This is a genomic window from Vibrio sp. 661 (assembly GCF_033339315.1).
In the GTDB taxonomy this organism is placed as follows: domain Bacteria; phylum Pseudomonadota; class Gammaproteobacteria; order Enterobacterales; family Vibrionaceae; genus Vibrio; species Vibrio alginolyticus.
Genome location: NZ_JAWOUJ010000011.1, coordinates 1 through 115,343, shown reverse-complemented (window position 1 = coordinate 115,343; position 115,343 = coordinate 1). Strand labels below are relative to the sequence as shown.

The following is a 115,343-nucleotide window of genomic DNA, read 5'->3' as shown; positions in this document are numbered from 1 at the left end:
TAAACCATACAGCTGAGGCCTTTGCTTCAGTTTAAAATGACTTATTACTCAATGCTTTATTCAATAAAGCTTGTAACTGTTCAGCTTCTTGCTGATTTAATTGTTGCATCATTTGGTCAGAGATATCTTTGTACACTACCTGCTCCAAAGACATTTTTTCTGCGACTTCTTCCGTAAGCAACACACGCTTAGCACGAGCATCCTCATTACATGCGATGCGTTTCACCAAACCCTTTTTTTCCAAACGCACAACCATTGTCGATGCGGAAGGCTTAGTCACTTGCAGCTCTTCTGCAAGATCGGTTATTCGCACACCCTCAGGGTAAACCTGAATCACACGTAAATAATCGAACTCATTAAAGCTTAGATGTGATAATGGATCTTCTTTGGCATAGACACGCCAAGCTTTGGCGCAAAAACGCTCTAAATCAATCAAGCTTTCTTCTAATGCCATAAAAGCCACCACCACTTAGTTAGCAAGACTAACTATTTTAAATGAGTCCCTCATCAAGTTCAATCATAAAAAAAGCCGCTCTCATCGAGCGGCTCTAAATCATTCAATTTCCAGCTTCTTGGCAGCCTTTAACTTGGCCAATCTATCTTGCTGTAATTGATCGTAAATTTGCGCCAACTCCAAGAAAGAATAGCGATGCTCAACATAATCGTAAACGTTGAACGAAATCGCGAGCTTATAAAGTGAGATGGCACTTGCGATATCACCTTCAAGCTGATTACGCTTTCCAAGGTAGAAATACGTTTCCGTCAATCGTTCAGCTAGGCGATAGTTCTCTCTCGTTCCATCCATAATTGCTTTAAGCGCGTCTTCGTCCGAGACGTCTCGCAGCATGATAGCAACAAGAACCCACCCCCACTCTTCACTACGATCTCGTAAATAACGCTGTTGAAGATTGGCTTTTGCTTGCTCTGGATTTTGCTCAGCTTCGATGATGTACAGCCATAATGAACGAAAAGGATCCGTTGGCATTTCTTGATAATGCTTGGTCATATCTTCTAAAGCGAGATCGATTCGGCCACCATAATACAGTGCAATCGCACGGTTGCGCTCAGCATAGGTATTATCAGGAGCCAACTCTATGGTCGAGTCAAACGCTTCATATGCCGCATCAAACTCTCCTACTTGGGTAAAGTATACTCCCAAAAGATTGAAGATGTCCGGCTGAGCAGGATTCAACTGCAAAGACTGGTTAAAGTCCAAACGGGCAAGATCACGTAAACCAACGCTGTCGTAGTAGCTACCGCGCTCATAATGCATTTTAGCGCGCACTTCATCACTAAGGTCGGGACGTTGTAGCAACTGCGAGAGACGCGCGATTTGTACTTCTTGTTGAACACTAGGCTGAAGTGGCACCGCCATCGGTGGATATAACCACTTTTGTGCTGATTGTTGAGAAGTATTTGCACAACCGGTCAGCGCGATAGCAACACATAAAATTGCGGTTTGAAACCATTTCACTAATTGATACTCCTGTTTGGACCGCTCAAGATTTATTTCTCTTAATGCAATATAGGCGATAACCTCGTTTGAGGTTAATACATCGAAACAAACCAAAAAAGGGGAGCGAAAATGCTCCCCTTTTATAACATGCTTTCAGGCCCTTAATCTAATAAAAGGCTGAAAGTCTCATTTTGTCTTACTCGTCTTTAGCAGCTGGTGCTTCAGCAGCAGCTTCTTCAGCTGGCTTTTCTACCGCTTCTTTCATGCTTAGACGTACACGGCCTTGGCGGTCGATTTCAAGAACTTTAACTTGAACTTCTTGACCTTCAGCTAGGTAGTCAGACACTTTCTCTACGCGTTTTTCTGCGATTTGAGAAATGTGTACAAGACCATCTTTGCCTGGAAGAACCGTTACGAATGCACCGAAGTCTGCTAGACGTGCAACTTTACCTGTGTAGATACGGCCCACTTCAACTTCAGCAGTGATCTCTTCGATACGGCGGATAGCTTCTTTCGCAGCAGTGCCTTCAGTTGCCGCAATCTTGATAGTACCGTCGTCTTCGATTTCGATAGTTGTACCAGTCTCTTCAGTTAGAGCACGGATAACTGCACCACCTTTACCGATAACGTCTTTGATCTTCTCAGCGCTGATCTTCATCGTGTGAATACGCGGAGCAAATTCAGAGATGTCTTCACGAGCACCAGAGATTGCTTCATCCATTACAGATAGGATGTGCTTACGTGCGCCTTGAGCTTGGTTAAGCGCAATTTGCATGATTTCTTTAGTGATGCCTTCGATCTTGATGTCCATTTGAAGTGCAGTGATACCAGTGTTAGTACCTGCTACTTTAAAGTCCATGTCACCTAGGTGGTCTTCATCGCCAAGGATGTCAGAAAGTACAACGAAATCGTCACCTTCTTTAACAAGACCCATTGCAATACCAGCAACAGATGCTTTGATTGGTACACCTGCGTCCATAAGCGCAAGAGAAGTACCACATACTGAAGCCATTGAAGATGAACCGTTAGATTCAGTGATTTCCGATACAACACGTACTGTGTATGGGAACTCATCAACAGAAGGCATTACTGCAGCAATACCACGCTTCGCCAGTTTACCGTGGCCGATTTCACGACGCTTAGGAGAACCTACAAAACCAGTTTCACCTACACAGTATGGAGGGAAGTTGTAGTGCAGTAGGAAGTGATCTTTACGCTCACCAGTTAGCTCATCGATGATTTGAGCATCACGCTGAGTACCTAGCGTTGCCGTAACGATCGCCTGAGTTTCACCACGAGTGAATAGCGCGCTACCGTGAGTACGAGGAAGAACACCAGTACGTACATCTAGTGCACGAACCATGTCTTTTTCACGGCCATCGATACGAGGGTTACCTGCAATAATACGGCTACGTACTACTGTCTTCTCTAGATCATGGAAGATAGTGTGGATTTCTTTTGTATCTGCTTCAGGATCTTCAGCAAGAAGAACTTCATTTACTTCCGCAGCGATCTCATGGATGCGGTCGTAACGAGCCATTTTCTCAGTAATTTGGTAGGCTTCAACAAGTTTAGCTTCTGCTAGATCAGCAATCTTATTTTTAAGCGCTGTGTTCTCTTCAGGAGCAACCCAATCCCAAGCAGGAGTTGCAACTTCTGCTTTGAATTCGTTGATAGCTTTAATAGCAACTTGTTGTTGGTCATGACCATAAACAACCGCCGCTAGCATTTCTTCTTCAGTTAGGTTGTCCGCTTCTGACTCAACCATCAATACTGCTGACTCTGTACCTGCAACAACAAGGTCAAGCTTAGAAGTTTCTAGTTCAGTTTGGCTAGGGTTAAGTACAAGCTGACCATCGATATGACCAACACGCGCCGCACCGATAGGGCCGTTGAATGGAATGCCAGAGATAGCAAGAGCAGCAGAAGTACCGATCATTGTAACGATATCTGGCTGAACATCTGGGTTTACAGACATTACTGTCGCGATAACCTGAACTTCGTTTTTAAACGCGTCTGGGAATAGCGGACGGATTGGACGGTCGATTAGACGAGCTGTTAGCGTTTCGCCTTCAGAAGGACGACCTTCACGTTTGAAGAAGCCGCCTGGGATTTTACCCGCAGCGTAAGTACGCTCTTGGTAGTTAACCGTTAGTGGGAAGAAGTCTTGACCTGCAACGGCTTCTTTTTTACCTACAACAGATACGAATACAGACGTATCATCCATTGTGACCATAACTGCTGCTGTAGCTTGACGTGCAATAACGCCAGTTTCTAAAGTAACTGTGTGGTTACCGTACTGGAACGTTTTAACAACTGGTTTTTCGAACATTGTTATTCCTTGTTTCTAATCTTCCTTTAGTGCTTAAAGAAATCTTAGATGTGTTAATTGACACTCAAGGCATTACGAATCGCGACTAGTAAAAAGAAACTCGGAAGTTCCTTTTGAATAGTCGCGACCTTTTGGTCGACGTGGTTGACTGTAATGCTATGAGCTTTTGAGAAAACCTCTTACAAGGTTTAGCCGCCAGTATTATAACGGCATAAGTCTAATTTGGCTAAATTTAGGCAACAAAAAAGGGGCATAAAGCCCCTTTTTAGACAAACTGCTATGCAGTCGCTGATTAGCGACGTAGGCCTAGACGTTTGATTAGGTCTTGGTAGCGAGCTAGGTTTTTACCTTTTAGGTAATCTAGAAGCTTACGACGACGAGAAACCATGCGTAGAAGACCACGACGGCTGTGGTGATCGCCTTTGTGCGCTTTGAAGTGACCTTGTAGGTGGTTGATAGAAGCTGTAAGTAGAGCTACTTGAACTTCTGGTGAACCAGTGTCGCCTTCGCCTTGTGCGTATTCTGCAACGATTGCTGCTTTAGTTTCTGCATTCAGAGACATAATTCTCTCCTAATAAGAGTAGGTTTAAAGTTGTAGCAGCCAATCTCTGATTCAGCCGCTACGCGAAGCGCGGATTATAGGGAAATTTCCTATCTCGTGCAATATAAAAATACCGACACTCAGGTCGGTATTTTCAATCATTTACTTGGATGCAACGTCATCTCGGAACACGACCAATCGCTTAGGAGCGATTTTGCCATCTTCGTTCATTTCGCCAACGCCAATAAACAAGCGTTCTTCACCCATAGTAAGGCGAAGTGAGCCCTCTGTCGGAGCACCAAATACTTGAACGGGCTGCCCATGTTGGACCATATCCGCCAGTTCAGGCACCAAGTTGACTTCTGGTAAGTCTTCTACCGCTGTATCCATTGGCAAAAGCAGTGGGTCCAGTAGTTCTCGAGGCGCTCGTTCCTCGCGGTGAGCTTGCTCTAGCAACTCATTTAGTTGCTCAAGTGTTACCATATTCTCGTAAGGGTATTTAGCAACACCAGTACGACGAAGCATAGTTACGTGCGCACCACAACCTAACATTTCGCCCAGATCATCAACGATAGTACGAATATAGGTACCTTTAGAGCAGTGCACTTCCATCTCTACTTCATCGCCTTCAAAACGGTGAAGAACAATCTCATATACCGTGATCTTACGAGATTCACGCGGAACTTCGATGCCTTTACGAGCGTATTCATACAAGGGTTTACCTTGATACTTCAACGCAGAGAACATGGAAGGCACTTGATCAGATTCACCACGGAACTGATCGATGCACGCTTCTAGCTTGTCTAACGCAACATCGACTGGACGCGTCTCTACAACTTCACCATCCGAGTCAGACGTATTGGTACGTTCACCCAGCTTTGCGATCACGCGGTAGCGTTTATCAGAATCAAGAAGAAACTGAGAAAATTTTGTCGCTTCACCCAAGCAAATTGGCAGCATGCCTGTCGCTAATGGGTCCAAGGCTCCAGTGTGGCCTGCTTTCTCGGCAAAGTAGATTCGCTTTACTTTTTGCAGTGCATCATTGGAAGAGATACCTGTTGGTTTGTCCAACAGTATAACGCCATTAATTGGACGACCTTTACGACGACGAGCCATTATTCTTCGTCCTCACGACCAGAATCTTTTTGCTTTTGTTTGTCTGAACTAACGACTTCAGACACTAGGTTAGACATACGCATACCTTCAACAAGCGTATTGTCATAGTGGAAGCGGATTTCTGGCGTTAAACGTAGACGAATACGCTTACCTAACATCATGCGAATGTGCACTTCGTGCTCACGTAGCGCTGCTAGACATGATTCTGGTGTTTGCTCACCCACACACAGGAAGGTCACAAATACTTTTGCGTAAGCTAGGTCACGAGAGACTTCTACGTCTGAGATCGTCACCATGCCAAGGCGAGGGTCACGAACTTCACGTTGAAGGATCATCGCTAGTTCTTTTTGCAGCTGCTGTGCAACGCGCTGCGTGCGGCTAAATTCTTTTGACATATCTTTACTCTTATATAGAAAGAATGGGGGGTTGGTCAAAGCCAGCCCCCCATGGTGTATTCAACAACCAATTACTACTTATCTTTCAAAGACAATATTAGTAATTTTAGTCAATTAGTCTAGAGTACGTTTAATTTCAACGATTTCGAAGACTTCGATTTGGTCACCAACGCGAACATCATTGTAGTTCTTAACGCCGATACCACATTCGTAGCCATTCTTAACTTCTTGAACGTCATCTTTGAAACGACGTAGTGACTCTAGTTCACCTTCGTAAATAACAACGTTATCACGTAGTACACGGATTGGGTTGTTACGCTTGATCACACCTTCTGTAACCATACAACCAGCGATAGCGCCCAGTTTCGGTGACTTAAACACGTCACGAACTTCAGCAAGACCAATGATCTCTTGCTTGAATTCTGGAGCAAGCATACCGCCCATTGCTTGTTTCACTTCATCAATCAATTGGTAAATGATTGAGTAGTAACGTAAGTCAACAGCTGCGGCTTCAACAGCACGGCGAGCAGAAGCATCTGCACGAACGTTAAAGCCAAGGATGATTGCGTTTGAAGCTTCCGCTAGTACTACGTCAGTTTCCGTAATACCACCTACACCAGAACCAACGATGTTCACTTTAACTTCGTCAGTAGATAGCTTAACTAGTGAGTCTGCGATTGCTTCTACAGAACCTTGAACGTCTGCTTTAAGTACAACGTTAAGTTCAGCAACTTCACCAGCAGTCATGTTAGAGAACATGTTCTCTAGTTTAGATTTCTGCTGACGAGCAAGTTTCACTTCACGGAACTTACCAGCACGGTAGTTAGCTACTTCACGCGCTTTACGCTCGTCACGAACTACTGTTGCTTCATCACCTGAAGATGGTACACCTGAAAGACCTAGGATCTCTACAGGGATAGATGGGCCAGCCGAAGTAATTTCTTTACCTAGCTCATCACGCATTGCACGAACACGGCCGTATTCTTGACCACAAAGAACGATGTCGCCTTTGTTTAGTGTACCTGATTGAACAAGTACTGTTGCAACTGGACCACGACCTTTATCTAGGCGAGATTCAACAACAACACCAGATGCCATGCCTTCAGCTACAGCTGTAAGTTCAAGAACTTCAGACTGAAGAAGGATTGCTTCTAGAAGACCATCGATGTTTGTACCCTGTTTAGCAGAGATGTGAACGAACATGTTCTCACCGCCCCACTCTTCAGGAATAACGTCGTATTGAGCAAGCTCGTTCTTAACGTTATCTGGGTTCGCGTCTTCTTTATCGATCTTGTTCACAGCAACAATTAGAGGAACGCCTGCCGCTTTCGCGTGCTGAATCGCTTCTACTGTTTGTGGCATTACGCCATCGTCTGCTGCAACTACAAGAACAACGATATCTGTTGCTTGAGCACCACGAGCACGCATTGCAGTAAACGCTGCGTGTCCAGGAGTATCAAGGAACGTGATCATGCCGTTGTCTGTTTCAACGTGGTACGCACCAATGTGCTGAGTAATACCACCCGCTTCGCCAGAAGCAACGTGTGTGCGACGGATGTAGTCAAGTGTTGACGTTTTACCGTGGTCAACGTGACCCATGATAGTAACAACTGGAGCACGTGGAACTGCTTCCGCGTTAGTGTCACGGTCAGATAGTACCGCTTCTTCCAGTTCGTTCTCTTTACGAAGAACTACTTTATGGCCCATTTCTTCAGCAACAAGTTGTGCTGTTTCTTGGTCGATCACTTGGTTGATAGTCGCCATAGCGCCCATCTTCATCATTACTTTGATAACTTCTGTCGCTTTAACCGACATCTTGTTAGCAAGTTCTGATAGAACGATCGTTTCGCCAATTACAACGTCTTGCTTAGCAACCGTTGCTGACTTATCAAACCCGTGCTGCATTGAAGTCGGCTTAGCAAGTTTGCCCTTACGACCTCTACCGCCACGTTGGTTGTTACGGCCACCGCGAGCTTGGTCGTCTTTACCCGAAGCTGCTTTTTTCTTCTTACGACGACCGCCTTCTACTTTGCGATCTGCTTCATCTTCGGCTTCACGTGCGTATTGTGAAGTCGTTACATGGTAATCTGTATCTTCCATATCACCCTTTTTCTCTTCTGCAGCAGACCAACGCTCTTTATTCTTTTCAGCCAATTCGCGAGCTTCTTCAAGCTTGCGCTGACTTTCCTCTTCAGCCTTACGCTTAGCTTCTTCTTCCTGACGACGTTTAAGCTCGTCGGCCTCTTTTCGCGCTGCTTCTTGCTTAATTTTCTCTTCAGCATCACGCTTTGCTTTTTCTTCAGCATTACGTTGTGCATTCGTATCTACGTCTCGCTTCGCTTTTTCTTCCGCTTCACGTTTCGCTTTTTCTTCCGCTTCACGTTTTGCAGCTTCTTCAGCTTCACGTTTTGCAGCTTCTTCAGCTTCACGTTTTGCAGCTTCTTCTGCTGCACGTTTTGCTGCTTCTTCTGCTTCACGTTGTGCTGCTTCTTCAGCTTCACGTTTCGCTTCATCTTCAATTGTGCTGCGCTTCACGTATGTACGTTTTTTGCGCACCTCAACCTGAACATTCTTACTCTTACCACCACCCGCGTTCACACTAAGTGTACTACGAGTTTTACGCTGAAGCGTAAGGCGAGTCGGCTCTGAATCACCTGATTTATCACCGTGTTCTTTCTTTAAATGAGAGAGAAGCTTCTGCTTCTCTTCATCAGTAACATTGTCAGAGCTCGCCTTTTTAATGCCAGCGTCAGCAAGTTGTTCAATCAAGCGGTCGACTGGCGTACCAATCTCATCACTCAGTGCTTTAACTGTTAATTGTGTCATGCCGCTTCCTCCTTGCCGAAAATTATGCTTCTTCGCCGAACCAACAGATGTTACGTGCGGCCATAATTAGCTCACCTGCACGTTCTTCGGTCAGGCCTTCGATACCTTCTAAATCGTCAATACCTTGGTCAGCAAGATCTTCCAGTGTCGCTACACCTTTCGCTGCCAATTTAAATGCCATCTCACGCTCAAGACCTTCAAGTGCAAGTAGGTCCTCAGCTGGTTCTAGACCTTCAAAAGACTCTTCTTGTGCTAGTGCGATCGTCGTTAGTGCATCTTTTGCACGTCCACGAAGCTCTTCGATTAGTTCTTCATTCAAACCATCGATTTCTAGTAGCTCGTTAACTGGCACGTATGCGATTTCTTCTAGAGTTGAGAAACCTTCTTCAACAAGAAGTTGAGCGAAGTCTTCTTCAATATCTAGGTACTTCATGAAGTTTTCAATAGATGCTTGTGATTCTTCAGCGTGTTTCTTCTGAAGATCAGCAACTGTCATAACATTCAGTTCCCAACCGGTTAGTTGAGATGCTAGACGCACGTTTTGACCGTTACGACCGATAGCTTGCGCTAGGTTGTCTGCTTCAACTGCGATGTCCATTGAGTGTGCATCCTCATCAACGATGATAGAAGCAACATCAGCTGGCGCCATTGCGTTGATAACGAATTGAGCTGGGTTATCATCCCAAAGAACGATATCGATACGCTCACCACCAAGTTCGCCAGAAACAGCTTGTACACGTGCACCACGCATACCAACACACGCACCTACAGGGTCGATACGTTTGTCATTTGTTTTGACAGCGATCTTAGCGCGAGAACCAGGATCACGTGCTGCGCCTTTAAGCTCGATAATATCTTCTGCGATTTCAGGCACTTCAACACGGAACAGTTCTGCCAACATTTCTGGCTTAGAACGAGTGATGAACAATTGGAAACCACGTGCTTCAGGCGCGACTTTGTAAAGAAGGCCACGTACGCGGTCGCCTGGACGGAAGTTTTCACGAGGAAGTTGGTCATCACGCAGGATTACCGCTTCAGCGTTATTACCAAGATCAAGCACGATTGTGTCACGGTTTACTTTTTTCACGACACCAGTGATTAGATCACCTTCATTGTCGATGAACTGTTCAACGATTTGTGCGCGCTCAGCTTCACGAACTTTTTGAACGATAACTTGCTTAGCAGTTTGAGTCGTAATACGGTCAAACGTTACTGATTCGATTTCGTCTTCTACGTAGTCGCCAAGCTCGATTGAGTCATCTTCGTATTGCGCTGCTTCTAGTGAGATCTCTTTTGTAGGGTTCTCAACGTCATCAACAACTAACCAACGGCGGTAAGTTACAAATTCACCGGTTTTACGGTCAATGGCAACACGTACGTCGATTTCGATTTCGTATTTTTTCTTTGTAGAAGTTGCTAGAGCAATCTCAAGAGCCTCAAAGATACGCTCACGAGGTACCGCTTTTTCGTTCGATACTGCTTCTGCTACCGCTAAAATTTCTTTACTCATTGTATTTAGCCTCTAAGCTTAAACTTTTTTAGGGAACTAAAATTTAGGGATCAGGTTAGCTTTGGAAATGTTACTTAGAGCAAACTCTTCTTGCTGACCGTCTACAGTAATTGTCACTGTTTCGCCATCAACACCGTGGATAATACCTTTCCACTTACGACGGTTTGCTACAGCCATTTTCAATACGATGCTGACCTCGTGACCAATAAATTGCTCGTAATGTGCTGCTTTAAAAAGTGGTCTTTCTAAACCTGGAGAAGACACTTCTAGGCTGTAAGCAACAGAAATTGGATCTTCAACGTCTAAAACTGCACTAACTTGGTGGCTAACTTCTGCACAGTCGTCTACGTTAATACCATTTTCATGGTCAATGTAGATACGTAACGTTGAGTGCGCGCCTGCACGAATGAATTCTAATCCAACTAACTCATAACCTGATGCCGCTACTGGCGCGTCAAGCATTTCAGTAAGTTGTCTTTCTAAACCAGTCATTTAACCACTCCAGAAACAAAAAAAGGGCTCAGAGCCCAATCAAAAAACCAAGCAGTATCTGAGCTATTTCAAAAAGCTCAGATAACAAAAAACCCCGATAGTCGGGGTTTTATGCTGCTGGACCCTGATACGTTAAGAATAGCCAACAATTGCTTTTCTTAACTCGTAGTGTGGTTAGCACTACGCAAACTTGCCAATCTACGATTTCCTTTTAAAGAAAGAGATTGGTTGCGGGGGCCGGATTTGAACCGACGACCTTCGGGTTATGAGCCCGACGAGCTACCAAGCTGCTCCACCCCGCGTCCGACTTGCTGAGCATTATACTCGCAAACAAGTGATTTACAAGTTTGTAAATACATGGTGCCGAGAGAGGGACTCGAACCCTCACACCTAAGGCACTAGCACCTCATGCTAGCGTGTCTACCAATTTCACCATCTCGGCATCAAAACCTTACAGCTTATTGAGGAATTTCATCACCCGCAGGGGCAGGAACTTCACTCGCTGCATCCTTAACTTGTTCAACAACTGGTTGACCTAACGTTGGGTCTACCCATTGTGATTCAGTCTGGTGCGTAGACATACGACCAAGTAACAAGCTAACGATAAAGAATACGGTTGCTAAAATAGCAGTTGTTCGGGTTAAGAAATTACCTGAGCCGCCAGCACCAAACACTGTGTTTGAAGCACCAGCACCGAACGAGGCTCCCATATCTGCGCCTTTACCTTGTTGAATCAACACAAGGCCAATCACACCAAGCGCTGCCAACAGGTAAATCACAAGTAGAACTGAAAACATTTTTTCCACCTATGTTCCAAATTGTTGAGCCAGCGCCGTTCAAAAGAATAAATCATAATGAACAAGGCTAGCGACCTCCTAACGGGAGGCGGAGCAATACTAGCGAAAGCCAGTAACGCTGACAAGGGAAAATTAGTAAAAAATCAATGCCAATGCGTTAAGCGCTCAAAAAAAGGGCAAAAGATGCCCTTTTCATTCAAGACATGCTTTAACGCAATGATTAACAACTTGCTTTAACAGCCTCAGCGATTTTCAATGCTGAGTGTTGAACTAGTTCACCATCTTCGCCTTCCACCATAACGCGGATCAAAGGCTCAGTGCCAGACTTGCGCAGCAGTACACGCCCTTTATCACCAAGTGTCGCCTCGACTTCAGAGACAGCGTTTAATACAGCTGTAGCTTCAAGAGGGTTACTTTCTCCTGAAAAACGGACATTTTCTAAAACCTGAGGATATAATGTCATTCCTTGCGATAGTTCATACAAAGACATATCGCTGCCAATTACAGAAGCAAGTACTTGAAGTGCAGCGACAATCGCATCGCCGGTTGTGACTTTATCTAATAAGATCACATGACCTGAGTTTTCAGCACCAATTTTCCAACCTTTTTCTAGCAGTTGCTCCATGACATAACGGTCACCAACAGCAGCACGTACAAACGGAATGCCTAGCTGCTTTAAACCATTTTCCATACCCAAGTTAGTCATTAGTGTACCAACAACACCACCCTTTAGCTCACCACGACGAAGTGCATCACGAGCGATGATATAAGCAATTTGGTCACCATCAACTTTGTTACCCAAGTGATCGACCATAATGATACGGTCACCATCACCATCAAACGCGAGACCAAGATGCGCTTGCTCTTCAACAACACGCTGTTGAAGAGCTCGTACGTCTGTTGCGCCCACTTTTTCATTAATGTTGATGCCGTTAGGCTCTACGCCCATAGCGATAACTTCTGCCCCAAGTTCTTTGAAGACATTTGGAGCGATGTGGTACGTTGCACCGTGCGCACAGTCTACTACGATCTTAAAGTTCGCAAGGCTCAACTCAGATGGGAAAGTACTCTTACAGAATTCGATGTAACGACCAGCTGCATCATTTAGGCGGGTTGCTTTACCAAGCTCAGCAGACTCCACACATTCAATTTCTTTATCTAACTCTGCTTCAATCGCCAATTCAATATCGTCAGGTAGCTTAGTACCCTCAGAAGAAAAGAATTTAATGCCGTTGTCGTAATATGGGTTATGTGATGCAGAAATCACAATACCAGCCTCGGCACGGAAAGTCTGAGTTAAATATGCCACAGCTGGAGTTGGCATGGGACCAGTAAATGTTGCTTTAAGTCCCGCAGCTGCAAGGCCAGCCTCTAGTGCAGATTCAAGCATATAACCTGAAATACGTGTATCTTTACCTATGATAACTTTCTTTGTGCCTTGTTTCGCTAGTACACGACCAGCAGCCCAGCCAAGCTTAAGTACGAAGTCTGGAGTGATTGGGTATTGTCCTACTTTACCGCGCACACCGTCAGTACCAAAGTAACGTCTTTCATTCGACATAAACTTTCCTTTATTATTTTTAAATATTGTTTTTCGTCATCTCAACAACTTTCATTGCTTCGATTGTCTCTTCAAAGTCATGCACGCGAATGATCTGCGCGCCTTTCATCGCGGCAATCGTAGCACAAACAACACTTGCGTTCGTACACTCTGCCGCTGGCTTGTCTAACAGTTTGAAGATCATGGATTTACGAGACATGCCAGCCAAAATAGGCAGGCCGAATTCATGAAACTTTTCAAGATGAGCAAGCATATGATAATTGTGTTCGATTGTTTTGCCAAAGCCAAACCCAGGATCGAGAATCAGTTGAGATTTATCAATCCCTGCTGCTTCACACGCCGCGATACGTTCTTCTAGAAAAGCCGACACGTCCCCCATTAAATCATCATAATGAGGGTCAACTTGCATGGTCCTAGGTTGACCTTTCATATGCATCAGACAAATTGGAAGGTTTGCTTCTGCTGCGACTTCCAGAGCACCTGGCTCTTGCAGCGAACGGATGTCATTGATCAAATCAGCCCCAGCATCAATTGCTTGACGCATCACTTCCGCTTTACTGGTGTCAACGGAAATCCACACATCATACTTTTCACGAATGGCTTTGATTACTGGGACAACACGCCTAAGCTCTTCTTCCAAAGACACATCCGGTGCACCAGGTCTTGTCGATTCACCACCAACATCAACAATACTTACACCAGCCTTTATCATTTTATCAACTTGAGCAAGAGCAAGTTCAATTGAGTTGTATTTACCGCCATCCGAAAAGGAATCCGGTGTCACATTTAGAATGGCCATGACATGTGGACGCGAAAGGTCCAAAGATTTGTTATTTGCTGTAATCATCATCATAAACACAAAAACCCCGAGATAACTCGGGGTTTAATATTATCGATACTCTTTATTCAGAGTCTTTCTTTTCAGGCGCTTCGTTAGAAGTTGTATCAGAAGAGCTAGGCTGTTCTGCATCTTTCGCAGTCTCCGTTGCTTCTTCTTTAACTTCTTGCTTTGCTTGAGGCTTGTCGCTGTCTTCTGGTTTGCTTGCTGAGTTATCACTCCAGCCCGCAGGCTCACGAATTTCAGCTTTGCGCTCCATTAAGTCATCAATCTGGCGAGCATCAATGGTTTCATACTTCATCAGCGCATCTTTCATCGCATGCATGATATCCATGTTCTCTTGAAGAATCTTCTTCGCACGATCGTAGTTGCGGTCAATGATCTGACGAACTTCGTCATCAATCAACTTCGCTGTATCGTCAGACACATGTTTAGTCTGAGTTACACTACGCCCTAAGAAGACTTCGCCTTCATCTTCTGCATACAGCAGAGGGCCAAGCTTTTCAGAGAAACCCCATTGAGTAACCATCTTACGAGCAATATCTGTTGCGCGCTCGATATCATTAGAAGCACCGGTTGATACTTTGTCAGCACCGTAGATAAGTTCTTCTGCTAAACGACCACCGTACAAGCTAGAAATCATTGATTCTAGGTGTTGGCGAGACATACTCACGCGGTCCTGCTCTGGAAGGTACATTGTTACACCCAACGCACGGCCACGTGGAATGATAGACACTTTGTACACTGGATCGTGTTCAGGAACCAAGCGACCAACAATCGCGTGACCCGCTTCGTGGTATGCGGTTGACTCTTTCACTTCCTCAGACATCACCATTGAACGGCGCTCAGCACCCATCATGATTTTGTCTTTCGCCAGTTCAAACTCAACCATAGAAACGTTGCGCTTGTTACCTCGCGCAGCAAACAAGGCTGCTTCGTTAACTAAGTTTGCTAGGTCAGCACCAGAGAAGCCTGGAGTACCACGTGCGATGAGAGAAGGCTCTACATCACCCGCTAGAGGGACCTTACGCATGTGAACTTTTAGGATCTGTTCACGGCCACGTACATCTGGAAGACCAACTACCACTTGGCGGTCAAAACGACCAGGACGCAGTAACGCAGGGTCCAGCACATCCGGACGGTTAGTCGCAGCGATAACGATAATACCTTCGTTACCTTCGAAACCATCCATCTCAACGAGCATTTGGTTTAGTGTTTGTTCACGTTCATCATGACCACCACCAACACCTGCGCCACGTTGACGACCTACCGCATCGATCTCATCGATAAAGATGATACAAGGTGCGGCTTTCTTTGCTTGTTCAAACATGTCACGTACACGAGATGCACCAACACCAACGAACATTTCTACGAAATCAGAACCAGAGATAGTAAAGAATGGTACTTTCGCCTCACCGGCAATGGCTTTCGCTAGAAGCGTTTTACCCGTACCAGGAGGACCAACCATTAGAACACCCGTTGGAATCTTACCGCCCAGTTTTTGGAAGCGGCTTGGATCGCGTAGGTAGTCCACCAGTTCTTTCACGTCTTCTTTTGCTTCGTCACAACCAGCAACGTCAGCAAAAGTTGTCTTGATTTGTTCTTCGCTCATCATTCGAGCTTTACTCTTACCAAAAGACATGGCGCCTTTACCACCGCCGCCTTGCATTTGACGCATGAAGAAAATCCATACACCAATTAGTAAGATCATTGGGAACCAAGAGATGAAGATAGTACCAAGCAAGCTTTGCTCTTCTGGAGGCGTGCCTTGTACTTTCACGTTTTGGTTAATTAGGTCATCTAGAAGCTTTTGGTCATACACTGGCATGTAAGTGACCATTTTGGCACCGCCGCCACGACGAACAAAGCTAATTTCACCGTCTTTAAAAGTTGCTTCTTGAATCTGGCCTTGGCCAACTTCCTGTACAAACGTGGTGTAATCCACGGTTCTGCCATTGCTTTCTCCAGGGCCAAAGCTCTGGAATACCGACATCAATACGACGGCGATAACAAGCCACAGAATTAAATTTTTTGCCATGTCACTCAAGGTGTAAGCCTCTCGATAACTAATTGTAATTAAAGGTAGGGTACTACAGTTCATTAACTGTAGCTATAGTGTTAACACGCTCTCAAGAGAGCAAAATGGTTAACCTTTGTAACCAGTGGCTACGACGAAGACCTCTCGAGAGCGAGCTCGCGATGAGTCTGGTTTTCTAATTTTTACGGCTTTAAACATGTCTCGGACTTCTTTCACATACTGATCGAAGCCTTCCCCTTGGAAAACCTTTACGACAAAGCTACCATTAGGCGCTAGAACTTGTCGACACATATCTAAAGCTAATTCAACTAAATACATAGCGCGAGGTTGATCAACAGAATTGTTTCCCGCGATGTTAGGCGCCATATCAGACATTACTACGTCTACCATGGAAGGTTGGATCCTTTCTAGCAAAGCTTCCAATACCGCATCATCACGAAAGTCGCCTTGTAAAAAGCTAACGCCAGCAATCGGGTCCATAGGAAGCAAGTCACACGCGATGATCTGACCACTGTCCCCTACTATCTTAGCAGCATATTGAGACCATCCGCCCGGCGCAGCCCCCAAGTCGACGACTGTCATTCCAGGCTTTAACAATTTATCTTTCGTTTGAATCTCATCGATCTTGAAATAAGCACGTGAGCGGTAGCCTTTTTTTCGGGCTTCATTCGCGTATTTATCATCAAAGTGTTCTTTCAACCAACGACCAGAACTAGCCGAATGTTTTTGTTTACTCATTTTAATCCCAACAAGGCACAAATTGGAGCTATTGTTTTAATAGGCGCTACCTATTACTCAATAAATTATAGTCTTCAGCAATAGATGGCGTTAAAATAGCTTTTTTCAACCCTTATTTTAAAGAAAATTGGCCGCGTAATGAACCTAAGCACCAAACAAAAGCAGCACCTTAAAGGCCTAGCTCACAGTTTAAAACCTGTTGTGCTAATGGGCGCAAATGGACTTACAGAAGCCGTGCTAGCAGAAATTGAAATCGCTCTTAACCATCACGAACTTATCAAAGTAAAAGTTGCTTCGGAAGATCGTGAAACAAAACAGCTAATCATCGACGCTATCGTACGTGAGACGGGCGCTGAAAAAGTTCAGACTATTGGTAAAGTGCTTGTGCTATACCGCCAGTCCGAAGAGCGTAAAATCGAAATCCCTCGTAAGTAACTCTACTTACGTTGCTGAAGAAAAAAGGTCGCCTGAGGCGACCTTTTTGCGTTTTATCAGAGTAGTAATGCTACTCCAGACGACTTAGATATATTCTACTCGGTCAATTTCGAAGTCTTTCGCGCCACCCGGAGTTTGAATAGCAACTTCATCGCCTTCCATCTTACCAATCAGGCCACGAGCAATAGGTGAGCTCACTGAAATGCGACCTGCTTTGATATCGGCTTCGTCATCACCAACGATTTGGTACGTTTTTTCTTCTTCGGTGTCGATATCAATCAAGGTTACGGTTGAACCAAAAATAACTTTACCCGTGTTCTCCATCTTCGTTACGTCAATAACTTGAGCAACTGACAGTTTGTATTCAATGTCACGGATTTGTGCTTCACAAATGCCCTGCTCTTCACGAGCGGCGTGATATTCAGCATTCTCTTTTAAATCACCTAGCTCACGAGCTTCAGCAATTGCCTCTGAGATCTGAGGACGTAGTTTAAGTAGACGATCGAGTTCTGCACGTAGCTTTTGCTCGCCACGTAGTGTCATTGGAACTTTTTCCATTTTATAACCTCAAGCCCAAATGGGTCTTTGGACAAAAAAAGCCCACCCTGTCATAGGACTGGGTAGTGCGCTTAAAGATGTATTTCGTTTAGTGTAAACAAACTCCCGGACGAAATCATCTTAATTCGAAAGACAGCAAGACTATGCCTTTTCGGCATAATGATATAACTCACTTTTAGAGCGGTTCTAGGGCGAATCACCTTCTCAATTTATTGAAAAACAACACTGTTCATTACACCAAAAACCTCAAAAAAGATAAAAACTAATCAATGTCAGGCCAATGTCATTTCCAATAATTTCAATTAAAAACAGTAACTTAAATAAAAACAACGCACAATTGAACAGTGTTCATCATTGGGATTTATATCATTTTACTAACTCATACGGAAACTTTAGCAGTAAAACATGTCCAGCGAGTTGTTAGATCAATGGCTTACAAGTGCGAACTATATCGCTCAATTAGCCAATTTTGGACCAACAACTTGTGAGAGATCACCTCTCCCCCATACAACAATGATTATGGACAGCTAACTAGGACAAATAAGATGAAAAAGACTCTAATTGCTCTTTCTGTATCTGCAGCAGCTATGGCAACTGGCGTAAACGCAGCTGAACTTTACAACCAAGACGGTACTTCTCTAGAAATGGGCGGCCGTGCTGAAGCACGTCTATCTATGAAAGATGGCGACGCTCAAGACAAATCTCGCATCCGTCTAAACTTCCTTGGTAAACAAGAAATCAATGACAACCTATACGGTGTTGGTTTCTGGGAAGGTGAATTTGAGACTGCTCAAAACGGTACTGTAGACGGCGACGACAAGAGCGATCTAGAAACTCGTCTTGCTTACGCTGGTCTTGGCGGTGCTTACGGTGAGTTCGCATACGGTAAAACTGAAGGTGCACTAGGCGTTATCACTGACTTCACAGATATCATGGCTTACCACGGTAACTCTGCAGCAGACAAACTAGCTGTATCAGACCGTACAGACAACATGATGGCTTACAAAGGCCAGTTTGAAAACCTAAGCGTAAAAGCAAGCTACCGCTTCGCTGATCGTATGGAAAACAAAAACACTGGTGAGTACTACGACAACAAACAAGACGGTTACTCTCTATCTGCAATCTACGCTCTAGCTGACACTGGTCTTGAGCTAGGTGCTGGTTACGCAGATCAAGACAAAGCTAACGAGTACATGCTAGCTGCATCTTACACAATGTCTGATCTTTACTTCGCTGGTGTATTCACTGACGGCGAGAAAATGGAAGATTCAAACAACAGTAACACAGTTGATTACACTGGTTACGAGCTAGCGGGTGCTTACACTCTAGGCCAAACAGTATTTACAACATCATACAACAATGCAGAAACTAACAACGAAACTTCTGCAAACAACTTCGCTGTTGATGCTTCTTACTACTTCAAGCCTAACTTCCGTGGTTACATTTCTTACAACTTCAACCTGATTGATGCAGGTGACAAGTTTGGTTCAACTGACACGAGCAAAACAGTTGCAACTAAGATCGATGCTGAAGACGAGCTAGCTCTAGGTCTACGTTACGACTTCTAATTCCGGTCTTTGACTAGAATATCGAATGCCCGCTTTAAGCGGGCATTTTTTATACTTAATTTTAAGCAGCGCGCCTTTCTCTCGTGTCTCATTCATGAAGACATTTGAAGCATTTCTTTAGTTACCTAGCATATTGAAAGGACTTGCGTATACTCAATCACATAACTCACCTTAGAAAGTATCATTATGCGTTTACGTTGGCCCTTGCTCATATTCTCTTCATTACTTTCTGCTTTTTCACAAGCGTACCCTCATCAAGAAGTGCTGCCTGAAGGCGCCCGCATCAGTTTAGTTGCGGAAAAACTCAGTGAAAATGCTGAGCTTGACGGTGTTCATCCTACCGAACAACTGTTCCCACCAGCGAGTACATTAAAAATCGTCACCGCATTAGCCGCAAAGCTAGAACTGGGTGATAATTTCCGGTTTCGAACCAAGCTGGAAACGTCGAACTCAGATGCAGTGATTTACTTTGTCGGCGACCCAACACTCCAAACCAACGACTTAAAATCACTCCTCACTCTAGCTAAGAAAAATGGCTTAAAACGGATTAACGGTGACCTATGGCTCGATAACAGCGCATTCACTGGTTATAACCGTGCGGTGGGCTGGCCATGGGATATCTTGGGAGTTTGCTACAGCGCTCCGGCATCGACCATCACACTCAATAACAACTGTGTACAAGCCTCTATCTATACACAAAAAGATGGTGGAACGCGGGTCTACGTACCAGAGCATCAACCTATTCGTGTCACAAGTACCGTAGAAACAGTTTCTAAAACCATTAAGAAAAGTCGTCATTGTGACTTAGGTTTAGTTGCAAATCCCGATAACAACTACAAGCTAACAGGGTGCTTGGTTGAAAGAGACAAACCATTGCCACTGAAATTTGCGGTTCAAGACCCTGAGCGTTACACCAGTCAAAGGTTGGCGGCTTTGCTCAAGGAGCTCAACATTGGGGTATCAGGACAGATTAGGGTCGGTACGGCGCCAGAAAAGCAGCGAAAACTCATCGCAATGCATCAATCAAAAGCCTTACCAGACATTCTCGAAGATATGCTCAAAAACTCTGACAACTTGATTGCCGACACATTAACCAAAACACTTGGTGCTAAATTTTTCGTTCAGCCAGGCAGTTTTACTAACGGTACAGAAGCGATCAAGCAGATCATTTTCGCCAACACTGGTATTGATATTCGTAATGCGCGCCTAGAAGACGGGTCAGGACTTTCGCGAAATAACCGGATCTCCGCGACCAAGATGGCTGAAATGCTGCGCTATATTTGGAAGCATGAAAACGAACTCAAATTGATTGCCATCATGCCGAAATCAGGTGAATCCGGCACATTAAAGTACCGACAAAGTATGCGAAAACTTCCAATTAAAGGACAGCTGATCGCGAAAAGTGGCTCTATCTACGGGACTTACAATATGGCTGGATATGGCTTGGACAAAAATGGTCAACCTAACACCATTTTTGTTCAGTTTGTTTCAGACTACTTCCCAGAAAAAAGGGACGACAACACACCTGTCATCGCCCCGATTACACATTTTGAGCAGCTTTTTTACAATGACATTGTGAACTTTAGTCAGGCAATACCTAAGAAATAGTTCACCACGTTAAAGTAAATCCACATTCCTGAAATATCGACGATAGATGCAAGAACTGGACTCACCAATACGGCTGGGTCCAACTTGCAAGCTCGTGCAATAATTGGCAACAGCCCGCCCAATGTTGTAGAAATGGTGACTTGAATGAACAGCGCAACTGCTATTGCCAGTGCGATATCGGTCAGTTCAAAGCCTCCTGTTGATTGTCCTGCACTAAATAACATAATGCGTCCAATCATCACGATAGCGATCGCTAGCGCAATAAATAGAGCGACTCGGCTCTCTTTCCACAAAACTTCTAACCATTGGCGCTTTTTTAACTCTCCAGTAGCAAGAGCACGAATCACCAAAGTTGCTGCTTGTGTTCCTGTGTTACCACCAGCAGCTGCAATCACTGGCATGTACACTGCAAGTAAAACAAGCTGACTAAGGGTGTCCTCATACTGAGCGATGATCAAGCCTGACACTATCCCTAAAAGAGCCAGCGCAATGATCCATCCAATACGCTGTTTTACATGCCCTAAAACACTAGTTGATAAATAACCATCGGGTGTATCAACTTCAGACATATGCAGACCCAGTTGGTGAGCATAATGACGTGCGCGTTTGTCATGACCTGCTTGCTCAAGTTGAGCAATAAGACTATTCACATAGCCGACAGAGCAATGCTGTAAAATACCTACAGCCTCATCAATCGGCATAACCGTAAGCAAATGGACTTGTTGCTCTTGCTCGTACTGCAAGAATGCATTGCGAGCTGCACCAATTTCTACTTCAGAAAAGTTTGGTGTTGTTTCAATAAAAGTGTTGTTCATTACCGTCATGGCGAATCTCCCGATTGGCATTGGTAACGACCATCGACAAAGCATGAAAAGCCACTCTTGCACGCTAAAAGTCAGACAACAATTAAGATGCACAGAGAAAACCAATGCGAATGCACTGTCTATTCAGAATGTATGAAGGAAATAACGAGAAGAAAATTAGAAAAGATGCCTCACCACTTAGGTAAGGCGGAGATCGCCAATACCGAAGCGGGTTATTTCGCTCCCTTAATCTTACTCACCCAACGACTGGGAGGATGGTCGGTATTGTTCATGTAAATCTCCGATAGCGCTGCCATTATTGGCAGCGCAAGTATAGTAGCAAAGTTCATCAGGTATGGAAGTTTTACTTTGCCGTTTTTGCTAAATTTTCATACAAAAAAAGCGCCCTTCGGACGCTTTCATTTGCAGTCATTATGAATTACTGAATAGTAATACGAGCAAATTTACGTTTGCCTACTTGGAACACGTAAGTACCCGCTTCTGGAGCAAATTTGCTGTCCGCAATTTTTTCACCATCAATCTTCACAGCGCCCTGCTTAACCATGCGCATCGCATCTGACGATGATGGACATAAGCCTGCTTCTTTCAACAGATTACTCACTGGGCGACCTGCGTCAAAGTCAAACTCTGGCATTTCATCAGGAATTTGGTTCTTCGCAAAACGGTTTACGAATTCTTGCTCTGCTGCATCGGCATCGGATTCACTGTGGAAACGAGCAATAATTTCTTTTGCTAGCAATACTTTGATGTCACGAGGGTTTTTGCCCGCTTCTACATCAGCTTTGAATTGAGCAATCTCTTCCAGAGGACGGAAAGAGAGCAGCTCGTAGTAGCTCCACATTAGGTCATCAGAAATAGACATGATTTTACCAAACATTTCGCTTGGCGCTTCGCTGATACCGATGTAGTTGTTTGCTGACTTAGACATCTTCTTCTCGCCATCAAGGCCCACTAGAAGCGGCATCATCAGTACAACCTGAGGTTTTTGACCGTGAGACTTTTGCAGTTCACGACCCATTAGAAGGTTGAACTTCTGGTCTGTACCACCTAATTCAACATCCGTTTCCATTGCTACTGAGTCCCAACCTTGTAGAAGTGGGTACATGAACTCATGAATAGCAATTGGCTGACCACCCGCGTAACGCTTTTTAAAGTCGTCACGCTCTAGCATACGAGCAACGGTTTGGTTTGCCGCAAGGCGAATCATACCTTCTGCGCCTAGTTCAGACAGCCACTCAGAGTTAAACTGAATTTTAGTCTTTGCAGGATCGAGAATTTTGAACACTTGCTCTTTGTACGTTTCAGCGTTACGCAATACGTCTTCACGACTTAGCGGTGGACGAGTTGTGTTTTTACCTGTTGGGTCACCAACCATTGCAGTGAAGTCACCGATTAGGAACGTCACTTCATGACCTAGTTCTTGGAACAAGCGAAGCTTATTGAAAATAACCGTATGTCCTAGGTGAATGTCAGGTGCTGTTGGATCAGCGCCCAATTTAATACGTAGAGGACGGTCTTCTTTTAGTTTTGCGATTAGCTCTTCTTCTGGAATCAGCTCTTCAACACCGCGCTTAATCTCGGCTAGTGCAGCTTCAATGCTCGCCATTCTTGTTCACTCCCACAGATTTGGCAAAAATATAATAGCTGAACATATTACTTGAATAGCGATGCATTTTGAAACACGTTAGACTAGGTAGTTGTCACTTTTTCCGTTTAATTTAGCAATCAAGTACCTCATGCATTCGATTTTTGTCCGACTTCCACTCTTGCACAAAGTATTGATCGGTTTTTTTAGTGCGCTGATTATCTTCGCGCTATTCTTTTTACCTGATCCGCAAGACCTAGACCCGCAGCAGAGCCGATTAAAAGTTGGTCAACATTATCCTGTGCCAGTTTCCCTCGAACTCAGTGCACTAAATAGTTCATCGCCTGCGGTTCCTGCCGTGCTGCGCTGGGAAACATACAAAGTAAAAAATGGCGAGAGTGCTGCCATCTTATTTAGTCGCGTAGGACTTTCTGCTCGTCTATTACATGAACTGGTCTCATCAGACAAAGAAGTGGAAAAACAGTTAACTCGGCTTCGACCTGGTGACCGATTGCAATTTGGTTTTGACGAAAATAACGACTTGGTGCAGCTAAGAAGGACACTAAGCGCGTTCGAGACTTTTCGTATCACATTAAAAGACGGCAAGTACGTTTCTGAAGTTGATAAGAAAGAAGTCGACTTCCAGTACAACTACGCAGAAGCCACCATCAAATCAAACTTTTGGAATGCAGGAATATCTTCTGGATTAAATGGTAACCAAATCATGGAACTGGCTGGCATATTTGGTTGGGACATCGACTTTGCTTTAGATATTCGTAAAAACGACAGCTTCCGAGTACTTTACCAAGAGGAAGTGGTAGAAGGTGAAGTAATCGGCCGTGGAAAAATCATTGCTGCGATCTTTAAAAACCAAGGCGATACCTTTACCGCAATATTGGATCAGAAAAGTGGCAAGTATTACGACGAAAATGGGCGTGCAATGAAAAAAGCATTCTTACGCGCGCCGTTGGATTTCCGTCGAGTTTCATCTAATTTCAACCCACGCCGCTTACATCCAGTTACGGGACGCGTTCGCCCTCATAGAGGCACGGACTATGCGGCACCAGTGGGCACCCCGATTTGGGCGGCTGGTGATGGCGTTGTTCAAAAATCGTCTTACAACAAATTTAATGGTAACTACGTTTTCATTAAACATAGCAATACTTACATTACCAAGTACCTGCACTTAACCAAACGTACTGTACGAGCTGGTCAACGCGTTAAGCAAGGCCAAACCATTGGTACGCTTGGCGGAACTGGCCGTGTAACTGGCCCTCACCTGCACTATGAGTTCCTTGTGAATGGTGTCCATAAAAACCCGCGCACGGTGAATTTGCCACAATCTAAATCCCTGACAGGCAAAGCGAGACAAACTTTCATGGCAAACGCGAAAATTAGCATGGACAAGCTTGAACGCTACAGCAAACTGCTAGCAATGAAGTAAGCCAGGTATTGAAAAGGGCAGCGAAGCTGCCCTTTTTGTTTTGTCGATATCATCACGATAAAACTTACTGTTCGGAGTGATGCTCTCTCCCGAGCATAAGCAAACACGGTGTCAGAACTAACGTTAGCAAAGTCGCAAACGCCAAACCACCCGCGACAGCGGTCGCAAGCTGAGACCACCATTGAGTGCTTGGTGCGCCAAACTCCACTTTCTGATTAACTAAGTCGATGTTCATTTCTAACACCATTGGCAATAAGCCTAATATGGTGGTCACCGTCGTAAGTAAAACGGGTCTTAAACGCTGCACACCCGTACGCAAAATAGCCTCAGATTTTTCTAAGCCACGTTTACGCATCTGATTATAAGTATCGATTAAAACAATATTGTTGTTTACCACGATACCAGCCAACGCAATCACTCCAATTCCCGACATAATGATGCCAAATGGCTTTTGGAAAATAAGTAACCCGGCGAAGACACCAACGGTAGAAAACAGCACTGCACTAAGGATTAAGAAAGCTTGATAAAAGCTATTAAACTGCGTAATTAAAATCAAAGCCATCACACCAAGCGCGACAATAAAAGCATTTTGCAAGAATGCTGATGAGTTTTCCTGCTCTTCATTTTGACCCCGAATCTTATATTCAATGCCTTCCGGTAAGTCGAGCTGTTCCATTCCAGCGGCAATCTTAGGTAACTCAAGCGCCAAATTGTAACCTTCCACCATATCCGCTTTAATATTGATAACTCGATGACCGTCGACCCGACGAATAGTGTCTTGCTTATGATCTGGTTTGATTTGAGCAAAATTCGTAATCGGTACCAGACCAGCTGCCGTTTTCACTCTCAGTTGATCAAATCGGCCTATGTCGCGCTTATCTTGCGGATAGCGCACCAAAATATCGACTTCTTCATCCGCATCATCAGGCAAATAATCGCCTATTTTCAAACCGTTCGTAACAAACTGGACGGTATTCCCGACTAAAGTAGCATCCGCTGCAAAGCGAGAAGCGTCATCTCGCTGGATATCAATTTGCCAATCAATCCCTTCCTTATTAGTGGTATCACTCAAGTTGGTCAGTGCAGGATTACCATCAGCCCAATGTCGTACTTTTTTGGCCGCTTCATCTAACGCACTAACACTCAAGTTTCGTGATGATACTTCAATCACGAGATCATGCTCGACAGGCGGTCCTGCGTCCGGGAATTTATACTCAAGTTCAACACCATAAAAGCGGTCTGTCGTCTCTTTTAGTTCCTCAATAATGGTTTTCACTTTGCGTCGATACTGCCAATCCACAGGCGTTATTTGAATCTGGCCAATCTCGTCCCCATTATCGCTCGATCCTGTGCGCGTGTAGACACTTTCAAACTCGTCATGACCGAGCATCACCTTCTCGATTTCGCGCACAACAACATCTTTTTCGTGAATAGACAGGTCACCATAAGAACGAACTTTAACGGTAAAAAAGGCAGGGTCCACCTCAGGGAAAAACTCTGCACCCAAGCCAGCTTTGTTGTAAGTGAAGCCGACACCTGCCGCTAGCAGTATCGCGCTGAGTAAGACCTTCCATGGATGACGAATCGCTACCGACAGAGTCTGGTAATAAAGCTTGGTAATGCCTGTCGCTTTTTCAAAGTTGCCGTTATGCAGCTCAACCATTTCTCGCTGAGCTTTCTGATTGACTACTTGAGGCTTGCCAATGATCCCGCCGATGACAGGAACGAACAATAAAGCCATCATCAGAGAAGCGGCCAAAGTAGCAATTAAAGTAAGTGGTAAGTACTTCATGAACTCACCAGTGATGTCTGGCCAGAAAAGTAACGGAGCAAACGCAGCCACTGTGGTTGCTGTGGATGCGGTAATAGGCCAGGCCATTCGCTTTGCGGCATCTCGATAGGCTTCTTTGCGTGGCGTTCCTTCTTGCATGCGCCGATCTGCAAACTCTGTCACCACAATGGCACCATCCACCAACATGCCTACTGCCATAATTAAAGCAAACAGTACGACGATATTGACCGTCAGCCCAAATACCGATAACACCAACAACCCAGTCAAGAACGATCCTGGAATAGAAATCCCCACGAGAAGCGCGGTCCTAACCCCCAATATGGCAATAATGACGATAACTACGAGGATAATTGCGGATAAGATATTGTTTTGTAGATCACTGAGCATCAATTTGACATCGTCGGATTGATCCCAAGTGTATTTAACTTGCAAATTGTCGGGCCACTCGGCGCGCTTCTGTCCCTGAGCCAGTACTTCTTTTACCAGCTCAACCGTTTCAATGATGTTTTCCCCTGCCCGTTTTTTTACGTCCAAAACGATGGCAGATTCGCCATCTAAACGAGCAAAACTTTCAGGATCGCGAAATGCACGCCGTACTGTCGCCACATCGCCAAAAGTGATCACCTCTTTGCCATTCACCTTGATCGGTAGTTCAAGCACATCTTTCAGTGAATCAAAAACCGATGGGACTTTTACCGAAAAGCGTCCATACCCAGTATCGACAAACCCCGCAGCCACAACTCGGTTATTCAAGGCAATTAAATTATAGATATCCGCTTGATCGAGACCGTAGCTTTCCATCAATAGCGGATCGACAACTATTTCCACGATGTCTTCGCGATCCCCTGCGATTTCAACTTCAAGAACCTGACGGAAACTCTCCAAACGATCACGTAGCGTTCTGGCAATCTGTACAATGGTCCGCTCTGGTACGGTGCCATATAGAACAACAGTCAAAACAGGCTCTTCAGATGCAAACGTGACTTCATTTACCGTTGGCTCATCACTGTCCTCTGGTAATTTTGGCTTTGCAAGATCAACCGCATCACGCACATCTGCCATCGCTTTATCAAGATCCACTCCAACACTAAATTCCAGCGTCACCGAAGCATGACCTTCTGATGCCACAGAGGTCATCTCTTTTACGCCTTCAATAGAGCGCAACTCTTGCTCTATTGGCCGAACTAATAAACGTTCGGCATCGACGGGAGAAATGCCTTGATGCCCAACAGAAACGTAGATAATAGGAATGGTAATATCTGGGCTCGATTCCTTGGGGATAGTGACGTAAGTAATGACACCGGCAATTAAGATCATCACCAGTAATGTCAGCATAGTGCGAGCGCGGGATAACGCAGCATCAATCAGAGTGTACATAAGTGCTCCTTACTGCTCACTAGCCGCTTCAACAACTACGTCATCAACTTTATTGGCCAGTACTTGATCACCATCTCGCACAAAACCTTGTCCCAGCACGATAATGTCTGCACGCTCTCCTAACCCAGAGAGCCACACACCGTCATCCTCGGCCTTAACGAGTTGAATTGGAACAAACTCAACATACTCATTACGCAGTGTCTTGACACCTAAGTTACCTTCTTCATCTAGTGCTAACATGGCAGCCGTAATCTTTACTGCCAACACTTCACTCAAAGGCAGCTGTACTTCTGCGCTCATACCGGCAGGAATTCTTGCGTCTTGATTATCAATTTCGATTTCAATTGGAAATGTATTAGTAGAAGCAGAAGAAACACGTCCAATGTAGCGCACACGACCTTGATGATGCTGTTGGTTAATGGTTCTTACGTCGGCTTCTAGGCCTTCCTTAAGGTATTGTATATGCCGTTCACTGACATCGGCTTCAATCACTAAAGTATCCAAATCAATGACCGTCGCAATAGGATCGCCAATCCCGACAAAATCACCTAACTCAACAAAGTGGTGATCTACGATGCCATCAAATGGCGCTTTAACCTCAGTATTTCTTAAAGCCGTTTGCACGTTACTCAAATTCGCACGTGCATCTACCAACGCTGCTTGCGCTGTCGCAAATGCAACCTCACCTTGCAATCCACGACTTTTTAGCGATTTAGCTGCATTAAACTCTTTCTCTTTAACCAACAGCATCGCCTGGGCCCGTTTAAGTTGAATGCCAAGGTCGCGCTTATCGATGTTTGCGATCACTTGTCCCTGTTTGACCGCTTGGCCTTTCTTTATGTTAAGACTGACTATTTTACCGGCAACTTCGGCGCCAAGACGCGCTTGACGATTGGGCGCTGTTCGTCCATACAATTCAATGGTTTTACTGGTAGGTTCGGCAAGAAAAGTATCAAACATCACCTTTGCAAGTGGTGTCGTGTTCGTGGATGTTGAAGAGTTAGGATGATCATCTTGTGCTTTGAGTTGGCCGATGGTTAGCCATGCAACAAGAAGTAAGACGAGGATAAGAGATACTAGCCAAGGGCGCTCGACAATTCGGCGTCCAAAAGAAAGTCCAGACATATAAAGTCCTTTTTATTATTTCTCTGCATATCTGCGAGCGTGTGCTTTACGTGACATCCTTCTACATAAAGCACAGGCAGCCATTAGCTGCCTGTTAGGTGTTAATTACACACTGAACGATGCACCACAACCACATGTTGTCGTTGCATTTGGATTATTTACGAAGAAGCGCGCTCCTTCCAACCCTTCTGTGTAGTCAACAATACCGCCAACGAGATATTGCAGACTCATAGGGTCTACAACCAGTGTTACACCACTGTTTACGATTGTCGTATCGCCTTCGTTTACATTTTCATCAAAAGTAAAGCCGTATTGGAAGCCGCTGCAGCCGCCGCCAGTAATGTATACGCGCAGTTTCAATGCTGGGTTTTCTTCTTCAGCAATCAATGCTTTAACGCGAGATGCTGCTGCGTCAGAAAAAGATAATGGTACGTTTACTTCGCTCACGAAGACCTCTCTCACTCGTGTAATGCGTCAAGCCTGAAGCAAGACGTCAAATTTGTGCTAATTGAGACGATTATCCAATACCTGACAAACTCGTTCAAGTATTCGCCGCCGATTCTTTATAACAGATGCGGATATATAAGATTACACTGCGAAACAACACATAAATTAAGCAAAACGTTTCTAACTTGATTATAGCTAGGTACAATGCGCTCCACTTGGTCCGAGCAATCAAAAGAGGATAACCCCATGACCAAATCATCAGAGCTGTATCAAAAAGCTCAGCAAACCATCCCTGGCGGTGTCAATTCACCAGTTCGTGCATTCAACGGCGTTGGCGGTTCTCCGCTATTTATCGAACGAGCAGACGGTCCACTGATTTTTGATGCCGATGGTAAAGCGTATATTGATTACGTTGGCTCTTGGGGTCCAATGATTCTTGGCCACAACCACGCAGTTATCCGCGAAGCAGTAATTGATGCAGCGCAACGCGGTCTTAGCTTCGGTGCGCCAACAGAACTTGAAATCGCGATGGCAGAATTAGTTTCTGAGCTTGTTCCATCAATGGAGCAAATCCGCATGGTAAGTTCTGGTACTGAAGCTACGATGAGCGCGATTCGCCTTGCACGTGGCTTCACCGGTCGCGACAAGATCATGAAATTTGAAGGTTGTTACCACGGCCATGCTGACAGCTTGCTAGTAAAAGCAGGTTCTGGTGCACTAACTCTAGGCCAACCAAGCTCTCCTGGCGTTCCTGCAGATTTTGCTAAGCACACGCTAACAGCAACATTCAACGACCTAGATTCTGTACGCGAGCTATTTGCTGCTAACAAAGGCGAAATTGCTTGTATCATCGTTGAGCCAGTAGCAGGCAACATGAACTGTATTCCACCAGTGGAAGGCTTCCACGAAGGGCTACGTGAAATCTGTGATCAAGAAGGCGCGCTACTAATTTTTGATGAAGTAATGACAGGCTTCCGTGTTGCTCTAGGCGGCGCGCAAGCACACTACAACATCAAACCCGACCTAACGACACTGGGTAAAGTGATTGGTGGCGGTATGCCAGTAGGTGCTTTCGGTGGCCGTAAAGAAGTGATGCAATACGTTGCACCTACAGGCCCAGTTTACCAAGCTGGTACCCTTTCCGGTAACCCTGTCGCAATGGCAGCAGGCTACGCATGTTTGAACCTTCTAAAAGAAGAAGGCAACGAAAAGCGCCTAGCTTCTAAAACGAAACAACTTGCTGAAGGTTTTAAGTCTCTAGCAGAAAAACACGGTATTCCGCTAGTTGTTAACCAAGTGGGCGGTATGTTCGGCTTCTTCTTCACTGACCAAGAAAAAGTAACTTGCTACGAAGACGTAACGAAGTGCGATGTAGAACGCTTCAAGCGTTTCTTCCACTTAATGCTAAAACACGGTGTCTACCTTGCGCCATCTGCATTTGAAGCGAGCTTTACTTCACTCGCTCATGGTTCAAAAGAGATTGATGCCACACTAGAAGCGGCTGACCGCTGTTTTGCTGTTCTTGCAGAAGAAGCGAAATAATCGCTAAAAACGGCGATAACGCATTTAGAAAAGGACCGTAACGGTCCTTTTTTATTGCCAATTCAAAATAACCAATATCGCTAATACCCCAACGACAATGCCAAACCACGGTATTCGCTTAGCTTTTTTCTCAGTTTGACACTTTTTATCACCGTTGCAACAACCCATAGCTCATCTCTTGATTGATAACCGACTGATTTGTAGTCATTATAGCAAGGTACATCGCCCTGCTCTAATTCGGCATTGTCATAAGCTTGAAAGAGTTAAGAGTGCAAAGTAATAAAGGTTACACGCCATCATTGAAGGCATAAACCGTAAACGTCACCTGTAAGTTGGACTAATACCATGCCAAATAATGTAAAAATAACGTCGAGTCACCGAGTACTAATGGTTGCTTTACTCGCCGCTGCTTTTGCTTGCTACTTATTGGTTGAGCCATATATCAATTCAATTGTGATGGCTTTTATCATTTCTTTGCTCATGTTTCCGATACACGAATGGTTTGAGCAGAAAATTCCCAAGCACCCCAATATGGCGGCACTGCTGTCATGTGTCGTCTTGACGTTTATTATTGTTATCCCGCTTTTATTTGTGTTTGCAGCCATTGTTCAGCAAGGCTCTGTTTTCTCACAAAATACATATAATTGGGTTACCAATGGTGGCATCCAAGATATATTCCAACATCCTTTCGTTATCAAAGGCTTAGCGATTGTTAATGAGTACTTACCTTTTGATAAAATCGAGCCCAAAGCCATTGCTGAGAAAATTGGTCAATTTGCTACATCGTTTGGCTCTAACTTAGTTGCTATCAGCGCAAAGATTTTAGGAGACGCAACCAACTTCCTAATGAACTTCTTCCTGATGCTGTTTGTGCTGTTTTTTCTGCTTCGTGACCACGACAAAATTATCTCTGCGATTCGTCATATCCTGCCACTCTCACGTAGCCAAGAAGACCGCATATTGACAGAGATAGAGCAAGTTTCTAAATCAGCCGTGATGGGCTCATTCATGACAGCGATTGCTCAAGGTTTGGCTGGCGGCATCGGTATGTGGCTAGCTGGCTTCCCTGGGCTATTTTGGGGAACGATGATGGGCTTTGCATCATTCATTCCAGTGGTAGGAACCGCGCTAATCTGGATTCCTGCAGCAGCGTACTTGTTCTTAACAGGCGATATGACTTGGGCTATCTTCTTGACGGTGTGGAGTGTAGTCGTCGTTGGCTCTATAGATAACCTATTGCGTCCGTTGCTAATGCAAGGCAGCGCCGGCATGAATACCCTTATGATTTTCTTCTCATTACTGGGTGGTCTGCATCTGTTTGGTTTGATTGGTCTTATCTACGGCCCACTTATTTTTGCCGTGACCATGGTACTGTTTAATATCTACGAGGAAGAATTCAAAGACTTCCTTAACCAACAAGACAACAGCTAGTCACCGCTTAATCACTTCAAGCTTGGGGCAGATTGTGCGAAAATCTGCCCCAAATTATTTCTGATGAACCAAATTTATGTCTGCTTATATCGCTCCTAGCCAAATAGCTCAGCGCCAACTTGAATACTTCAATGGAAAACACGTTTTAGTCGCTGGTGAAGTTGAAGACCTATTTCCTCTTGAGTTAGTGGCTCATTGTGAGTCTGTTGAAGTGTTTACTTCCAACTATAGCTACTACCGCCAAATTCAAACCTCTGACAAAGTGAAAAGTCATTTTGGCTCTGTGTTTGATGTTGAAACAAAAGCAGACATGGTCCTTTTATACTGGCCAAAAGCAAAAGCCGAAGCAGAATACTTGCTGGCGATGTTGATGGCGAAACTGGGCATTAACACCGAAATCGTCATCGTTGGTGAAAACCGCTCCGGCATCAAGAGCATCGAGAAGATGTTCCAAGAATACGGCCCTGTGAACAAGTACGACTCTGCTCGTCGCTGCTCATTTTACTGGGGTAATTGCCTCAATGAACCAAAACCTTTCAACCAAGCAGATTGGTTTAAGTCTTACACTGTTACACTCGGTGAGAAGTCGCTAGCGGTTAAGAGCCTACCTGGCGTATTCAGCCATGGCGAGTTCGACTTAGGTAGCCGATTGCTGCTTGAAACCTTACCTAAGCTGTCGGGCAAAGTGCTCGACTTTGGTTGTGGTGCAGGTGTGCTCGGTGCGTTTATGGCGAAAGCGAATCCAGAGATCGCGATTGAGATGTGTGACATTAATGCTTATGCGATCACTTCTAGCCAAGCCACATTAGAAGCGAATGGTTTATCCGGACGCGTATTTGCATCAGATATATACTCGGATACCGCAAAAGACTACCGCTTTATCGTCAGCAACCCGCCATTCCACAGTGGTCTAGACACAAATTACAACGCAGCGGAAACCTTGTTGGGTCAGGCACCACAATATCTAACCAAAGACGGCGAAATGGTGATTGTCGCGAATAGCTTCTTAAAATACCCACCAATTATCGAGCGGGCGTTTAATAATTGCGAGACGCTAAATAAGACCAATAAATTTTCTATCTACTACGCGAAAAAATCATAACTTCCCCCCGCGCAGGCACAAACCTGCGCGATTTTTTCTCATAAATTCAACACTCATAAGAAAAACTGCGTCACCCTGCACGCTTTACAACTAACTTTCTTGTCAAAGAAAAAAAACTCGTTAATTTTGTTAATTCTATCTAGTTGAACATCTTATCCGTTTTTAACGAGAACCTCGGCAGCGAAGTATGTTTTAGAACTGCCCATTATGAGTTGTAATCTTATCCATGTTTAAATTCTACAAAAAACAGAAATTTAAGCGCCTTCAGAGTACACTGATGACCGCATTTCTGGTGCTCAGTATCACACCTCTTACCATTACTGCGATCTTTTTCTTGCAGTCCCACAGTAAAGATCTGCAAGAACAAAGCACCTCGCACTTACTGTCTGTTCGAGATACAAAACAGCAGCAAATCATCGACTACTTTGAGGCACGAGAAACCGAAGTCATGGGCTTTGTGCGCTCAGAGTTGGCTTACGCCAGTGGTGGCCGATTCTACGGTCTCGTCAATGCTTTTAGTCGTTTAGGCAATGATATTGAAGAGTCTCGTAAAAACGCCCAACAGCGCTACATCGAGGGCAGCGGAGACCAAATCAAAACCTCAACGTTACCCGAGTCATCCAACTATGTAGGAAGTGAACGTTACCGACTTTTGCATAAACGCTATCATTGGGCCTACTTGGAGCTCCTCAAGCGCTCTGATTTTAATGACATTTTGCTGGTCGACATCAATGGTAACGTCACCTACTCGATCAACAAAGACGATAACTACGGAACGAACTTGTTATCAGGCCCCTACAAAGACTCGGCACTTGGCAAAACTTTCAAGCGTCTCGCCGATGATGTGACTGAACGTCGAAAAGTAAACGAAGACTACACTCCTGTGATTGTGTCTGACTTCGAGCTGGAAGGGGGTAAATCAGTCGCTTGGCTAGGTGCACCAATTGTTCAGCAAGGTTATCTACACAGCTATGCCATGTTCCGCTTGCCAAATAATGGCATCACTAAGTTAGCCGCAGACGCTAATCGAGAGTCATCCATTAACACCTTGCTGGTTGGAAATGATCACCAACCTCGCACAATCAACACGAAACAAGACGACATTAAGAACAGTTTAGAAGTGATCGATAAAGCACTCTCTGGTGCGTTTGGTGTCGGCACTTACACGAACGGCTTAGGTGAAGAAATAATCGCGGCTTATGCACCGATTGAAACTCGTGGTGTGATTTGGGCGCTCGTCGTACAGTTACCAGAAAACGAAGCTTTCGCTCGTATCCATCAACTCGAAAAACTATTCGTTATCGCTATGTTGATCGCCATTATCCTTGTGGTGATAGCTTCTCACTATTTATCAAACTTTATCACTTCTCCGTTGCTGAAATTGACTTGGGTTGCCGAAAAGGTCTCTGCAGGGGATCTTGATGACACGTCTTTTAATACGGTTCGTAAAGATGAAATTGGTCGGCTTGCGTTAAGCTTTGAACGAATGCAACGCTCTATTCGAGATAAGATTCAAACCATTAAGAAGCAAAATGAAGAACTAGAAAGCAACATACAGATCATTCAAAAACAGAATGAAGAACTGCAATTGGCCGATAAATTAAAAGATGAATTCTTAGCCACGACTTCTCATGAACTTCGTACACCGTTACACGGCATGGTCGGGATTGCTGAAACCTTAGCGTCCGGCGCCAATGGTGCGATCCCCGCTAGCCAGAAATATCAGCTTGATATCATCATTAAAAGTGGTCAGCGTCTCGCTAATCTAGTCGATGACTTGTTGGATTATCATAAAATGCGTTATGGAAGCATGGATATCCAGAAATCAGCAGTGAGTTTGGGCAGTGCAACACGATTGGTTTTAGAGCTTTCTAGCCATTTACTCGGAAGTAAAACCATCCGCATCATCAACCAAGTCCCAGCGGATTTAAAAGCAGTGTCAGCTGACCCGCAACGCCTTGAACAAGTGCTATATAACCTGATTGGCAATGCGATTAAATACACCTCAGAAGGTAAAATTGTTATCTCCGCTAATGTGGTAGATGATCATGTACGCGTACAAGTTGTGGATACTGGACAAGGAATTCCCGCAGAACAACTTGAACATATTTTTGAACCACTCATCCAAGCAGGGCAAGACGCGAGCCGTTATCGTCAAGGTGCAGGACTTGGGCTCTCCATTAGCCGTCAATTGATCGAATTAATGGGAGGCTCGTTATACGTCAGTAGCCAACCAATGGTCGGAACTACCTTCAGTTTCACTTTACCGCTCGCCAGTGAAGAAGAAATCCAAGCAACCCAGACTCTAGCTGCGCACGGACACTTCCAAATCCCTGAAGTTAATGTAGAGAACCGCGAAGACTTATCACTTCCAGAGAACCCAGACGGCCCGTTACTGTATGTTGCTGACGATGAACCAGTAAACTTACGCGTGCTTGAAAGCTTTTTACGTTTAGAGGGCTATCGTGTGCGTACCGTCTCCGATGGGCCAGAAACGTTAGCGCTCGTCGAGCAAGAGAAGCCGGAACTTCTGTTATTGGATATCATGATGCCAGGCATGAGCGGCTACCAAGTTTGTAGTGAACTACGTGAAACCTATGATCATGCCGAGTTGCCAATCATTATGCTCACCGCACTCAGTCAAACAGAAGATCGTGTAAGAGGTTTTGAAGCAGGAGCCAACGACTATTTATCGAAACCATTTAATAAACAAGAGTTGGCGGCACGTATCCAAGCGCATTTAACGGCAAGTAAAGCAGAAATGCGCCATATGGAAAACAAAGTGCTAGAGTCTGAACTTAGACAGCGAGCAGTCGTTGAAGCAAGCTTACTTGAGACTCAAGGTCGTTTGTTGGAACAGCTAGAATCGGCTCCTGAAGCTATCATCTGTCTACGTGAAGACAAGCGTATTCGCTTTGCTAACGAAGCTGCTTGTAAGCTATTCAAGCGCAGCTTAGAACAGCTAAAGCGCTCATCTGCTGATGAGCTGATTGCCCCTAAATATCTAACCGTCAAACAACCTCATTACTGTGGCAAGATTGATATCTATATTGAAGATATTCGTCAGAACATCGAAGCAGACATTCTTAAGCTCCCTGAAGGTTCAGGGTTAGATATCATGTACATCTTTAATGTCGGCGGTGGAGCCAGTGCCGCTCGCATACATAATCTAGAAACCGCCGTAGAAGTGCTTTCAAGTTATGCATTTGATGGTGACAAAGACCAATTGCAAAAGCTAAAAGAGCTTGGCGGAGAATTTACGCGCCTTGCAGACAAAGCACTCGGTAATAAAAAGGACAAGCAAGAACTTATGCGGGAAGTTCTAGTCGACGCAATGACACATGCTTTAGAGTATTGGGAATCTGTAACGGGTGAAAGTAAATTCGCATTTGCAGAGCAAAGTGGCTTGTGGCGCGTTTATCTAGACCGAAGTACTTTACAAACACGCACCTTAGATAAATACATGCGTATAGAAACATTACCCAAAACACCACGTTGGAGAACGGTGCTAAGCTCGATAGAGTTCATTCTCGAACACTGCAAAGAACAGAGCCCCGAGAGAGCATACATAGAAGCACAACGAGATAAACTACAGCGACTATTGACCAGCTAATATTTATCAAAAAAACTAGCCCAGCGTGCATGCTGGGCTTTTTTGTTATTCGAGTATTCCCTTCCTAGAGATAAAAGAGACCGCCTCTTCCTACCCCATTACCATATTTCCAATAACGAACATTCGGTTAGACAACGCTATCTATTGTTGGTCTTCAAAACGTACGACCTTATCCATTTAACTTGTCTTAACTAGGTAAGTTCGAGCAACCGAAAAAACTTCATTCATATAATAAAAAAAGGACAACAAACGGAAGAAAACTGTCGATAAAAAAGGCCATTTTTCAGATAACAAGCGGATTTTGACGAACTATTGATAGAGATTGCGAACTTAATCACAACAGAACGGCAGATTAATTTTTAGCTGATTAATTAACACCATTTCTGCATGTGAGCGAGATCTCCGAACCTAGAAAACAAGCAGGAAACGTATATTTAAAAAGGACCAGCAGGTTAGTAATCACCAACACTTATTATTAACAAGGATATAAACTGCGACGCATATCAACGTTTATTTTTTGGCCCAATGCTGGTTAAAATTAGCCAAAATAACGTTTATAACGGAGAGCTCAGAGATTTTAACGTTTTTAACGGGAATCAAGTTTGATTATTTTATGGATAAGGTGTTTTCTTACTCCTACCTAAGGCCTACAGGCCACTCTTGGCGAAACTCAATGTTGTAATGGGTAAGGCATGTACAAGAGGTAGGTCTTAGAGAGTGTTTATCAATTGATGACATTCAATTCCATTTAGTGAAATGAAAGCAAATAGTAAGGAACAGCTATGCTTGCCAATATTAAAAAAACAGCACTAGCAACAGCAATTATTGCAACGGCTACTACAGGTTTTGCATCGGTAGCTACTGCGGCTGAACGCAGTGAACTGACTATCCACCCTAAAGAGTTTACAACTTTCGTTCGTAACTTTAACCCTTTCTTGGGTGCAACTAACCTGCACACAACAACCGACTTTATTTACGAGCCGCTCGTTGTTTTTAACGAAATGCACGGTAACACGCCTGTATTTCGTCTAGCAGAAAACTTTACCATGGCTGATGACCTGATGAGCGTAACCTTCGATATCCGTAAGGGCGTAAAATGGTCTGATGGCAAAGCGTTTACCGCTGATGATGTTGTTTATTCTTTCAACCTAGTTAAAGAGAAGCCAGAGCTAGACCAATCTGGTATCAACTCTTGGGTGACTGGCGTAGAAAAAGTTAACGACTACCAAGTTAAATTCCGTCTAAGCGAAGCAAACTCAAACGTTCCTTACGAAATTGCGAAAGTACCAGTCGTACCTAAGCACGTATGGAGCAAAGTAAAAGATCCAGCAACATTCACAAACGAAAATCCAGTAGGCAGTGGTCCATTTACTGAAATCGACACTTTCACACCGCAGCTATATATCCAGTGTGAGAACCCGAATTATTGGGATGCTGACAACCTAGATGTAGATTGTCTGCGTGTGCCACAAATCGCGAACAACGACCAATTCTTGGGCAAAATCGTTAACGGCGAAATGGACTGGACGTCTTCATTCGTACCAGACATCGACCGTACGTACGCTGCAGCAAGTCCGAATCACCACTACTGGTACCCACCAGCGGGTACTCAAGCATTTGTAGTGAACTTCAAAAACCCAGACGCTGCGAAAAACGAAGCACTAACTAACGTTGACTTCCGTCGTGCGTTCTCTATGGCGCTAGACCGTCAAACTATCATTGATATCGCTTTCTACGGCGGCGGTACAGTGAACGACTTCGCATCTGGCCTTGGCTACGCATTCGAAGCTTGGTCTGATGAAGAGACGCACAACAAGTACAAAGGCTACAACACATACAACGCGGAAGGTGCGAAAAAGCTTCTAGCTAAAGCTGGCTTCAAAGATGTAAACAAAGATGGCTTTGTGGATACACCATCTGGCAAGTCTTTCGAGCTTCTAATTCAATCACCAAACGGTTGGACTGACTTCAACAACACGGTACAACTAGCCGTTGAGCAACTAGCAGAAGTGGGCATTAAAGCTCGTGCTCGTACACCGGACTTCTCGGTATACAACCAAGCTATGCTAGAAGGTACTTACGACGTTGCTTACACCAACTACTTCCACGGTGCAGATCCACACTTGTACTGGGATAGTGGCTACAACTCGAAGCTACAAGCTGGTGACGGCATGCCTCGCTTTGCAATGCACTTCTACAAGAACGATAAGCTAGACGGTCTTCTTAACAGCTTCTACAAGACAGCAGATAAACAAGAACAACTAGAGATCGCTCATGGCATTCAGAAGATCATTGCTCAGGACCAAGTAACTATTCCTGTGCTATCTGGCGCGTACATGTACCAATACAACACAACTCGCTTCACTGGTTGGTGGAACGAAGAAAACCCTAAGGGCCGTCCAAACATTTGGGCAGGTATCCCAGAGCGTCTACTTCACGTACTGGACCTAAAACCAGTTAAATAAGTAGAAGTTCATTTCAAGCGGCATACATCCCGTGTGCCGCCTATAAAAATCCCTTGTTAACGAAACCAATATGTGGCGCTCGTCGTCAGGGGATTTTTCGCTCTAAATTTCGCTAGGAGCGACCTGAAACCAGAAACAGGGAAAAAATCTGGGTGAGTAAGGTGTGAGTTATGGGTTATTTTTTAAGACGTTTGTCGTTCTATCTTGTCGCGCTCTTAGTTGCAGCGACGTTAAACTTTATTATTCCGCGAGCAATGCCTGGTGACCCAGTTACCATGATGTTTGCTAATGCTTCAGTACAGGTGACTCCAGAACGAATCGCAGCAATGAAAGAACTGCTCGGTTTCGTTGATGGGCCAATTTACATTCAGTACTTCTCGTACATTAAAAACATTCTAAGTTGGGAATTGGGCACCTCAATCCAGTTCTACCCACTTTCAGTTAATTCTTTACTAGGTAGTGCATTTGGCTGGTCACTATTTCTAGCTGGTACTGCGGTTGTACTTTCTTTCTCCATCGCTTCTGTCCTTGGTATTTTTGCCGCCTGGAAGCGCGGTAGTAAGTACGATGCATTCGTAACGCCTGGCACATTGATCATTCAAGCTATTCCACAAATGGTTATCGCAATGTTAGCGCTGTTTACCTTTGCGATTGGCCTGAAATGGTTCCCATCTGGCTATGCTTACACGCCAGGTACTATTCCTGATTGGACAAGCTGGGAGTTCATCAAGAACGTGGGTTACCACGCTGTACTACCTCTATTCTGTGCAACCATCGTTCAAATTGGTGGCTTCTTAGTTAACATGCGTAACAACATGATCAACCTTCTCGCCGAAGACTATATCACGATGGCTAAAGGTAAAGGGCTGAGTGAAAACCGCGTCGTCTTTAATTACGCCGCACGTAACGCACTACTTCCAAGTGTTACCGCACTGTCTATGTCTTTAGGTATGGCCATTGGAGGTCAATTAATCATCGAGATGATTTTCAACTACCCAGGCCTAGGTACTGTTCTATTGAACGCAATTCACGCTCGTGACTACCAAGTACTTCAAGGTCAGTTAATTATCATGACGATGTTCATGCTGTGCTTCAACTTAATGGCTGACATGCTGTACATGATTCTAGACCCTCGCCTACGTACGGGAGGCAAATAATCATGAAAGAACTATTCAAACTTATTTTAGGTAACGCATTTGCTCGCATTGGTCTTGGCATTGTTACGCTGTTCGTGTTCGTTGCGATTGCCGCTCCTTTACTTACAAAGCATGCGCCAGACAAGCGAACCGGTAACCCACACGAATACCCAAGCTTTGTTGTAAAACAGGCACAAAACAATCCTGATGGTTGGGTCGCTAAAAACCTGGCAGACGATCGTCGTACGCTGATTATGTCTAAAAAGGCCGACCACGTATTAGGTACTAGCCGAATGGGTCGCGATATCTGGTCGCAAGTGGCTTACGGTGCACGAGTATCACTGGGTGTAGGCTTTGGCGCTGGCATCATCGTGTGCTTCTTAGCAACAGTCATTGGTATATCGGCAGGTTACTTCGGCGGTAAAGTGGATGACATATTGAGTGCCGCAATGAACATCATGTTAGTAATTCCGCAGTATCCATTGCTATTCGTGCTGGCGGCCTTTATCGGTGAAGCAGGCCCACTCACCATTGCCTTGATTATCGCTGGTACTTCTTGGGCATGGGGTGCACGTGTTGTCCGCTCTCAAACTATGGCACTACGCGAGAAAGAGTTCGTTAAAGCTGCCGAAGTATTGGGAGAGTCTTCATTCCGTATCATCTTCGTTGAGATTTTACCAAACCTTATCCCGATTGTCGGTGCGAGCTTCATTGGCTCAGTAATGCTGGCGATCAACACTGAAGCGGTCATTTCGTTCCTAGGTTTGGGTGATGCCAACACGATCAGTTGGGGCATCATGCTTTACAACGTGCAAACCTCATCAGCCATGCTGATTGGCGCATGGTGGGAAGTACTAGCACCTTGTATTGCCCTAACACTACTGGTTACTGGTCTTGCTCTGTTGAACTTTGCCGTTGACGAAATTGCGAACCCTCAACTTCGTTCTCACAAAGGCATGAAACGCTGGAAAAAACTAGCAGCAAAAGACAAGAAAGAACGTGAGCCTGAACTGGCACCACAAAATGCACTATGGAGCGGAGATAAATAATCATGACTGCACCACTAATTTCCATCCGTAACCTATGCGTAGACTACATCACAGACGCGGGCGATGTCCGCGCCTGTAACAACGTGAGCTTCGACATTGCACCAGGTGAAGTATTCGGTCTGGCTGGTGAATCTGGCTGTGGCAAATCCACTGTTGCCTTCTCACTAATGCGCCTTCATAAGCCGCCAGCGTTTATCACAGGTGGTGAGGTGATCTTCAACGGTGAAGATATCCTTCAGTACAGCGATGATCGCATGCAAGCGTTCCGCTGGAGTGAAATGTCGATGGTATTCCAGAGTGCGATGAACGCTTTGAACCCTGTTCTAACCATGGAAGAGCAGTTCTGTGACGTCATCATGCGTCATACCAATATGACTCGCGCTCAAGCAAAAACACGCGCTGAAGGTCTGCTGGAAATCGTTGATATCCACCCTAGCCGATTGAGTGATTACCCGCACCAGTTCTCTGGTGGTATGCGTCAACGTCTAGTAATCGCAATCGCTTTGGCTCTGAACCCAAAAATGATCATCATGGACGAACCGACTACCGCATTGGATGTAGTGGTTCAACGTGAAATTCTACAAAAAATTTACGCGCTTAAAGAAGAGTTTGGTTTCTCAATTCTGTTCATCACACATGACTTGTCATTGATGGTCGAGTTCTCGGATCGTATCGGCATCATGTACTCAGGTGAGTTGATTGAAGTCGCGCCTTCTAAGCAAATTCTGGAAAGTCCTTACCACCCTTACACCAAAGGTTTGGGTAGCTCTTTCCCTCCACTAACTGGACCAAAGACCAAATTGACTGGTATTCCAGGTAACCCGTTGAACTTGCTAGAAGTACCACGGGGCTGCCGCTTCCAAGCTCGTTGCGATCGCGTACATGAAGCATGTACACGTGTACCAACCCAATTACGTCAAATTGAACCAGGTCGCCTCTCAAATTGCCATTTGTACGGCGACACCATTGCTCAAGCTAAGGTTTAACAACAAAAAAACGCTAGCTAAGAACAAAAATTACACTGGAGAGAATTATGAGCAAACAATTCGGCGAACTGCTGATTGAGGGTAAAAATGTCGTTAAGGACTTCCCTTTAAACAGTAACTCAATCAAACAATCTAAGATGCGCGCAATCAACGACGTCTCTTTCAAAATGTACAAGAGCCGCGGCTTGTCAGTGGTAGGTGAATCTGGTTCAGGTAAGTCTACTACTGCAAAAATGATTGCAAAAATGTACGCACCAACCGATGGCATCATTGAGTACAAAGGTCGTGATATCCAAGACATCACCTCTCGTCACGATTTAATGACCTACCGTGAAGGTGTACAAATGGTGTGGCAAGACCCGTTTGGCTCGCTAAACCCAACGCACAATATCTTCCACCATATTGCTCGACCACTGCTAATCCACAAAAAGGTCTCACCTAGCAACAAGAAAGAACTGGAAGAGCGTGTGTACGACCTACTTGAACAAGTTGGTCTTATTCCCCCAAAAGAAACGGCGCAAAAGTTCCCGCACCAGCTATCTGGCGGTCAGCGTCAGCGTGTCAACCTGGCTCGTAACATTGCGGTTGGAGCTGAAGTAGTCTTGGCGGATGAGCCAACATCCATGCTCGATGTATCGATCCGCGCTGGCGTTTTGAACTTGATGGAAGAGATGAAGTTCGAGAAACAAATGTCTCTGCTCTACATCACTCACGACATCGCAACAGCGCGTTACATTGCTGAAGATCTTGCGGTCATGTACGTAGGTCACATGGTTGAATGGGGCGATACTGAAGAAATCATTCACGACCCTCAACACCCATATACGCAACTGTTGGTATCTGCGGTTCCAGATCCATCGAAGTCTATTCACGAGAAACTGAAAGGCAACAAAGGGGAAATCCCACTTTGGACACCAGAATCTGTCGGCTGTCCATTTGCTGGACGTTGTGTACACGCTACCGACAAATGTCGTGAACGACTACCAGGCGTCACTCAACTGTCCGACAACCACTTTGTCCGCTGTTACTTATTTGAAGATTAATCATAACGAGGGTCAGGTTCAGCCTGACCCATTCCTGTTTTTATCGTTTCCCGGAGACATTGAATGCTGCTACTGACTAACCACATTGGTTATGAACGTCTGGGCCCAAAGAAAGCCATTATCCAGACCGAACAACCACACTTGTCTTCTTACACTGCTCAATTGATTTGTGCCACTAGCGAGCAAACCGTGGCAACTTTTGCGGTTGAAGAACAAGGTAAAGTGGCGAACTGGCATCAGGGCTATTTCTACCTCATCGACTTTTCCTCTTTCACAACGTCAGGTGACTATTTCTTGCAAGTAGAAGATACGCGCTCTTCCTCTTTCATCGTTGGCGAACACATTCTGTTGGATCAAACTTTGTCAGATGTGATCCACTACTTCAAATCGCAACGTTGCGGCGGAATCTTCGATCAACAAGATCGACAACTTCCAGTACTAAACTCCAATAAAAAGGTTGATGTACACGGCGGCTGGTACGACGCATCAGGAGACGTTAGCAAGTATTTAAGTCACCTTTCATACGCGAATTATTTGAATCCTCAACAAACCCCAATGGTGGTTTGGAACATCCTAAAAGGGGTTTCGTTGCTTGAAGGAAGCGAAGACATTGCAGCTTTCACACGTACACGTCTGATTGAAGAAGCCCTGTTCGGTGCAGACTTTCTTGTGCGTATGCAAAACGAAAAAGGCTTGTTCTACATGACGGTCTTTGACAAGTGGAGCAAAGATACTGCGCAACGCGAGATTTGCGCGTACGAAACTCAACTTGGTCACAAATTTGACGACTATCAAGCAGGCTTTCGACAAGGTGGCGGTGTCGCCATTGCAGCGCTAGCGGCAGCGTCGCGTTTAAGTGTTCACGGTGAATACGATCAACAAAAATACCGCAACGCTGCCGAAAATGGTTACTGGCACTTAAAAGAGCACAATACGCAGTACCTCAATGATGGGGAAGAAAACATTATCGACGAATACTGTGCGCTACTGGCTTGTGTAGAACTGTTTAAAGCAACCAAAGAAACTCGCTACTTGGAAGAGAGCCGTTTGTGGGCGCAACGTTTAGTTGCACGCCAAATGAGCGACGAGCAGATTCAACACTTTTGGTCAGCAAACCAAGACGGCAGCCGTCCATATTTTCACGCAGCCGAAGCTGGTCTACCAGTTATTGCCCTATGCGAATATCTATTAATTGAAGACGACTCAGCACGAGCGGAATCGGTAAAACGTATCGTCAACCTAGCGTGTGAGTTTGAGATCACAATATCGAATAAAGTGATCAACCCATTCGGTTACCCTCGCCAATATGTTAAAGGCGTAAATGAGTCAAAACGCGAGGCATTTTTTGTCGCACACAACAATGAATCTGGCTATTGGTGGCAAGGCGAGAATGCTCGACTGGGCTCACTCGCGACCATGGCGTACCTTGCTCAACCGCATATAGCGTCGCAAGAAGTACAGCAACAACTTTCTGTGTTTGCTCAAGATGCATTGAACTGGGTTGTAGGCTTAAACCCATACGACATGTGCATGCTAGATGGCCATGGTCGTAACAACCCTGATTACCTCCCTCAATATGGTTTCTTCAACGCAAAAGGTGGCGTGTGTAACGGAATCACTGGCGGCTTTGAAGACGAGGAAGACATTGCATTTAACCCACCAGCACAAAAAGAAGACGTGTTACAAAACTGGCGCTGGGGCGAACAATGGATCCCGCATGGCGCTTGGTACTTACTCGCGATAATGAGTCAAGCTCAGCATGTTTCTCAGTTGGCGACCTCTAAAAATATGAAGGAAGAATAATCATGGGAATGTATTTTGTCGGTATCGATGGTGGCGGCACGTCATGTCGAGCCAGGATTAAAGATTCACAAGGTAATTTTCTTGGCGAGGCCAAAAGCGGCAGTGCCAACATCATGCTAGGTGCTGAAATAGCAATGGCTTCGATTCTTGAATCCATCACTTCGGCTACCGAGCAAGGCGGTCTGACACAACAAGATTTCGCGTCGATGCACGTCGGCTTAGCCCTTGCTGGCGCAGAGCACAAAGCATCTTGGCAAGCCTTCATGTCTCTTCCTCATCCATTTGCCAGTATGACTCTGAATACCGATGCTTACGGTGCGTGCGTTGGTGCGCACAATGGCGAAGATGGCGCAATCATGATTGCGGGAACCGGTTCTTGTGGCATCTACCTTAACGGATTGGAGCAACATGTTGTCGGTGGTCGTGAGTTCCCTATTTCGGATCAAGGTGGCGGCGCAGTGATGGGGCTACGCCTAGTTCAGCAAGTTTTGTTAGCTGAAGATGGCATCAGAGAAAAAACGCGCCTAGCACAACACGTTATGACGCATTTCGAAAATGAGGTCGACAACGTGGTGGCGTGGTCAAAACAGGCGCTTCCTCGTGATTATGGGCAGTTTTCTCCGGCTATTTTCCAACATGCGGAACAAGGCGATGCATTGGCCATTGAAATGCTGAAGCAAACCGCAGCGGATATAGAAATGTTTCTCGTGGCATTAAACAAGCGCGGCGCAACACGTATTTGTTTAATGGGCAGCATAGCTGAACGCATTGTACGTTGGCTTTCACCACCAGTTCAGCAATGGATTGTTGAGCCACAGTTTGACGCGATTGAAGGCGCAATTATGTTTGCTGGCAAACCAGAACATAACCTTTACTCGCTCAGTGCGGCGTAGGAGTAGATATGGAATATCGTGTTGATCTCGTAGTCCTTTCTGAGCAGAAACAAAACTGCCGCTTTGGCCTCACCTTTCATAACTTGAGCGACCAAGACCTAAACAGCTGGAGCTTAACTTTCGCTTTCGATCGTTACATTCTTCCAGACAGCGTTTCAAATGGTCAACTGACTCAAATTGGTAGTTTTTGCACACTTAAGCCAGAAGGGGTGGTACTGGCTGCCAACCATCACTATTACTGTGAATTCAGTATTGGTTCGAACCCATTCCGTTATTACTCGGATGGCTTTAACGAAGCGATGATCAACTTTGTCGTTGATGGAAACCCACAGCGCGCACAAGTGGATGTCACGCCTATCGTATTAGTTTCACCATACCGTGAACGCAGTGAGATTCCGGCAAGTTTAACCCATGCACAGCCCTTGCTGCCAAAACCAAACCATATTGAGGTCAGCGATCACTATTTTAGCTTTGATCATCATGCTGGCGTCGCGGTTTATTCAAGCCTGGCCAATTCAGCTAAAGAATGGCTACTTGATGAGCTTAAGCGCATTCACCAATTTGAGTTCGCATCAGACAATGGCAGTCAGATCATCTTCAAAGGCAACCCAACCTTGGATGAAGGCGCTTACAAACTGAAAGTAGCCGAAGAGTCAATCAAAATTGAAGCAGGATCTTCGTCTGGTTTTACCCATGCTTGTGCAACGTTATTACAACTAATCAAAGTTGGCGATCAACCTAACTCAATGGAAGTAGTTTGCTGTTCAATCAAGGACAGGCCACGTTTTCGTTACCGCGGTATGATGCTGGATTGTGCTCGTCATTTTCACTCCGTTAAGCAAGTCAAACGCTTGATCAACCAACTGGCTCATTACAAGTTCAATACGTTCCATTGGCATCTTACCGACGATGAGGGTTGGCGAATTGAAATCAAATCACTGCCTCAACTGACCGATATTGGTGCTTGGCGCGGATTGGATGAGATCAATGAACCACAGTACACGCACTTTGATGAACGTTACGGCGGCTTCTACACACAAGAAGACATCAAAGACGTTATCGAATTTGCATCGCAACGCGGCATCACCATCATTCCTGAAATTGATGTACCTGGTCATTGCCGAGCCGCCATCAAGTCGTTACCACACCTATTGGTAGAAGCGGAAGATACCACCGAATACCGCAGTATTCAGCATTACAACGACAACGTCATTAACCCTGCTCTGCCGGGGAGTTATGAATTTATCGACAAAGTGCTAGAAGAAGTCTCTGCACTTTTTCCTGCGCCTTACGTTCATATTGGTGCCGACGAAGTACCTAACGGCGTATGGTCAAAAAGCCCAGCATGCCAAGCACTAATGGAACAACTGGGTTACAGCGACTACAAAGATTTGCAAGGACACTTCTTGCGTTATGCCGAAGACAAACTTCGTAAATTGGGCAAACGCATGCTGGGCTGGGAAGAGGCTCAACACGGCGACAAAGTCAGTAAAGATACGGTGATCTACTCATGGCTAAGCGAAGAAGCGGCCTTGAACTGTGCTCGCCAAGGCTTTGATGTGGTGCTGCAACCAGCACAAACCACTTACCTAGATATGACCCAAGACTACGCACCTGAAGAACCGGGCGTGGACTGGGCAAACCCACTGCCACTAGAAAAAGCTTACAACTACGAGCCGCTCGCTGAAGTGCCTGCTGACGACCCAATACGTAAGCGCATTTGGGGCATTCAAACAGCATTATGGTGCGAAATTATCAATAACCAACCTCGCATGGACTACATGATCTTCCCTCGTTTAACTGCAATGGCAGAAGCATGTTGGACAGACAAACAACACCGAGATTGGACCGACTATTTATCACGCTTGAAAGGCCATCTACCTCTGCTTGATTTGCAGGGAGTGAATTACCGTAAACCGTGGAAGTAATACAAAACTGATGTCGAAACATCACGCTTGAAGAGTTTTTAAATTTTGGCTGCTGATGCAGCTTCGTAAAAAGGAAAGACACAAATGAAATACGGCTATTTCGATAACGAGAATCGCGAATACGTCATCACTCGCCCTGACGTACCAGCACCATGGACCAACTACCTAGGTACTGAGAAGTTCTGTACGGTTATCTCGCACAACGCGGGTGGCTACTCGTTCTACAACTCTCCAGAATACAACCGTGTTACTAAATTCCGTCCAAATGCGACATTCGATCGCCCAGGACACTACGTTTACTTGCGTGATGATGAGACAGGTGATTACTGGTCAATCTCTTGGCAACCAGTTGCGAAGAGCCTAGACGAAGCAAACTACGAAGTTCGTCACGGCTTGTCTTACTCTAAGTTCAAATGTGAATACAGCGGTATTACCGCAACAAAAACTCTGTTCGTGCCAAAAGGCGAAGACGCTGAAATCTGGGATGTAGTGATTAAAAACACCTCTGACAAACCACGTACGATCAGTGCATTCTCATTTGTTGAGTTCTCATTCAGCCACATTCAGTCTGATAACCAAAACCATCAGATGTCTCTGTACTCAGCAGGTACGGCTTACAACGAAGGCGTGATAGAGTACGACCTGTACTACAACACCAACGATTTCGAAGGCTTCTACTACCTAGCTTCAACATTTGACCCAGATTCATACGACGGCCAACGTGACAGCTTCCTAGGCCTATACCGTGACGAAGCAAACCCGTTAGCGGTAGAACAAGGTAAGTGTTTCAATACAGCGCAAACTTGTTACAACCACTGTGGCTCTTTGCATAAGCAATTTACTATTCAGCCGGGTGAAGAAGTTCGCTTTGCTTACATTCTCGGTATCGGTAAAGGCAACGGAGAGCGTCTGCGTGCTAAGTACCAAGATCTTGCAGAAGTCGACAACGCATTTGCGGGTATCAAAGCACACTGGGATGAGCGTTGTGGCAAGTTCCAAGTGAAATCACCAAACGAAGGTCTAGATACCATGATCAACGCTTGGACGTTATACCAAGCGGAAACGTGTGTGGTGTGGTCTCGCTTTGCTTCATTCATCGAGGTGGGAGGCCGTACTGGTCTTGGTTACCGCGATACAGCGCAAGATGCGATCTCAGTTCCTCACGCTAACCCAGCAATGACGCGCAAACGTATCGTTGACCTACTGCGCGGCCAAGTAAAAGCGGGCTACGGTCTACACCTATTCGATCCAGATTGGTTTGATCCAGAAAAAGCTGATGTTAAACCATCTAAATCTCCAACCGTAGTTCCAACACCTTCTGATGAAGACAAAATTCACGGCATCGAAGACACCTGTTCTGATGATCACCTATGGCTAGTTCCAACCATCTGTAAGTACGTGATGGAAACCGGTGAGCACAGCTTCTTCGACGAAGTGATCCCTTACGCCGACGGTGGCGATGCAACGGTTTATGACCACATGAAAGCCGCGCTAGACTTCTCGGCTGAATACGTAGGTCAAACCGGTATCTGTAAAGGTCTGCGTGCAGACTGGAACGACTGTCTGAACCTAGGTGGCGGCGAATCTTCAATGGTGTCGTTCCTACATTTCTGGGCACTGCAGGAGTTCATCGACCTAGCGAAATACCTAGGTAAGGAAGCCGACGTTGAAAAATACACCGAGATGGCAGCAAACGTGCGTGAAGCGTGTGAAACACACCTTTGGGACGAAGAAGGCGGCTGGTATATCCGTGGTCTAACGAAAAACGGCGAAAAGATCGGTACAGCGCAACAAAAAGAAGGTCGTGTACACCTAGAGTCAAACACACTTGCGGTACTTTCTGGTGCGGTATCTCAAGAGCGCGGCGAAAAAGCGATGGACGCTGTCGATGAGAACCTGTTCTCTGAATACGGCCTTCACCTAAACTCACCATCTTTTGCAACACCGAATGATGATATCGGCTTCGTAACTCGTGTTTACCAAGGCGTAAAAGAGAACGGTGCGATCTTCTCGCATCCAAACCCATGGGCTTGGGTAGCTGAAGCGAAACTGGGTCGTGGTGATCGTGCAATGAAGTTCTACGATGCACTAAACCCATACAACCAGAACGACATCATCGAAAAACGTATTGCAGAACCATACTCATACGTTCAGTTCATCATGGGTCGTGACCACCAAGACCACGGTCGTGCAAACCACCCATGGTTAACAGGTACATCTGGCTGGGCTTACTTCGCTGTTACCAACTTTATCCTTGGTGTGCGTACAGGCTTCGATGGCCTAACTATCGATCCATGTATCCCAACGAACTGGCCTGGTTTCGAAGTGACTCGTCAATGGCTAGGTGCAACGTACAACATCAAAGTCGTTAATCCAGACTCAGTAAGCAAAGGCGTTAAGTCGATTACTGTGAACGGTGAAGCAGTGAATGGTGCCTCTGTCCCAGTTCAAGCGGAAGGTTCAGTAAACGAAGTTATCGTTACTCTAGGTTAATCATCTTTTGGGGGAGTCCTTCTCCCCTTTTGATTTATCCGGTGCATTTATGTTTTACAAGTGCATCGGTTCGCTAGCAAAGATTTAAGACGCGGTGGGATGCCGCTCTTATCGAGGATCGAATCATGATCAAATTTGGTACAGGCGGTTGGCGTGCATTTATTGGTGAGGAGTTCACCAAAGATAACGTACGCTTGGTTGCCCAAGCAGTTGCAAACATCACGAATAACGAATCGGTTGCTGATCGCGGTTTTGTGATTGGCTATGACCGTCGTTTTCTTTCCGATAAAGCAGGTCGTTGGTTCGCTGAAGTTCTAGCAGCAAACGGCATTATGGTTAGCTTTATCGACAAATTTGTCCCAACACCTATCGTAATGTTTAAAGCGAAAGAAATGGGCTGCGCATACTCGGCATGTATTACCGCATCACACAACCCTGCCGATTACAACGGCATTAAAGTCTTCATTGAAGGCGGTCGTGACGCAGATGAAATCATCACCCAAAAAATCGAATCACAAATAGACGCGCTCACTGCGCAAGATGTAAAAAGCGTCGACTTTGAACAAGCGGTTGAACATAAGCTGATTGAAATCATCAATCCGATGAACGAATTCGTTGACTCAATCATCGACTTTATCGACATCGAAGCGATCAAGAAGGCGAATTTACGTGTTTTGATCGACCCAATGTTTGGTGTCGCGAAAAACGCACTGCAAACCGTATTAATCAACGGCCGCTGTGACGTTGATGTGATTAACGATGGCAAAAACCCAGATTTCGGTGGGTTAATGCCTTCGCCAAGCGCTGCAACACTCTACCGTTTGATGCACCTAGTGAAAGAGCAAGGTTACGATATTGGCATCGGTACTGATGGCGATGCGGACCGTCTTGGTATTATCGACGAAAAAGGTAACTTCATTCATCCAAATGAAGTGCTACTGCTGCTTTACTACTACCTACTTGAATACAAAGGCTGGAAAGGCTCCGTGGTACGTAACATCGCAACCACCCACCTTCTCGATAAAGTCGCCGAAGATCATGGCGAGAAATGCTTTGAGGTTCCTGTAGGCTTTAAGCACATTAGTTCCCAAATGGAAGCGGATGACTCACTGATTGGCGGGGAAAGCTCAGGTGGCCTAACCATTCGCGGCCACATCAAAGGTAAAGACGGCGTATTCGCATCAAGCCTATTGGTAGAAATGATTTCAGTAACCGGCAAGAAGCTGTCTGAGTTGCTAGATGAAATCTACGGCAAGTACGGCTATGCCTACATGGCAGAAGGCGATTGCAAGTTCAAACCAGCGCAAAAAGACGTACTGTTCAACAAAATTTATGTTGAAAAACAGTTGCCTGAGTTTGAGTTTGAAATCGAAAAAGTCAGCTATGAAGATGGCGCGAAAGTCTACTTCAAGAACGGCGGTTGGATCATCGCTCGCTTCTCTGGCACTGAGCCACTGCTACGAATTTTTGCAGAGATGCAAGATAAGGACACTGCGGAACGTGTTCTTCAACAGTTTAAAGACTTCTTGTCTTTATAACTGAACCTTGTGCCCGCTTCGCGCACTATGATGAGAGTCGACGCTGTCTGAAAAGGCGCTCATCAAAAAGGAGAAGAGCACTTGCCCGGCCTCACTGCCGGGCTTTTTTATTGTATGTTGGAAAGTCGTAAACGAGATAGCAAAGATACTCAGGAGCGTTAAGCAAATGCCAGGACGCCTTGCGTTTCAATTTTCACCGCGACGGACTCACCTATATTTAATGCTTGCGAAGCTGTAGCTAACAAACGGTCACCATTCGCGTTAATCACATAACGGCAGTGATCACCCATAAAATGCTGTTCCAATACGGTTACCGAACTATCTTCATCGGATTGAATTTGCACATGCTGCGGTCTTAGCAGTAAAGAGCACTCCGCCTGTACTGGAATATCTTGTTGAGCCGTGGCTTCAACCACGCCCAAGTGGGTTTCATATTCTGAATTCGAAACTCGTTTAGCAGCAAGGTAACTGCCACCACCTAAGAAATCAGCGACAAATTTACTTGAAGGTTGGTAGTAAAGCTCAGATGCTGTGCCATATTGCTCGATGACTCCATTGTTCATCACTGCCATTTTATCGGCAAAAGCAAAAGCCTCTTCACGGCTATGCGTAACAAAAATGGCAGTCACACCTTGGGCCTTAAAAATCTTACGGATCTCACTTATCAACTCATGGCGAACTTGCGTATCAATATTAGAAAACGGTTCATCCAGTAACAGTAAGTCTGGGCTGTAAGCTAATGAGCGAGCAATCGCAACACGCTGCTGCTGTCCACCAGACAATTGATGAGGATAACGATCGCCATAACCTTGAAGATGCACGAGTTCTAACATCTCTTGAACTTTGGCATTTTTCTCTTTTGTCGAGCACTGCTTTAAGCCAAAGGCAATGTTTTGCTCCACCGTCAAGTGAGGAAAAAGTGCGTAATCTTGGAAAATCATCCCTATATTACGCTGTTCTGGCGGCAACCAGTTTTCCCCATCGTCAATTGTGACGCAATTTAGACTCATTTCGCCTGACGTTAACGGCAATAATCCCGCAACGGCCTTTAATAGTGTTGTTTTCCCACAGCCACTAGCTCCTAGCAAACAGACAATCTGCCCTTGTTCTACCTCAAGAGACAATGATTCGAGTACGGTTTGATCATCATATTGGCACGTTAGGTTTTTAATTGATAATGCACAGCTCATCAGTGATTTTGCTCCAGTGAACGGTTAACAACAACAAGCGGGATCAACCCAACAAGAACCAACAGGACCGCTGGTAAAGCGGCCAATTCTAAATGCTCATCCGAGGCGAAGTTATAAACGTATGTGGCTAGTGTTTCAAAGTTAAACGGACGAAGTAACAAAGCCGCATTGAGCTCTTTCATTGACTCGATAAACACTAATAAAGCCGCAATCAGTGCACCGCGCTTAACCAGCGGAAAGTGCACGCGCCACAGCATGGCATTCGTCTTACAACCCATAGTGCGCGATGCCATATCTAACGACGGAGAAATTTTATTTAAATTACTTTCGATACTACCAATCGCTACCGCGGAAAAGCGCACAACCATGGCAAATACTAGTGCGAACATGGAACCAGAAAAGATAAGTCCCGGCCTTCCCCACTCCATGGCTTTAGCAACGTCGTTGACACGATGATCCATAAACAGCACAGCGACCATCACACCGATGGCTAGTACCGTTCCTGGTACTGCATAGCCCATAGAAGAAAGACGCATAAATGCCAAGCTTTCTCGTTTACCATTGACTCGATGGGTAAAGTTAACGATCAGTGCGACAGCAACACCAATAATCGCAGCAATAACAGACACAACTAAGCTATTCCATGCGTATTCACGAAACTCTGAGGTCCAACTCTGCGCAAAATAAGTGATCGCATAATCAATCAGCTGTAGTAGCGGCAAAATAAACGCGACCGAAACCAAGCCCCAGCACCAAACTAGTGCGGTCCACTTTTTCCAGCCCGTCAACTCGTAACGAAAATCTTCGTGACTGTTAAATTGGCTTTGAAAAAGCTTTTGTTTACGGCGGCTGTATCGTTCGGCACTAAGAAGCAGTACTACAATGACGAGCATCATGGCAGAAATCTTGGCTGCCGCATTAAGATTAGAGTACCCCAACCAAGTATCGTAGACCGCTGTGGTTAACGTATTCACCGCGAAGTAACTTACCGTACCAAAGTCACCAATGGTCTCCATTGCGACCAATGATAAACCCACTGCGATAGAGGGTCTTACTAACGGCATCGAGATGCGCCAAAAACTTTCCCATGGAGAGCACTTGAGCAAACGCGCGCTTTGCAATAAAGAGACATTTTGCTCCATAAACGCAGCCCGGCACAATAAATACACGTAAGGATACAACACCAAAGCCAACACAAAGGTCGCACCAGGCAACGTACGAATGTCAGGGAACCAATACTCGCCAGGTCCCCATCCGGTTACATCACGCAAAAAGATCTGAATCGGGCCTGCAAAATCAAACCAATCAGTAAAAATATAACCAATGATATAACCTGGCATTGCAAGAGGTAGCACCAATGCCCACTGCAACCATTTTTCGGTCGGCAGTTTACACATGGCCATTATCCAAGCGCTTGGAATACCAAGAATTAAGGACAGCACCATTACGCCAACAGTTAGCGCAACCGTGTTAAAAATATAAGTCGGCATGACCGTTGCCATTAAATGAGCAAACAAATCATCCGTTTCACCAATTGCGGTGTAGAAGATCGCTAAGATCGGCAAAACCAGTAGCAGAGTTATTACCCCACTACTGGTTTTCCATAAAGAGTGTTTATCTTTCATCGCCTAATTACTGCAAGGCTGTATGAAATACAAATGCTGTTGCAAATACATCTCATATCCTTTAATCAAATGGGGGTACTGTTATACCCCCACAAGGAATTAAAGGTCAAATTTCACTTCGTCTAATAGCTTAATTGCCGCTTCGTGGTTGGCTGCAATATCGTCTAGAGAAAGCTTGTCTGCTTTAAAGTCACCCCAAGATTCCACAAGCTCAGAACGCTTCACGCCTTCTTTAACTGGGTACTCATAGTTAACTTCTGCGTACATTTGCTGCGCTTTGTCACCCGTTAGGAATTCCATTAGCTTCACAGCATTGTCTTTGTTTGGAGAGTACTTCGCCATCGCCATACCAGAGATATTCACGTGAGTGCCTGTAGTCTCTTGATTAGGGAAGTTGATGTAAACTGCATCAGCCCAAGCTTTTTGCTCTTTGTCGTTAACCATTTTACCTAGGTAGTAGCTGTTACCTAGAGAAACATCACATAGGCCTTCTTTGATCGCTTTAACTTGTGCACGATCGTTGCCTTGTGGTTTGCGAGCAAGGTTTGCTTTCACACCTTCCAACCACTCTTTGGTTTCTGCTTCGCCATTGTGAGCAATCATTGCTGAAACTAGAGAAACGTTGTACGGGTGCTTACCGCTACGAGTACAAATTTTACCTTTGAACTCTGGCTTAGCTAAGTCTGCGTAGTTGAAATCTGCGCCTAGTTTACCTACGCGATCACGTGATGAATAAACGCTACGAGAACGTAGAGTTAGAGCAAACCACTCATTCTCTTTATCTTGGTATTGAGCAGGTACGTTTTCTTCAATGATTTTGCTATCGACTTTCTGAACTAAACCTTTGTTTGTCAGTTCAGCTAGACGGCTGATGTCTGTCGTAAGAATAACGTCAGCAGGGCTGTACTCACCTTCTTGAGCTAGCTTTTCTGCTAAGCCTTTTTTAGCAAATTTTACGTTTACTTTGATACCAGTTTCTTTAGTGAACTCATTGAACATAGGTTCAACTAGGAAAGGTTGACGGTAAGAGTAGACGTTCACTTCTTCAGCAGCCATTGCTGTTGGAGCTAGAGTAGCGCAAGTTAGTGCTGAAAGAGTTAGCAGTTTTTTCATTGTTTAATCCTTTACCATGCTAATGATAACGTTTATCAGTTGCGTTATTATATGTATGTTCAATAAGAAGACAATGACGAATATTAAAAAACCTGCTCATCGGAGCAGGTTTTATTGTGTTAAGTGTGTAACCATTTATTACAAGCTAATGATTATTTCACTGTAACAAACTCTGGGTAAGCACCAACACCACAATCATGCATGTCCATACCTTCCATTTCTTCATCTTCTGTAACGCGAATCCCAACGGTTGCTTTCAAGATTGCCCACACAACTAGGCTGGCACCAAATACCCAAGCAAAGATAACTACGGCACCTAAAAGCTGTGCACCAAACGTTGCATCACCGTTGCTCAGTGGCACTACCATTAGGCCGAAGAAACCACACACACCGTGAACTGAGATAGCACCTACTGGATCGTCAATTTTAAGTTTATCTAGAGCAATGATACTGAATACAACTAGTGCACCCGACACCGCACCAATCGCAACCGCGTACAGTGGTGATGGCGATAGAGGGTCTGCAGTGATGGCAACCAAGCCAGCTAGCGCGCCATTGAGAATCATCGTTAAATCGGCTTTACCCCAAGTAGTTTTACAAACGAATAGCGCCGCAATTGCACCGGCAGCCGCTGCTGCGTTAGTGTTTAGAAAGATCTGACCTACCGCTGTAGCATTCTCAAAATCTGAAACCATCAACTGAGAACCACCGTTAAATCCAAACCAGCCAAACCAAAGGATAAAAGTACCCAACGTTGCCAAAGGCATGTTAGAACCTGGAATCGGATAGATTTCACCATTTTTACCGTACTTACCCTTACGCGCGCCAAGCAGTAACACACCAGCAAGAGCAGCAGAAGCACCTGCCATATGTACGATCCCAGAACCCGCAAAATCACTAAATCCAGCTTCTGCTAGGAAGCCTCCGCCCCATGTCCAGTAACCTTCCATTGGATAGATAAACGCAGTTAAAATCGCAGAGAAAATCAAGAAAGACCAAAGCTTCATGCGCTCAGCTACCGCACCAGAAACGACGGACATGGCAGTTGCAACGAAGACAACTTGGAAGAAGAAGTCAGACTCTAAAGAGTGGTCGGCCCCTTCACCTTGAGTACCAATTAACGTACCAAATGAAGGTAACCAGCCTCCTTCTCCATTATCGACATACATGATGTTATAACCGACAATCAGAAACATCGTGCATGCGATGGCGTACAAACAGATGTTCTTCGTAAGAATTTCTGTTGTGTTTTTAGAGCGCACAAGGCCAGCCTCTAGCATCGCAAAGCCTGCTGCCATCCACATTACCAACGCACCGGAAATGAGGAAGAAAAAGGTGTCAAGTGCGTAACGTAACTCGGTTACTGTTGTTGTTAATTCCATAATAAGTATCTCCAATCCTTTGAATTCTTAAAGTGCTTCTGCGTCCATTTCGCCAGTTCGGATACGCACCGCTTGGTTCAGATCGTAAACAAAAATTTTACCGTCGCCGATTTTTCCGGTTTGCGCAGCTTTTGTAATTGCTTCAACAACGCGATCTACATTGTCTGCGTGAGTCGCGATTTCAATTTTCACCTTTGGTAGAAAATCGACTTGATACTCTGCACCGCGATACAATTCCGTGTGACCTTTTTGACGACCGAACCCTTTAACTTCTGATACTGTCATCCCTTCGATACCGACATCAGCCAATGCTTCTCGTACATCGTCTAATTTAAACGGCTTAATAATGGCATTGATTATTTTCATTGAGTTATCTCCGAAGCTTTCATCCTGAAACACTTCTTATAATCCAATCTACGTGCCAAGTTTTTAAGTTATTGAATAATAAAAACTAACCTCAATTTACATATCTATAAACAAAAAGGGCGCACCATATCGGTGCGCCCTTTTCACAAATTTAAAGCAACGGCAGAGAAGTTACCCAAAACTGTGCATTAAATGTTCAAAAAGTCTTTCCACTGTTCGATAAGTGCCATGAAATCCTCTATCCCACAACTTGCTGTACTTTCTGCATTGTAGAAGTCGAACTCACTTTCCATCTCGACATCATATTCATGGGCTAATGCGTTTTCTTGTACAAGAACTTCGTCGCCCTGAATCATCAAGCTAATTTCCGTGCCTGTTAGGTTATGCTCCTGAGAAGGCACTGAAAATGACCGCTCAATTAGCTTTTCAACCTGTGCAATCTTCATCGGATCTTTGCCAATTTCTTCTTGCAACCAGCGCCCTACAATCTCATGTCCCATGCTACATTTTACGTAGTACTCGCCCATCAACGTGTTACGAATGAATTCAAATTCCACCGAGATTGCCTATTTCGTATCAATTTGGTGCGAGTATAGCGAATTGCTCCCATAAAAAAAGCACCTCATGTGAGGTGCTTTTGAATTGTGCATTTCTGATTATGCCGGTTCTTGGAAGATCACTTCGTCCGCTTTCTTGGTGTATTGATCCATTTTATGGAAGTTCAAGTAGCGGTACGTATCCGTTGCCGTAGCGTCGATTTGCTTCGCGTATTCTAGGTATTCTTCTTTGGTTGGAATTTTACCTAGGATTGCACCTACTGCAGCTAGCTCAGCTGACGATAGGTAAACATTCGCACCAGTACCCAGACGGTTCGGGAAGTTACGCGTTGAAGTCGACATTACTGTTGATTTATCTGCAACACGCGCTTGGTTACCCATACAAAGTGAACACCCTGGCGTTTCAATACGCACCCCTGCACGTCCGAAGATACCGTAGTAGCCTTCTTCAATCAGTTGGTCTTTATCCATCTTTGTTGGTGGCGCTACCCAAAGGCGCGTCGCTAACTGGCCATTGAACTTATCAAGCAATTTACCTGCTGCGCGGAAGTGACCGATGTTCGTCATACAAGAACCGATGAACACTTCATCAATCGCTGTGCCTTGTACTTCAGACAACAAACGAGCGTCATCTGGGTCATTCGGTGCACATAGTACTGGCTCATTGATTTCAGCCATATCGATTTCAATCACATGTGCGTATTCAGCGTCTTTATCTGCTTGCATCAGCTCAGGGTTTGCTAGCCACTCTTGCATTGCAGTAATGCGGCGCTCGATAGTACGGCGATCACCGTAACCTTCAGAGATCATCCACTTCAGCATCACGATGTTAGAGTTTAAGTACTCTTCGATCGACTCTTGAGACAATTTCACAGTACAACCTGCCGCCGAACGCTCTGCAGATGCATCAGAAAGCTCAAATGCTTGCTCAACCGTTAGCGTTTCTAAGCCTTCAATCTCAAGGATACGACCAGAAAATTCGTTGATCTTGCCCGCTTTTTCTACCGTTAGTAGACCTTGCTGAATCGCGTAGTAAGGGATGGCATGAACAAGATCACGCAGTGTAATACCCGGTTGCATCTCACCTTTAAAACGAACCAAGATTGACTCTGGCATGTCTAGCGGCATAACGCCTGTCGCAGCTGCAAAGGCAACCAAGCCCGAGCCGGCTGGGAATGAAATACCCAGAGGGAAACGAGTATGTGAGTCACCACCCGTACCGACAGTATCCGGTAGTAGCATACGGTTTAGCCATGAGTGGATAATACCGTCACCAGGACGAAGAGATACACCACCGCGGTTCATAATAAAGTCCGGAAGTGTATGGTGAGTGTTAACGTCTACTGGTTTTGGATAAGCCGATGTGTGACAGAAAGACTGCATGACAAGATCAGCAGAGAAGCCGAGACACGCCAAGTCTTTAAGTTCATCACGAGTCATAGGGCCAGTAGTATCTTGCGAACCTACTGTCGTCATTTTCGGCTCACAGTAGGTTCCAGGACGGATGCCTTCTACGCCACATGCTTTACCAACCATTTTCTGTGCAAGCGTGTAGCCTTTACCAGAATCTGCGATTTCACCAGGTTTGCGGAATACGTCCGAAGGCTCAAGACCTAGAGACTGGCGCGCTTTGTCTGTCAAACCACGACCGATGATCAATGGGATACGACCACCAGCACGAACTTCATCAATCAGTACTTCTGTTTTTAGCGAGAACTCAGCTAGAACCTCACCAGTTTCGTGGTTGCAAACTTTACCTTCATATGGGTAAACATCGATAACATCGCCCATGTTGAGCTTAGTTACGTCAACTTCGATTGGTAGTGCGCCAGCATCTTCCATTGTGTTAAAGAAGATAGGGGCAATTTTGCCACCAAGCACATACCCACCAGCTCGTTTGTTTGGAACGTAAGGGATATCATCACCCATAAACCAAAGCACTGAGTTGGTTGCCGATTTACGTGAAGAGCCAGTACCAACAACATCACCAACGTAAACCAATTGATGACCTTTTTCTTTTAACTCTTCAATTTGCTTGATCGGGCCAATAGTACCCGGTTGATCAGGGTTTATTCCTTCACGCTCGTTTTTAAGCATCGCCAGTGCGTGTACTGGGATATCAGGGCGAGACCAAGCGTCAGGTGCAGGTGAAAGGTCATCCGTGTTCGTTTCACCTGTTACTTTAAATACGGTTAGAGTGACTTTTTCTTCAAGCTTAGGCTTAGAAAGGAACCACTCAGCATCAGCCCATGATTGAAGTACTTTCTGTGCATGCGCATTGCCTGCTTTCGCTTTCTCTTCTACGTCATAGAAAGCATCAAACATCAGCAGCGTATGAGACAGCGCTTTTACTGCGATCTCTGCCAGTGCTTCATCATCCAATAGCTCAACTAGCGGTTCGATGTTGTAACCACCTTGCATAGTGCCTAGCAGTTCAGCCGCTTTTTCACGACTCACTAATGGTGATTTAACTTCACCTTTTGCTACTGCTGTTAGGAAACCCGCTTTTACATAAGCAGCTTCATCAACACCTGGAGGGATACGGTTTTCAAGTAGGTCAAGAATGACTTCTTCTTCACCTTGTGGGGGATTTTTCAGAAGTTCTACAAGTCCAGCAACTTGTTCTGCGTCTAGCGGTTTAGGAACAACTCCTTCAGCAGCACGCTCTTCGACGTGTTTACGGTAGGCTTCAAGCACGACTTTTTCCTCTCATTGCGGTTCCTCCTCTATTATTACTATTGTTAAAGTAAAGGAGTGAACATCCTTGGAAACTTGGCTCTCCATTGCCCTTGTTTTCATTCAATTATGATTGAGAAACAGCGCCGTAGAGGCCAAACTGTGGGCAAAATAATAGCAAATTTAACCTTAAATTAAAATCTTATCATTTTGACCAACATAGCAACTTACGACTAAAGTTCTGCTAATTTTGACCAAATATGCCAAGTTTTTGCTTTCTCATACCCGATTAATTAAACGATGTTCCTACGATCAAATACACAGCATCCAAATCTTGCTCGGTACGACCGTATGCCAACATTATTGGTCCTATTGGTGAGTCAACACCAAAGAAGATGGAGCCAGCATTGTAAAGCGGCGCTTCGTTTAGTTTCAGATCATTATCAGACCAAACACCGCCATATTCGACCGATGCGCCCAGGTAGACTGGAGCTTCAAACAATCCGAAATCATTATCAAACCACTTATATCGGTACACCAAACTGCTGAAAAATAAGTTCTGTCCGATCAGGCTATTTCTTGGGATTCCCGATAGGCTTAAGAAGCCGCCCAACTCTCTGGGATCAAGCGGTAAAGATGAGTTTTTACTCTCTACAAAACTATATTCAGCATGTCCGACTAAAGTATGACGCTGATGACTCACTGCACCTTTAAATCGTGCAGAGATTTCATAAACGGTATCTTCAATAATTTTGTCAGTCTCTAAAAGGCTAACGCCCTGAGGACTTTGATCATGAGACACTAAATATTCGAGATCGACTAAAAGTCCACGAGTCGGAAATGCGAAATCATCAAGTGTATCTAGACGATAATTGGCAAACAAGCCACGACGTTCAAAATCCAATTTGCCAGCAGAAGCCAAAGTAGAAAGCTCAATATCTCCGGTTGAGTAGCGAGCGCCAAATCGAAGTTCTTGCCACAATGTGGGTTGGATACCTATCGCTAACTCTGTTGTAAAATCATCGTAAGTGACCGGAAAAAAGTCATTTACTGACTCTAAACCTGGTGCTTGAGGCTCTGTTAAAGGTAAGTTTCGGCTCTCACTGCCATAGGAAATACGCCCCGATACAAAAAGTTCTTGGCTAGATAAAACAGGGGAATACAACTCAGCTTCAATCAGCTTATCCGTGCCCATTTCTACGTTGAACGCCAACTCCGCGCCATGAGAGTTCAAGTTGGTAAAGTTGGTTGATATCCCTATGCCGTACTGGCTATCTGTATCGAAGTCATCTTCAAGAAAAAATCGGAAGTTGAGATAATTAGGCCCCCACGACTTCTCGTTAACATCAAAAACCAACAATGTCTCACCATCAACCTCTTCAAAGTGATAAGTGATGAGCTCGAACCGATCTAACGCGTAGAGGTTTTCAACGGCTTTCTCAATTTCGGCCGTTGAAATACGACGTCCGGTTTCTAATTCAATACGATTCGTCAACAACACATCGCTGTAGTGCGTGTTATTAACAATCACTATGTCATCAACCACACGCTGATCGCCATAAATCAAAGTTTTACGAACTTCTTGTTTGCGATCGATGTATTTTTGATAGTCCGCATTGGACAAGCGCAACCCTTTCAGCTTGTCTTTTAACTGCTTGGTAATATCGTACCCAGCTTGAAAAGCCCAAGGCATTTTGTCGAACTCGACAGTTTCCATGGTGCCCACATTGGGACGAATATAGATATCTTGAGGTTCAAGCTCGTCCACTTGCTGTTGTGTACTACGACGAACGAGATAGTTAGAGAGTTGGTCCGCGACAGTAAACAGCCCCGTAAATTCATCTTCGGTTTTGTAGTCGGTGCTAATATCGACGGCAATAACGACATCAGCCCCCATGGCGCGAGCCACATCGACAGGCATGTTATTGACGACGCCGCCATCAACAAGCATATGGCCATTGAGCTTATAGGGAGGAAGCGCTCCTGGTACAGACATGCTAGCCATCATGGCGTCCACAAGGTAACCATTGCCCAGTACGACTTCTTCTAAGGCAAGAATATCTGTCGCAACAGAACGATAAGGAATGGCAAGATCATCAAAAGAATCGAATCGCCCTAAGTTCCCTGTAGTCTCACGCAATACTCGCAACATGTTCTGGCCTTGCACCACACCCGTTGGTGCTCGTACCTCACCGAACCTTAAGCCGAGGTCGGTATTAATTTGATAGCGGTCTTCATACTCTTTGTCACGAACTCGACGTTGGCTACGGTCAACACGATCTCGATAACCGCTGCCCCAATCGACGGTGTAGATAAAACTCTCGATTTCTTCAGCACTCATCCCCGTGGCATAGAGCCCACCCACATAGGCGCCCATACTGGTACCGGTCACAATATCGACAGGGATCTGCATTTCTTCCAATGCTTTTAAAACCCCAATGTGTGCCGCCCCTTTCGCTCCGCCACCAGCGAGCACAACCGCCACCTTTGGTCGAGGTTCCAAGTCATCCGTTTTTGTTAGAGAGTTTGCGAGGGAAACAGAAGGAGTGATCATCAAAAAGGTACTAACCCAAAGCGCAAAGTTGCGAACCGATGGGCTTGATAACAGCTTTTTGAACATTCACTTCTTCCTTTATTGAATATCTGATCAAGTAGGGCGTGCTAGCAGTACTGTACTAACACGCCCTAATATGTACTAAGAATTAATCAGATAAACAAGCTAATGTTGTTGATTTGGCGATGCTACCAATCAAATATGCTATTTAACCAGTTTGATTTCTTCTCACACTGTTGCTTTATCTGACCGGTTTTATCCCAAACCGGCAGTTTGTAATCACTACGGCAGTTCATTTCTAAACCTCCATCAGATGTAGGCTTGAACCCTAATGTGGTGATTTCTCTTGGCCATGGGAGCTCTAAGCGCTCAGGAATACGCTGCTTCAAGTACTCTGCGTACACTCGTAATGCACCACTCGACCCCGTTAGATTCACGGGTTTATTATCGTCGCGGCCTAGCCAAATTGTCGTCACCTCACGACCATCAACACCGACAAACCAACTATCGCGGTTGTCATTACTGGTACCCGTTTTTCCTGCCAATGCAGCCCAACCAAACTGGCTTTGTAAGAAGCGGCCAGTGCCTTGAGCAACCCCTTGTTTCATCGCGTAGGTCGTTAGCCATGCTGCTTGTTCATCCACGGCTCTTGATGAACGAGGCAAGGATTGATACAGCACATTACCTTCCATATCCATGACTGAGCGCAGAGCGGTCAGTTTTGCACGCTTACCTGAATTCGTCAGAGTCTGATACATCTGTGCGACTTCGAATGGCGTCAAAGAAAACGAACCCAAAAACATCGAAGGCACTGGGCGAATTTCGTCTTTGTTCACGCCCAAACGCTCTAAAGTATTGGAGACTTCAGGAATGCCAAGTGCCATACCTAAGCGCACGGTTGGTACGTTAAGTGATTTCGCTAAAGCAATGTAAAGTGGCACATCACCACGATATTTTCTATCGTAGTTGCGCGGCGTCCACACGTTACCTTTACTGCTCTTCAGACTTAACGGCGTGTCGTGTAGCGTCGTGCCTAGGTTGTATTTATCCGGTTGTTCTAGAGCCGTTAAGTAAATCGCTGGTTTCACTAAAGAACCAATTGGACGACTGGCATTGAGCGCGCGGTTAAAGCCTTCATAACCGACACGTTTACCACCAACCATCGCACGGATTTCACCACTATGGCGATCAACGGCCACAGCAGCGGCTTCTAACTCTTTACCACCCCGTTTAGCTAGTTCTGGGATCTTTTTCGCGATAGCTTGTTCCATTTTGCTTTGCGATACTGGGTCCAGAGACGTAAATACGCGCAGTCCGGTCTCTGCTTTAAATCGCTCCCCAACTTTTTCTTTTAATTCAATGCTCAATTGTTGGAAATAAGCTGGCTGACGGCTCGCAATACGTGGCTTGCTTTGCGTATCGAGTGGACGACTTACAGCTTGTTCATACTGCTCTGAAGTCAACATGTTTTGCTGCATTAACAGGCGCAGAACGAGATCACGACGCTCTTTCGTTCTCTCAGGGTAACGAATTGGGTTGTAGTAAGACGGTCCTTTTACCATCCCAACTAACATCGCCAGTTGATCGATTCGCAACTCCTGAATTGGCTGCCCAAAATAGTAACGCGACGCCAAGCCAAACCCGTGGATCGCTTCACCTCCACTTTGACCTAGGTACACTTCGTTTAGGTAGGCTTCTAAAATACGATCTTTGCTGTAACGGTAATCCAAAATTAGCGCGATATACGCTTCTCGAACTTTACGCCACAGTGTTTTATCACGAGTCAAAAACAGGTTTTTTGCCAATTGCTGAGTCAGCGTACTACCACCTTGAACAGTACGACCCGCCTTAATGTTCGCAACCAATGCACGTGCAATCGCGAGCGGTGACACCCCGTCATGTTGATAAAAATCCCGGTCTTCGGTCGCAAGCAGTGCATCCACCAAAATTTCAGGGAACTGATCACGACGTAAGAAAAGGCGCTGTTCATCACGGTCTTTCTCCAGCATGCCCAACATCTTCGGTTCTAGGCGCAAGTAACCAAGGTCTCCTCGAGATTCTAAAGACTGAATACGTTGCAAACCGGAATCAGAGAAATGCAGCATAATGTGACGATCTGGCTCAGGACCATCGGCAAACTCGAATGGACGACGAATCAATTCAATCCGAGTGGAAGAAGAGGAATATTCGCCTGGGTAACGAGGTTGACTCACTTTACGGTAATTCAACACATCTAGCTCGTTGCGCAGTTCTTGGATGGTGATATTCTCACCAGGGCTTAGATTCAAGATACGGGCATAAACCACCGTTGGCAGCTCAAACAGCTGGCCTTCAAAGCGTTCTTTCACCACACTATCTAAGTAAATCCCAACAAACAGCAAAACAGCGGCAAGTGCAACGCCAGCTTTCCAGCTAAACGACCACAGAACTTTCAACCACGAACGTTTCTCGTTAGTCGGCTTTTTACTCGGCGTACGTCGAGTCTGTTTTGCGGCTCCTTTATTGGTTGTACTTTTCTTCGCTGGCGCTTTTTTCGCGCTAGGCTTCTTGCTGTCAGTCATTATTCAATTGTCTTTTTGTTTTCGTTGTTGCTACATGATTGGCAGGATCATCTGGCCAAACGTGTTTTGGGTAGCGCCCTTTCATCTCTTTTTGAACGTCTTTGTAGCTTCCGTTCCAGAAAGCCGCCAAGTCCGACGTTACTTGCAATGGACGTTGTGCCGGTGAAAGCAGTTCAAGCACCAAACGCTTGCGGCCAAGAGCCACCGTTGGGGAACCACTCTCCCCAAATACTTCTTGCATACGCACCGATAATATCGGCTCATGGCCATATTGGTAACGGATACGCTTCTTTGAACCTGTGGGCAGTTGGTAATGCTCAGGTAACCATTCATCCAGTTGTTGATTGAGTGGCCAACCTAATCGAGCATTAAGCGCTTCGACCAAGTTTATCTTGCTCAGGTCTTTAACCGAACTGACAGACGTCATGTATGGTTCTAACCACTCCTCTAATGAATCCAGCAAACTGACTTCATCAAACATTGGCCATGACTGCTCAGGTAACCATTCCACCGCACAACGAATCCGAGCTAACAAGCTCTCCGCTGCCGGTGTCCAGTTTAGACTCTGTAAGCCCTGGCGGCGGACATACGTGAGTAAAGCTTGTGTCATTTTTTCTTTGCCCGGGCTTGGCAACGGCTCGCGTTCAACGACCAGCAGACCGAGTTTTGTTTGTCGCTCAGCTATTAGGCGGCCTCTTTTTTCATCCCAGTCCACTACTTCTTCAGACGAAAATAGCGTATCAAAGGTCGTTCGCAATATATTGACATCCAATTCACATGCCGAATGAATTTGACTTGAATTAGAATGAGAACGCATTAAGTCAACGGCAACCAAATACTCACAGCCACCTAGCATGTCTTCCTGACGACATTCTGCACCATGACCATTAGCCAAAGTAAATCGCCCAAATTGATTTGTGCGCTGCTGTGCAATGCGATCTGGAAATGCCAAACTTAACACCAGCGGTAATGCATCTTCATCCACGCCTTTCAGGTCAAATACCGTATCCAATTTGTACGCCAGAGATTGAGCACGCTTGAACAACATCGACTTTTTTGGATGAGTACCAACAAGCCAACGATGCAAGCTATAAGCGATATTGGTAACATTTCTCTCTGGCTCTTCAATCAGTGCGACCGCCGCCAAAGCAGCATTTAACATCTTATCACTGTAAGATTGCGCTTTAATTAGCATCGCAGCCGCACGAGGCTCAACGCCTAGTTCATGCGCCTGTTTTCCTTCGGACGTTAATTGCCCTTTTTCCGTCAGTAGTCCCAATGACACCAATAGCTGCTTCGCTTGTTCCAATGACGCATTAGCGGGAACATCAAGCCACTTTAGATCGTGGATATCACTCGCTCCCCAAAAGGCAAGCTCCATAACTAAACTAGCTAAATCGGAATGCAAAATTTCGGGTTGGGGAACCAGCGGTTGCTGCTTGAACTGGTTTTCAGAATAAAGACGAACACAAATGCCCTCTTCTATTCGTCCCGCTCGTCCTATACGCTGAATCGCTGAAGACTGTGCAATGCGTGTTTGCTCTAAGCGTGTTAAACCGTTTTTCAAATCAAAGCGGGCAATACGCTCTAACCCAGAATCAACGACGAGGCGAATGCCTTCAATCGTTAGTGAAGTTTCTGCAATGTTGGTCGCTAGAACGACTTTACGCTTACCTTGTTCTGCTGGCGTAATCGCTTTTTGTTGATCTGCAAAGCTCAGTTGACCATAAAGTGGGCATACGTCGATATCATCCGCTAAATGAGACAACCGCTCTTCAACTTGTTTTATGGCACCAACACCCGGTAGGAAAGCTAACAAAGATCCAGACTCTTTGTTCATAAGACTTTCTATTGTTTTTGCCATACTCGTAGGTAAATGCTCGTTCACACCTAACGGCTGGTAGCGCATTGCCACATCAAAGCTGCGCCCTTCAGATTCAATGTAACAGGCTTCCGGCAACAACGATTGTAATGCTTGTTGGTCAAGCGTTGCCGACATTACCACCAGCTTGAGATCGTCTCGCAATGCCTCTTGAACTTCTAAACTGAATGCCAAAGCGGTATCGGCATGAATGCTGCGTTCATGAAACTCATCAAAGATCAGTAGATCAACCCCATCCAGTTCAGGGTCAGTTTGGATCATCCTGGTCATGATCCCTTCGGTCACGATCTCCAGCTGCGTTGCAGAACTTACCTTTGCCTCGCCACGAACTCGATAACCCACGCGTTGACCAACTTGTTCTCCCAATTGCTCAGCAAGATAACGGGCAATGTTACGCGCCGCGAGTCGTCTTGGCTCAAGCATGATGATTTTTCCAGCAACCGAATGATTTAAGAGTAACTGCAAAGGGAAGTAAGTCGACTTACCGGCACCAGGCGCCGCTTTTAAGATCACTTGATGTTGATTTTTGACCGCCGTCAGCAACTCAGGCATCACGGCTTCAATCGGCAATTGTGACAAAGGAAATACCTTATGGTGTAATGGTGGCAACATTGTACATAAAAAATTTTTTGTCTAAATAAGCAAATGCATTTCACACCCGCTTTAGAGTCCGCCACTCTACTCAAACGTTATAAACGCTTTCTTGCCGATATCGAGCTCGATACTGGTGAAATCCGTACAATCCACTGCGCAAATACAGGTGCAATGACGGGTTGTGCAACGCCCGGAAACAAAGTTTGGTTTTCTACTTCCGACAACCCGAAACGAAAATACCCCAATAGTTGGGAGTTGAGTGAGACCGAACAAGGCCACCGTATTTGTATCAACACCGCGCGTGCCAATCAATTAGCCGTAGAGGCTATTGAAAATAATGTCATTTCAGAGCTTTATGGTTATGACACACTTCAAACTGAGGTGAAATACGGCAATGAAAATAGCCGAATTGATATCTTGCTCAGCGCAGACGACAAGCCAAAGTGCTATATAGAAGTGAAAAGCGTCACTCTTCTTGATGAGACCGACTCTACTGGACAAGGATACTTCCCAGATGCGGTCACGACTCGGGGACAAAAACACCTGAGAGAGCTCACAGAAATGGCACAAAATGGAAGTAGAGCCATACTTTTATTCACTGTTTTACATTCAGGTATTGAAAAAGTATCCGCGGCGCACCATATAGACGCGAAATATTCACTATTACTCAAACAAGCACAAGACGCTGGAGTGGAAGTTCTCTGCTACAAAGCTGAACTGAGCGATACTGGAATGAAGCTGATTTCCGCTATTGATTTTATCAATTAAGAGAAAAAATGATGTCGTCTTCACATTGACGATAACTTTGCGATTCAGTATTTGCTTGCACCGCCTCTTTTTGCTATAGATACCCGCCTTAAATTGACTGCGTAGCAGTTGACTAGGTGTAAGTAGGAGATGCTGTATGCCAGAATCAAAGAAGAAAACGATAGGCATCCTAGCCATTGCCGGCGTGGAGCCATATCAGGAAAAACCTGGTGAAGAGTACATGTCACCAGAGCAGGTTGAACACTTTACGAAAATCTTAACAGCTTGGCGCGACCAGCTAAGAGCTGAAGTGGATCGTACTGTTCACCACATGCAGGACGAAGCAGCAAACTTCCCAGATCCAGTTGACCGCGCCTCTCAAGAGGAAGAGTTCAGCCTAGAACTGCGTAACCGTGACCGCGAACGCCGTTTGATCAAGAAGATTGAAAAGACTTTGGATAAAATCAAAGAAGACGATTTTGGCTTCTGTGAGTCTTGTGGCGTAGAGATTGGCGTTCGCCGTCTTGAAGCACGTCCAACCGCTGACCTTTGTATTGACTGTAAAACACTTGCAGAAATCAAAGAGAAGCAAATGCAAGGTTAATCACCCAGCATTATGATTGTTGAAGGGAGCTCAGGCTCCCTTTTTGTTTTGGCTATCTTCGCACCCTATTTGTTTACTAAATTCGAGATACACGCATGACACGCTATGTAGGTCGATTCGCCCCATCTCCTTCTGGTCCACTGCATTTTGGTTCACTGATTGCCGCTCTTGGCAGTTATTTTCAAGCGAAAGCACAAAACGGAGCTTGGTTAGTACGTATTGAGGACTTAGACCCACCAAGAGAAATGCCAGGTGCAGCGCAACTTATCCTAGAGGCACTCAAGGCCTATCAGCTGCATTGGGATGGAGAAGTGGTATACCAGAGCGAACGTCACGACCTTTACCAAGCTCAAATAAACAAATGGCTCGAAAATGGGGAAGCCTATTATTGCCAATGTACTCGTAAGCAAATTAAAGAGCATGGCGGTTTTTATCCTGGCACTTGCCGCGATAAAAACTTGAAAGACGGCGCGATTCGCCTAAAAATGACCAAGCCTGTCGCTCATTTCCTCGACCAAAAGCGGGGAACCATTACTATTCCAGAGCAACTCGTTAATGAAGATTTCATTATTAAACGTCGAGATGGATTATTTGCTTATAATCTTGCGGTAGTATTGGACGACATCGACCAAGGCGTCACAGAAGTCGTGCGAGGTGCAGACTTAATCGAGCCGACAGGGCGTCAAATTAGCCTGTACCAAATACTTGGTCAGCCTGAAGTTAGCTACTTGCATTTACCATTGGCGATGGACAACAACGGCAATAAATTGTCGAAACAAAATCACGCGACGGCTATTGATATAGATACACCAAAACCTACTCTATTGCGCGCCATGACATTTTTAGGTTTCGAGATACCTGAAACCGTAAGGGCGGCCAACATAGAAGATATTCTTCGTTGGGGCTGCGAAAACTGGCGCTTGGAACAGCTTCCAGCAGAGATCGAGATCACACCGTGATTCTCAAATGGCATTGTGTAGGCTATCATTAGCCGCAAATTAGGCCCTAGAGGCGTATAAAACTAACCAAAGCAAGATTGGATTAAACCCAGTTATTGCCAGATGCACATGAATACAAACGACTATACACCAAGCGAACCTGCCACAATTCCAGAGCTCGCTCTCAATGTAATAACTCGTGAAGAGCACAACATTTCGCGTAAGCAGATCAGTGATAATGCGCTGAAGGTACTGTACCGCCTAAATGGTGCTGGTTTCGATGCTTTTCTTGTGGGTGGCGGGGTTCGAGACTTACTGCTTGGACAAAAACCAAAAGATTTTGACATTGCGACCAACGCAACGCCGGAACAGATCAAACAGCTATTTCGTAACTGCCGTTTGATTGGTCGCCGCTTCCGCTTGGCTCATATTATGTTTGGCCGAGACATCATTGAGGTTGCGACATTCCGTGGTCACCACCAAGAGCAAAAGAATAAGAGCATTTCTCAGCAATCAAAAGAGGGTATGCTGCTGCGTGACAACGTCTACGGCACCATCGATGAAGATGCTGAGCGCCGTGATTTCACGATTAACTCGATGTACTACAACATCGCAGATTACTCGATTCACGACTACGCACGTGGTATTGAAGATTTAGAAGATCGCCTAATTCGACTGATTGGTGATCCAGAAACACGCTACCGTGAAGACCCTGTGCGCATGCTGCGTGCGGTTCGTTTCGCGGTAAAACTAGACTTTGATATTGAAGAAGACACCGCAGCGCCAATCGAACACATGGCACCGTTGCTCGGTGACATTCCGTCAGCGCGTCTTTTTGAAGAGTCACTCAAATTATTGCAATCCGGTCATGGCTTAGAAACCTACCACCTACTGCGTGAGTACAACCTATTCCAGCAACTATTCCCGACGATTGCAGCGCACTTTACAGAAGATTACTCCTCTCACACTGAGCAGATGTTGGATCTTGTCCTAGATTCTACCGACATGCGCATCGAAGATGGGAAACGCATCAATCCAGCATTTATGTTTGCTGCAATGCTGTGGTACCCACTGTGTGCGAAAGCCGATGAACTGATGGAAGAGCGCAACTTAGGCCATTACGACGCCATTATGGAAGCGAGCAACATCATTCTTGACGAGCAAGTTCGGACAATTGCCATTCCAAGACGCCACACCGCAACCATTCGCGAGATTTGGCAGTTACAGCTTCGTCTTCCACGACGTAACGGTAAACGTGCATTCCGTCTTATGGAGCTCAATAAATTTAGAGCTGGCTTTGATTTTCTTGAAATGCGCGGTGAAATTGAAGGTGGTGACACTCAGAAACTTGCCAAGTGGTGGGAAACTTTTCAAAATGCAGGCCGAGAAATGCGTCAAGCAATGGCTGCCGACTTAGACGGTCAATCACCGAAAACAGGCCAGCGCCGCCGTAAAACTTATCGCAAGAAAAAGAGTAAGCCCAAATCATGATTACAGCGTACATTGCGGTAGGCAGTAACTTGGCTGATCCTGTAAGCCAAGCGAAGCAAGCGATTGAAGCATTAAAAACGCTGCCTAAATCAGAGTTTGTTCAAGCTTCTTCGCTATACAGCAGCACGCCAATGGGGCCACAAAACCAACCGGATTACATCAATGCGGTTGTGTCTATTAACACCAGTTTGACGCCTATTGAATTGCTCAATTGCACACAAGCTATAGAGCAAGAACAAGGGCGTGTCCGTAAAGACGAACGCTGGGGACCAAGAACCTTGGACCTCGACATTGTGCTTTATGGCAATGAGGTGATTAATTCCGAGAGGCTGATCGTTCCTCATTATGGAATGAAAGAGCGTGAATTCGTACTCTACCCTCTTGCGGAAATTGCACCAAGTTTACAACTCCCTGATGGGACCGAGGTCTCTAAACTACTGGAACAAGTAGATAGAAACGGCCTCAGTATCTGGCAGTCATAGCCAACTCCTAGTAAGGATAAAACCATGAAAAAAATGACCATCAACGACCTAATCAAGTGGAAGCAAGAAGGTCGTAAATTTGCTACTTCAACCGCTTATGATGCGAGCTTTGCCCAACTGTTTGAAAGCCAAGAAATGCCAGTACTTCTTGTCGGTGATTCTCTAGGTATGGTTTTGCAAGGTCACAACGATACTCTACCAGTAACGGTCGATGATATCGCTTACCATACTCGTTGCGTACGCGCTGGTAGCCCAAATTGTTTGTTGATGGCAGACATGCCATTCATGAGCTACACCACGCCAGAGCAAGCTTGCGAAAATGCGGCTAAACTGATGCGTGCTGGTGCCAATATGGTAAAAATTGAAGGTGGTGACTGGCTTGTCGACACGGTGAAAATGCTCACTGAACGATCAGTTCCAGTTTGTGCTCATCTTGGTTTAACTCCTCAAGCTGTTAATATTTTTGGTGGTTACAAAATCCAAGGTCGCGATCAAGAAAAAGCAGACCGCATGGTAAAAGACGCATTAGCGCTGCAAGAAGCAGGCGCTCAAATCGTCTTACTAGAATGCGTACCAGCTGAGCTTGCTGAACGTATTACGCAAGTGCTTGACGTTCCTGTTATCGGTATTGGTGCAGGTAACGTAACAGATGGTCAGATTCTCGTAATGCATGATATGTTTGGTATTTCTGCCAACTACATGCCGAAATTCTCCAAAAACTTTCTTGCTGAAACAGGTGATATGCGCAAAGCCGTTACTAAATACATTGAAGATGTAGCCAACGGTGTATTCCCAGACGACGCTCATACCATTGCCTAGAGGATAAATGCATGCAAACTTTTGCGGAAATCTCAGCAGTTCGTGAACACCTTAAAACCTTTAAACGTGAAGGTCGTAAAGTGGCGTTTGTCCCTACCATGGGCAACCTTCACGAAGGCCACTTAACTTTAGTGCGTAAAGCACGCGAATACGCTGATATCGTTGTCGTAAGCATCTTTGTTAATCCGATGCAGTTTGATCGTGCAGACGATTTAAATAATTACCCACGCACGCTAGAGGAAGACTTAAGCAAGTTAACCTCTGAAGGGGTCGATGTGGTATTTACGCCAACACCAGAAGTTATCTACCCAGAAGGTCTGGATAAGCAAACCTTCGTCGATGTCCCTGGCCTATCAACAATTCTCGAAGGCGTGTCTCGACCAGGTCATTTCCGTGGCGTAACGACGATTGTGAATAAGCTGTTTAACATCGTACAACCGGATGTCGCGTGCTTCGGCGAGAAGGACTTCCAACAACTTGCGGTTATCCGCAAGATGGTTGATGACCTAGCAATGGACATTGAAATCATCGGTGTACCAACCGTACGTGAAATGGACGGTTTAGCAATGAGTTCACGCAATGGCTTGCTTACGCTGGACGAGCGTCAACGTGCGCCTGTACTTGCTCGTACAATGCGTTGGATCAGTAGTGCCATTCGCGGTGGCCGCGATGACTACGCATCGATCATCGAAGATGCAAGCGACCAACTTCGAGCTGCAGGTCTGCACCCTGATGAGATCTTCATTCGTGATGCTCGTACATTACAAGTGATCACACCAGAAACGACACAAGCTGTCATTCTGATGTCTGCGTTCCTAGGCAAAGCTCGTCTTATCGATAACCAAACGGTAGATATGGTTGTCGAAGCGAAGGAAGAAGCTGAATCTAACAATACAAACTCAGAGAGAGCAGAGTAAGCTCTGAGTCATAAAAGTAAAAAGGTCGACTCTTAGTCGACCTTTTTTATACTCTACGTATAGACGCAATCTAACCCTTCAGGGCGAGTTTTAAACCGCTTGTGCAGCCACATCCACGCTGGAATATCACGTTTTATCATTTTCTCAAGCTCTTGGTTCAAGATGCTTGCCGCTTTAACCGCATTACGTCTCTCGAAACGCTCGCTAATGTCTTTTCCAATGTACAGCGTGTAATGGTGATTTTTACTCACTGTAACGCCAGATATAACCGCGCACTTTGTTGCATCAATGAGAACACTAGACCCGACGGTACTCGCCGCTTGTTCAACAGCAAAAAACGGCGCAAAAACAGAATGGCTAACGCCATAATCATGGTCGGGCAAATACCAAAGTCGATGACCACTCTTCAGAACTTTGAGCATTGATTTCACGTCTTTTCGATCAATCATTTGATGTCCAAAACGAGTTCGACCTCGATGTTGAATAAACTCATAAGCAGGATTCGAATTTGGGCGATAAACGCCATAACCTTGGGCAAACCGGCTAAAAATACGAGCGGTTATCTCCAAGTTTAAATGGTGACTGCACACCACCAACACACCACGTCCATTCTTTTCCTCAGCGAGTAAACGATCTTTTCCAACAATAGAGGTTATCCGACGTATCCGCCAATCTGGCCAAAACCAGGCGATACCGGTTTCGATGATCGCCATTCCAGTATATTGAAAGTTTTTTCGTACTACGTCCTTACATTGCCAATCCGTAAAATCAGGGAAACACAGCTGGAGATTACGCAGAGCGATCTTGTGTCGGCGCTTCATTACATGCATCGCAATACAGCCGATGCTTCTACCTAAGATTCGTAATACTACGTATGGCAGTACATTAACAAGAATCGCTAAAGATCCAAATGCCAGCCATACAGACCAATATTTGGGCTTAAATAATTGATAGGAGAAAGGCGGCGGCGGGACAATATTCATAGGATCACTCATTTATTACAAATGATTGAAACCTACCATGATAAAAACCGAAAAATTGTATGGGTATGTATTGTTATGCACGCGAAAGAGCAGCATGAGTCGCTGCTCTTTGCTTTATGAGAATGGCTTAGCTTCTTAGGCCAATCCCTTTGGTTACTAGGTAATGCGCAATGGCATACAGTGCAACAACAAACACTGCAAGTACACTAAATGAAGTGACAATGCCCACATCCGAGACACCTAAAAAGCCGTAGCGAAACGCATTCACCATGTAGACGATTGGGTTGATCTTAGAAACGCCTTGCCAAAATTCAGGCAGCAGACTGATCGAATAAAAGACTCCTCCCAAGTAAGTTAAAGGAGTCAATACAAACGTAGGGATGATCGAAATATCGTCAAACGTTTTTGCGTAAACCGCATTGATCAAGCCACCGAGAGCAAATACAACCGACGTCATGAAGACAGTCGCGACAATAATGCCCCAGTGCTTCACTTGCAAATCAACGAACAAAAGTGACACACAAGTAACAATTGCACCGACCAACAAACCTCGAGTCACGCCGCCCATCACGTAGCCAGCAATAATCACATAGTTTGGTACCGGTGCCACCAGCAGTTCTTCAATGTTCTTCTGTAGCTTTGCACTAAAGAATGACGACGCCACGTTCGAGTATGAGTTGGTGATCACCGACATCATGATCAAACCTGGAACAATGTACTCCATGTAACTAAAGCCGCTCATCTCACCAATTCGAGAGCCAATAAGATTGCCGAAAATGATGAAGTACAACGTCATCGTAATGGCTGGCGGCACTAAGGTTTGCACCCAAATACGTGTAAAACGAGTGACTTCTTTGCTCAGCAAGCTGCGAAATGCCGTCCAATATAAACCGTACATTTAATTACTCCCCTCTCTTACAATGCTGACAAACAACTCTTCAAGTCGGTTGGCTTTGTTACGCATTGAGAGAACTTTAATGCCATGCTCGGTTAACTGACTGAATACCGAATTCAATCCTTGGCTTTTATCTAGTTCTATCTCTAAAGAGCCATCAACAATACTTTGTCGATTAACACCTTCAAGCTCAGGCACCTCGACTTCTGACTCAACATCCAAGATAAATGTTTCGACGCGTAGCTTACCTAGTAACGCCTTCATGGTGGTGTTTTCAATCAGCTCACCACGATTAATGATGCCGATATTTCGACACAGCATCTCTGCTTCTTCTAGGTAGTGTGTCGTTAAAATAATCGTAATTCCTTGCTCTTGGTTGATCTCTTTCAGAAACCCCCACATTGAGCGGCGTAGTTCAATATCCACTCCAGCCGTTGGTTCATCTAAAATGAGTAATTGCGGCTCGTGCATCAAAGCTCTTGCGATCATTAAACGACGCTTCATCCCACCGGATAGGTTACGAGCACGCTCTTGGCGTTTTTCCCATAAATCCAATTTTTTCAGGTATTTTTCTGCTCTTTCTTTGGCTAATACTTTAGACACACCGTAATAGCCAGCTTGCTGCATCACAATTTGCTCAACGGTTTCAAACTGGTTGAAGTTGAACTCTTGTGGCACCAAGCCTAAATTCTGCTTGGCCAATTCGAGGTCAGTATCAATGTCATAACCGAAAACTTTCGTCGTTCCGGAGGTTTTATTCACTAAGGAGGAGATGATGCCAATCGTGGTCGATTTTCCTGCACCATTGGGACCCAGAAGCGCGTAGAAGTCACCCTTTTTCACTTGGAGACTTATACCTTTTAACGCCTCAAAGCCACCTGCATACGTCTTGCGCAGTTGTTCAATTTCTAATGCGTACATAAGGTCTTGATTGCCGTTTGTTTGTGATTACTAATACCGACTCATATTTATCAGCGGTTTACTACAAAATCGCCTTGGGTATCGTACTGGAGGTCCATCAGTTTATCGTTGAATAACGATGATTACAAATAAACCTTTCGATAACATTGGAAATATAACCCTCACCTCGTAAAGGTTATCTCTAAGTAAGACAAAATAGAGCATAAAAAAACGCAACAGGAAACTGTTGCGTTTTTAACTGTCAGAATGATTACGCCGTTATGCGCTGATACTGGTCTGCCTCAACATGTGCCACCGCCGCATTCAATGCTTCGTAACGGAATTGGTACATATTTTCATCCGGGACAAGGTCAATCACATGGAATTTCTCTAGCTGTTCTCGTGTTCGCTCATTCGGGCATAATAAATACACGGCACAATTGGCATCGAGAGCATCCTTAATCGCATTCTCTAATGCCAAACCGACGGTCACATCAATCATTGGTACATCCGTAAGATCGAGAATCATCACGTCATAGTCCGAAATACTAGAGTGTTGACGTGAAATGGCTTTAGAAACACTAAAGATCATCGGACCGGAAAGATAAAAGAACAGCACTTTACCATTCGCACGATCCAACAAGCCACGCTCGCTGTCAGTCAGCGGCACATCATCTTCATCCGCGTCGCTGATCGCTTTTACTTGTCGCGCCTGCTCTCGGCTCAAACGCTCGATGATGATAATGTTCGAGATAAAGACGCCTAAACCCACCGCAACGATAAGATCAACGAATACTGTAAGCAACATAACGCCATACATCACCGCCATTCCGGAAAAACTTACCTTATGTGCCCTCTGAATAAAGCTCCAGTCTAGGATGTTAAAGCCAACATACACCGCAATGCCTGCTAACACAGCCATCGGGATTGGCTCTGTTAACCCGCCAGCAACCAGTACAACCAACGCCAACATTAGTGCACGAATCACACCAGATAATGGCGAACGAGCCCCAACTTGGATATTCGTTACCGTCCCCATGGTAGCCCCCGCCCCCGGCAGCGCACCAAACAAGCCTGAGATCATGTTAGCTAACCCTTGACCTCGCAGCTCTTTATCTGAGTCGTGTTCTTTACGAGTTAATGAGTCACCGATAACCGCCGTTAACAAAGTATCAATACAACCTAATGTGCCTAGCACTAATGCATCAATGACCATCTCGACAAACATATCTGTGTCAATGTATGGTGCGACGAGAGAAGGTAACCCAGCAGGAATTTCACCGATACGACGAATATCTTCTGTATCAAAGAGAATCACAGACAATAAAGTCACCGCGACCAATGCCACGAGCTGTGCAGGAACGTATTTACGATATTGCTTAGGGAAGAAAAAAAGAATCCCCAAAGTCAGTAGTCCCAAAAACAACTCACTGAACTTAAGGTTAGAAATGGTCTCCGGCAAAGCAGATAACGTTCCGAGTACTCCCCCTGAAGGCGCAGCATGCCCCATCAAAGGCGATAACTGCAGAATGATAAGAATCACACCTATGCCAGACATAAACCCAGAAATAACGCTGTAAGGCATCAAGGTAACGTATTTACCCAGTTTTAACGTCCCCAATAGGATTTGGAACGCTCCAGCCATCATGACAACTGTGAAAGTCATAGCCATGCCCGTTTCTGGGTATTTCGCCATCATACTGGTTAATACTGCGGTCATGATTACCGTCATTGGCCCTGTCGGTTCTGATATTAACGTATTAGAACCACCAAATAACGAGGCAAACAAACCGACCATTATTGCCCCCCAAAGGCCGGCCTCAGCCCCGGCTCCGGATGCAACACCAAACGCTAACGCCAGAGGGAGAGAGATAATCGCCGTGGTTACCCCGCCAAATACATCCCCTTTGAAATTGATATCTTCAAAACGACTACCGAACACTGCTGATTTTCCCTGCATTCAATTTTAAAAAGTAAAATATCACTACTTTAACGAGCTAGGCGAAAATTTAAACCATAAATAGATTAAGGCTAAATTCACACCACAAATAGTTTCACCAGATTTTACTTTTTTCTTAATGAAAACTAGTCAGATGAGTCCTATCTGACGAATATTTAACGAGATCGAAATTGTAACATTGTGTATAGTTACAACACTGATCGCTTGCATGTGCACACAAACAGCGGCAGCGATTTTGTCTTTTAAGGGAAGTAGTTTGCAAAATGCCGGAAATAAAACAGTTATTTGAAAACAATTCGAAATGGTCTCAAGAGATCAAATCTGATCGACCTGAATACTTCGCAAAACTCGCAGAGGGGCAAAAGCCTGATTTTCTTTGGATTGGCTGCTCTGATAGCCGCGTTCCTGCCGAGCGACTAACCGGACTATACTCAGGTGAACTCTTTGTTCATCGGAATGTTGCAAACCAAGTTATCCATACTGATCTCAACTGTCTATCGGTCGTCCAGTACGCCGTAGACGTTCTTAAGGTTAAACACATCATTGTCTGTGGACACTATGGATGTGGTGGCGTAAATGCAGCCATTGATAACCCTAAACTAGGTCTTATTAATAATTGGCTGTTACATATCAGAGATATTTATTTCAAACACCGCACTTACCTAGATCAAATGCCGCAACAAGATCGAGCGGATAAACTAGGCGAGCTTAATGTTGCAGAGCAAGTGTACAACTTGGGTAACTCAACCATCCTGCAAAACGCTTGGGAGCGTGGGCAAGATGTTGAAATTCATGGTGTGGTATACGGAATTGAAGATGGTCGCTTAGAGTACTTAGGCATTCGTTCTAACTCTAAGGAAACCGTAGAAGCGTCTTACCAGAAAGCTCTTTCGACGATTCTAAATACAGACAACAAGCTCCTTTGTCGCTAAGTCATATCTAAAAGTTGAACGAAAAACGCCCATCTTAGATGGGCGTTTTTTTATATTTTTAATGCTGAACTCAATGATTATTCTTGAGGTACAACTTTACCGATGTATGGTAAGTGGCGGTATTTCTGCGCGTAATCAATACCCACCCCAACGACAAATTCATCTGGAATTTCGAAACCAATCCAATCCACAGGAACATTCACTTCACGACGAGATGGCTTATCTAGGAGCGTACAAATCGCGATAGACTTCGGCTCACGTAGCGAAAGAATCTCACGGATTTTATTTAGTGTGTTACCAGTGTCGATGATGTCTTCAACAAGCAGAATGTCTTTACCTTTGATGTCATCATCCAAATCTTTCAAGATACGAACGTCACGTGAGCTTTCCATCGTATTGCCGTAGCTTGACGCAGTCATAAAATCAACCTGGTGAGTTAGTTCGATAGCACGTGCCAAGTCTGCCATAAATACAAATGAGCCACGCAATAAGCCTACCAACACAAGATCTTCACTACCTTGATAACGCTCTGTAATTTGTTTGCCTAATTCACGAACTCGCTCCTGAACTTCTTGCTCAGAAATCATGACTTCTATTGTATGTTTCATACTGTGCTCAATCTAAATTTGTGGGTTGAGGTAAGTCGCACGCAAACGATCACCTAATCTTACGGCGTGTAGTGTATCACCACGTTCATTGGGTTGAAAGTCACATCCTGTTGCCAAAAAATCTTGGAAGAAGGTCTTAGTTTTATAAAGTTCATAGCTAAATTTATCAATAATAATGACATTACTGTATATAAATTGTTCTACAGATGTTGACCTTGTGCATATGCACCATTACACTCATCACTGCTTTAAGCAACTATTAAAATAATCAATTAGGGGGTTACCCCCAATATCAACTCAAATGGCAAGGAAAATGGATATGGACTCAATTGCAAAGAGACCTAGAACTAGGCTTTCTCCAATTAAGCGTAAGCAACAGTTAATGGAAATCGCATTGGAAGTATTTGCGCGCCGCGGCATCGGTCGTGGTGGTCACGCAGATATCGCAGAAATTGCTCAAGTTTCTGTGGCGACTGTTTTTAACTACTTCCCTACACGCGAAGACTTGGTGGATGAAGTTCTCAATCACGTCGTACGTCAGTTCTCAAACTTCCTATCGGATAACATAGACCTAGACTTACATGCACGTGAAAACATCGCCAATATTACTAATGCGATGATCGAGCTTGTCAGCCAAGATTGTCACTGGCTAAAAGTATGGTTCGAGTGGAGTGCTTCAACACGTGACGAAGTATGGCCATTGTTTGTTTCAACTAACCGCACTAACCAGCTGCTAGTACAAAACATGTTCATTAAAGCAATTGAACGCGGTGAGGTGTGTGACCAGCACGATTCAGAACACTTGGCAAACCTGTTCCACGGTATTTGTTACTCACTGTTTGTCCAAGCGAACCGCGCTAAAGGTGAAGCGGAGCTGAAACACCTAGTGAATTCATACTTAGATATGCTTTGCATTTACAACCGTGAACACTAAAGCTTAACTCGTGATATATGTCAGCCCACCGTTTGGTGGGCTTTTTATTGTCTGCTGTCAGCTAAGCACACATTTATATTTCTATATAACAAGCATAAAAAAACCGCTGCAATGCAGCGGCTTCTATCATTCAGTCAGAAAAAGCTTACTTCTTCTTAACTGCTTTTTTGTTTGGCAGGTCAGTGATTGAACCTTCAAATACTTCAGCAGCTAGACCTACAGACTCGTGTAGAGTTGGGTGAGCGTGGATAGTCAGAGCGATATCTTCTGCATCACAGCCCATCTCAATTGCAAGGCCGATTTCACCAAGTAGTTCACCACCGTTAGTACCAACGATAGCACCACCGATTACGCGGTGAGTTTCTTTGTCGAAGATTAGCTTAGTCATACCGTCTGCACAGTCAGATGCGATTGCACGACCTGATGCTGCCCATGGGAATGTTGCTACTTCGTACTTGATGCCTTCTTCTTTCGCTTCTTTTTCAGTCTTACCAACCCAAGCTACTTCTGGCTCAGTGTACGCAATTGAAGGGATAACTTTAGGGTCGAAGTAGTGCTTCTTACCAGAGATAACTTCAGCAGCTACGTGACCTTCATGCACACCTTTGTGAGCAAGCATTGGTTGACCAACGATATCACCGATCGCGAAGATGTGAGGAACGTTAGTACGCATTTGCTTATCAACGTTGATGAAGCCACGCTCGTCAATTTCTAGACCCGCTTTTTCACCGTCGATTAGCTTACCATTTGGTACACGACCGATAGCAACTAGAACCGCATCGTAACGCTCAGCTTCAGCTGGCGCTTTCTTGCCTTCCATTGAAACGTAGATACCGTCTTCTTTTGCTTCAACTGCTGTTACTTTCGTTTCTAGCATTAGCTTGAACTTGTCTTTGATACGCTTAGTAAATACTTTCACGATATCTTTGTCTGCTGCAGGAATTACCTGGTCAAACATTTCAACAACTTCAACTTTAGAACCTAGAGAGTGGTAAACCGTACCCATTTCTAGACCGATGATACCACCGCCCATGATAAGCAGTTTTTCTGGCACTTCTTTTAGTTCAAGAGCGTCAGTAGAGTCCCAAATACGTGGGTCTTCATGCGGGATAAATGGCAGTTTGATTGGACGAGAACCAGCCGCAACGATTGCGTTGTCAAAGTTAACAACTGTTGGCTCACCTTCGCCTTCTACAAGGATAGAGTTAGGGCCAGTGAACTTACCGTAACCGTTAACTACTGTTACGTTACGCATCTTAGCCATACCGCTTAGGCCGCCAGTTAGTTGGTTAACAACTTTTTCTTTCCAGATGCGGATTTTGCTGATGTCTGTTTGAGGCTCACCGAACACAACGCCGTGGTCAGCCATCGCTTTCGCTTCTTCAATTACTTTAGAAACGTGAAGCAGTGCTTTAGATGGGATACAACCCACGTTCAGACATACACCGCCAAGCGTGCTGTAACGTTCAACTAGTACAGTTTCAAGACCTAAGTCCGCACAACGGAATGCAGCGGAGTAACCAGCAGGACCAGAACCAAGTACAACAACTTGGGCTTTAATTTCTTTGCTCATTTTGACCTCTTGTAGTCATTATCCCTAACAGGCTGAGTGGGTATCGATTTTTTATGTTTAAGAGAGATTTGTTTTAAACAGTTATTTTCAGACCGCTAACAGTTTACAGAGATGTTAATGGTGTGAAAAGTAAATCAATTTAGCCTGTGAGCTAGACAACAATTCGATTGTGAAAACCCTGAACGAAGCAAGGCTGATAACCAAATTGTCGGTAATTATGATTAGCAGAGGCGGCTAAGTTGCCGCCTCTCATTCATCTAATTTCTATTACAGAACTAGACGACGAATGTCAGATAGACATGAGTTTAGGTAAGTGATGAAGCGCGCACCTTCAGCACCATCGATCACACGGTGGTCGTATGATAGAGACAGTGGAAGTTGTAGACGCGGTTCGAACTCTTTACCGTTCCATACCGGTTTCATTTCTGACTTAGACACACCTAGGATACCAACTTCTGGCGCGTTTACGATTGGAGTAAACGCCGTACCGCCGATACCGCCTAGGCTAGAGATAGTGAAACAGCCACCTTGCATGTCAGCCGCTGTTAGCTTGCCTGCACGTGCTTTCTTAGAAACCGCCATTAGCTCTTCAGATAGCTCGTAGATGCCTTTCTTGTTCACGTCTTTAAATACAGGAACAACTAGACCGTTTGGTGTATCTACCGCGATACCAACATTCACGTATTTCTTCAGAATTAGGCTCTCACCGTCTTCTGATAGAGAAGAGTTGAACGCTGGGAACGCTTCAAGCGCTTTAGCTACCGCTTTCATGATGAACACAAGTGGTGTGATCTTCATGCCAGTGTCTTTCTTCGCTTCAATCGCGTTTTGCTCTTTACGGAATGCTTCAAGAGCCGTGATGTCTGCGTTATCCCACTGTGTAACGTGCGGGATCATTACCCAGTTACGGTGTAGGTTTGCGCCAGAGATCTTCTTGATGCGAGATAGCGGTTGAACTTCTGTCTCACCAAACTTGCTGAAGTCCACTTTTGGCCATGGTAGTAGACCAAGAGCCGCGCCGTCGCCTTTGCCAGATGCTGCTGCACCTGCGCCAGACTCAAGACGCTTAAGTGCATCTTTCACGTAAGCTTGAACGTCTTCTTTTAGGATACGGCTCTTACGACCAGAACCTTTAACCTTAGAAAGATTAACGCCAAATTCACGCGCTAGACGACGAACAACTGGAGACGCGTGAGCGTACTCATCGTTTTCTTTGAAATCGCCAGTCGCTGCTGGAGCTGCTGCCGCTGGAGCTTCTGCTTTAGGAGCCGGAGCTGCAGGTGCTGCCGCTTGAGCTGGAGCTGCTGCAGGAGCAGGTGCTGCACCCGCCACTTCGAATACCATGATTAGTGAGCCAGTAGACACTTTGTCGCCAGCTGCAATCTTGATTTCTTTAACTGTGCCAGCGAATGGTGCAGGAACTTCCATAGAAGCTTTGTCACCTTCAACAGTGATTAGAGATTGCTCTTCTTCCACTGTGTCGCCAACCGCAACCATGATCTCAGTAACTTCAACTTCGTCGCCGCCGATATCTGGAACGTTCACTTCTTTTGCCGCAGACGCTGCTGGAGCTGCTGCCGCAGGAGCTTCAGCAGCCGCTGGTGCTGCTGGAGCGCCTGAACCTGCTGTTTCGAACACCATGATAAGTGAGCCAGTCGATACTTTATCGCCTGCTGCAACTTTGATCTCTTTTAGAGTACCTGCGAATGGCGCTGGAACTTCCATAGAAGCTTTGTCGCCTTCAACAGTTAGAAGAGATTGCTCTTCTTCGATGCTGTCGCCAACGGCAACCATGATTTCAGTAACTTCTACTTCATCACCACCGATGTCTGGTACGTGAACTTCTTTTAGTTCTGCCGCTGCTGCTGGAGCTGGAGCTGCTGCTGGAGCTGCTTCTGCCGCAGGAGCAGGTGCAGCGTCAGCTGCACCCTCGGCTTCGAAAATCATGATTAGAGAACCAGTAGAAACCTTGTCGCCTTCTGCAACTTTGATTTCTTTAACGATACCCGCTTGAGAAGCAGGAACTTCCATAGAAGCTTTATCGCCTTCAACTGTGATCAGAGACTGCTCTTCTTCAACCTTGTCGCCAACGCTTACAAGAATCTCAGTAACTTCAACCTCATCCGCACCGATGTCTGGTACATTAATTTCGATTGCCATTTCTTATCTACCTTCTTAATTAAGCGTATAGCGGGTTTGTTTTCTCTGTGTCGATGTCGAATTTCTTAATTGCTTCTGCAACTACAGATTTCTCAACTTCGCCACGTTTCGCTAGTTCAGTTAGCGCTGCTACTACTACGTAACCTGCGTTCACTTCGAAGTGACGACGTAGGTTTTCACGGCTGTCTGAACGACCGAAGCCATCAGTACCAAGAACTTTGAAAGACTCAGCAGGAATGTATGCACGAACCTGCTCTGCGTAGTTCTTCATGTAGTCAGTTGCTGCGATAGCAGGTTCAGTACCCATTACTGTTTGGATGTAAGGTACTTTCGCTTCCGCTTCTGGGTGAAGCATGTTGAAACGCTCTGCATCTTGGCCATCGCGAGTTAGTTCGTTGAATGACGTTACAGAGTAAACATCAGAAGCAACACCGTAATCTTCGCTTAGGATTTGAGCTGCTTTACGTACTTCATTCATGATAGTACCAGAGCTCATTAGCTGAACTTTCGCTTTGTCGCCCGTGTAAGTTTCTAGCTTGTAGATACCTTTACGGATGCCTTCTTCAGCGCCTTCTGGCATTGCTGGCATTGCGTAGTTTTCGTTCATTAGCGTTAGGTAGTAGAACACGTTTTCTTGTTCTGGACCGTACATGCGACGGATACCGTCTTGCATGATTACTGCTACTTCGTACGCGAATGTTGGGTCGTAAGAAATACAGTTAGGAACCGTACCCGCCAAAATGTGCGAGTGGCCGTCTTCGTGCTGTAGACCTTCACCGTTCAACGTTGTACGACCCGCAGTTGCACCTAGTAGGAAACCACGTGCTTGTTGGTCACCAGCCATCCACGCCATGTCGCCAACACGTTGGAAGCCGAACATTGAGTAGTAGATGTAGAACGGGATCATTGGTAGGTCGTTTGTCGAGTATGAAGTCGCAGCAGCAACCCATGAAGACATAGCACCTAGCTCGTTGATACCTTCTTGTAGAACCTGACCTGAAGTCGCTTCTTTGTAGTAAGAAACAACGCCACGGTCTTCTGGTGTGTAAGTTTGGCCGTGCGGGTTGTAGATACCGATTTGACGGAACAGACCTTCCATACCGAATGTACGTGCTTCGTCAGCAATGATAGGAACGATGTTCTTACCAATGTTCTTGTTCTTAAGTAGAACGTTTAGCGCACGTACGAATGCCATAGTAGAAGAGATATCACGCTTCTGTTCTTCTAGTAGTGGCTTGAATTCTTCTAGCTCAGGAACGATGAATTCTTGAGTGAATTTTGGTAGACGCTGTGGCGTGTAGCCGTGTAGCGCTTTACGACGAGCGTGTAGGTATTCGTACTCTTTTGAACCTTCTTCAAGTTTCAGGTACGGAAGTTCTTTCACTGCTTCGTCAGTTAGGATGTCTTGAAGACCTAGACGATCACGTAGGTGTAGTACGTGAGTCATGTCCATCTTCTTAACTTGGTGCGCGATGTTCTTACCTTCAGCCGCTTCACCCATGCCGTAACCTTTAACAGTCTTAGCTAGGATTACTGTTGGACGACCTTTAGTTTCTGCCGCGTTTTTGTATGCCGCGTATAGCTTAGAAGACTCGTGACCACCACGCTTAAGTGCGAAGATTTCGTCATCAGTCATGTCAGCAACAAGTGCAGCTGTCTCTGGGTACTTACCAAAGAAGTGCTCACGTACGTACGCGCCATCTTTTGATTTGAATGTTTGGTAGTCGCCGTCGATCGTTTCATTCATAAGCTGTAGAAGCTTACCAGTCGTATCTTTAGCTAGTAGTGAATCCCAGTTGTTACCCCAGATTACCTTCACTACGTTCCAACCAGCACCTTTGAACAGACCTTCAAGTTCTTGAATGATCTTACCGTTACCCATTACAGGGCCATCTAGACGCTGTAGGTTACAGTTGATTAGGAAACATAGGTTGTCTAGTTTCTCACGCGCAGCGAAAGAGATAGCACCACGTGATTCTGGCTCATCCATCTCACCGTCACCTAGGAACGCGTAAACGCGCTGCTCTGAAGTATCTTTAAGACCACGGCCTTCTAGGTACTTAAGGAAACGAGCTTGGTAGATAGAAGCGATTGGACCTAGGCCCATCGATACTGTCGGGAACTGCCAGAATTCAGGCATCAGTTTAGGGTGCGGGTATGAAGGAATACCTTTTCCGTCTACTTCTTGACGGAAGTTGTCTAGCTGCTCTTCAGTTAGACGACCTTCAACGAATGCACGTGAGTAGATACCTGGTGAAATGTGACCTTGGTAGTAAACTAGGTCGCCACCATCCTTCTCGTTTGGTGCACGGAAGAAGTGGTTGAAACATGTCTCGTAGAACGCAGCAGAAGACTGGAAAGACGCCATGTGGCCGCCTAGCTCTAGGTCTTTCTTAGATGCACGTAGAACGATCATGATAGCGTTCCAACGAATAATTGAGCGAATACGACGCTCAAGTGTTGTGTCACCTGGGTATGCTGGTTCTTGGTCTGCAGGAATCGTGTTGATGTAGTTAGTTGTGATACCTGTTGGCATATCAACACCGTCTAGACGTGCTTTATCTAGAACTTGCTCTAATAGGAATTGAGCACGCTCTAGACCTTCTTCACGTACAACTGACTCAAGCGCTTGTAGCCATTCTTGAGTTTCCAGTGCATCTACGTCATGCTTCATATCAGACATGGCGATCTATCCTTCTGTTGGTTGGATCTACTTATTTAAGTAACGCTCTTACGAGTCATTACCCTGCTGAATTCGACGTAGAGAACGCTCTCGTCGAGACTCTTCTCGAGTCAAATCCAACAATGTTTCTTCGATGTAAGCCAAGTGCGAGTGGGACATTTCTCGCGCCTTTTCAGGCTGACCAGAAACAATCGCATCCACGATATTGGCTCGGTGTTTACTGACTTTCTCGACCGCTTCTGGGCGGCGACGTAGTAATTTAAAATTTTGTAGAATATTTTGCTCAAGCAAAGGTGCTAAGCTTCGAACAATGTGCAACAAAACCACGTTGTGCGCGGCTTCTGTCAAAGCGATCAAAAATTGCATCACTTCCGCAGATTCAGCTTCGATATCGTTGTTTGCTTGCTCTTGGCTAATGCGCTCAAGGCAACCTTGAATACGCGCAAAATCTTCTTCGGTACCACGTAAAGCTGCAAAGTAGGCTGAAATTCCTTCCATCGCATGACGAGACTCAAGCACATCAAGCTGGGTTTCAGAATGACTAGACAACAAATTCAACAAGGGATCTGAAAAGCTCTTCCAGATATTCTCACTTACGAATGTTCCGCCACCTTGGCGACGAGTCAACAAACGCTTCGCTTCCAAGCGTTGAATGGCTTCTCGGACTGAAGGACGAGACACATCGAACTGTTTTGCCAGTTCACGCTCTGGAGGCAGTTGTTGCCCCGGAGACAATGTTCCTTCCACTATCAACCTTTCTAACTCTTGTTCTATAACATCAGAGAGTTTTGGCTGACGAATCCTTTGATAAGCCATAATTTATTGTTCTTCTACTCTTGCAGGTAATTGGTAATACCAATTTTAAGTTGGTGCAGAAATTAACATAATTAAAACGCCACTGTCCAGCCGAAAATTGACCTAAATCATAGAACGAGCTTACTTCCAACACTCTGATAACAATCGACTGTTAAAACAGCAATAGAATTGGTATGACCAATTACATAAAGCATACAAATGGGAAGTCGACGTGCTAGCAGTTTTGGAAAAGAAATACAGAAAATGACAAAATTATCAGTCTATTTATTCACCAAAACGGCATGTGCGAGCGTAAAAATGTAGTTAACTTTTAACAATCATTAATATTTCTGGTATCAAAAAAAGGCATACCTGATCGTATGCCTTATTTATTTCGCTTTTTTGAATTTACACTTTCGCTACAAATCAACGCTGTATAAGCAGTCTATATTTCACCCAATCAAAGCTTAGACCAGGATCGCTTTTTCTCAAGGGCGCAATATATTGATGACCGGTAATTCGTGGCGGGGTGATTTGAGGATAAGACTGCATAATCACCTCAGTGATCTCTGCAAGTGATTGATATTGCGCTTCTGTGTAGGCAGTAAATTCTGTCCCTTCAAGCTCGATACCAATGGAATAGTCATTACAACGCTCCCTGCCCGCGAAACTGGATTGACCGGCATGCCATGCTCTATCGAGAAAAGAAACAAATTGAACAACCTCGCCGTTTCTCTTAATCAAGCAATGTGCAGAAACGCCCATTTTGTGAATAACTTCAAAAAATGGATGTTCATTTGGGTCTAGCTTGCCAGTGAAGAAGTCCTCTATATATGGTCCACCAAACTGCCCAGGAGGCAAACTGATATTGTGTACCACCAGCAGAGAGATGTCGTTTACATCAGAGCGGGCATCAAAAAATGGTGACGGAACATGCTTTGCTTGTGTCAGCCAGCCATTCTCGATAATTGGGCGCATATCAACCTCTCTACTTTGCAAATTAACTGCTGAAATTATTGACACCGGAGAGTATCATTCGTTGCCATCTCCCTTTCAAGACAAGATTTGCGATGAAGAACACACACAACATTCAAGAACGCCTAGAATACCTTAAACAACAACTCCCTTTAGAGATCACTAGCTCTGTCGCTGATACCTTAAAAGAAGATCTAGGTGGCAGTGTCGACGCAGATAACGACATTACTGCATCTTTGATCCCTGACGATGCGGTTAATACCGCAACGATTATTACTCGTGAGCATGGTGTGTTCTGTGGTCAAGCATGGGCTGATGAAGTTTTTAAACAGCTCGGTGGCAAGGTCAGCATTGAATGGCACGTAAAGGACGGCGATAAAGTCGAACCTAACCAAACCCTTTGCACGCTGACAGGCCCTGCTCGTGACCTGTTGACTGGTGAGCGTAACGCAATGAATTTCATCCAAACGCTGTCTGGCTGCGCAACAGTTACCGCAGAGTACGCTGAAAAAATCGCGCATACTGAGTGCCGTCTACTAGACACACGCAAAACCATTCCAGGTCTGCGTAGCGCACTAAAATACGCCGTGACCTGCGGTGGTGGCTTTAACCATCGCATCGGTGTGTTCGACGCTTACCTTATTAAAGAAAATCACATTATTGCTTGTGGTGGCATCACTCAAGCCATCCAAAAAGCGAAAGAGCTTAACCCAGGCAAACCGGTAGAAGTAGAAACGGAAAGCTTAGAAGAGTTGAAACAAGCGATAGAGGCTGGTGCCGACATCATCATGCTCGATAACTTCACAAAAGAAATGATGCGTGAAGCCGTAGCGATTAACGCAGGTCGTGCCGCTTTAGAGAACTCCGGCAACATTACGCTAGAGACCATCGCAGAATACGCAGAAACCGGTGTCGATTACATTTCGGTAGGCGCGTTGACTAAGCATCTAAAAGCGATGGATCTTTCGATGCGCTTCAAATAATAAAAGCAACACAATCTAAATTACTTCAACTAACTCAGTGAGTTGTGAGTAATTCATCATTAAAAAGGGCCAATAGGCCCTTTCTTTTTATCCACTAAAAAATAGTACTACTCGCAAAACTCTGCATGCGATATGCAACTTTTCACCAAAGAGTTTTATCTCACTCGAGAGCCGATCCCTTCCCCATTTTCAACCCACCTTAACTCTCCATAATCTTTCGCCAATGCAAGGGCATTATTTATTTCATTAAGAAGGAAAGAAAATGAAACACAGTAAACAGAAAAAACAGCAAGGCTTTACGTTAATTGAATTGATGATTGTGGTAGCAATTATTGGTGTGTTATCAGCAGTCGCAATCCCTGCATATAAAGACTATGTCGCAAAGTCAGCTGTAACCTCTGCTGTGGGTACTTTAAAGTCATTACTTACTAATGCTGATTTATATACTCAGAACAACACCACAGCTACTTCCGACTTAGGAGACATCGGTGGGAACGCTACTATGAACGCCCTTGGCAATATTACCGCATCAATTGAAGGTGCTGGAGCAGCCTCAAACGCAAAATCTACACTCAAATTTGTATTTAATACTGGCAATGCTGCAGCAGGTGACATCGAATATGCTAGGACACCAAACACACCCTGGGGCTGTACAAATAATACTAACCCAAAAGTATCTATTGATAGCTGCCCATAATGCAAACCAACCTCTCCACGATTCTTCGTCAAAAAGGACTATTGGCTTTTTCCCAAGAAGAATCGTTGCTTGAGCAAGTCAAAGCTTCTGGCATTTCGATGCCGGAAGCTTTGCTCAGTTCAGGGTTATTTACATCACGCGAACTCACTGAACATTTAAATTCTATTTTTGGATTAAATCAGCCCGAGTTATCTCAGTACGAGTACGCCTCGCTTTGTCAGCAACTTGGCCTTAGGGAATTAATCACACGGCATAACGCACTCCCACTCCAGCGTACACCTTCAACGTTATTATTAGCCGTTGCCGACCCCACGAACCAACAAGCAGAAGACGATTTCCGCTTTGCCACTGGTTTACAGATTGAATTGGTGTTGGCGGATTTTCGTCAACTCAGCGCGGCAATTCGACGCTTATATGGTCGTTCATTGAGTCATGAGAAGTCCGGGTTAAAAGAGATCAACCAAGAAGAGTTAGCCAATCTGGTTGATGTGGGCGCAGATGAAATCGACAACATTGAAGACTTGAGCCAAGATGAGTCTCCTGTTAGCCGTTACATCAACCAAATTCTGTTGGACGCTGTGCGCAAAGGCGCATCCGATATCCACTTTGAGCCTTATGAAAAGATGTACCGTGTGCGCCTACGCTGTGATGGCATCTTAATTGAAACACAGCAGCCACCAAGCCACTTAAGTCGCCGCTTATCCGCTCGTATCAAAATCCTCTCTAAACTTGATATTGCAGAGCGACGTTTACCACAAGATGGGCGTATTAAGCTCAAGTTGAATCAAGACACCGCAATTGATATGCGTGTATCCACGCTACCGACTCTATTCGGAGAGAAAATTGTACTACGACTGCTCGACAGCAGCTCTGCGTCATTGGATATCGACAAGCTTGGTTATAGCGAACAACAAAAACAATTGTACTTGGATGCGCTGCGTCGCCCACAAGGCATGATTCTGATGACAGGCCCAACCGGGAGCGGAAAAACCGTTTCTCTGTACACTGGGCTGAGTATCCTCAATAAGCCAGAAATCAACATTTCCACGGCAGAAGACCCAGTAGAAATTAACTTATCGGGCATTAACCAAGTTCAAGTTCAGCCTAAGATTGGTTTTGGTTTTGCCGAAGCCCTGCGCTCTTTCTTACGTCAAGACCCGGATGTGGTAATGGTCGGTGAGATTCGTGACTTAGACACCGCCGAAATCGCTATAAAAGCATCGCAAACCGGTCACTTAGTACTTTCAACCTTACATACCAATTCTGCGGCTGAAACGGTTATTCGTTTATCAAACATGGGCGTAGAAAGCTTTAACTTGGCCTCATCTCTTAATTTGATTATTGCCCAGCGCTTGGCCCGTAAACTGTGCTCGCACTGTAAACAATCACAAGAGCTTACCGTTCAGCTACAACATCTTGGAATTCAAGCAAGCGACAACATTTTTAAAGCCAATCCCGATGGATGTAATGAGTGTACCCATGGTTATTCCGGCCGAACGGGAATTTATGAAGTGATGCGCTTTGATGAATTTCTTTCCGAAGCGCTTATTAAAGGCGCCTCAGTACATGAACTAGAAAAACTCGCCATCGCAAATGGTATGAGCACGTTACAGATGTCGGGCATAGAAAAACTCAAACAAGGGATCACAAGTTTTAGTGAACTACAGCGCGTACTTTATTTTTAATCCTTTAATCAGCAGTCACCTCTATGAAAAGCACTACACCACAACTTAAAAACTTCCGCTGGAAAGGCATCAACAGTTCTGGCAAAAAGACGTCTGGACAAACCCTCGCGATGACAGAAATTGAAGTACGCGAGCGTCTAGACGCACAGCACATCAAGATCAAGAAGTTAAAGAAAAGCAGTATCTCGTTTCTCACTAAACTCAGCCATCGCGTGAAAGGCATAGACATCACGGTGTTTACCCGTCAGATTTCGACGATGTTGATAACCGGTGTACCCTTAGTTCAGGCTTTAAAATTGGTCTCAGAGAATCATAAAAAAGCAGAGATGAAATCCATTTTGATGAGCGTGACACGCGCCGTTGAAGCGGGGACGCCCATGTCAAAAGCCATGCGCACTGCAAGTGAACACTTTGACCCACTCTATACCGATCTTATCGCCACAGGTGAGCAATCCGGTAACTTAGCAGAAGTGTTCGAGCGCTTAGCCACCTACCGAGAAAAAAATGAACAACTCCGTGCGAAAGTGATCAAAGCACTGATTTACCCAGCGATGGTAGTGCTAGTAGCGTTAGGCGTGTCGTTTATCATGCTCACCAAAGTCATTCCCGAGTTTGAAAAAATGTTTGTTGGTTTTGGTGCTGACTTACCGTGGTTTACCAGGCAAGTATTAGATCTTTCCGCCTGGACACAAAACTGGAGTCCGTTTATCGCACTAGGCTCCATTAGTTTATTCATTTCGGCGAGAATCCTCTCTAAGCGTTCAGATTCTTTTCGCTTAATGCTCAACCGCTCTGTGCTTAAATTTCCTGTCCTGGGCCCTGTATTATCAAAAGCCGCTATCGCCAAATTTAGTCGAACACTCGCCACAAGCTTTACAGCGGGCATTCCAATTCTAACCAGTTTAAAAACCACATCAAAAACATCAGGAAACTTGCACTATCAACTCGCCATAGAAGAAGTTTACCGTGATACCGCCGCAGGTATGCCAATGTATGTAGCCATGCGCAACTGTAATGTGTTCCCTGAATTGGTGTTACAAATGGTTATGATCGGTGAAGAGTCTGGTCGACTTGACGATATGCTCAATAAAGTTGCAACAATCTACGAGTTTGAAGTCGACAACACCGTCGACAACCTTAGTAAAATTCTAGAGCCACTAATTATCGTTTTTTTAGGTATCGTTGTTGGCGGATTAGTGACAGCAATGTACTTGCCAATCTTTAACTTAATGAGTGTATTGGGCTAGAATGAGCTGTTAACTCCTTTAAAACAGCATCTTGCTGATTTCACTCATCGCTCAAGAGACAAATATGGAAGTATTCCAGTACTACCCTTGGCTATTCGTTGTGTTTGCCACCATCTTCGGTCTTATCGTGGGTAGCTTCCTCAATGTGGTTATTTATCGACTACCTAAAATCATGGAACTAGAATGGCGACGCGAATGTGCCGAGTCATTTCCTGAATACAAAATAGAACCTCCTAAAGAAGTGCTGACCTTGAGCGTCCCACGCTCCTCCTGCCAGAAATGCGCAACACCGATACGTATTCGCGACAACATTCCTGTGATTAGCTGGCTGCTTTTAAAAGGCAAATGTCACAACTGTCAGACAACCATTAGCACACGCTATCCACTGATTGAACTGCTCACTGCATTCTGCTCAGGCTTTGTCGCTTACCACTTTGGTTTTAGTTACTTTACCGTTGCACTACTCTTTTTCACTTTTATCTTAATCGCTGCAACATTTATCGATCTCGATACTATGTTGTTACCTGACCAATTAACATTACCATTAACTTGGGCTGGCATTGCCTTAGCATTAGTCGAAATAAGTCCTGTTACTCTACAAGATTCTGTCATTGGTGCTATTGCTGGTTACCTATGTCTCTGGTCCGTTTACTGGGGCTTTAAGCTACTTACTGGTAAAGAAGGAATGGGATATGGTGATTTTAAACTACTAGCAGCACTAGGGGCTTGGCTGGGCTGGCAGTCACTGCCGATGATCATTCTACTTTCTTCTGTGGTTGGCATCGTATTTGGCATCATTCAACTACGCTTGCAAAAGCAGGGAATTGAAAAAGCTTTCCCTTTCGGTCCTTACTTAGCAATTGCTGGTTGGATAAGCTTAATTTGGGGCGAGCAGATTTTAAACTGGTACTTTACTTCAGTTCTAGGAGTGTAAATGGCTTTGGTTATTGGTTTAACAGGTGGTATCGCTAGTGGAAAAACAACCGTCGCGAATCTGTTCAAACAACAATTTAAAATCGATATCGTTGATGCCGACATTGTAGCAAGAGAAGTTGTCGAACCAGGTACTCCCGGCCTAAACGCGATTATTGAACACTTTGGTCACGATATCGTTCGTGAAGACCAAACTTTAGATCGCGCAAAGCTGAGAGAAAAAATCTTTTCGAATTCAGATGAAAAAGCATGGCTCAACGCACTGTTGCACCCGATAATTCGTGAAAAGATGATCGAAGATTTGCAGCAAGTCACTTCAGAGTATGCGTTACTTGTGGTGCCGTTGCTCGTAGAAAACAAGCTAGATAGTTTGTGTGATCGCGTTCTTGTCGTCGATGTAGAACCGAATACACAGATATCTCGCACGATGAAACGAGACAATGTGAGTGAAGATCAAGTTCGCGCCATCCTTGCCTCTCAAGCATCAAGAGAGCAAAGGCTCGCGCTTGCAGACGATGTGGTTAAGAATAATCCAAGTGACCCTGATCTTTTGCTTCAAATCACAGATTTGCACGAAAAGTACCTAGCCATGTGTAAGAAAAATCTGCGAAAATAGGAACGAAACTCACAAAGGCTTATGTCGATGACCACGCACAAATTTGAACATCCGTTAAATGAGAAAACTCGTATTTATCTAAGAGTGGAGTCTCTGCTGCGTCAGGCTCACTTGGCCTCTGGGTTTAGCGAAAATCATCAGTATCAACTGTTTTTCCGTGCGTTATTCGATATGGTTGAGATCTTCGAACAGATCCAGTTGAAAAGTGAACTGGCTAAAGATCTTGAGAAGCAACGGCTGTCGTACCGCCATTGGCTAAATGTTGATGGCGTCGATCAAGACGCATTAAATACCCTACTACAAGAGATAGATGTCGTTCATAGCCAACTGATGGGTGCAGAACGTTTTGGTCAAGCACTAAAAGAAGATCGCTTCCTAAGCTCTATCCGTCAACGCTTTAATCTACCGGGTGGTTCATGCTGTTTTGATCTGCCAGCATTACACTACTGGCTTCATCTACCTATTGAACGTAAAAAGCGTGATGCACAACAGTGGCAAGCAAGCTTAAAGCCCTTATCTGATGCGCTTTCGTTATGGTTAAAGCTCACTAGAGAGACCGGACATTTCAAAGCTCAAATCGGTCGTGCAGGTTTCTTCCAAAGTGACGCTGATGAAGCCAACATTCTAAGACTTCACATCCCAATGGAATATGGCGTGTATCCTATGATTTCAGGCCATAAAAACCGCTTTGCGATCAAGTTCATGTCGTTTGAAAACGGTCAAGCGTGCACACAAGATATTGAATTTGAACTTGCTGTGTGCAGCTAAGACGACACTTAGCCTCGCCTCCATAATCTAAAATTCAACGCTTTATTGCGCTTATATTTGATAAAATTTCGTAGCAGCAATAGCGCGTTGAATAAGCCATCTTTAATTCGTTTAGGTATACTACCCTTTAACACCAATTAGTAATGGGACGCTCAACTATGTCTAAAGTTACCATCGTTCAATGTCCACAATGTGGCGCCGACGTAGAATGGGGAGAACAAAGTCCTCATCGCCCTTTCTGCAGTAAACAATGCCAAATGATTGATTTTGGTGAATGGGCAGATGAAGAAAACACCATCCCAGGCGCACCCGATATGTCCGATAGTGATGGCTGGTCTGAAGACCAGTATTAAATTGAGACCTAGGGTAAAGGAATACCCTAGGTTCCTTCTTGGGGAATCTGAATCACGGTCCTTCGTCGCTATCCAGAATGACGAATTTTAACCACGGTACTCTGTAATCTTTGACCATCATTTCCTGTCATTCCGAGGAGCCATAGCGACATTAAGAATCTACTAACAGCAAAGATGAAGCTAACAACTTAAACAATTGCATTCTCGACTAGTAGATTCTGAATCACGCTCCTTCGTCGCCTTCAAAATGACGAATTTTAACCTCGGTGCTATATAATCTTTGGCCATCATTTCCCGTTATTCAGAGAAGCCATAGCGACATCAGGAATCTATTCACAGCAAGGTAGAGGCGTGGAGTGTACGTCAGTGCAGGCGGATGAAAAGAAACGAGCAAGCTAATTACACAAATAAAAAAACGGAGCCCTAAAAGGACTCCGTTTAAGATGAGAACGCTAGTTATAGCATTACTTCTTAGCAAGTTTCTCTTTGATACGAGCAGACTTACCAGAACGCTCACGTAGGTAGTACAACTTGGCACGACGTACTGCACCACGGCGTTTAACTTCGATGCTATCAACGATTGGAGAGTGTGTTTGGAACGTACGCTCAACACCTTCACCGTTAGAGATCTTACGTACAGTGAAAGCAGAGTGTAGACCACGGTTACGGATTGCGATTACAACGCCTTCGAAAGCCTGTAGACGCTCACGGTCACCTTCTTTTACCTTAACTTGAACTACAACAGTGTCACCTGGTGCAAATTTAGGTAGGTCTGATTTCATTTGCTCTTCTTCAAGAGCTTTGATGATGTTACTCATTTTTTAAATTCCTAGAATAAACTGATACTAAATAAATTAGGTTACTTTGCGTTATGTTCTTTAATGGCTTTATGCTCATTAACAAACTCAGCAAGTAATTGTTCCTGTTCGTCAGTCAGAGCTAGGTTTTCCAGGAGCTCTGGTCTTCTTAGCCAAGTACGGCCCAACGACTGCTTGAGTCGCCATTGACGAATATCCTTGTGATTGCCTGACATCAGTACCGCTGGTACCTCTTTGTCATCCAATACTTCTGGACGCGTATAGTGAGGGCAATCTAACAAGCCATTTGCAAAAGAGTCTTCTTCTGCTGACGCGAAATCCCCTAGTACACCCGGAACAAACCGAGAGACAGCGTCGATTAACGTCATGGCTGGTATCTCACCACCCGTCATCACAAAATCACCAATCGACCATTCTTCGTCGACTTCAGATTGAATGATGCGCTCATCTACCCCTTCATAACGACCACAAATCAGAAGCAAGTTCTCATTCGTTGCCAGTTCTTCCACTCCTTTCTGGTCGAGCTTGCGACCTTGAGGAGAAAGGTAGATGACTTTCGTCTTGCCCGGTGAGGCTGCTTTCGCGGTATGAATGGCATCGCGCAAAGGCTGAACCATCATTAACATACCAGGGCCACCACCGTAAGGTCGGTCATCGACTGTGCGATGTTTGTCGTGAGTGAAATCTCTAGGATTCCAAGTTTCAATCGACAAAAGACCTTTTTTAACCGCTTGACCTGTTACTCCAAAATCAGTAACAGAACGGAACATTTCTGGAAAAAGGCTAATAACGCCAACCCACATGTTTATCTCGCTCTGTAATTTTGGAGATTAGAATCCAGGATCCCAGTCAACTTCGATCCGTTGAGCTTCGCGATCAACATTAATGACCACTTGCTCTTCAAGGAACGGGATTAATCGTTCCTTCTGCCCGAAAGCATCTTTAAGATTTGCTTTAACAACCAGAACATCGTTTGAGCCAGTTTCTAGCATGTCAGTAACAACACCTAGATCGTAACCTTTAGTAGTTACAACTTGCATCCCAAACAATTCGCGCCAGTAGAACTCATCTTCTGACAATTCAGGAAGTACCGCAGGGTCAATAGCAATTTCAAAGTTCGTCATTAGATGCGCGTCTTCACGAACATCCATGCCTTCCAGCTTAGCCACCATACCTTTGTTATGGCGCTTCCAGCTTTCTACTTTGTACTCAACCCACTTGCCCTTTTGGTTAATGTACCAAGGGCTGTAATCGAAAATGCTTTCAGCATTGTCTGTGTAGGAAAAAACCTTAAGCCAACCACGAATGCCGTAAGTAGCACCAAACTTGCCTACAACAATCTTTTCGTTGCTCATTGTTTCTTTACCTTTCATCGACATAAACTAGTTTCTACTTTTCAAGTAAAAAATTAAGCCGCTTTTTGAGCGTCTTTAACTAGCTTAGCAACACGGTCAGATACTGACGCGCCTTGACCAACCCAGTGGTTAACGCGGTCTAGGTCTAGACGTAGACCTTCTTCTTGACCTTTAGCAGTTGGGTTGAAGAAACCAACTTTCTCGATGAAACGGCCAGTTGCAGCGTTGCGGCTGTCCGCTACTACGATTTGATAAAATGGACGCTTTTTAGCGCCGTGACGTGCCAAACGAATGGTTACCATGTCGTCCTCTTTGCTTTCTCAAAAATAAAATTAACCCCAAAAACCATTCAAGAAATTAAACAGTTTGGGGTCTCGTGCCAAAATAAAGCTCCGGAATTTTACTCTTCTCCCGGAGCAATGCAAGGAGTTTAGTTACTTTTTCACCAACATAAATTGAATTTAAAGTTTGTGACGTACCTAACACCCTGAATCTATGCGTGATCGATTAATTAACGACCAAATGGGTTGAAGCCACCGCCACCACCCATGCCGCCCATCATGCCTTGCATGTTGCGCATCATGCCTTTCATGCCACCTTTTTGCATCTTTTTCATCATTTTCTGCATTTGGGTGAACTGTTTTAGTAAGCGGTTTACATCTTGAACCTGCACACCAGAACCAGCCGCGATACGCTTCTTGCGCGAGCCCTTGATAATTTCTGGGCGTTGACGTTCTTTCATTGTCATGGAGCTGATGATCGCTTCCATCTGTTTGAACATCTTGTCATCGACTTTGTCTTTCACATTGTCTGGTAGCTGGGACATTCCTGGAAGCTTATCCATCATCCCCATCATGCCGCCCATGTTTTGCATCTGGCCTAGCTGTTCACGGAAATCTTCAAGGTCGAAACCTTTCTTCTCTTTGAACTTCTTCGCTAACTTTTCTGCCTTTTCTTGGTCAACGTTGCGTTGTAGGTCTTCAATCAAAGACAGAACGTCACCCATGCCAAGAATACGTGAAGCAACACGATCTGGGTGGAACGGTTCTAGCGCGTCAGTTTTTTCACCGACACCCAAGAATTTGATTGGTTTGCCCGTGACATGGCGTACTGAAAGTGCCGCACCACCACGAGCATCACCATCAACCTTAGTTAGAACTACACCGGTAAGAGGTAGCGCATCGCCAAAGGCTTTTGCTGTATTTGCTGCGTCTTGACCCGTCATGGCGTCAACAACAAATAGCGTTTCTACTGGGTTGATAGCTGCGTGAAGATCTTTGATCTCCCCCATCATCTCTTCATCAATTGCCAAACGACCTGCGGTATCGACAATCAATACGTCGTAGAATTTTTTCTTCGCATGGTCAATCGCTGCATTGGCGATATCAATAGGCTTTTGGTCTGGTGATGATGGGAAGAAGTCAACACCGATGTCTGATGCCAGTGTTTCAAGCTGCTTGATTGCCGCAGGACGGTAAACGTCGGCAGACACAACCAAGACTTTCTTCTTGTCACGTTCTTTTAGAAGCTTAGATAACTTACCTACCGATGTGGTTTTACCCGCACCTTGTAGACCAGCCATAAGAAGCACAGCAGGTGGTTGAGCAGCAAGGTTTAGCGCCTCATTCGACTCACCCATTACGGCTTCAAGTTCTGTTTGAACGATCTTGATAAATTCCTGACCTGGAGTCAGAGATTTAGAAACTTCTACGCCCACCGCTTTTTCTTTAACGCGGTTCACAAATTCACGAACGACCGGAAGCGCAACGTCAGCTTCAAGTAGAGCCATTCGGACTTCACGTAGGGTTTCTTTAATGTTGTCTTCGGTCAGACGACCTTTACCACTGATATTTTTCAGCGTTTTGGATAATCGATCCGTTAAATTCTCAAACATCTTTGTCTCTTCGCTAAAATGGCGATTAATTAGTGTGAGTATACATTAGCCAAGGTCTGAGTCATACCCGTACCGCTGTCCTATTCTTGTCTCTATTTATATATGGTGCGGTAACTTATTAATTTCAATATCTCATCTCTCACGATTGATGTCGGATATAACGTAGCCCCAAAGTGTAATGCAAGGTATAATTTCTCCATCGTGCACAATAATATTTAGGATTCATGGATAGCTTAATAGCCATCGCGGCCGCCATACTTTATGTCTTGGCGATTGCGACCATCATACCCGGACTCTCACAACAGTCAGGAATCAAAGCAAAAACAGTGTTTGCTAGTGCTGCCTGTGCGCTTGTTTTTCATGCGTGGATTTTGAGTGATCTGATTTTTGATGGTTCAGGTCAAAACCTGAGTATTCTCAACGTGGCTTCTTTGATCAGTTTTATTATTTCTCTGGTCATGAGCCTTGCTATGTTGAAAAACCGACTGTGGTTTTTATTGCCTGTCGTTTATAGCTTTGCTGCCATCAATTTATCTGCTGCCACATTTTTGCCAAGCACGTTTATCAAGCATCTAGAGAATGACCCTAAGCTACTCATTCATATTTCATTTGCGCTCTTCTCATACGCGACTTTAACTATCGGGGCACTCTATGCGCTTCAGTTGGCTTGGCTGGATCACAAACTGAAAGCAAAAAAATCTTTGGCGATTAACCCAAACCTGCCGCCTCTATTAATGGTGGAGCGTCAACTCTTCAAAATTATTTTGATCGGTAACTTATTGTTAACTGCCACGCTCATTACTGGCTTTGTCTTTGTGCAGGATATGTTTGCCCAAGGTAAGGCACATAAGGGCATTCTTTCTTTCATCGCTTGGGTGGTGTACTCAATACTACTTTGGGGTCACTATCAAAAAGGCTGGCGTGGTAGAAAAGTCACATGGTTCGCTGTTGCAGGAGCAACACTGTTAACTCTGGCATATTTTGGCAGTCGCTTTGTAAAAGAAATCATCTTGAATTAAGGAGCTCTAGGGCTCCTATCCTTTATATTTTAGGCTAGATAAAATACAGTACGCCTTAACTCTTTGACTTAACGGACTTACTCAACCGTTATATAACCCAATACTTACAAGGAACAGCAACGTTTTGGACGACATCTCTACGGGTATCTTGTTTGCGCTACTCGCGTGTCTTATCGTCATATCAGGTTACTTTTCCGGTTCAGAAACAGGGATGATGTCTCTGAATCGTTATCGCTTAAAACACTTAGCCAAAAACGGGCATAAGGGTGCTAAGCGAGTCGAAAGACTATTAGACCGTCCAGATCGTTTGATTGGTCTTATTCTTATCGGCAACAACCTCGTTAATATTCTCGCGTCTGCTATCGCGACCATTATTGGTATGCGTTTGTATGGTGATTTAGGTGTCGCTATCGCAACCGGTGCACTAACTATGGTTGTATTGGTTTTTGCCGAGGTTACCCCTAAAACAATTGCAGCGCTTTACCCTGAACGTGTGTCCTACGCGAGCAGTATATTATTGACCATACTGATGAAGCTACTGTCGCCTTTAGTGATGCTTGTTAACTTTATTACGAATGGCTTTATCCGCTTACTTGGTGTAAGAGCGGATCACTCAGCAGAAGATCATCTTAGCTCCGATGAGCTGCGTACGGTGGTAAATGAAGCTGGCGGTTTGATCCCTCGCCGACACCAAGACATGCTAGTGTCTATTTTAGATCTTGAGCACGTCACCGTGAACGACATTATGGTCCCACGCAATGAAATTACCGGTATTGATATTAACGACGACTGGAAATCCATTGTTCGCCAGCTAACACACTCACCACATGGACGCATAGTTTTCTATCGTGACCAAATTGATGAAGTGGTTGGCATGCTGCGCTTGCGTGAAGCTTATCGTCTGATGTTGGAAAAGAACGAATTCAACAAAGAAACGCTATTACGTGCTGCTGATGAGGTCTATTACATCCCAGAAGGCACACCACTGAACGTGCAAATGTTGAAATTCCAACGCAACAAGCAACGTATCGGTCTGATCGTGGATGAGTACGGTGATATCATCGGTCTAATCACTCTTGAAGATATTCTGGAAGAGATCATTGGTGAGTTCACGACGTCAATTTCTCCAAGCCTCTCTGATGAAATCAGTCCTCAAGGTGACGGAAGCTTTCTTATTGAAGGCAGCACCAATATTCGAGATATTAACAAAGGCCTGAAATGGGATTTACCAACGGATGGCCCAAGAACGTTAAACGGTCTTATTTTGGAGCACCTGGAAGATATTCCAGAGAGCCATTTAAGCGTGAGAGTAGCGGGTCACCCAATGGAACTTGTTGAGATTGAAGAGAACCGAATCAAGCTCGTTCGTGTTTATCCGAAGAAGAAAAAATCGACATCCAAATAACCAAAAGAAAAGCCTGACTCATGTCAGGCTTTTTTACTTATTGGGGCAATATGCTTCTTAATGAGCACCTAGTCGATGCGCAACTCTTTTAACATCGACTCAGGCAAAGCAAGTTCATCATTTTTGTTCACCGAAACACCAGCATCCAAAATGTTCTTTGCGATCTGTTGTGCTTCTTTTAAAGAGTGCATTGCTGCCGTGCCGCATTGGTATTCGTTAAGTTCAGGGATCTTATTCTGACTTTCTACCTTCAGCACATCTTCCATTGCTGCAATCCAAGCATCTGCGACTTGCCGCTCTGATGGTGTGCCAATCAGGCTCATGTAAAAACCTGTGCGGCAACCCATAGGCGAAATATCGATGATCTCAACAGAATCACCGTTTAGGTGATTACGCATAAAGCCTGCATAAAGGTGCTCTAGGGTGTGAATACCTTTTTCAGAAAGAATGTCTTTGTTTGGCGCAGTAAAGCGTAAATCGAAAACAGTAATCGTATCCCCTTTTGGGGTCTGCATGGTTTTCGCCACTCGCACTGCCGGTGCATTCATACGAGTGTGGTCCACGGTAAAACTATCGAGTAAAGGCATTACATCTCTCCTGATTGTAACTCCAGTACCTTTCGGTAATGGATAAATGTCATTCATCCCTACAGCACATGAACAGACTGTGGGCTAAAAGAACCAGCTGCTGTTGTCTTCTAATTCCTGACGACATTGCTTCAGCTGCCAGCCATAAGTTTTCGCTGTTTGTTCAACACGTCGAGCGACTTTGATTAAACTAGGTTTTCGATTATAAGTGCCTCGCTTATACCCACCTCGCCCTTCATGATAAGCCAGATACTGGTTATAGGGATCCCATAATGAAATCCCTAGCTGACGCCGTGTTTCATGAGTGTACCAACCGACAAACATCATAGAATCATCGAAGTTGGTACGAGAGCCACCCTGACCTGTCGCATCTTGGAAGTCTTCCCAAGCAGGGTCTTGAGCTTGAGCGTAACCATACGCACTGCTGACTCGTCCCCAAGGAATAAACCCTAGCAAATAATCTTTAGGTGGTTTTGCATCGTGCTGAAAGCTGCTTTCTTGTTTAATGATGGCCATAGCGACATGAATAGGGGTCCCCCATTCAGCTTCCATATCTTTGGCATCATCGTACCAACCGGATTTCTCTCGGAATATCTCGCATAAGTTATTCTGCTGCTTTGGCGGTGCCGTAGCACAACCTGCAAGTAACACGCTTCCAAGTACCGCTACTACTAACGACTTAATGTTCAACCCCACCAATCCTTAGTTAGTCATTACTGCTTCAGGTAAGCAAAGTAATCTTCCAAAAAATCATCAAAAGAAAGCGTGTCACTCTGCTCTGCTTGCTTTTGTTTTTCCACGGACGACGCTACTTCCGTTTCCATCGTATCTTGTGAGTAGTACTGATAACCGTGCGCTAGGTTTTCATCACGGTACTTCATACCAAGAGTGCAGCCGACTTTACCTAGCCCACCTAGATCTTTCGTTAGCTCTAATAGTTGACCAGAGATCGTTAGTTCTGGGTTATCAATCCATGTCTCGAGTTGATTACACACATCTTGGTATGCACTGCCACCAGCGGTCATATCCATTTGCTGTGCTATTTGACGTAACTCGACGAAAACTCGGTGTGCCCAATCTTGTAGAGATAGACGTTCACCTTGACAACCAATTTGCAGCATTAGACCTTTTTCTCGGCCAGAAACAATGACTTTATTCCAGTTATCGCGCCAACACTCTAATTCACAGTTATCCATAGGGTCTGAGTCTGACAAGGCCGCCCAGGTAAGGAAGAGATCCAAGAATCGTACTTGCTCTTCATTTAAGCCCACTGCGCTGAATGGGTTAACATCTAGAGAACGAACTTCAATGTATTCGACACCACCGCGTCGTAACGCATCTGAAGGCTTCTCACCACTTTTCGATACACGTTTTGGACGAATCGGAGCGTACAGTTCATTCTCAATTTGTAAGATATTGGAATTAAGCTGGCGGTATTCACCATCCACTTTTACCCCAATTTTCGCAAACTCTTCTGATGGGTGGCGAATCGCATCACTCAAACCATCGAGGTATTGGTCAATGCTGTTAAAACCAATTTTCAGTACACTTTGAGCACTATTGGTATAGCCAAGATCGCTCAAACGCAAAGACGTCGACTTCGGCAAATATAATGTCCCGCCAATCTTCTCGAATGGCAGATCGGTTTCACGACCTTGAATAAAAGAGCCACATAACGCTGGTGATGCACCAAAGAAGTAGGGAATCATCCAGCCAAAGCGGTAGTAATTACGGATCAACGCAAAGTACGCATCAGACTTAGCATCTTGGCGGGCTTGTTCATCTTGCTCGCCATAGAGCGCATCCCAAAATGTTTCAGGAAACGAGAAGTTAAAATGGACACCTGAAATAATTTGCATCAGGCTGCCATAGCGACGCTTTAGGCCTTCTCGGTACAGCGTTTTCATTTTCGCTGCATTCGAAGAGCCATACTGGGCTAACTGAATATCATCCTCTGAGCCTACGTAGCAAGGCATTGATAGTGGCCACATTTTCTCTTCACCCATTTTGGTTTGAGTGAAATGATGGATATCTTTCAGCTGTGCCATCAGTTCTGGAATTTCATGTGACACAGGCGTAATGAACTCTAACAATGATTCCGAAAAATCCGTTGTGATCCATTGATTTGTGAACGCAGAGCCTAACCCTTCAGGATGAGGAGTTGTAGCTAGATGTCCATCCTGACGATAGCGCAAAGTTTCTCGCTCAACACCGCGTCCAAACTGCTTAAATACTTCGGGGTTTGATGCAACTTTTTTTAGTCGCGCAGCAAAATCAGTCAAAATGAGGTTCGCTTATATTGGGAGCAGGACACTTGTCACATAACACAAGTGTAAGCTAAGTTATTGATAGTTAATGCATCTAGATAAATAACCCACGAAAAGTTGCTTATCTAGATGAATAGCGGAGAAACGTTTCTCCGCTATTAAATGTGTACTCTATCGAATGATTTCAAGCTCTTCTACGTCTTTCCCCAACTTTTCTAATTGAGGACGCAACGATTTAGCATCACCAACGACGATAATTTGATAGTCATTTGGATCAAACCATTTCTGAGCCAGCGCATTCAACGTCTGCTTATCAACTTTTTCTACGATAGCGTTTCTTTGCTGCAAGTAATCATGATCGAGGTTGTACTTAAGAATATCACTGATGAGCTCCGCTTTTTGTGTTGGCGTTTCATATTTCAGTGCATCTTTTTGACCGACCGCTTGACGCATAAATTTCATCTCTTCATCAGTAATACCTGACTGCGAGTATTCATTTAGCTCATTTTCCATCTCAATGATCGAAGCAACCGTTGCATCCGCTCGTACTTGCGCGGTGAAAACCACCGAGCCTGTTTCTGGATTACCAGAGAAATAGCCGTAAGCACCGTATGTGTAACCCTTGTCTTCACGTAGATTTTGGTTAATGCGGCTATTGAAGTTCCCAGCTAAGTTGAAGTTTGCCAGTTGGCTTAGGTAAAAATCGCCCGTTGCGTCGTAAGGCATACCTTGACGAACCATCATGACCACACTTTGCGGCGCTCCTGGTTTATCAACAAGATGGATCTTTTGCTCACCTAATGCAGCAATGCTTTGCGGTGCATACAATGGCGCAGCTTCATCCTGCCAGTTTTTCCAGAACTTCAGTTGCTGTTCAATTTCCTGTTGATCAATGTCACCAACAACTACGATTTGCGCACTTTGTGGCGTGTAATGCTTCGAGTAGAATTCACGGACATCATCCAACGTTAATGCACTGACACCTGCTTGCGTGCCGTCTTTTGGTCGAGCAAAAACCGAATCCCCATAGAGCACCTGGCGACTCGCTTGTGACGCCATCCAACTTGGATTTTGGTGCTCATATAATAGGCCTTCTAGCGCTTGCATTTTTACACGCTCGAAATCATCTTGATTAAATGCAGGAGACAGCAACATCTCTTCGACAATTTTTAACGTCGGCTCTAAGTTCTTTTCTAGAGCAGAAACACTGATGTTTGTTGTATAACCTGTGGCATTAACAGAGATAACACTACCCAGTTTATCAAGCTCAGCTTGAATCTCTTCGACACTGCGTTTCGTTGTACCTTCTTGCAACATCGCAGCGGTCAATTGGGCAAGACCTTCTTTACCCTTTTCAACAAAACGTGTCCCTGCAGGTAGACTAAATTGCATCATCACCGTCGGCGTTTCGTCGCTAACTGCACCAAGCAGCTCTGAGCCATTCTTGAAATGTAACTCGTACAGCTCTGGCATCGTCGCTTTCACTGGTTCTCCTACTGGCGGTTGCACTGAGCGATCGAAGTTATCGGTCGCACGACGATACGCCAATTGGTCATCGGAAATCTTCTCATATTCTGGCAGCGTACGCTTTGGCGTCACAAAAGTCGCAGGTTTTACGACAAGGTCTGTTTTTCCTTTTGGGACCACGCTTAGGGTCACTTTGTTCTTACCTTGGATAAAGTCCGTATACGCTTTTTCTACCGAAGTCGGCGTAACTGCACGGATTTGTTCAAGCTGTTGCTCAAGACGATCAGGATCGCCGAAAAATGTCTCGTTGGAAGCCAACTGAGTCACTTTACCTTTAACGCTTTCTAGCGCAAAAATAGCATCCGCTTCCGCTTTACCCTTCAACTGCTCAAGGCGATCTTCTGTCACGCCTTTTTCCGCAAACTGATTTAGTGATTGTAAAAGCTCGTCGTACAGTTTTGATAGGTCGCCTTTGTCTCCAGAATCACCCATTGCGTAAACGTAAAAGTTACACGCCAGTTCAGCACAGTCATGGAATGAACCAGCATCGACCGCTTTTTGAGTCTTCACTAGGTCTTGATAGAGCACGCTGTTGGTACCGCCACCCAATACTTCTGATAATGTATCGAGAGACGCTTGGCTTTCTTCGCCGTTGTAGGTTGTTGGCCACGCGATCATCACCATAGGTTGTTGAATACGATCTTCTAGAGTGATGTATTTATCTTCTTGCAGTTTTGCAGGTTGTTTCGGCGCATTTTCAACCTCAGGACCACGAGGAATCGAACCGAAGTACTTATTTACCCACTCTAGAGTTTGTTCAACGTCTAAGTCACCACCGATCGTGATAGTCGCATTGTTTGGGGCATACCAACGCAAGAAAAACGCTTTGAGATCGTTCACATCAACACGATCAAGATCTTCAACATAACCAATGGTTTGCCACGAATACGGATGACCTTCAGGATATAGCGCTTCGGACATGCGCTCCCAAATTAAGCCATAAGGACGATTATCGTAACGCTGAGCTCGCTCATTTTTTACAGTAGAACGCTGAATTTCAAATTTGCGTTGAGAAACCGCATCCAACAAAAAGCCCATACGGTCAGACTCTAACCACAGCATTTTCTCGAGCTGGTTAGCAGGGACAGTTTCAAAGTAGTTAGTACGATCGCGGTTTGTTGTACCATTTAACGTGCCGCCAGCCTCTGTGATGATTCTGAAGTGCTCTTGGTCACCAACGTTCTCTGAGCCTTGGAACATCATGTGCTCAAAGAAATGCGCAAAACCAGACTTACCCACTTCTTCACGAGCTGAACCAACATGGTAAGTCACATCCACATGGACCAATGGGTCAGAATCTTCAGGAGCTAAGATCACCGTTAAACCATTATCGAGTTTATACTTTTGGTATGGAATCTTAACTTTGCCTTCTTCAGCTTTCGATGACTCAACGAAAGTTACCCCTTTCGGCAGTGATGAAACTGGCGTATTTGATGCACAGCCCGTGATCACCAACAGTGAACACGCGCCAACCCAAAACATCTTCATGTACTTTCCTTAAAATAATCCGAGATAGATGGCCGCAAGTAAGCTATACCTAGCAGCCTTTCCTAAAAATATTAAAATCACGCAAGGCAGAAACTTCATTCTTAGCCACCCTGCGGCTAAACACAGCGGGTCTCCTATTACAGGTAACCAACTAAAAAATAACCCCCAATAGCCATACTTAGAGAGCCACTTTAATGCGGTATGACCGTGCTTTTCCTCTTGTGCTTTGTTGGGAATCCACAAGCCAAGCCAATAATTTGTTAAGCCACCAAGCGTATTACCGATAGTAGCGACCATAACAATTGAAGAAACGGAGTATTGATTTAATGAGAGAGTGGCAACTAAGCCCGCCTCAGAACCACCAGGCAACAACGTGGCACTGAGAAAACCGGTCATGAAAAGCACCCATAATGCTGAATCTGAAAACCAAAGCGCTAAACTTTCAAAACTCGTGTTAAATGCTTCTAGCATGTCATATCAAGCAACACCTTGCCTCTGGTTCTTCCTGATTCGACCTGCTGGTGAGCACCAATGACATCACTCATAGGATAAACCTGATGAATTTCAGTCTTCAGTAAGCCAACGCCCACCATGTACAACAAGGTATCTAACTGCGCAGGGTCTGGTTCAACCAACATGCCACTAGCCTCAAAGCCTAGGAGTTTGGCTTTTTCACAAATCAGCTCAGCTGTGATGGTTGGAACGGTGATGACTCTCGCATTGTCTTTCAGGCATTTAAGCGCATCTAACGCAGCATCTCCGCCTACTAAATCAATCAAAACATCAACATCTTCAACACGTTCTGACACTGGTGCAAATTGATAGTTCACTGCATGAGCACCGAGCGTCGCAAGGTAATCTAAATTTCGTTCACTGCAGGTGGTAAAGACTTCCGCTTTCGTCGCGATCGCAATTTGTACCGCGAGGTGTCCAACACCACCGGCTCCAGCGAGGATAAGTACGCGATCGTTTTCCGTCACATTAGCCTTACTGAGAGCTTGTGCCGCAGTTTGTCCCGCCAACGGTAATGCAGCAGCTGCCTCCAAAGTTACGGAGCTAGGAACATGACTTAACTCAGTTTCTGGAACACATATGTATTGACTGTAACCACCGCCTCGAACTGGGAAACCAATAAATCCAGCCACCTCATCACCTTCATTAAAACGTGATGCCCCCTCTCCACAAGACATCACTTTTCCTGAGATGTCGTAACCTGGCACCCAAGGTAAATTATCCTTATTCTGCGCTGCTGCCCAACCGAGCCCAGCTCGAGTTTTGACATCAATAGGATTTACGCCTGAAAAAGCGACTTTTACTAAGACTTCACCAGGCTGTGGTGATGGTGTAGAAGCATGTTGAATCGCGAGTACGTTGGCATCACCAAACTCAGTGATAACGATCTGTTTGTGTTCCATAAACCATTCCCTGCAAGAAAACAAAAAGGGATGCGAAAGCATCCCTTTGACTATAAACCATTTTGTTAACCTAAGTTAATCGTGATTTTGTAAATTGGTTGATCATTCCATTTTCAATAATGTCTAACCAACAAGTGCTAACAATATACCAGCCGCAACGGCTGAACCCAGCACACCAGCAACGTTTGGTCCCATCGCATGCATTAACAAAAAGTTTTGCGGGTTAGCTTGTAAACCAACTTTGTTTACGACTCGCGCGGCCATTGGTACCGCAGAAACGCCAGCCGCACCAATAAGTGGGTTGATGTCTTCTTTCGAGAACTTGTTAAGCAGTTTCGCCATCAGGACGCCCGCACCAGTACCGATACTAAATGCAACTGCGCCTAACCCCAAGATACCTAACGTTTCTAGGTTCAAGAACTGCTCAGCTTGCAGCTTAGAACCAACACCAAGACCTAAAAAGATAGTCACTATGTTGATCAATTCATTTTGAGCAGTTTTCGATAAACGATCGACCACACCAGCTTCACGCATCAAGTTACCCAAACAGAACATACCAACCAATGGCGTAGCTGAAGGTAAGAACAGAATCGTCATCAGTAATACAGCAAGCGGGAAGATGACTTTCTCCCATTTACCAACATGACGAAGCTGAGCCATCTTGATTTGACGCTCTTCCTTGGTTGTCAGTGCTTTCATGATTGGTGGCTGGATGATCGGCACCAATGCCATATAGCTGTATGCCGCGACTGCAATCGCACCTAGCAGATCTGGAGAGAGCTTACTCGCTAAGAAAATCGCTGTTGGCCCATCAGCACCACCGATGATCGCGATAGACGAAGCATCTGCCATGGAGAACTCCATGCCAGGTACATAGTTGAGCAAAATAGCGCCAAACAGTGTTGCAAAAATACCAAACTGCGCAGCCGCACCTAACCACAACGTTTTTGGGTTTGCGATCAAAGCACCAAAGTCAGTCATCGCGCCCACACCCATGAAGATCAATAGCGGGAACACACCCGATTCAATCCCAATGTAGTAAACGTAGTAGAGCAAGCCACCAGGCTCAGTAAAGCCAGCATTTGGAATATTCGCCAAAATAGCACCGAAACCAATCGGCAATAACAGTAAAGGTTCAAATCCTTTTTTAATTGCCAAAAACAGCAAGGTACAACCAACCAGCATCATACAGATTTGGCCGAACTCGAAGTTAGCGATCCCTGTTTCTGCCCAAAGGGTTAACAATCCGTCCATGATACTCCCTTACGCCAGGCTCAACAGAGGCGCACCTACTGTGACAGCATCGCCTTCTTTAACGTTCAGCTCTTGAACCACACCACCACGCGCCGCTCGTACTTCAGTTTCCATTTTCATCGCTTCAAGGATGAGCAATACATCGCCTTCAGCTACCTCAGCACCAGGTTGAACATTCACTTTGAAGATGTTACCTGCAAGAGGAGCAGGTACCGCTTCTGCTGAAGCATTAGAAGGTGCGCTAGGTGTAGCCGATTTTGCCGGTGCATTAGAAGGAGCAACAGATGTCAGTTCACCTTGAGGGCCAACTTCCACCTCATACACCTGCCCGTCAACACGTACACTATAAGTTTCTACACCACCAGTTGCTGGTTGAGCTACAGGTACAGCAGGCTTCTCAGCCTCTAGCGTTGGTGCAGGCTCAAATGCTTCTGGGTTTTCACGATTCTTAAGGAACTTAAGCCCAACTTGAGGGAAAAGTGCATAAGTGAGTACGTCATCAACACGCTCACTTGCTAGCTTAATGCCTTCTGATTTCGCTTTCTCCATCAGATCAACCGTAAGCGTCTCCATTTCAGGCTCAAGTAAATCGGCAGGACGACAGGTAATTGGCTCTTTACCATCAAGCACTTTCGCTTGCAGTTCTGCATTTAACTCGGCTGGCGCTTGACCGTACTCACCTTTCAATAGGCCAGCGGTTTCCTTGGTAATACTCTTATAGCGCTCGCCAGTAAGAACGTTAATCACCGCTTGCGTACCGACGATCTGTGAAGTTGGAGTCACCAATGGAATGAAACCAAGATCTTCACGTACACGAGGGATCTCTTCTAATACTTCATCAATGCGATCCGCAGCGCCCTGCTCTTTCAACTGGCCTTCCATATTGGTCAACATACCACCAGGCACTTGAGCAATCAGGATGCGTGAATCGACTCCTTTTAACTGGCCTTCCCACTTCGCATACTTCTTACGTACCTCACGGAAATATGCGGCGATAGGTTCCAGTTGCTCGAGTTTCAAATTGGTATCTCGCTCGGTGCCTTCTAGCATAGCGACTACCGTTTCAGTCGGTGTATGACCGTAAGTACAACTCATTGAAGAAATCGCAGTATCGAGAATATCAATACCGGCTTCTACTGCTTTTACCGCTGTTGCTGTAGACAGCCCCGTTGTTGCATGACAATGAAGTGCCAATGGCACATCACAAGACGCTTTGATACGCGTGATAAGCTCTTCCGCTTCATAAGGCTTAAGTAAGCCAGACATATCTTTAATACACAGCGAATGACAACCTAAATCCTCTAGGCGTTTTGCCAAGTCAACCCAAGTGTCTGCGTTATGCACTGGGCTCGTAGTGTAAGACAACGTACCTTGAGCATGCGCACCAACATCAACCGTTGCTTTAACGGCTTTCTGGAAGTTTCGCACGTCATTCATTGCATCAAAAATACGGAATACATCCATGCCGTTAGCATGCGCGCGTTCAACAAACTTCTCTACTACGTCGTCGGCATAATGGCGGTATCCTAAAAGGTTTTGACCACGCAGTAGCATTTGCATTGGTGTATTAGGCATCGCTTTTTTTAGTTCACGTAAACGCTCCCAAGGGTCTTCCCCTAAGAATCGAATACAAGAATCAAATGTTGCACCACCCCAAGTCTCTAGAGACCAGTAACCAACCTTATCCAACTCAGCTGCGATAGGCAGCATATCCTCAATACGCATACGCGTAGCAAATAGTGATTGATGGGCATCACGAAGGACCACATCAGTAATAGCTAGTGGTTTAGACATGCTCTTAAACTCCTTTTTAATCCTAGTTCGGCTACTTCGCGAATGAGGCGCGATGTTTATGAATCGCAGCCGAGATCGCCGCCACTACTTGTGGACTAACAGCTGAAGAGGTTGATTGAATATTAGTGTTTGTTTTTGGTGCTGCGATCGGCTCTGGTACTTCTTCTGGTACCAATTTCGACATTAACCGAACGAGATAAACAAGAATAGTGAGGAAAATAAATACGACCGCCATCCCCGTTAGCATCAGGGTGGCCGCATCTACTAGCAGGCTTCCTATATTAGTCATGTTGCTTCCTTTCTTTGTCATCCTGACAACGTGCAGGACTTTAATAGTGTCAAATCCCGACCCATGGATTATCTCGATTGGTTAAATTTTGTCAATTTTGTTTAAGGAAGGTTTGTAGTAATCCTGATAAATGATTATTTATTCACTACCCAGATCACAGTTCATGACAAAATAATCACTTCAAATCGCTACCACCTTATGAACAGAGTAAAGGAGGACATAAATAAAAACTGCGATTTAGATTTCAAAATCAAATCGGTACTCACGCAGTAAAAACCAACAAAAACAAAAAGATGAATAAAATTAACAATTAATAAACAAATAACAAACAAAGTAACTACATAAGAGTAATTGAAATGAAAAATGGAAGTCAGTGTATAGGAGGGATAATCAGGATGATTTCACACGATGCGACAGAAGCTTGATAGCAAATTGCTTAGATACGCACATATTCGCTTTTAAAAAAGAGGAACATAGGCTCTAGTGATCCTACGCCATATTTCAGATGTCTAGATACAAAAAAGCCTCGCAATTGCGAGGCTGTTTCAATGAGTGGCGCGTCCTGGAGGATTCGAACCTCCGACCGCCTGGTTCGTAGCCAGGTACTCTATCCAGCTGAGCTAAGGAC

General features: G+C 45.0%; 91 protein-coding genes and 2 tRNA genes. 37 read left to right on the top strand and 56 right to left on the bottom strand.

Annotated elements, in window-relative coordinates; genetic code table 11:
* Positions 1 to 31: 31 nt before the first annotated feature.
* From R7P69_RS17635 to rlmE, 16 genes are all read right to left on the bottom strand, one after another.
* A complete protein-coding gene (locus tag R7P69_RS17635) occupies positions 32 to 454 on the bottom strand; it encodes a MarR family winged helix-turn-helix transcriptional regulator (protein WP_005380103.1) in 423 nt (140 codons plus the stop codon).
* A 99-nt stretch (positions 455 to 553) separates the two neighbouring features.
* Complete coding sequence (gene nlpI, locus R7P69_RS17630) at positions 554 to 1,474, bottom strand: lipoprotein NlpI (RefSeq protein ID WP_005380101.1); 921 nt, start codon at positions 1,472 to 1,474, stop codon at positions 554 to 556.
* Positions 1,475 to 1,652: 178 nt separating this feature from the next.
* Positions 1,653 to 3,788 carry a polyribonucleotide nucleotidyltransferase gene (gene pnp, locus R7P69_RS17625; RefSeq protein WP_054574827.1) on the bottom strand — a complete coding sequence of 712 codons (2,136 nt, stop codon included), beginning with the start codon at positions 3,786 to 3,788 and terminating at the stop codon, positions 1,653 to 1,655.
* Between the two features lie 292 nt (positions 3,789 to 4,080).
* The gene (gene rpsO / locus R7P69_RS17620; protein WP_005380094.1) at positions 4,081 to 4,350 is read right to left on the bottom strand and encodes a 30S ribosomal protein S15; all 270 of its coding nucleotides are present in this window, start codon (positions 4,348 to 4,350) and stop codon (positions 4,081 to 4,083) included.
* A gap of 141 nt (positions 4,351 to 4,491) precedes the next feature.
* Positions 4,492 to 5,445: a tRNA pseudouridine(55) synthase TruB gene (gene truB, locus R7P69_RS17615; RefSeq protein ID WP_054574826.1), complete on the bottom strand. Its 954-nt coding sequence runs from the start codon at positions 5,443 to 5,445 to the stop codon at positions 4,492 to 4,494.
* Complete coding sequence (rbfA, locus tag R7P69_RS17610; protein ID WP_238952103.1) at positions 5,445 to 5,840, bottom strand: 30S ribosome-binding factor RbfA; 396 nt, start codon at positions 5,838 to 5,840, stop codon at positions 5,445 to 5,447. The genes truB and rbfA overlap by 1 nt, the downstream gene beginning before the upstream one ends.
* Positions 5,841 to 5,954: 114 nt before the next feature.
* Positions 5,955 to 8,666 (bottom strand): translation initiation factor IF-2, encoded by a 2,712-nt coding sequence (gene infB / locus R7P69_RS17605; RefSeq protein WP_005380086.1) that lies wholly within the window; start codon positions 8,664 to 8,666, stop codon positions 5,955 to 5,957.
* 22 nt (positions 8,667 to 8,688) lie between these two features.
* Positions 8,689 to 10,176, bottom strand: a complete 1,488-nt coding sequence (gene nusA, locus R7P69_RS17600; protein WP_005380084.1) for a transcription termination factor NusA — start codon at positions 10,174 to 10,176, stop codon at positions 8,689 to 8,691.
* Between the two features lie 36 nt (positions 10,177 to 10,212).
* The gene (rimP, locus tag R7P69_RS17595) at positions 10,213 to 10,668 is read right to left on the bottom strand and encodes a ribosome maturation factor RimP (RefSeq protein ID WP_005386424.1); all 456 of its coding nucleotides are present in this window, start codon (positions 10,666 to 10,668) and stop codon (positions 10,213 to 10,215) included.
* A gap of 225 nt (positions 10,669 to 10,893) precedes the next feature.
* Positions 10,894 to 10,970, bottom strand: a tRNA-Met gene (locus tag R7P69_RS17590).
* A 56-nt stretch (positions 10,971 to 11,026) separates the two neighbouring features.
* Positions 11,027 to 11,110 (bottom strand) — tRNA-Leu (locus R7P69_RS17585).
* A gap of 16 nt (positions 11,111 to 11,126) precedes the next feature.
* Positions 11,127 to 11,465, bottom strand: a complete 339-nt coding sequence (gene secG / locus R7P69_RS17580; protein ID WP_005380080.1) for a preprotein translocase subunit SecG — start codon at positions 11,463 to 11,465, stop codon at positions 11,127 to 11,129.
* A gap of 220 nt (positions 11,466 to 11,685) precedes the next feature.
* The gene (gene glmM, locus R7P69_RS17575) at positions 11,686 to 13,026 is read right to left on the bottom strand and encodes a phosphoglucosamine mutase (RefSeq protein WP_005380076.1); all 1,341 of its coding nucleotides are present in this window, start codon (positions 13,024 to 13,026) and stop codon (positions 11,686 to 11,688) included.
* Between the two features lie 19 nt (positions 13,027 to 13,045).
* A complete protein-coding gene (gene folP, locus R7P69_RS17570; RefSeq protein WP_017820419.1) occupies positions 13,046 to 13,876 on the bottom strand; it encodes a dihydropteroate synthase in 831 nt (276 codons plus the stop codon).
* A 52-nt stretch (positions 13,877 to 13,928) separates the two neighbouring features.
* A complete protein-coding gene (gene ftsH / locus R7P69_RS17565; protein WP_170960389.1) occupies positions 13,929 to 15,902 on the bottom strand; it encodes an ATP-dependent zinc metalloprotease FtsH in 1,974 nt (657 codons plus the stop codon).
* 108 nt (positions 15,903 to 16,010) lie between these two features.
* Positions 16,011 to 16,640 (bottom strand): 23S rRNA (uridine(2552)-2'-O)-methyltransferase RlmE, encoded by a 630-nt coding sequence (rlmE, locus tag R7P69_RS17560; protein WP_005388985.1) that lies wholly within the window; start codon positions 16,638 to 16,640, stop codon positions 16,011 to 16,013.
* A 138-nt stretch (positions 16,641 to 16,778) separates the two neighbouring features.
* Here rlmE and yhbY point away from each other — a divergent pair, with 138 nt between their 5' ends.
* A complete protein-coding gene (gene yhbY / locus R7P69_RS17555; RefSeq protein ID WP_005380066.1) occupies positions 16,779 to 17,075 on the top strand; it encodes a ribosome assembly RNA-binding protein YhbY in 297 nt (98 codons plus the stop codon).
* Between the two features lie 84 nt (positions 17,076 to 17,159).
* Here the strand turns inward: yhbY and greA are convergent, their stop codons facing one another.
* A complete protein-coding gene (greA, locus tag R7P69_RS17550) occupies positions 17,160 to 17,633 on the bottom strand; it encodes a transcription elongation factor GreA (RefSeq protein ID WP_005380065.1) in 474 nt (157 codons plus the stop codon).
* A gap of 545 nt (positions 17,634 to 18,178) precedes the next feature.
* Here greA and R7P69_RS17545 point away from each other — a divergent pair.
* The gene (locus R7P69_RS17545) at positions 18,179 to 19,201 is read left to right on the top strand and encodes a porin (RefSeq protein WP_005380064.1); all 1,023 of its coding nucleotides are present in this window, start codon (positions 18,179 to 18,181) and stop codon (positions 19,199 to 19,201) included.
* 186 nt (positions 19,202 to 19,387) lie between these two features.
* Entirely contained in the window at positions 19,388 to 20,809 is a 1,422-nt protein-coding gene (gene dacB, locus R7P69_RS17540; protein WP_005380063.1) for a serine-type D-Ala-D-Ala carboxypeptidase, read from the top strand.
* Here dacB and R7P69_RS17535 read toward each other — a convergent pair.
* Positions 20,788 to 21,633 (bottom strand): magnesium transporter, encoded by an 846-nt coding sequence (locus R7P69_RS17535; RefSeq protein WP_005380062.1) that lies wholly within the window; start codon positions 21,631 to 21,633, stop codon positions 20,788 to 20,790. The two genes, dacB and R7P69_RS17535, sit on opposite strands and share 22 nt — an antisense overlap.
* Before the next feature lie 418 nt (positions 21,634 to 22,051).
* Positions 22,052 to 23,239 (bottom strand): tyrosine--tRNA ligase, encoded by a 1,188-nt coding sequence (gene tyrS / locus R7P69_RS17530; protein WP_005380061.1) that lies wholly within the window; start codon positions 23,237 to 23,239, stop codon positions 22,052 to 22,054.
* Between the two features lie 130 nt (positions 23,240 to 23,369).
* Here tyrS and R7P69_RS17525 point away from each other — a divergent pair, with 130 nt between their 5' ends.
* Entirely contained in the window at positions 23,370 to 24,662 is a 1,293-nt protein-coding gene (locus R7P69_RS17525) for a peptidoglycan DD-metalloendopeptidase family protein (RefSeq protein ID WP_005386530.1), read from the top strand.
* A 64-nt stretch (positions 24,663 to 24,726) separates the two neighbouring features.
* Here R7P69_RS17525 and vmeK read toward each other — a convergent pair whose 3' ends face one another.
* The 3 genes from vmeK to erpA all read right to left on the bottom strand — a co-directional run bounded on the left by vmeK (position 24,727) and on the right by erpA (position 29,403).
* On the bottom strand, positions 24,727 to 27,831 hold the full coding sequence (gene vmeK / locus R7P69_RS17520; RefSeq protein WP_238952104.1) for a multidrug efflux RND transporter permease subunit VmeK: 3,105 nt from the start codon (positions 27,829 to 27,831) through the stop codon (positions 24,727 to 24,729).
* A 9-nt stretch (positions 27,832 to 27,840) separates the two neighbouring features.
* Positions 27,841 to 28,956, bottom strand: coding sequence for an efflux RND transporter periplasmic adaptor subunit (locus R7P69_RS17515; protein ID WP_005386537.1), 1,116 nt, complete (start codon positions 28,954 to 28,956; stop codon positions 27,841 to 27,843).
* Positions 28,957 to 29,061: 105 nt separating this feature from the next.
* A complete protein-coding gene (gene erpA, locus R7P69_RS17510) occupies positions 29,062 to 29,403 on the bottom strand; it encodes an iron-sulfur cluster insertion protein ErpA (RefSeq protein ID WP_005380031.1) in 342 nt (113 codons plus the stop codon).
* A gap of 246 nt (positions 29,404 to 29,649) precedes the next feature.
* Between erpA and hemL the strand changes: the two genes are divergently transcribed.
* The 14 genes from hemL (at position 29,650) to R7P69_RS17440 (ending at position 52,425) form a co-directional block, all read left to right on the top strand.
* Positions 29,650 to 30,945 carry a glutamate-1-semialdehyde 2,1-aminomutase gene (gene hemL / locus R7P69_RS17505; protein WP_005380032.1) on the top strand — a complete coding sequence of 432 codons (1,296 nt, stop codon included), beginning with the start codon at positions 29,650 to 29,652 and terminating at the stop codon, positions 30,943 to 30,945.
* A gap of 345 nt (positions 30,946 to 31,290) precedes the next feature.
* Positions 31,291 to 32,376, top strand: a complete 1,086-nt coding sequence (locus R7P69_RS17500; RefSeq protein ID WP_005386541.1) for an AI-2E family transporter — start codon at positions 31,291 to 31,293, stop codon at positions 32,374 to 32,376.
* 76 nt (positions 32,377 to 32,452) lie between these two features.
* Entirely contained in the window at positions 32,453 to 33,478 is a 1,026-nt protein-coding gene (gene rsmC / locus R7P69_RS17495) for a 16S rRNA (guanine(1207)-N(2))-methyltransferase RsmC (RefSeq protein ID WP_005386543.1), read from the top strand.
* A 226-nt stretch (positions 33,479 to 33,704) separates the two neighbouring features.
* A complete protein-coding gene (locus R7P69_RS17490) occupies positions 33,705 to 37,091 on the top strand; it encodes a response regulator (RefSeq protein WP_186584672.1) in 3,387 nt (1,128 codons plus the stop codon).
* A gap of 782 nt (positions 37,092 to 37,873) precedes the next feature.
* Positions 37,874 to 39,556: an ABC transporter substrate-binding protein gene (locus R7P69_RS17485; protein ID WP_005380037.1), complete on the top strand. Its 1,683-nt coding sequence runs from the start codon at positions 37,874 to 37,876 to the stop codon at positions 39,554 to 39,556.
* A 170-nt stretch (positions 39,557 to 39,726) separates the two neighbouring features.
* Positions 39,727 to 40,713, top strand: coding sequence for an ABC transporter permease (locus R7P69_RS17480; protein ID WP_005380038.1), 987 nt, complete (start codon positions 39,727 to 39,729; stop codon positions 40,711 to 40,713).
* A gap of 2 nt (positions 40,714 to 40,715) precedes the next feature.
* Complete coding sequence (locus R7P69_RS17475; RefSeq protein ID WP_054579088.1) at positions 40,716 to 41,741, top strand: ABC transporter permease; 1,026 nt, start codon at positions 40,716 to 40,718, stop codon at positions 41,739 to 41,741.
* Between the two features lie 2 nt (positions 41,742 to 41,743).
* Positions 41,744 to 42,727 (top strand): ABC transporter ATP-binding protein, encoded by a 984-nt coding sequence (locus R7P69_RS17470; RefSeq protein WP_005380040.1) that lies wholly within the window; start codon positions 41,744 to 41,746, stop codon positions 42,725 to 42,727.
* 47 nt (positions 42,728 to 42,774) lie between these two features.
* A complete protein-coding gene (locus R7P69_RS17465) occupies positions 42,775 to 43,770 on the top strand; it encodes an ABC transporter ATP-binding protein (protein ID WP_054579087.1) in 996 nt (331 codons plus the stop codon).
* A 63-nt stretch (positions 43,771 to 43,833) separates the two neighbouring features.
* The gene (locus R7P69_RS17460; protein ID WP_151515095.1) at positions 43,834 to 45,573 is read left to right on the top strand and encodes a glycoside hydrolase family 9 protein; all 1,740 of its coding nucleotides are present in this window, start codon (positions 43,834 to 43,836) and stop codon (positions 45,571 to 45,573) included.
* A gap of 2 nt (positions 45,574 to 45,575) precedes the next feature.
* Positions 45,576 to 46,466, top strand: a complete 891-nt coding sequence (locus tag R7P69_RS17455) for an N-acetylglucosamine kinase (protein WP_238952105.1) — start codon at positions 45,576 to 45,578, stop codon at positions 46,464 to 46,466.
* 8 nt (positions 46,467 to 46,474) lie between these two features.
* Positions 46,475 to 48,394, top strand: a complete 1,920-nt coding sequence (locus tag R7P69_RS17450; RefSeq protein ID WP_318121640.1) for a beta-N-acetylhexosaminidase — start codon at positions 46,475 to 46,477, stop codon at positions 48,392 to 48,394.
* Positions 48,395 to 48,478: 84 nt separating this feature from the next.
* On the top strand, positions 48,479 to 50,887 hold the full coding sequence (locus R7P69_RS17445) for a GH36-type glycosyl hydrolase domain-containing protein (RefSeq protein ID WP_238952106.1): 2,409 nt from the start codon (positions 48,479 to 48,481) through the stop codon (positions 50,885 to 50,887).
* Positions 50,888 to 51,012: 125 nt separating this feature from the next.
* Positions 51,013 to 52,425 carry a phosphoglucomutase/phosphomannomutase family protein gene (locus R7P69_RS17440; RefSeq protein WP_238952107.1) on the top strand — a complete coding sequence of 471 codons (1,413 nt, stop codon included), beginning with the start codon at positions 51,013 to 51,015 and terminating at the stop codon, positions 52,423 to 52,425.
* 158 nt (positions 52,426 to 52,583) lie between these two features.
* On the opposite strand, the gene R7P69_RS17435 is transcribed toward R7P69_RS17440, so the two are convergent.
* The 10 genes from R7P69_RS17435 to hrpB all read right to left on the bottom strand — a co-directional run bounded on the left by R7P69_RS17435 (position 52,584) and on the right by hrpB (position 68,910).
* The gene (locus tag R7P69_RS17435) at positions 52,584 to 53,615 is read right to left on the bottom strand and encodes an ABC transporter ATP-binding protein (protein WP_005380055.1); all 1,032 of its coding nucleotides are present in this window, start codon (positions 53,613 to 53,615) and stop codon (positions 52,584 to 52,586) included.
* Positions 53,615 to 55,240 (bottom strand): ABC transporter permease, encoded by a 1,626-nt coding sequence (locus R7P69_RS17430; protein WP_238952108.1) that lies wholly within the window; start codon positions 55,238 to 55,240, stop codon positions 53,615 to 53,617. Before R7P69_RS17430 ends, R7P69_RS17435 begins: the two co-directional genes overlap by 1 nt.
* A gap of 99 nt (positions 55,241 to 55,339) precedes the next feature.
* Positions 55,340 to 56,353 (bottom strand): Fe(3+) ABC transporter substrate-binding protein, encoded by a 1,014-nt coding sequence (locus tag R7P69_RS17425; RefSeq protein ID WP_005386566.1) that lies wholly within the window; start codon positions 56,351 to 56,353, stop codon positions 55,340 to 55,342.
* 152 nt (positions 56,354 to 56,505) lie between these two features.
* Positions 56,506 to 57,735 (bottom strand): ammonium transporter, encoded by a 1,230-nt coding sequence (locus tag R7P69_RS17420; protein WP_005386568.1) that lies wholly within the window; start codon positions 57,733 to 57,735, stop codon positions 56,506 to 56,508.
* Positions 57,736 to 57,762: 27 nt separating this feature from the next.
* Entirely contained in the window at positions 57,763 to 58,101 is a 339-nt protein-coding gene (locus R7P69_RS17415; protein WP_005386570.1) for a P-II family nitrogen regulator, read from the bottom strand.
* Between the two features lie 188 nt (positions 58,102 to 58,289).
* A complete protein-coding gene (locus tag R7P69_RS17410) occupies positions 58,290 to 58,658 on the bottom strand; it encodes a YacL family protein (protein WP_206954587.1) in 369 nt (122 codons plus the stop codon).
* Between the two features lie 99 nt (positions 58,659 to 58,757).
* Positions 58,758 to 61,355 carry a bifunctional aconitate hydratase 2/2-methylisocitrate dehydratase gene (gene acnB / locus R7P69_RS17405; protein ID WP_238952109.1) on the bottom strand — a complete coding sequence of 866 codons (2,598 nt, stop codon included), beginning with the start codon at positions 61,353 to 61,355 and terminating at the stop codon, positions 58,758 to 58,760.
* Positions 61,356 to 61,623: 268 nt separating this feature from the next.
* On the bottom strand, positions 61,624 to 63,954 hold the full coding sequence (locus R7P69_RS17400) for a patatin-like phospholipase family protein (RefSeq protein WP_238952110.1): 2,331 nt from the start codon (positions 63,952 to 63,954) through the stop codon (positions 61,624 to 61,626).
* A gap of 122 nt (positions 63,955 to 64,076) precedes the next feature.
* Positions 64,077 to 66,449 (bottom strand): penicillin-binding protein 1B, encoded by a 2,373-nt coding sequence (gene mrcB, locus R7P69_RS17395; protein WP_017820402.1) that lies wholly within the window; start codon positions 66,447 to 66,449, stop codon positions 64,077 to 64,079.
* Positions 66,442 to 68,910, bottom strand: coding sequence for an ATP-dependent helicase HrpB (gene hrpB, locus R7P69_RS17390; protein ID WP_238952111.1), 2,469 nt, complete (start codon positions 68,908 to 68,910; stop codon positions 66,442 to 66,444). Before hrpB ends, mrcB begins: the two co-directional genes overlap by 8 nt.
* Positions 68,911 to 68,976: 66 nt before the next feature.
* On the opposite strand from hrpB, the gene sfsA reads away from it, so the two are divergent.
* The 7 genes from sfsA to panC all read left to right on the top strand — a co-directional run bounded on the left by sfsA (position 68,977) and on the right by panC (position 74,923).
* Positions 68,977 to 69,693, top strand: a complete 717-nt coding sequence (gene sfsA / locus R7P69_RS17385) for a DNA/RNA nuclease SfsA (protein ID WP_005380023.1) — start codon at positions 68,977 to 68,979, stop codon at positions 69,691 to 69,693.
* 136 nt (positions 69,694 to 69,829) lie between these two features.
* A complete protein-coding gene (dksA, locus tag R7P69_RS17380; RefSeq protein ID WP_005386584.1) occupies positions 69,830 to 70,276 on the top strand; it encodes an RNA polymerase-binding protein DksA in 447 nt (148 codons plus the stop codon).
* Between the two features lie 95 nt (positions 70,277 to 70,371).
* The gene (gene gluQRS, locus R7P69_RS17375; protein WP_005386586.1) at positions 70,372 to 71,235 is read left to right on the top strand and encodes a tRNA glutamyl-Q(34) synthetase GluQRS; all 864 of its coding nucleotides are present in this window, start codon (positions 70,372 to 70,374) and stop codon (positions 71,233 to 71,235) included.
* Between the two features lie 102 nt (positions 71,236 to 71,337).
* Complete coding sequence (gene pcnB / locus R7P69_RS17370; RefSeq protein WP_005386589.1) at positions 71,338 to 72,705, top strand: polynucleotide adenylyltransferase PcnB; 1,368 nt, start codon at positions 71,338 to 71,340, stop codon at positions 72,703 to 72,705.
* Positions 72,702 to 73,187, top strand: a complete 486-nt coding sequence (gene folK / locus R7P69_RS17365; protein WP_005380007.1) for a 2-amino-4-hydroxy-6-hydroxymethyldihydropteridine diphosphokinase — start codon at positions 72,702 to 72,704, stop codon at positions 73,185 to 73,187. Before pcnB ends, folK begins: the two co-directional genes overlap by 4 nt.
* Positions 73,188 to 73,211: 24 nt before the next feature.
* Positions 73,212 to 74,006 carry a 3-methyl-2-oxobutanoate hydroxymethyltransferase gene (panB, locus tag R7P69_RS17360; RefSeq protein WP_005386592.1) on the top strand — a complete coding sequence of 265 codons (795 nt, stop codon included), beginning with the start codon at positions 73,212 to 73,214 and terminating at the stop codon, positions 74,004 to 74,006.
* Between the two features lie 11 nt (positions 74,007 to 74,017).
* Positions 74,018 to 74,923, top strand: a complete 906-nt coding sequence (gene panC / locus R7P69_RS17355) for a pantoate--beta-alanine ligase (protein WP_238952112.1) — start codon at positions 74,018 to 74,020, stop codon at positions 74,921 to 74,923.
* Between the two features lie 53 nt (positions 74,924 to 74,976).
* Here panC and R7P69_RS17350 read toward each other — a convergent pair whose 3' ends face one another.
* The 4 genes from R7P69_RS17350 to R7P69_RS17335 all read right to left on the bottom strand — a co-directional run bounded on the left by R7P69_RS17350 (position 74,977) and on the right by R7P69_RS17335 (position 79,643).
* Entirely contained in the window at positions 74,977 to 75,906 is a 930-nt protein-coding gene (locus tag R7P69_RS17350) for a Kdo(2)-lipid IV(A) acyltransferase (protein ID WP_017820400.1), read from the bottom strand.
* 127 nt (positions 75,907 to 76,033) lie between these two features.
* Positions 76,034 to 76,804, bottom strand: a complete 771-nt coding sequence (locus R7P69_RS17345; RefSeq protein WP_017820398.1) for an ABC transporter permease — start codon at positions 76,802 to 76,804, stop codon at positions 76,034 to 76,036.
* A complete protein-coding gene (locus R7P69_RS17340; protein WP_206954813.1) occupies positions 76,805 to 77,722 on the bottom strand; it encodes an ABC transporter ATP-binding protein in 918 nt (305 codons plus the stop codon).
* A gap of 250 nt (positions 77,723 to 77,972) precedes the next feature.
* Positions 77,973 to 79,643, bottom strand: a complete 1,671-nt coding sequence (locus R7P69_RS17335; RefSeq protein ID WP_005379997.1) for a SulP family inorganic anion transporter — start codon at positions 79,641 to 79,643, stop codon at positions 77,973 to 77,975.
* 281 nt (positions 79,644 to 79,924) lie between these two features.
* Here R7P69_RS17335 and can point away from each other — a divergent pair, with 281 nt between their 5' ends.
* Positions 79,925 to 80,593, top strand: coding sequence for a carbonate dehydratase (gene can, locus R7P69_RS17330; RefSeq protein WP_005379996.1), 669 nt, complete (start codon positions 79,925 to 79,927; stop codon positions 80,591 to 80,593).
* Positions 80,594 to 80,670: 77 nt separating this feature from the next.
* On the opposite strand, the gene hpt is transcribed toward can, so the two are convergent.
* The gene (hpt, locus tag R7P69_RS17325; protein ID WP_005379995.1) at positions 80,671 to 81,201 is read right to left on the bottom strand and encodes a hypoxanthine phosphoribosyltransferase; all 531 of its coding nucleotides are present in this window, start codon (positions 81,199 to 81,201) and stop codon (positions 80,671 to 80,673) included.
* A 319-nt stretch (positions 81,202 to 81,520) separates the two neighbouring features.
* Between hpt and opaR the strand changes: the two genes are divergently transcribed.
* Positions 81,521 to 82,135 (top strand): transcriptional regulator OpaR, encoded by a 615-nt coding sequence (gene opaR / locus R7P69_RS17320; protein WP_005379994.1) that lies wholly within the window; start codon positions 81,521 to 81,523, stop codon positions 82,133 to 82,135.
* A 145-nt stretch (positions 82,136 to 82,280) separates the two neighbouring features.
* On the opposite strand, the gene lpdA is transcribed toward opaR, so the two are convergent.
* From lpdA to ampD, 5 genes are all read right to left on the bottom strand, one after another.
* Positions 82,281 to 83,708 (bottom strand): dihydrolipoyl dehydrogenase, encoded by a 1,428-nt coding sequence (lpdA, locus tag R7P69_RS17315; protein ID WP_005379993.1) that lies wholly within the window; start codon positions 83,706 to 83,708, stop codon positions 82,281 to 82,283.
* 267 nt (positions 83,709 to 83,975) lie between these two features.
* Positions 83,976 to 85,868: a pyruvate dehydrogenase complex dihydrolipoyllysine-residue acetyltransferase gene (gene aceF, locus R7P69_RS17310; RefSeq protein ID WP_005396678.1), complete on the bottom strand. Its 1,893-nt coding sequence runs from the start codon at positions 85,866 to 85,868 to the stop codon at positions 83,976 to 83,978.
* 19 nt (positions 85,869 to 85,887) lie between these two features.
* On the bottom strand, positions 85,888 to 88,551 hold the full coding sequence (aceE, locus tag R7P69_RS17305) for a pyruvate dehydrogenase (acetyl-transferring), homodimeric type (RefSeq protein WP_005386612.1): 2,664 nt from the start codon (positions 88,549 to 88,551) through the stop codon (positions 85,888 to 85,890).
* A 48-nt stretch (positions 88,552 to 88,599) separates the two neighbouring features.
* Positions 88,600 to 89,367: a pyruvate dehydrogenase complex transcriptional repressor PdhR gene (pdhR, locus tag R7P69_RS17300; protein ID WP_005379989.1), complete on the bottom strand. Its 768-nt coding sequence runs from the start codon at positions 89,365 to 89,367 to the stop codon at positions 88,600 to 88,602.
* Positions 89,368 to 89,772: 405 nt separating this feature from the next.
* Positions 89,773 to 90,324 (bottom strand): 1,6-anhydro-N-acetylmuramyl-L-alanine amidase AmpD, encoded by a 552-nt coding sequence (ampD, locus tag R7P69_RS17295; protein ID WP_005386614.1) that lies wholly within the window; start codon positions 90,322 to 90,324, stop codon positions 89,773 to 89,775.
* 92 nt (positions 90,325 to 90,416) lie between these two features.
* On the opposite strand from ampD, the gene nadC reads away from it, so the two are divergent.
* The 8 genes from nadC to yacG all read left to right on the top strand — a co-directional run bounded on the left by nadC (position 90,417) and on the right by yacG (position 97,603).
* On the top strand, positions 90,417 to 91,304 hold the full coding sequence (gene nadC / locus R7P69_RS17290; protein WP_238952113.1) for a carboxylating nicotinate-nucleotide diphosphorylase: 888 nt from the start codon (positions 90,417 to 90,419) through the stop codon (positions 91,302 to 91,304).
* 262 nt (positions 91,305 to 91,566) lie between these two features.
* A complete protein-coding gene (locus R7P69_RS17285; RefSeq protein WP_029803401.1) occupies positions 91,567 to 92,001 on the top strand; it encodes a type IV pilin protein in 435 nt (144 codons plus the stop codon).
* On the top strand, positions 92,001 to 93,686 hold the full coding sequence (gene pilB, locus R7P69_RS17280) for a type IV-A pilus assembly ATPase PilB (RefSeq protein WP_115386281.1): 1,686 nt from the start codon (positions 92,001 to 92,003) through the stop codon (positions 93,684 to 93,686). Before R7P69_RS17285 ends, pilB begins: the two co-directional genes overlap by 1 nt.
* Positions 93,687 to 93,709: 23 nt before the next feature.
* Complete coding sequence (locus tag R7P69_RS17275; protein WP_025768183.1) at positions 93,710 to 94,933, top strand: type II secretion system F family protein; 1,224 nt, start codon at positions 93,710 to 93,712, stop codon at positions 94,931 to 94,933.
* A gap of 64 nt (positions 94,934 to 94,997) precedes the next feature.
* Positions 94,998 to 95,867, top strand: coding sequence for a prepilin peptidase (locus R7P69_RS17270; protein ID WP_025768182.1), 870 nt, complete (start codon positions 94,998 to 95,000; stop codon positions 95,865 to 95,867).
* Positions 95,868 to 96,482 (top strand): dephospho-CoA kinase, encoded by a 615-nt coding sequence (gene coaE, locus R7P69_RS17265; RefSeq protein WP_017635920.1) that lies wholly within the window; start codon positions 95,868 to 95,870, stop codon positions 96,480 to 96,482. It abuts the gene before it with no gap.
* 27 nt (positions 96,483 to 96,509) lie between these two features.
* Positions 96,510 to 97,250 carry a cell division protein ZapD gene (zapD, locus tag R7P69_RS17260; RefSeq protein WP_005373086.1) on the top strand — a complete coding sequence of 247 codons (741 nt, stop codon included), beginning with the start codon at positions 96,510 to 96,512 and terminating at the stop codon, positions 97,248 to 97,250.
* Between the two features lie 158 nt (positions 97,251 to 97,408).
* A complete protein-coding gene (gene yacG / locus R7P69_RS17255) occupies positions 97,409 to 97,603 on the top strand; it encodes a DNA gyrase inhibitor YacG (RefSeq protein WP_017635922.1) in 195 nt (64 codons plus the stop codon).
* 464 nt (positions 97,604 to 98,067) lie between these two features.
* On the opposite strand, the gene rplS is transcribed toward yacG, so the two are convergent.
* The 5 genes from rplS to ffh all read right to left on the bottom strand — a co-directional run bounded on the left by rplS (position 98,068) and on the right by ffh (position 101,670).
* Positions 98,068 to 98,421, bottom strand: a complete 354-nt coding sequence (gene rplS, locus R7P69_RS17250; protein ID WP_005379971.1) for a 50S ribosomal protein L19 — start codon at positions 98,419 to 98,421, stop codon at positions 98,068 to 98,070.
* Positions 98,422 to 98,462: 41 nt separating this feature from the next.
* The gene (gene trmD, locus R7P69_RS17245; RefSeq protein ID WP_017635923.1) at positions 98,463 to 99,224 is read right to left on the bottom strand and encodes a tRNA (guanosine(37)-N1)-methyltransferase TrmD; all 762 of its coding nucleotides are present in this window, start codon (positions 99,222 to 99,224) and stop codon (positions 98,463 to 98,465) included.
* A gap of 27 nt (positions 99,225 to 99,251) precedes the next feature.
* Positions 99,252 to 99,800 carry a ribosome maturation factor RimM gene (rimM, locus tag R7P69_RS17240; RefSeq protein WP_238952114.1) on the bottom strand — a complete coding sequence of 183 codons (549 nt, stop codon included), beginning with the start codon at positions 99,798 to 99,800 and terminating at the stop codon, positions 99,252 to 99,254.
* A 29-nt stretch (positions 99,801 to 99,829) separates the two neighbouring features.
* Positions 99,830 to 100,078: a 30S ribosomal protein S16 gene (rpsP, locus tag R7P69_RS17235; RefSeq protein ID WP_005379962.1), complete on the bottom strand. Its 249-nt coding sequence runs from the start codon at positions 100,076 to 100,078 to the stop codon at positions 99,830 to 99,832.
* A gap of 209 nt (positions 100,079 to 100,287) precedes the next feature.
* Positions 100,288 to 101,670, bottom strand: a complete 1,383-nt coding sequence (gene ffh, locus R7P69_RS17230; RefSeq protein WP_005385423.1) for a signal recognition particle protein — start codon at positions 101,668 to 101,670, stop codon at positions 100,288 to 100,290.
* 224 nt (positions 101,671 to 101,894) lie between these two features.
* On the opposite strand from ffh, the gene R7P69_RS17225 reads away from it, so the two are divergent.
* Complete coding sequence (locus R7P69_RS17225; RefSeq protein WP_005379950.1) at positions 101,895 to 102,689, top strand: inner membrane protein YpjD; 795 nt, start codon at positions 101,895 to 101,897, stop codon at positions 102,687 to 102,689.
* A 124-nt stretch (positions 102,690 to 102,813) separates the two neighbouring features.
* The gene (locus tag R7P69_RS17220; RefSeq protein WP_005379948.1) at positions 102,814 to 104,094 is read left to right on the top strand and encodes an HlyC/CorC family transporter; all 1,281 of its coding nucleotides are present in this window, start codon (positions 102,814 to 102,816) and stop codon (positions 104,092 to 104,094) included.
* Between the two features lie 68 nt (positions 104,095 to 104,162).
* On the opposite strand, the gene luxS is transcribed toward R7P69_RS17220, so the two are convergent.
* From luxS to R7P69_RS17175, 9 genes are all read right to left on the bottom strand, one after another.
* The gene (luxS, locus tag R7P69_RS17215) at positions 104,163 to 104,681 is read right to left on the bottom strand and encodes an S-ribosylhomocysteine lyase (protein ID WP_054574813.1); all 519 of its coding nucleotides are present in this window, start codon (positions 104,679 to 104,681) and stop codon (positions 104,163 to 104,165) included.
* Between the two features lie 84 nt (positions 104,682 to 104,765).
* Positions 104,766 to 105,371, bottom strand: a complete 606-nt coding sequence (locus R7P69_RS17210) for a hypothetical protein (RefSeq protein ID WP_238952115.1) — start codon at positions 105,369 to 105,371, stop codon at positions 104,766 to 104,768.
* Positions 105,372 to 105,394: 23 nt separating this feature from the next.
* Positions 105,395 to 106,963 carry a glutamate--cysteine ligase gene (gshA, locus tag R7P69_RS17205; RefSeq protein WP_054574812.1) on the bottom strand — a complete coding sequence of 523 codons (1,569 nt, stop codon included), beginning with the start codon at positions 106,961 to 106,963 and terminating at the stop codon, positions 105,395 to 105,397.
* 156 nt (positions 106,964 to 107,119) lie between these two features.
* Positions 107,120 to 109,963: a pitrilysin family protein gene (locus tag R7P69_RS17200; RefSeq protein ID WP_318121636.1), complete on the bottom strand. Its 2,844-nt coding sequence runs from the start codon at positions 109,961 to 109,963 to the stop codon at positions 107,120 to 107,122.
* Positions 109,964 to 109,972: 9 nt separating this feature from the next.
* Complete coding sequence (locus R7P69_RS17195; RefSeq protein WP_005379938.1) at positions 109,973 to 110,434, bottom strand: YqaA family protein; 462 nt, start codon at positions 110,432 to 110,434, stop codon at positions 109,973 to 109,975.
* Positions 110,428 to 111,378, bottom strand: a complete 951-nt coding sequence (locus R7P69_RS17190; protein ID WP_054574809.1) for an NADP-dependent oxidoreductase — start codon at positions 111,376 to 111,378, stop codon at positions 110,428 to 110,430. The genes R7P69_RS17195 and R7P69_RS17190 overlap by 7 nt, the downstream gene beginning before the upstream one ends.
* 123 nt (positions 111,379 to 111,501) lie before the next feature.
* Entirely contained in the window at positions 111,502 to 112,632 is a 1,131-nt protein-coding gene (locus tag R7P69_RS17185) for a sodium ion-translocating decarboxylase subunit beta (protein WP_005379935.1), read from the bottom strand.
* Between the two features lie 9 nt (positions 112,633 to 112,641).
* Positions 112,642 to 114,426, bottom strand: coding sequence for a sodium-extruding oxaloacetate decarboxylase subunit alpha (gene oadA / locus R7P69_RS17180; protein ID WP_017820387.1), 1,785 nt, complete (start codon positions 114,424 to 114,426; stop codon positions 112,642 to 112,644).
* A gap of 31 nt (positions 114,427 to 114,457) precedes the next feature.
* Positions 114,458 to 114,715, bottom strand: a complete 258-nt coding sequence (locus tag R7P69_RS17175) for an oxaloacetate decarboxylase subunit gamma (protein ID WP_005379932.1) — start codon at positions 114,713 to 114,715, stop codon at positions 114,458 to 114,460.
* Positions 114,716 to 115,343 lie beyond the last annotated feature (628 nt).

What these genes read in the sequence shown, in the direction of transcription:
- R7P69_RS17475 (WP_054579088.1), top strand. Translation starts at nt 40,716, where the DNA reads ATGAAAGAACTATTCAAACTTATTTTAGGTAACGCATTTGCTCGCATT.
- dacB (WP_005380063.1), top strand. Translation starts at nt 19,388, where the DNA reads ATGCGTTTACGTTGGCCCTTGCTCATATTCTCTTCATTACTTTCTGCT.
- rimP (WP_005386424.1), bottom strand. Translation starts at nt 10,668, where the DNA reads ATGACTGGTTTAGAAAGACAACTTACTGAAATGCTTGACGCGCCAGTA.
- R7P69_RS17450 (WP_318121640.1), top strand. Translation starts at nt 46,475, where the DNA reads ATGGAATATCGTGTTGATCTCGTAGTCCTTTCTGAGCAGAAACAAAAC.
- oadA (WP_017820387.1), bottom strand. Translation starts at nt 114,426, where the DNA reads ATGTCTAAACCACTAGCTATTACTGATGTGGTCCTTCGTGATGCCCAT.
- R7P69_RS17455 (WP_238952105.1), top strand. Translation starts at nt 45,576, where the DNA reads ATGGGAATGTATTTTGTCGGTATCGATGGTGGCGGCACGTCATGTCGA.
- R7P69_RS17445 (WP_238952106.1), top strand. Translation starts at nt 48,479, where the DNA reads ATGAAATACGGCTATTTCGATAACGAGAATCGCGAATACGTCATCACT.
- rpsO (WP_005380094.1), bottom strand. Translation starts at nt 4,350, where the DNA reads ATGTCTCTGAATGCAGAAACTAAAGCAGCAATCGTTGCAGAATACGCA.
- aceE (WP_005386612.1), bottom strand. Translation starts at nt 88,551, where the DNA reads ATGTCTGATATGAAGCATGACGTAGATGCACTGGAAACTCAAGAATGG.
- R7P69_RS17485 (WP_005380037.1), top strand. Translation starts at nt 37,874, where the DNA reads ATGCTTGCCAATATTAAAAAAACAGCACTAGCAACAGCAATTATTGCA.
- R7P69_RS17195 (WP_005379938.1), bottom strand. Translation starts at nt 110,434, where the DNA reads ATGCTAGAAGCATTTAACACGAGTTTTGAAAGTTTAGCGCTTTGGTTT.
- hemL (WP_005380032.1), top strand. Translation starts at nt 29,650, where the DNA reads ATGACCAAATCATCAGAGCTGTATCAAAAAGCTCAGCAAACCATCCCT.
- R7P69_RS17275 (WP_025768183.1), top strand. Translation starts at nt 93,710, where the DNA reads ATGAAAAGCACTACACCACAACTTAAAAACTTCCGCTGGAAAGGCATC.
- R7P69_RS17490 (WP_186584672.1), top strand. Translation starts at nt 33,705, where the DNA reads ATGTTTAAATTCTACAAAAAACAGAAATTTAAGCGCCTTCAGAGTACA.
- R7P69_RS17545 (WP_005380064.1), top strand. Translation starts at nt 18,179, where the DNA reads ATGAAAAAGACTCTAATTGCTCTTTCTGTATCTGCAGCAGCTATGGCA.
- ffh (WP_005385423.1), bottom strand. Translation starts at nt 101,670, where the DNA reads ATGTTTGAGAATTTAACGGATCGATTATCCAAAACGCTGAAAAATATC.
- R7P69_RS17190 (WP_054574809.1), bottom strand. Translation starts at nt 111,378, where the DNA reads ATGGAACACAAACAGATCGTTATCACTGAGTTTGGTGATGCCAACGTA.
- panB (WP_005386592.1), top strand. Translation starts at nt 73,212, where the DNA reads ATGAAAAAAATGACCATCAACGACCTAATCAAGTGGAAGCAAGAAGGT.
- rplS (WP_005379971.1), bottom strand. Translation starts at nt 98,421, where the DNA reads ATGAGTAACATCATCAAAGCTCTTGAAGAAGAGCAAATGAAATCAGAC.
- rsmC (WP_005386543.1), top strand. Translation starts at nt 32,453, where the DNA reads ATGTCTGCTTATATCGCTCCTAGCCAAATAGCTCAGCGCCAACTTGAA.
- R7P69_RS17345 (WP_017820398.1), bottom strand. Translation starts at nt 76,804, where the DNA reads ATGTACGGTTTATATTGGACGGCATTTCGCAGCTTGCTGAGCAAAGAA.
- R7P69_RS17415 (WP_005386570.1), bottom strand. Translation starts at nt 58,101, where the DNA reads ATGAAAATAATCAATGCCATTATTAAGCCGTTTAAATTAGACGATGTA.
- ampD (WP_005386614.1), bottom strand. Translation starts at nt 90,324, where the DNA reads ATGCGCCCAATTATCGAGAATGGCTGGCTGACACAAGCAAAGCATGTT.
- panC (WP_238952112.1), top strand. Translation starts at nt 74,018, where the DNA reads ATGCAAACTTTTGCGGAAATCTCAGCAGTTCGTGAACACCTTAAAACC.
- rpsP (WP_005379962.1), bottom strand. Translation starts at nt 100,078, where the DNA reads ATGGTAACCATTCGTTTGGCACGTCACGGCGCTAAAAAGCGTCCATTT.
- R7P69_RS17225 (WP_005379950.1), top strand. Translation starts at nt 101,895, where the DNA reads ATGGATAGCTTAATAGCCATCGCGGCCGCCATACTTTATGTCTTGGCG.
- hpt (WP_005379995.1), bottom strand. Translation starts at nt 81,201, where the DNA reads ATGAAACATACAATAGAAGTCATGATTTCTGAGCAAGAAGTTCAGGAG.
- R7P69_RS17465 (WP_054579087.1), top strand. Translation starts at nt 42,775, where the DNA reads ATGAGCAAACAATTCGGCGAACTGCTGATTGAGGGTAAAAATGTCGTT.
- R7P69_RS17480 (WP_005380038.1), top strand. Translation starts at nt 39,727, where the DNA reads ATGGGTTATTTTTTAAGACGTTTGTCGTTCTATCTTGTCGCGCTCTTA.
- pcnB (WP_005386589.1), top strand. Translation starts at nt 71,338, where the DNA reads ATGCACATGAATACAAACGACTATACACCAAGCGAACCTGCCACAATT.
- luxS (WP_054574813.1), bottom strand. Translation starts at nt 104,681, where the DNA reads ATGCCTTTACTCGATAGTTTTACCGTGGACCACACTCGTATGAATGCA.
- dksA (WP_005386584.1), top strand. Translation starts at nt 69,830, where the DNA reads ATGCCAGAATCAAAGAAGAAAACGATAGGCATCCTAGCCATTGCCGGC.
- rimM (WP_238952114.1), bottom strand. Translation starts at nt 99,800, where the DNA reads ATGTCGATGAAAGGTAAAGAAACAATGAGCAACGAAAAGATTGTTGTA.
- R7P69_RS17270 (WP_025768182.1), top strand. Translation starts at nt 94,998, where the DNA reads ATGGAAGTATTCCAGTACTACCCTTGGCTATTCGTTGTGTTTGCCACC.
- trmD (WP_017635923.1), bottom strand. Translation starts at nt 99,224, where the DNA reads ATGTGGGTTGGCGTTATTAGCCTTTTTCCAGAAATGTTCCGTTCTGTT.
- pilB (WP_115386281.1), top strand. Translation starts at nt 92,001, where the DNA reads ATGCAAACCAACCTCTCCACGATTCTTCGTCAAAAAGGACTATTGGCT.
- R7P69_RS17200 (WP_318121636.1), bottom strand. Translation starts at nt 109,963, where the DNA reads ATGAAGATGTTTTGGGTTGGCGCGTGTTCACTGTTGGTGATCACGGGC.
- infB (WP_005380086.1), bottom strand. Translation starts at nt 8,666, where the DNA reads ATGACACAATTAACAGTTAAAGCACTGAGTGATGAGATTGGTACGCCA.
- can (WP_005379996.1), top strand. Translation starts at nt 79,925, where the DNA reads ATGCCGGAAATAAAACAGTTATTTGAAAACAATTCGAAATGGTCTCAA.
- pnp (WP_054574827.1), bottom strand. Translation starts at nt 3,788, where the DNA reads ATGTTCGAAAAACCAGTTGTTAAAACGTTCCAGTACGGTAACCACACA.
- R7P69_RS17435 (WP_005380055.1), bottom strand. Translation starts at nt 53,615, where the DNA reads ATGAGCTGTGCATTATCAATTAAAAACCTAACGTGCCAATATGATGAT.
- R7P69_RS17425 (WP_005386566.1), bottom strand. Translation starts at nt 56,353, where the DNA reads ATGAAAAAACTGCTAACTCTTTCAGCACTAACTTGCGCTACTCTAGCT.
- rlmE (WP_005388985.1), bottom strand. Translation starts at nt 16,640, where the DNA reads ATGAGTAAACAAAAACATTCGGCTAGTTCTGGTCGTTGGTTGAAAGAA.
- nusA (WP_005380084.1), bottom strand. Translation starts at nt 10,176, where the DNA reads ATGAGTAAAGAAATTTTAGCGGTAGCAGAAGCAGTATCGAACGAAAAA.
- R7P69_RS17340 (WP_206954813.1), bottom strand. Translation starts at nt 77,722, where the DNA reads ATGTACGCATTAGAAATTGAACAACTGCGCAAGACGTATGCAGGTGGC.
- greA (WP_005380065.1), bottom strand. Translation starts at nt 17,633, where the DNA reads ATGGAAAAAGTTCCAATGACACTACGTGGCGAGCAAAAGCTACGTGCA.
- R7P69_RS17470 (WP_005380040.1), top strand. Translation starts at nt 41,744, where the DNA reads ATGACTGCACCACTAATTTCCATCCGTAACCTATGCGTAGACTACATC.
- R7P69_RS17185 (WP_005379935.1), bottom strand. Translation starts at nt 112,632, where the DNA reads ATGGACGGATTGTTAACCCTTTGGGCAGAAACAGGGATCGCTAACTTC.
- mrcB (WP_017820402.1), bottom strand. Translation starts at nt 66,449, where the DNA reads ATGACTGACAGCAAGAAGCCTAGCGCGAAAAAAGCGCCAGCGAAGAAA.
- folK (WP_005380007.1), top strand. Translation starts at nt 72,702, where the DNA reads ATGATTACAGCGTACATTGCGGTAGGCAGTAACTTGGCTGATCCTGTA.
- nadC (WP_238952113.1), top strand. Translation starts at nt 90,417, where the DNA reads ATGAAGAACACACACAACATTCAAGAACGCCTAGAATACCTTAAACAA.
- R7P69_RS17285 (WP_029803401.1), top strand. Translation starts at nt 91,567, where the DNA reads ATGAAACACAGTAAACAGAAAAAACAGCAAGGCTTTACGTTAATTGAA.
- R7P69_RS17525 (WP_005386530.1), top strand. Translation starts at nt 23,370, where the DNA reads ATGCATTCGATTTTTGTCCGACTTCCACTCTTGCACAAAGTATTGATC.
- zapD (WP_005373086.1), top strand. Translation starts at nt 96,510, where the DNA reads ATGACCACGCACAAATTTGAACATCCGTTAAATGAGAAAACTCGTATT.
- R7P69_RS17635 (WP_005380103.1), bottom strand. Translation starts at nt 454, where the DNA reads ATGGCATTAGAAGAAAGCTTGATTGATTTAGAGCGTTTTTGCGCCAAA.
- opaR (WP_005379994.1), top strand. Translation starts at nt 81,521, where the DNA reads ATGGACTCAATTGCAAAGAGACCTAGAACTAGGCTTTCTCCAATTAAG.
- R7P69_RS17500 (WP_005386541.1), top strand. Translation starts at nt 31,291, where the DNA reads ATGCCAAATAATGTAAAAATAACGTCGAGTCACCGAGTACTAATGGTT.
- tyrS (WP_005380061.1), bottom strand. Translation starts at nt 23,239, where the DNA reads ATGGCGAGCATTGAAGCTGCACTAGCCGAGATTAAGCGCGGTGTTGAA.
- vmeK (WP_238952104.1), bottom strand. Translation starts at nt 27,831, where the DNA reads ATGTACACTCTGATTGATGCTGCGTTATCCCGCGCTCGCACTATGCTG.
- gluQRS (WP_005386586.1), top strand. Translation starts at nt 70,372, where the DNA reads ATGACACGCTATGTAGGTCGATTCGCCCCATCTCCTTCTGGTCCACTG.
- R7P69_RS17400 (WP_238952110.1), bottom strand. Translation starts at nt 63,954, where the DNA reads ATGTTCAAAAAGCTGTTATCAAGCCCATCGGTTCGCAACTTTGCGCTT.
- aceF (WP_005396678.1), bottom strand. Translation starts at nt 85,868, where the DNA reads ATGGCAATCGAAATTAATGTACCAGACATCGGTGCGGATGAGGTTGAA.
- secG (WP_005380080.1), bottom strand. Translation starts at nt 11,465, where the DNA reads ATGTTTTCAGTTCTACTTGTGATTTACCTGTTGGCAGCGCTTGGTGTG.
- lpdA (WP_005379993.1), bottom strand. Translation starts at nt 83,708, where the DNA reads ATGAGCAAAGAAATTAAAGCCCAAGTTGTTGTACTTGGTTCTGGTCCT.
- R7P69_RS17350 (WP_017820400.1), bottom strand. Translation starts at nt 75,906, where the DNA reads ATGAATATTGTCCCGCCGCCGCCTTTCTCCTATCAATTATTTAAGCCC.
- R7P69_RS17460 (WP_151515095.1), top strand. Translation starts at nt 43,834, where the DNA reads ATGCTGCTACTGACTAACCACATTGGTTATGAACGTCTGGGCCCAAAG.
- sfsA (WP_005380023.1), top strand. Translation starts at nt 68,977, where the DNA reads ATGCATTTCACACCCGCTTTAGAGTCCGCCACTCTACTCAAACGTTAT.
- R7P69_RS17535 (WP_005380062.1), bottom strand. Translation starts at nt 21,633, where the DNA reads ATGACGGTAATGAACAACACTTTTATTGAAACAACACCAAACTTTTCT.
- pdhR (WP_005379989.1), bottom strand. Translation starts at nt 89,367, where the DNA reads ATGGCTTATCAAAGGATTCGTCAGCCAAAACTCTCTGATGTTATAGAA.
- R7P69_RS17175 (WP_005379932.1), bottom strand. Translation starts at nt 114,715, where the DNA reads ATGACTAATATAGGAAGCCTGCTAGTAGATGCGGCCACCCTGATGCTA.
- R7P69_RS17420 (WP_005386568.1), bottom strand. Translation starts at nt 57,735, where the DNA reads ATGGAATTAACAACAACAGTAACCGAGTTACGTTACGCACTTGACACC.
- rbfA (WP_238952103.1), bottom strand. Translation starts at nt 5,840, where the DNA reads ATGTCAAAAGAATTTAGCCGCACGCAGCGCGTTGCACAGCAGCTGCAA.
- truB (WP_054574826.1), bottom strand. Translation starts at nt 5,445, where the DNA reads ATGGCTCGTCGTCGTAAAGGTCGTCCAATTAATGGCGTTATACTGTTG.
- folP (WP_017820419.1), bottom strand. Translation starts at nt 13,876, where the DNA reads ATGATGATTACAGCAAATAACAAATCTTTGGACCTTTCGCGTCCACAT.
- coaE (WP_017635920.1), top strand. Translation starts at nt 95,868, where the DNA reads ATGGCTTTGGTTATTGGTTTAACAGGTGGTATCGCTAGTGGAAAAACA.
- yhbY (WP_005380066.1), top strand. Translation starts at nt 16,779, where the DNA reads ATGAACCTAAGCACCAAACAAAAGCAGCACCTTAAAGGCCTAGCTCAC.
- R7P69_RS17515 (WP_005386537.1), bottom strand. Translation starts at nt 28,956, where the DNA reads ATGTCTGGACTTTCTTTTGGACGCCGAATTGTCGAGCGCCCTTGGCTA.
- yacG (WP_017635922.1), top strand. Translation starts at nt 97,409, where the DNA reads ATGTCTAAAGTTACCATCGTTCAATGTCCACAATGTGGCGCCGACGTA.
- R7P69_RS17440 (WP_238952107.1), top strand. Translation starts at nt 51,013, where the DNA reads ATGATCAAATTTGGTACAGGCGGTTGGCGTGCATTTATTGGTGAGGAG.
- R7P69_RS17430 (WP_238952108.1), bottom strand. Translation starts at nt 55,240, where the DNA reads ATGAAAGATAAACACTCTTTATGGAAAACCAGTAGTGGGGTAATAACT.
- ftsH (WP_170960389.1), bottom strand. Translation starts at nt 15,902, where the DNA reads ATGGCAAAAAATTTAATTCTGTGGCTTGTTATCGCCGTCGTATTGATG.
- glmM (WP_005380076.1), bottom strand. Translation starts at nt 13,026, where the DNA reads ATGTCGAATGAAAGACGTTACTTTGGTACTGACGGTGTGCGCGGTAAA.